An 89,687-nucleotide genomic window follows, 5' to 3' on the forward strand; every position below is an offset into this window, starting at 1 on the left:
CAGAACTCATCGGTCACCACCCACGACTCAACACGTTTCGCCAAGATCTCGATCCATCGCCGCGCCCAATGCGGCTCGGATCGACAGTTTACCTATTTACGGATAAGTTCTAAGTCTGCAACGCTGCAATCGAGCGCATCCCCGTTCGGGAACTGCACGAGCACGCTGTTGCCCTCAGAATGCAGCGCCCGCCCGGCCTGCCAGCGTCCACCTGCTGCGTGCCGTCGATAGACTCGTGTCTGCGCCGGTACAAGCACCCCTCTGACCTGAGTAGTCGGGCACTTGATCGCCTCGTGTCCCTGCCCCCCCGGCGAATCGAAGTACCTCACGGTGGCTTCGCCACCAGAAAGTTCCATCAACTTACCCAAGCCCCATGTCTCGTAGGGCTCGCATTGAATCTCAACAAAATCGCCGACAGATGCCATTGCTTAACTTTGCCCCACTCACCAGTCTCGTTGTCGTCAATTTGATCTAAAGATCGAACAGCGAGCCCTAGTCCATGCAACCAAGCCTCGCAAAGAAGAGCCGTCGTTGAGATGACGTTTGTTGCTAATTGTGCTGTGAAATTTGGCAGCTTTTGTACTCACTGCGACTTCCTGCACACTCGGGCTGTGTGAATATTCACAAGGGGGAAGTCGGACAGCGAGCAAACCGCTTGCGGGTCGTCATGTCTTTTGCCTGCCAACTTGTCCATCACGAGATGGTCGTCCAGGCCGCTCGGCGCATTGCCCTCTCCAAAGTGCGCGGGGAACTGCAACGAACTCGCAGCGACGATGGGACTCTTCATCGCGCCTTGACAGAGCCAAATGAAAAAGGCTGGAAGCTTGTGTAAGCTTCCAGCCTTTGAATTTGGTCCCGCCGCCAGGAATCGAACCTGGATCTCAGCCTTCGGAGGGCCGAATTCTATCCGTTGAAATACAGCGAGAGAGGGTTGTGCTCCGGTTGGGCCGGAGCCTCGGATTATCGCCTATTGCGGGTCGTTCGCGGCGGCTGCCACCAACTTGGGTGTGGTTTCGGTGCGCATGCCCGGCCGGTCGAAGCCCAGGCCCGCCAGGAACGCGTTGAAGTTGCGCCGCCCGGCCGGCACCAGCGCGAAGGCCTCGGGGTCGAGCAGCCAGCTCTGGATCAGCCCGGCGATCAGCGCGTGCAGCCCCTGCGCCGCCATCGGCGCGGGCACGGTCAGCTTGATGCGGGCACGGCGCGCCGCCAGGCGCAGCGCCTTCTCGAAGTCCGCCACGCAGGCGTTGGCGCTTTCCAGGTGGCGCCGATGCAGCGACGCGGTTTCGCCCGCGTACTCGACCTTCTGCGTGGCCACCTCGAACACGCGGCGCACCTGCGGGTCGGTGGTCACCTGGCGCAGCGCGCCGAGCATGCCGCGCTCGATGACGTCGAGCGGGTTTTCGTCCGGATGGTCCTCGATGCGGGCGTCGGCCTCCAGCGGCAGGGTCACGCGTTCCATCATGGCGTGGAACAGGTCGGCCTTGTCCTTGAAGTGCCAGTAGATCGCCCCGCGCGTCGCACCCGCCCGCTCGGCGATCTGCTGCAGCGAGGTGTTCGACACCCCTTGCTGCTGGAACAGCAACTCGGCCGCGTCCAGCAGGCGGTGGCGGGTGGCGAGTGCTTCTTCCTTGGTACGGCGGGCCAATGTTCTTCCTGGGGAGTGTGTGGGGATTTCCGGCGAGGCCGGGGCCATTCAAATATACATTCACCGCCGTATGTAAACTAGCGGACTTGCCCGGGCGGGCCTTTGCCATGGTTTTTGCTTGGCTCTGTAGACTGCCCGGTCCCCTCTCTCACTCCCCGCTGCCCTGCTCACTGGAAGGAATCGCATGCCTGCATCGCATGTCACTCAACGTTTGTCGTTTTCGGTGCGCGCTGTCGCGGCCGCTGCCGCCACGGTGGCGCTGTTGACGCTGGCCGCGTGCGGCAAGAGCGAAGCGCCCGCAGCAGCAGGCGGTGGTACGCCGGGCGGAGGTGGTGGCGGCAAGCCGCCGGCGCCGGAAGTGGGCGTGGTGATCGCCACGCCGGGCGAGGTCGGCCTGGTGACCGAGCTTCCGGGCCGGCTCGAGGCCTCGCGCATCGCGCAGGTGCGGGCCCGCGCCGCCGGCATCCTGCAGGAGCGCCTGTTCCGCGAAGGCAGTGACGTGAAAGCCGGCCAGCCGCTGTTCAAGATCGACCCGGCTCCGTATGCCGCCGCCGCGCAGAGCGCCGCCGCCGCGCTGGCCCGGGCCGAGGCCAATGCCGCGCAGGCCAAGGAACTGGCCGGGCGCTACAAGCCGCTGGTCGAGGCCAATGCGGTGAGCAAGCAAGAATACGCCACGGCCGTGGCATCCGCCAAGTCGACCGAGGCCGACGTGGCCGTGGCCCGCGCCGCCCTGGTCAACGCCAAGATCAACCTCGGCTATGCCTCAGTCACGGCGCCCATCTCCGGCCGCATCGGCCGCGCGCTGGTGACCGAAGGCGCGCTGGTCGGCCAGGGCAACGACGTGACGCAGCTCGCAGTGATCCAGCAGATCAATCCGCTCTACGTCAACTTCACCCAGTCGGCCACCGACACGCTGAAGCTGCGCCGCGCCTTGCAGGACGGCCAGTTCAAGCGCGCCGCGGGTGACAACGCCGCCAGCGTGCGCATCGTGCTGGAAGACGGCACCGAATACGCGCAGCCCGGCAAGCTGCTGTTCACCGACCTCACGGTGGACTCGACCAGCGGCCAGGTCACGCTGCGGGCCGAAGTGCCCAACCCGAAGAACGAACTGCTGCCGGGCCTCTATGTGCGGGTGCGCATCGAGCAGGCGCAGATCAGCAACGCGATCACGATCCCGCAGCAGGCCGTCACGCGCACCCAGCAGGGCGACACGGTGTCGGTGGTCGATGCCGAGGGCAAGATCAGCAAGCGCAACGTCAAGATCGACACCGCGCGCGACAACCAGTGGGTGGTGCTCGACGGCCTGAAGGCCGGCGAACAGGTGATGGTGGATGGCTTCCAGAAGCTGCAGATGATGCCGCCCGGCACGCCGGTGAAGGCGGTGCCGTGGAAGCCCGCGGCACCGGCTGCCGCGCCGGCCCCGGCCAGCGCCCCTGCCGCCGCACCCGCCCCTGCTGCTGCCGCCGCATCCGCGCCCGCCGCTGCCCCCGCCGCCGCGCCGTCCGAACCGGCCGCGGCCGCCAAGCAGTAAGGAGCGCGCCCGCATGGCCAAGTTCTTCATCGAGCGCCCGATCTTTGCGTGGGTGATCGCGCTGTTCATCATCGTGATGGGCAGCGTGGCCATCACGCAGTTGCCGATCTCGCAATACCCACCGGTGGCGCCGCCCGCCATCGTCGTCAGCGCGGCCTATCCCGGCGCCTCCGCGCAGACGCTGGAAGACAGCGTGCTGTCCGTCATCGAGCGCGAGATGAACGGCTCGCCCGGGCTGATCTACATGGAGTCGGTGGCGCAGGCCGATGGCACCGGCACCATCACCATCAGCTTCGAGACCGGCACCAATCCCGACCTCGCCCAGGTGGACGTGCAGAACCGCCTCTCGCGCGCCACGCCGCGCCTGCCGGCGGCCGTGACGCAGCAGGGCGTGCGGGTCGACAAGTCGCGCAGCAACTTCCTGCTCTTCACCATCCTGGCCTCCGACAACCCGGCCATCGACACCACCGCGCTGGGCGACTATGCGTCGCGCAACGTGGTGCCGGAACTGCAGCGCCTGCCCGGCATCGGCCAGGCCCAGTTGTTCGGCACCGAGCGGGCCATGCGCATCTGGATCGATCCGGCCAAGCTGCAGGGCCTGAACCTGTCGGCGGGCGACGTCAACGCGGCCATCCGCGCGCAGAACGCGCAGGTGTCCTCGGGCACCATCGGCGACCTGCCGAACGTTGCGGGCCAGAGCATCGCGGCGACGGTGGTGGTCAACGGCCAGCTCTCGTCGGTGGAGCAGTTCGGCAACATCGTGCTGCGCGCCAACACCGACGGCTCGGCCGTGCGCCTGAAGGACGTGGCCCGCATCGAGCTGGGCGGCCAGGCCTATTCGACCGCGGCGCGGCTGAACGGCCAGCCGGCCGTGGGCATCGGCGTGCAGCTGGCGCCGAGCGGCAACGCGCTGGCCGCGGCCAAGGCCATCCGCACCAAGATGGACGAGCTGTCCAAGTACTTCCCGCAGGGCGTGAAGTGGATCATTCCGTACGACAGCTCGCGCTTCGTCAGCATCTCCATCACCGAAGTGGTGAAGACGCTGCTGGAAGCCGTCGCGCTGGTGTTCCTCGTGATGTTCCTGTTCCTGCAGAACTGGCGCTACACGATCATCCCGACCATCGTGGTGCCGATCGCGCTGCTCGGGACCTTCGCCGTGCTGTTCGCGCTGGGCTTTTCGATCAACGTGCTGACCATGTTCGGCATGGTGCTGGTGATCGGCATCGTGGTGGACGATGCGATCGTGGTGGTGGAGAACGTCGAGCGCATCATGAGCGAGGAAGGCCTGCCGCCGCTCGAGGCCACGCGCAAGGCGATGAAGCAGATCTCCGGCGCCATCATCGGCGTGACGGTGGTGCTGATCTCGGTGTTCGTGCCGCTGGCATTTTTCTCGGGCTCCACCGGCAACATCTACCGGCAGTTCTCGGCGGTGATGGTGGCGTCCATCGCCTTCTCGGCCATGATGGCCCTGTCGCTCACGCCGGCGCTGTGCGCGACCTTGCTGAAGCCGGTCGAGGCCGGGCATCACCATGAGAAGACGGGCTTCTTCGGCTGGTTCAACCGCGGCTTCAGCAGCACGGCCAAGGGTTATGAAAGCCTGGTCGCGCGCATCCTCCGGCGCGCGGCGCGCTACCTGATCATCTACCTGGCCATCATCGGCGCGGTGGTGTATGTGTTCCGCAGCCTGCCCACCTCCTTCCTGCCGCAGGAAGACCAGGGCAACATCATCGTCAACGTGCAACTGCCGCCGGGCGCCACGCAGGAGCGCACGCTGTCGGTGATGAAGCAGGTGGAAGACTTCATCCTCAAGCAGCCGGAAGTGCAGAGCATGGTCGGCGTGCTGGGCTTCAGCTTCTCGGGCCAGGGGCAGAACGCGGGCCTCGCCTTCGTGACGCTGAAGGACTGGGAGCAACGCCACGATCCGAGCCATTCGGCCGAGGCACTGGCCGGGCGTGCGTTCGGCGCGCTGCTGGGTGTGCGCGATGCGTTCATCTATCCGCTTTCGCCTCCGCCCATTCCTGAACTGGGCACCGCCAGCGGCTTCACCTTCCGTCTGCAGGACCGCGGCGGCATGGGCCATGAGGCGCTCGTCAACGCGCGCAACCAGTTGCTCGGCATGGCCAGCCAGAGCAAGCTGCTGTCGCAGGTGCGGCCGGACGGCCTGGAAGACGCGCCGCAACTGCAGATCGACATCGACCGCGACAAGGCCAATGCGCTGGGCGTGACCTTCGATGCGATCAACACGACGCTGTCGACCGCGCTCGGCTCGGCCTACATCAACGACTTCCCGAACCGCGGCCGCCTGCAGCGCGTGGTGGTGCAGGCCGATGCGCCGGCGCGCATGCAGCCGGGCGACCTGCTCAAGCTCAACGCCAGCAACAAGGACGGCCAGCCGGTGCCGCTGAGCGCCTTCGCGAGCACGCGCTGGGTCAACGGCGCGCAGCAGACGGTGCGCTACAACGGCTATCCGGCGATCCGCATCTCCGGCTCGGCCGCAACGGGCTACAGCTCGGGCGCGGCGATGGCGGAGATGGAAAAGCTGGCCTCGCAACTGCCCTCCGGCTTCGGCTTCGAATGGACCGGCCAGTCACGCGAAGAAAAGCTCGCGGGCTCGCAGGCCATCATCCTCTACGGCTTCTCGATCCTGGCGGTGTTCCTGAGCCTGGCCGCGCTGTACGAGAGCTGGACCATTCCGCTGGCGGTGATCCTGGTGGTGCCGCTGGGCGTGCTGGGCGTGCTGCTGGCGACCATGCTGCGGGCGTATTCGAACGACGTGTACTTCCAGGTGGGGCTGATCACGATCATTGGCCTGTCGGCGAAGAACGCGATCCTGATCATCGAGTTCGCGAAGGACCTGCAGGCTTCCGGCAAGGGTGTCATCGAGTCGGCATTGGCCGCGGCGCATTTGCGGTTCCGGCCGATCGTCATGACCTCGCTGGCCTTTGGCCTGGGCGTGTTGCCGCTGGTGCTGGCATCGGGCGCGGGCTCGGCCAGCCAGCGCGCCATCGGCACCGGCGTGCTGGGCGGCATGGTGACCGGCACCTCGCTTGCGGTGCTCTTCGTTCCGGTGTTCTTCGTCGTGGTGCGCACGCTGTTCAAGGGCAGCAAGCGCCAGCATGAAGCGGACTTGCGCCATGCGCAGGCCGCGGGCATCCAGGCAGAAGCCCATGACTGATCGCGAGCAAGCCATGTCTTCACGCAGCATGAAAATCCTCCCCCTCGCGCTGGCGGCGGCGCTGTTCGTCAGCGGTTGCTCGATGGCGCCCAAATACGAGCGCCCCGCCGCGCCCGTGCCGAACGTGTTCCCCGGCGACCCGTCGCAGCCCGGCGGCCCGGCCGCATCGACCGTGGCCTGGCAGGACTTCTTCACCGACCCGCGCCTGGCCAAGCTCATCGATACCGCGCTGGCCAACAACCGCGACCTGCGCATCTCGGTGCAGAACATCGAGCAGGCGCGCGCGCAGTTCCAGGTGACGCGTTCGGCGCTGTTCCCCACCCTGAACGCATCCGCCAGCGGCACGCGGTCCAGCCCCAATCCCTACCAGGCGCTGGGCCTGGGCGGCAGCGTGGCCTCGCAGTACTCGGTCAACCTCGGCATCACGGCTTGGGAGCTCGACTTCTTCGGCCGCATCACCAGCCTGAAGGACGCGGCGCTGGCCCAGTACCTCGCGACGGAAGAGGCGCGCAATGCGGCGCAGATCAGCCTGATCGCCGCAGTGGCCAATGGCTGGCTGCAACTGCTGGCCGACGAGGAGTTGCTGGAGATCACGCGCCAGACGCTGGCCACGCGCGAGGACACGCAACGGCTGACGAAGATGCGCTTCGACAACGGCGTGTCTTCCGACATCGACTACCAGTCGTCCACCTCCCTCGCCGAAAACGCGCGTGCGGCCCTGGCCGCGCTGCAGCGCCTGCGCATCCAGGACGAGAACGCGCTCGCCTTGCTGCTCGGCGCGCCGGTGCCGGCCGAGTCGATGGTCGGCATCAAGAGCCTCGAAGACGCCAGGCCCATGGCCGACGTGCCGGCCGGACTGCCCTCCGACCTGCTCACCGACCGGCCCGACATCCGTTCGGCCGAGCAGCAGCTGATCGCGACGAATGCCAACATCGGCGCGGCGCGCGCGGCCTTCTTCCCGCGCGTGGCGCTGACCACCTCGATCGGCACGCAGAGCACGCAGTTCTCCAACCTGTTCGACAGCGGCACCAAGGCCTGGGTGTTCTCGCCGCAGATCACCCTGCCGATCTTCGACGCGGGCCGCAACCAGGCCAACCTCGACTCGGCCCGCGCCAGCCGCGAGATCGCCGTGGCGCAGTACGAGAAATCGATCCAGAGCGCCTTCCGCGAAGTGGGCGACGCGCTCGCCGGCCGGCAGACGCTGGGCGAGCAGGTGCGTGCGTTGCGTGCGTCCACCGTGGCGGAGAACGAGCGGCTGAAGCTCAACACCTTGCGCTGGAAGAACGGCATCGCGAGTTCGCTCGACCTGCTGGACGCGCAACGCTCGCTGTTCGTCGCGCAACAGGCTGCGGTTCAGGCGCGCCTGCAGCAATTGCAGAACCAGGTCACGCTCTACAAGGCGCTGGGCGGGGGCTGGAAGGGATGAATCTCGGCAAGAAGCTTTGTTCCGTCGGTCGGGGCATGCAACAGCCCTCCCTATAATCGCCGGTTGATTTGCAGACGCCCCCCGAGAAGCCCCCGATTTTGAGGACGCCAATGAGCGCAGACCCGCACTACCAGGCCACAGAAGAAGCCCACACCGGCCCCATCAAGAATCCCAAGCAGCTGCTGCTGGCGGTTTTCTTCTCGTTCGTCGTACCGATCGGGATCATCTTTGCACTCGTGGCCTACGTGGTGTCGGGCACCCAGCCCGCCGGCGCGGCCAAGACCGAACTGGACTTGTACGGCGTGACCAAGGAAGCGCGCGACAAGGAAGTGGCCGAGCGTCTCAAGCGCGTCGGCAGCATCGAGATCCGCGATGCCAACCGCGAGCTGGCGCAGGGCGAGGTCGTGTTCAAGACGCAATGCGCGGCCTGCCACGCCGCGCCAGGCCTCCCGACGGCACCGCACTTTGGCGACGCGGCCGCCTGGGGTCCGCGCATCGGCCAAGGCTACGCGACGCTGCTCGAGCATGCGCTCAAGGGCAAGGGCGTGATGCCTGCCCAGGGCGGCGGCGACTTCGAAGACCTGGAAATCGGTCGCGCGGTGGTCTACCTGGCCAATTCGGGTGGCGCCAAGTTCCCGGTGCCGGACCGGCCGGCCGCGGGTGCCACGCCTGCGGCGGATGGTGCGGCCCCGGCTGCGGCTGCGGCGCCTGTGGCTGCTGCGGCTGAAGCTGCACCGGCGCCAGCCGCTGCTGCGCCGGCACCCGCTGCTCCTGCTGCGCCCGCAGCCGAAGCGCCTGCTGCTGCACCGGCTCCCGCCAAATAAGCGACAACCCCCGCTCCAAGTCCAAGCCGACCCGTGAGGTCGGCTTTTTCTTTGCCACTCTGGAAGTCGCGCGTGACGGCGTTGTTGAGCGGGCGCAAACCGAGGCCATGCCGCGTCGGCATCGACCGGCCCGAACGGACGGCGGTAAAGGGCTACGACTTCTGCGCGGAATGCATCGCAGCAGGACTCATCACATGCCCGAAGCGCGCGGGCAGATCGGCGGCCAGCACGTCCTCGGGCTGCCAGCGCCCTTGCTCGATGGCATCTGCCGCCACGCCCACATCCTGCGTGTGGACCAGGCCCAGCCCGGCCTCCGCGACCAGGTAGAGCTTTCCTGTCTCGTCCATGAGGCACGCCGTCGGTTCGGCAGCCGCGCCGGTGTGCGCCGTGACTGCGAAGTCACCTTCGGCAATGCGCCACACCAGCGGCGCCGCTTCCAACTCCACATACACGCGCTGCGGCCCGTTCTGGAAGAACCATTGGCCGGCCTCGTCGTGCTCGTAATTGCGCTGGATGAAGTCGATCAGCTTGGCATGCTCCAGCAACGAGCCCCGGGACTCCACGAACGGCCCCGCCGCCTGCGCGCGGTCGTCGCGCAGATACCAATTGCCACGCGCGTCCAGGCCGAGCCAGCCGTAGCAATGCGGCACGTTGGGCCATTTGGCCAGGGCTTGCTTGACGATGTCATCCATGGCGGCATTTTGCGCGCATGGGCGGCTACTGCGTGCGCAACCACTCCCCTACCGCCTGCGGCATCGTCTGCACATGCCCTGGCGGCAGCCCGCGCGGAAAGCCGACGTGCCCGCCTTGCGCCGGCTGCCAGAGCGTGACGTTCCTGCCCACCTCCCCCGGCCGCGGCAGGCTGTCCGCCGGCACGAAGGGATCGTTGGTGGCGTTGACGACCAACGCGGGAATGCGGATCGTGGCCAGGTGCGGCTTCGCCGACCCGCGGCGCCAGTAGTCCTCGGTGTCCTTGAAGCCGTGCAGCGGCGCGGTGAAGACGTTGTCGAAGGTGTAGAGGTCGCGCGCCGCGACAAGCGCCTCGCGGTCGAACAAACCCGGATGCTGCGTCAGCTTGGCCAGTGCCTTGGGCTTCATGGTCGACAGGAACATGCGCGTGTAGACCAGCTTGTTGAAGCCTCGGCCGATGGCGCGGCCACCCGCGGCCAAGTCGATCGGCGAGGACACGGCAGCCACCGCCCGCACGATGCGGCTGGCCGTGTTGCCGGCCTCTTCCGCCCAGCGCAGCAACGCATTGCCGCCGAGCGACACGCCCGCAGAAAACATCTCGCCTCCGCCCGCAGCATCGTGCTTCGCGCGCAGGCGTTCGAGGATCCATCCGATCTCCTCGAAATCGCCCGAGTGATACGCGCGCGGCCCCAGGTTCAGCTCGCCGCTGCACCCCCGAAAGTGCGGCACCGCGAAGGCCATGCCGCGTGCCGCCGCGAAGGCCGCAAAGGCCTCCGCATAGTGGCTGCGCGACGAGCCTTCGAGCCCGTGGAACAGCACCAGCAGCGGCTGCCCCGGCACAGGCGGGCCCTGGTCGAGGAAGTCGACGTCGATGAAGTCGCCGTCGGGCGTGGGCCAGCGTTCACGCCGATACGTCGGCGCGGGGCCTTCGGTGCGGCGGCCGTAGAGGGCTGCCCAGATGGTTTGGAGGTTGCCGCCGGGCAACCAGCGTGGCGCTGCGTAGCTTTGCATCAATGAAGGGTCTGGGGGACTTCGCTCGCGTCTTCGGGTTCGCGGGCGGTGCCGGGGCTGGCATGGTGCGCGACCATGCGCCAGCCCTCGGCGGTCTTGTGATAAACGTTGGTGGCCAACACGTAGGCATGGCGCGGGCCGTCGGGCGTGAGCACCTCGATGCGCTCGAGCACGTTGTGCACCGCGCTGGCCAGGGATTCGACCTTGCGCACATGCGCCGGCGTGGCATGGATCGCGCCGTTGCCGAACATCTGCTCGAAGGCCGCGCGGATGGCGACCGGCCCCACCAGGCGCGGGCCGCCGGGATGCACGCAGAACACCTCGTCCTCGTCGGACCAGCAGGCCATCAGCGCCTCGACGTCGCCGCGCTGCAGCGATTCGTAGAAGGCGGCCTCGATGTCGTCGGCGGTGCCGCCTAGCGCAGCGGCTCGATGAGGGGTCTTGGGCATGGGCTCGATTTTGCCTTGCCCGGTGCAAATCGGCCCGGCCGCAAGCGGCACTTTGCGGGCGTCAATTCACGCTTGTTCAACAAATAAGCGTGACGTGCAAGAAATGTCAAGTCTTGACAGCCCGACGCCTTGAGCCGATCTTGCCGGACCACTCCAGGGGATTGCAATGTTCACCCAGACCACCCTTGCCGGGCCCGCGCCCGCGCCCTTCCTGGTCCGCCGCCGCATTGCCATCTGGCGGGTGGTGCTGGGCGGCATCCTGATGGTGCTGCTGCTGACGGAGTCGGCAGCGCCGCCGCCGTGGCTGATGAACGCGATGGTGCTGGTGGCGATTGCCTTCGTGAGCCTTGCGCTGGTGGGACGGCTCTGGTGCGCCCTCTACATCTCCGGTCGCAAGGGCACGGTGCTGGTGAAGGATGGGCCGTATTCGATGTCGCGGCATCCGCTCTATGTCTGCAACTTCATCGGCATGGTGGGGCTGGGCGCGCTCACGGGGTCCCTGCTCGTGTTGACCGTGCTGGTGGCGGCTTTCGCGATCCTGTACCCGGCGGTCATCAGGGCCGAGGAGCAAGGGATGCAGGAGCGCTTTCCGGAGTACGCGGTGTACGCGCGCAGCACGCCGGCCTTTTTTCCCCAGGTTGCGCTGTACCGCACGCCGGCCGAATGGACCGTCAATGTGCGCGCCTACCTGCGCAACGCGCGCGATTCGATCTGGTTTCCGTTGATGACGGCGGTGATCGAAGGCATTCGCCATGCGCATTCGATCGACGTGCTGCCGGAGCTCTTCGATCTGATATAGGCCCACCCCCGAATGCGCCTGCGGCGCTCCCCCTCAAGGGGGCGCACCCGCCGGCCCGGCAAAGCCGGTTCCGCGGGTGCCCCCGAATCGGTCACCGTCGAAACGACTCATCCTGTCGGTGCGCCGTGCAGCCAGTTGTCCACCACCTCGTCGAGGCCGCCCTGCGACGCACGCCACACGACATCCGGCGATGCCACATGCACGCCCGTCGGCGCCGACTGCAAGGCGCGCTCGACGAAGGCCGCGACCTTGCTGGCGCGCACCGGCTGCTCGCTGCTGGGCACCATGTAGCGAAAGATCGAGAGCATCCAGGCGGCCAGCCGCTCGGCCGGATTCCCGAAGCGCTCGGCCGCCGGCTTCTGTGCCGAACGCACGAGCAGCACGCGCTCGAAACCCAGCGCGACCACGGCATGCTCGTCGAGGCCGGCCAATCCGCGCTTGAGGGCCTCGGGCATGCGGCCCTGCGCATGCGGCTGCACGACGGCGATGGTCTTCACGCCGCAGGCCTTGAGCCAGCGCGCCAGCTCGGGCAGGTCGGAAGGCGCGGGCGTCCACAGCGCGCGTTCGCGGTCGTGAAAGAGCCGGGGCGGATCGAAAGACACCAGCGCCACATCGGCCGCGCACAGGGGCCATTGCGCGATCGGCACGGCGGGCACCTGCAAGGACTCGACACCGCGCAGGCCGTCGGTGATCGGCTCCTTCGCGAGCAGCAGGAGCCGCGCATGGCGCTGCGACCCGGCCATGCGGTTGAGCAGTTCATTGCCCAGTGCCCCCGTGGCGCCGGCCAGCAGCAAGGTCGGGGTGGCCGTACGCGCGGGTGAAGGCACCTCGCGCCCTGCGGCCTTGAGCGCTTCAAAAGTATCGACCACCATGGCATCTATGCTACCGTCGCCGCCTTGTCTTGCAGGAAGGAACGAACGATGAAACGCTGGCTGTTCATGATCATGGTGGCCCTGTCGTTGACGGGCTGCGGCTACAACGATTTCCAGACGCTCGACGAGAGCAGCAAGTCGGCCTGGAGCGAGGTGCTGAACCAGTACCAGCGCCGCGCGGACCTGGTCCCCAACATCGTGGCCAGCGTGAAGGGCGAGGCCAACTTCGAGCAGGACACGCTGACCAAGGTGGTCGAGGCGCGGGCCAAGGCCACGTCGATCCAGGTCACGCCCGAGACGCTGAACAACCCCGAGGCCTTCAACAAATTCCAGCAGGCGCAGGGCGAACTGTCGGGCGCGTTGTCGCGGCTCATGGTGGTGGCGGAGAAGTACCCGCAATTGCAGGCCAACCAGGCCTTCCGCGACCTGCGCGTGACGCTGGAAGGCACCGAGAACCGCATCACCGTGGCCCGCAACAACTACATCAAGACGGTGCAGCAGTACAACGTGCTGGCACGCAGCTTCCCGACCAACATCACGGCGAAGATCTTTGGTTATCCGCCGAAGCCGAGCTTCTCGGTCGAGAACGAGGCCGAGATTTCGAAGCCGCCCAAAGTCGACTTTGAAAAGAAGTAGTCACGGTCCGGTCGTGAACGTTTGACGGCGGCACCGATGAAACGCGTCCTGGCCGCCCTCTTCTTGTGGATGCTTGCGCTCGGCACGGCGTTCGCGCAGAACGTCCAGCCGGTGCCCGCGCTCACGGCGCGCGTGATCGACCAGACCAACACGCTCGATGCCACGCAACGCCAGGTGCTCGAAGCCAAGCTCGCCGGCTTCGAGCAGAAGAAGGGCTCGCAGATCGTCGTGCTGATGGTCGCGACCACCGCGCCCGAGGACATCGCGAGCTATGCGTACCGCGTGGCCAGCACCTGGAAGATCGGCCGCAAGGATGTCGGCGACGGTGTGCTGGTGATCGTGGCCAAGGACGACCGCAAGATGCGCATCGAGGTGGCCAAGGCGCTCGAAGGCGCGGTGCCGGACCTGGCCGCGGCGCGCATCATCGACAACGAGATGAAGCCGCGTTTCCGCAACAACGATTTCGCGGGCGGGCTCAGCGCGGCGACCGACCAACTCATCGCGCGCATCAATGGCGAGGCCCTGCCCGAGCCGACGGTCGCGGGCAGCGGCCAGAGCGACGGCGGCTTTCATGTCGGCGACATGGACTGGGGTGAGCTGGGCATCTTCCTCTTCTTCGGCGTGCTGGTGGTCGGGCGCGTGGCGCGCTCGATCCTCGGCAGCAAGCTGGGGCCGCTGGCCACCGGCGTGGGTGCGGGCGTGGTCGCGATGGTGATCACGTCGAGCATCGTGCTGGCGGTGATCGCGGGCATCGTGGCGCTGGTGTTCACGCTGATGTCGGGTGCGATCGGCTTGCCTTCATTGGGCGGTGGGCGGCGCGGCGGCTTTGGCGGCGGCCTCGGTGGAGGCTTTGGCGGCGGGTTCGGAGGTGGTGGCGGCGGATTTGGCGGCGGCTCGTCGGGCGGCGGATTCAGCTCCGGCGGGGGTGGCGACTTTGGCGGCGGCGGCGCCTCGGGGGACTGGTAGGCATGGCCGATTTCTTCTCCAGGCTCGGGCGTATCTGGCGCCATCGCTGGCTCGACGAGGCGCAGGTGCGGCGCGTGCTGCCGCAGGACATGCTGGAGCGCCTCACGCGCCGCGTCGCGGCCAGCGAGCATCGGCACACGGGCGAGATCCGCATCTGCGTCGAGGCCGGCCTGCCGATGTCCTACCTGTGGCGCGATGCGCCGGCGCGGCAGCGCGCGATCATGCTGTTCGGCAAGCTGCGCGTGTGGGACACCGAGCACAACAACGGCGTGCTGGTCTACCTGCTGCTGGCCGAGCACGCGATCGAGATCGTGGCCGACCGCGGCATCGATGCGCATGTCGACGATGCCGAATGGGCCGCGATGACCAGGCGCATGGGTGCGGCGTTCCGGGAAGGCCGCTTCGAGGATGGACTGACGCAGGCGCTGGAGGAAGTGTCGGCCCTGCTCGTCGAACACTTCCCGAGTGCGCCGGACGCAGCCGCCCGCAACGAACTGCCCGACGCGCCCGTGATCCTGTGAAGGCGCCGCCGGGACAAGCGGCACGCTTCATCGAGGAAGTGCTGCGCAACGATCACAACCGCGTCATCCTGGAGCGCATGCCGGCGCTCGCGCTGCCCGATGCATGGCTGGTCGCGGGCTGCCTGTTCCAGACCGTGTGGAACCTGCGCGCCGGCCGCGCGCCGACGGATGGCATCCGCGACTACGACCTGTTCTATTTCGATGGCAGTGACCTGTCGGAAGCCGCGGAGCAAGCCGTGGGCATGCGCGTGCAAGCCCTGTTCGAGGACCGTGGCATCGTGGTCGAGGCGAAGAACCAGGCGCGTGTCCACACCTGGTACGCCGATTGGTTCGGGCATGACTATCCGGTGCTGGCCTCTGCCCGCGACGGCATCGATCGCTTCCTGGTGGCCGGCACCTGCGTGGCATTGCAGCCTGGACTGGACGGGCCGACGCTGTATGCGCCGCACGGGCTTGACGCGATCTACGACGGCATGCTGGCGCCCAATGCGCTGTGCAACCACCGGGCGCTTTACCTGCGCAAGGCGGCGGACTATGCGGCGCGCTGGCCCGGATTGCGGCTGACGTGAAGTAGCCGGGCGCGTTCTCGACAGCGCGACATCCGGACACCTGCAGATGCCGTCATCGAAGGCGGCGCCTGCTCACTGATTCTTCCCTGGCCCCTTCGTCAGCGCGGCGGCAACTGCCACGCGCTCGCTGGCATTCGAAACTTTGGCCGCTGCCGACTTCGTGTCGCCTCCGGTGGAGCGCTGCGCTGCCATCTGCGATGTGCACTTCGGCGCGGCACGCTTGAACTTGCTGTGCTTGGCACTCGCGCGCGGCTGGCAGCCGTCCGCGGAGGCGGTGGCCTTGGCGGTCATGGCGAAGAGCGTGCATGTGAGCGTGATCGCGAGGGCGAGGACGACGGGAATCCAGCGTCGCTTGAAGACGGGTCTGATCGATGGGGAATGCATGGGAATCGGGAAATCGGGAAACGCGAAACTGGCGCCGCGACAAGGAGTGTCCCCTCGTCCGGCCCCCAGGCCAACGGCGAGGCAGCGCTTTCAGAAACGCCCGTCATCACTTTGGGAAAGGTCGCACAGGAATGGGGTTCGTCAGGCGCCCAGCAGGCGGCGATTCACCGCGTGGGTCGCGTCCAGCTCCTTTTGCACCGCACGGCTGACGTTCGACAGCGCGAGCAACCTGCGGTTGTTCTCGCGCAGCCGCGTCGACATGCCGGTGCAGATGGCCAGCAGCAGCCGCGCCGCGACAGCCGGGTGCGAGTCGATCAGCGCCAGCAGCATGGCGCTCGACAGGATGGCCAGCTTGACGTCGGTGAGCGCGGTGCAGGTGGCCGAGCGGGGCGAGCCGTCGATGGCACCCATGTCGCCGAGCAGGCTGCCGGGGCCGATCATCGAGATGACCATCTTCTCGCCGACGATGCCGTTGCCGCTTTCGGCGCGCAGCTCGCCTTCGAGCACCAGCGCCATGTAGCCGGTGTCCTCGGTCTCGCCCTCCTCCATCACCACCGTGCCGATGGTGACGAAGACGGGTTCCATCGAGTCCACGATGATCATCGCGTCGGCCAGGGTGAGCTGGGTCATGGGCGCCGACGCGATCAGCAGTCGGGCGGCGCGTTCGCGCAGGTCGGGTGCAGCGAAGGAAGGATGGTCGAACAACATCGAGGTCTGAAGCTAAATTGCCGGCAACGTCCATACGTTGTTGCCACCGACGCCATGAAATCGCCGGTGCGGCATTGCTTCCATGAGCCAGCCGCCAGTGAACTCCCCGAACGCAGGCAGGATAGCGCGGTCCGGCTCGCTCACGAAGCAGGGTAAGCGCAAACTGTCGCGTCCACGCCCATGCAACTTGCATACCGGATGCAGGTGCCCGGCCAGCACGAAATGCGTGGGGTGCGACTGCGGATGGTGGCAGCAGGCGAAGGGGCCGAGCAGCCAGGGCTCGTCGACGCAGTCGATGAGGAGTGCCTCGGGCGGATCGCCGGCGCGGCTGTCGTGGTTGCCGCGCACCAGCGTCATGTCGATGGCCGCATGGCCGGCGCGCCAGGCTTCCACCGCGGCGAGCACGGTGCGGGCCTGCGCGGCATGCAGGAAGTCGCCGAGAAACACGATCCGTGCCGGCACGTGGCGCGCAATCAGGTGGTCGAGTCGCGCCAGGTTCTGCCGTGTGGTGCCGCCCGGCACCGGCTGGCCCAACGCGCGGTAGGTCGCGGCCTTGCCGAGGTGCAAGTCGGCCACGAACAGCGTGCGGCCGGCCGGCCACCAGAGGGCGCGTTCGGGCAGGAGCCAGAGGGATTCGCCCGCCCATTGGACCTGGCAGGGCGAGGGTTCGGATGTGGAGACGGACATGGGCGCGGTGTCCAAGGAGTGTCGCAAAGAGCGAATGTCCTCGGGGCGGCGAAGCCTCTCTTGCGCCCCGGCGCCCGCTCGGAGGCGCCAGGGTGGGCTCATTCGCCCGGCACGCGCTTGAGTTCGGCCAGCCACACCTCGGCTTCCGAATCGCTCGGTGCGCGCCAGTCGCCGCGCGGGGACAGCGAGCCGCCCGAGCCCACCTTCGGCCCGTTCGGCACGCAGGAGCGCTTGAACTGGCTGGTCTTGAAGAAGCGCCAGAGGAAGGTGCCGAGGTGGCGCTTGATGTCGCCCAACCCGTATTCATTGCGCACGAGTTCGTGCGAATCGTCGGGCCAGGCGCCCAGGGTGCGGTCGTGCCAGGCCGTGTACGCGAGGAAGGCCACCTTGGTCGGACGGAAGCCGTAGCGCAGCGTGTAGTAGAGGTGGAAGTCCTGCAACTCGTACGGGCCGATGGTGTCCTCGGTCTTCTGGCTCGGCTGGTCGGCGCCGGGCGTGGACGGGATCAGCTCCGGGCTGACTTCGGTGTCGAGGATGGCGCGCAGCACGTCGCTGCCGTCGCTGCCGATCTGGCCCGTGTCGGCCACCCAGCGCACCAGATGCTTGATGAGCGTCTTGGGCACGCTGGCGTTCACGTTGTAGTGCGACATGTGGTCGCCCACGCCGTAGGTGCACCAGCCCAGCGCCAGTTCGCTCAGGTCGCCGGTGCCGACCACGATGCCGTTGTGCAGGTTGGCCAGCCGGAACAGGTGACTGGTGCGCTCGCCGGCCTGCACGTTCTCGAAGGTGATGTCGTACTTCGGTGCGTCGTCCGAATGCGGGTGCTGGAGGTCCTTCAGCATTTGCAGGCAGCTCGGGCGGATGTCGATTTCCTGCGCGGTGCAGCCGGTCGCGGCCATGAGCTTGTGGGCCTGCGACAGCGTGCGCTCGCTGGTCGCGAAGCCGGGCATGGTGTAGGCCAAGATGTTGGCGCGTGGCAGCTTCAGCCGGTCCATGGCCTGCGCGCAGACCATCAGGGCGTGCGTGGAGTCGAGGCCGCCGGAGACGCCGATGACCAGCTTCTTGATGCCGGTCGCTTCCATGCGCTGCACCAGCGACTGCACCTGGATGTTGAAGACCTCGTGGCAGCGCTCGTCGCGCGTCCTCGCATTGGCCGGCACGTAGGGGAAGCGCTCCACCTTGCGCAGCAGACCTTGCGGTACCTGCGCGGGCACCGTCACGTCGAATTGCACCGTGCGCCACGTTGCCAGTTGCGCCTTGTGCTTCTGCACCGACACGCCAAAGGAGTTCTGCCGCATGCGCTCGCGCGAGACGCGCTCCAGGTCCACGTCGGCCGCGACGATGTGCGAGCTGTTGCTGAAGCGCTCGCTTTCGGCCAGCATCTCGCCGCTTTCGTAGATCAGGCCCTGGCCGTCCCAGGCCAGATCAGTGGTGGATTCGCCGATGCCGGCCGATGAATAGAGGTAGGCGGCCAGGCAGCGCGCCGAATGCAGGCTCACCAGTTGATGCCGGTAGGCCGACTTGCCGATCGTGATGTTCGAGGCCGACAGGTTCACCAGCACCGTCGCACCGGCCAGCGCGGCATAGCTCGACGGCGGGATCGGCACCCACACGTCCTCGCAGATCTCCACATGCAGCTTGAGCAGAGGGATCTGGCGGCACTGGAACAGCAGGTCCGCGCCGAAAGGAATGCGCTCCCCGTGCCAGTCGAAATCCGTGGCCAGCGCGGCATCGGCGGCATTGAACTGGCGGCCCTCGTAGAACTCGCCGTAGTTGGGCAGGTAGGTCTTGGGCAGCACGCCGAGCAACTTGCCGCCCGCGACCACGGCCGCGCAGTTGAACAGCCGATGGTCGACCCGCAGCGGCAGCCCGACGATGGCCACCGCGCCGATGGAGGCCGAGGCCTCGACCACCTGTTGCAGCGCAAGCTCGCAGGCGTCGAGCAAGGCCGCCTGGTGGAACAGGTCATCGCAGGTGTAGGCCGACAGGCCCAGCTCCGGGAAGGCGACGACGACCGCTCCGTTCAATGCGGCCTCGCGATAGAGCTTGATTGCCTCGGCCGCATTGAACACCGGGTCGGCCACGCGGTTGCGCGGCACGGCCACGGCCACGCGGGCGAAGCCGTGCCGGTAGGGGTTCAGGAACTGGCGCTGGTCATCGGTCATTCGATTCTTCCGGGGGAGGCTGGCATTCGTCAGGCGTCAATGTAAGGGGATTGGGGTCGCATCGCCCGGACGGCGGGGATTGGGGCGCATGGATCGGACGGAAACGAGGGGGCTGCACACGCACTTGGAGCGGGCGACAGCGCTGGTTACGATGGCCCATCGCAAACAGATGCCATCGGCACACGGAGGAGTTTCATGATCGACCACACAGGCATTTCCGTCAGCGACTTCGCGAGAAGCAAGGCTTTCTACACCCAGGCGCTCGCGCCCATCGGCTACGGGCTGTTGATGGAAGTCCCGGCCGCCCTCACGGGACACGGCGACGCCGCCGGCTTCGGCGTTGCGCCCAAGCCCGACTTCTGGATCGCCAGCGGCGGCGCGAACGTCCCGCCGATCCACGTGGCGTTTCGCGTCGACACGCGCGCCCAGGTAGACGCCTTCTACGAAGCGGCCATGGCCGCGGGCGGCACGGACAATGGCAAACCGGGACTGCGGCCGCACTACCACCCGAACTACTACGGCGCCTTCGTGCGCGATCCGGATGGGCACAACATCGAAGCCGTCTGCCATACGCCTGAATAAGCCCCACACCGCATGACGACCCTCCACCTCCATGTCGATTCGCAGTTCGCGAGCCCCTACGCGATGTCCGTGTTCGTCGCGCTCCACGAGAAGGGTCTGGCATTCGACATGAGCACCGTGGACCTCGGCGCGCGGGAACAGCATGCCGCGGGCTTCGCCGGCCTGTCGCTCACGCAGCGCGTGCCCACCCTGGTTCACGACGGCTTTGCCTTGTCGGAATCGTCGGCGATCACGGAATACATCGACGAGGAGTTCGAAGGTCCACGCCTGTATCCCACACAGCCCCGCAGCAGGGCGCGAGCGCGGCAGGTCCAGGCCTGGCTGCGCAGCGACCTGATGCCGGTGCGGCAGGAACGCCCCACGGAGGTCGTGTTTTACGGCGCCAAGGCGCCGCCGCTCTCCCCGGCGGCGAAAGAGGCCGCGGCCAAGCTGTACACCGCCGCGCAATCCTTGTTGCAAGACGGCGCCGAGCACCTGTTCGACCAATGGTGCATCGCCGACGTGGACCTTGCGCTGATGCTCAACCGGCTTGTCCTTGGCGGCGATTCCGTGCCATCCCGGCTCGAGGCGTATGCGGCGCGGCAATGGCAGCAACCGTCGGTGCAACGGTGGGTCAACCAGCGGCGGCCGCCGCTGTAGGCCGTCGAGATCCCCCGCCGAATGGCCCCACGCGGCTTCGGCTTCTTGACAGCGCATGGCCGCGACGCGTAAATCGACGCGATGCGTCAAGCATCCGCCGCTCGCAGATCCACGTGAGGAGTCCGCATGAGCCATCCCGTTGCATCGCCACGCAAGCCGGTGATCCTGGCCCCAGGCCAGGGCCGCGCCTATCCGATGGGCCGCATCTCGGCCGTGTTCAAGGCCGACGAAGCGGAAACGGATTCGCGCTACTCGGTCTCGGAATGGTGGCTCGAGCCGACCACCCAAGGGCCCGGCGCCCACTCGCATGACGAGGACGATCTGTTCTACGTCATCGAAGGCGTGATGAGCCTGCGCGTGGGCGAGGAATGGTTCGACTGCCCGAAGGGCGCCTTCGTGCTCGTGCCCGGCGGCACCACGCACGACTTCGAAAACCGGGGCAGTGTTCGCGCCGGCGTCCTCAACTTCTCGGCACCGGGGCCCTTCGAACCCATGATGCCGGGCATTGCCGAATGGTTCGCCAACAACCCGCCGAAGAACACCGTCACGTGAAGGAGAGAAAAACGATGCACGGTCAATGCCTTTGCGGTGCGGTCACCATCACCTCGCCGGATGCCAGGGACATCGGTGTCTGTCATTGCGGCTTCTGCCGCCGCTGGGGCGGCGGCCCGATGCTGGCGGTGCACTGCGGGACCGACGTCACCTTCACCGGCACCGAGCAGATTGCGGTCTTCGCCTCGTCGGACTGGGCGGAGCGGGCCTTCTGCAAGCGATGCGGAACGCACCTTTACTACAAGCTCCTGCCGACGGGCGAATACTTCGTCCCCGCGGGCGTTTTCGAGTCCACCGACTTCCAGCTGATCAGCCAGATCTACATCGACAACAAGCCCGCGTACTACGGCTTGGCCAACGAGACGCCCATGCTCACGGAGGCGCAGGTGCTCGCGCAGTTCGGCGCGCCGCCCGACGACACTGGCAAGTCGTAGCGACGGTGTCTGCGTCCAGGCGCTGGTTAGGATGGCAGCGATATCCGAAGGACTTTCATGCCGTCAGTGACCGAGATCGCCAGCTTCCTCGCCTCCGAGTTTCCGCACGCCACATGGACCGTGCAGTCCGTGGGCAACATGTCCGCCACCCTCCGGCATCCCATCGGCAGCGCCGAATTGCGGCCGGGCGGCACGGTGTCCGGCCCGGTGCTGATGACCGTCGCAGACGTGGCGCTGTACGTGGCCATCCTGGGAGAGATCGGCATCGTGCCGCTGGCGGTCACCACCAGCCTCAACATCAACTTCCTGCGCAAGCCTTCGGCCGATCGGGCCATCATCGGCCACTGCAAGCTCATCAAGCTGGGAAGGACACTGGCGGTGGGCGAGGTGAACCTCTATTCCGAGGGGCTGGACGACCCGGTCGCGCATGTGGTCGGCACCTACGCCATTCCGCGCGACCGGAGTTGAGGCTTGCAATAGGCCGACGCATCCCCAGTTCCGGACCATGACCGAATCGCCTTCACGCCACATCGTCTGCCCGCATTGCCACACCACCAACCGCGTACGCGACGCACAACTGGGTAGCGCACCGGATTGCGGCAAGTGCCATCAGCCGCTGTTCACGTCGCACTCGGCGGCGCTGGACGAAGCAGCCTTTGACCGCCACATTGCGCGCAACGAGATCCCGGTGCTGGTCGACTTCTGGGCGCCCTGGTGCGGCCCGTGCCGGCAGATGGCGCCGGGCTATGAGCAAGCCGCGGCGGAACTGGAGCCGCATGTGCGCGTGGCCAAGGTCGATACCGAGGCGGTGCGGAACCTGGGTGCGCGATTCAACATCCGCAGCATCCCGACGCTTGCCCTCTTCCGGGGTGGGCGCGAGATCGCGCGGCAGGCCGGCGCGATGGGCGCGGCCGATATCGTGCGTTGGGTGAAGGCGAACGAAGGGCGCTGAGCCAGCGCCTCCGGTCCGGGGCGGCGACTACAGCGCGTTCTTCAAGGAGTTCTTCGCTTTGTCCGCAGAGTTCTTCGACTGGTTCTTGTGATAGCTCGACTTGACGTTGTTGACCGCCTTGCCGAACGGGCCGCTCTTCTTCGCGTCGCTGTCCGCGCGCTTCTGGTCGATCTTGTGCTGGGCCGCGTCGGTGGCTTCGGATGCAGCCTTGCCGACTTGCGCACCGGCGCTCAGCATGCTCAGGGACGCGACGAGAGCGAGCAGGATCTTCTTGTTCATGGGGTCTTCTCCAAAGGGCTTGAATAGGTGTTCAAGCGCAATGGTTGCAGCGAGCGACCGTGGATCGCGTCAGCCTTTGTCGCCCAGCGCAGGGCCGCAAGGTCGTATGAACGTGTCAGGATTTCGGTGGATCGCTACTTCGCGTGGTCGACGGACGCGACCACGTACAACAGGCCGTCCGTGCCGATGCGAACCAGGTTGTACGACTCGCGCCAGGTCGCAAGGGTTTCGCCGTTCGCGCCGCCGATGTGCCAGGTGACGCTGGCCACCACGGCCTTGCCGCCCAGCGGCGTCACCGTCAGGTCGGAGAACCGGCCGGAGTGGCATCCTTTGCCGCTGTAGTCCTCGACCATCATCTGGAAGTACGCCTCGACTTCCGCCTGCGTCTGGAAGCAGACGGCGCTACCGTCGCTCTGGACGGCAAGATACGGCGCCCGATAGAGCCGCGCCACCTGGCGGCCGTCGAAAGTGCTGAACGCCACGACGAATGCGTCGAAGAAACCGGTCACTTCCCTGTGCAGATCGAGCGTGTCGTCCATGGGTGTTTATAGCCTCGGGTTTCTGCGGGGGCAACGGCAACGAAAGCATGCACCCGGGTGTGTGCGCACTACGGGTCGTCAGAGCGCCCGCATCACAACGGCGGCAATGGCCGCGAAGCCTTGCGCTCCCGACGCACCCTCCCCACCCGCTCGCCGCCTCGCAATGCCGCGTTCTCCTGCCCAAACGCCAGCGTCTTCTTCACCCGTTCTACGTCCCCCATCGGCACCGCGCCGCCCGCGGCCTTTTCCAGTTGCTCGACCATGCGCGCGATGCGGTCGGCCACGCTCTCGTTGCTGAGCTTCTCGCGGAACAGTTCGACCATGAGCGGGAACGAGAACGGCGTGGGCCGCGCCAGCGTCTTCATCACCAGTTGCTGCATCGCGATACGCGCGAGGCTGGCGCGCAAGCGGGTGATCTCCAGTTCCTGCGCCAGCAGTTCCTGCTCGGCCTGCAGCAGCAGGCGGTTCTGCGGGTCGTACTTGCGGAACACCTCCCAGAACAGAGAGGACGAGGCCTGCAGTTGCTTGTTGCTGCGCTTCTCGCCGGGATAGCCCTGGAAGATCAGGCCCGACACACGCGCGATCTCGCGGAAGCGCCGTTGCGCGAGTTCGCTGGCGTTGAGGCTCTCCAGCACCTCGTGCAGCAGGGTCGTTTCGTCGGTGGGCGCGAGCACTTGCGGCAGCAGCACGGGCCAGTCGACCTCGGTCGCACTCAGCAGTTCGAAGCCGTAGTCGTTGACCGCGATCGAGAAGGTGCGCGGTGCATGCTGCGCGACGCGCCAGGCGATGAGGTTGGCCAGGCCCAGGTGCACCTGCCGGCCCGCGAAGGGGTAGAGGAACAGGTGCGAGCCTTCGCGTGTCGCGAGCATTTCGGCGAGCAGCGTTTGCGGCGTGGGCAAGGCGGACCATTGCTGTTGCAGTTCCAGCAGCGGGCGCACGCATTGCAGCTCCGGCGATGCGTAGTGGCCCTCGCCGGCTTCCGCGAGTTGCCGCACCACGGCGTCGGCCAGCGTGGTCGTCAAGGGAAAGCGGCCACCGCCCCAGCGCGGCACCACCGGCCGCTTGCCGCTCGCGCGGCGCACCCCGGCCGTCATCTCCCGGATGCGCACCAGTTCCAGCACACGGCCGGCAAAGAGGAAGCAGTCGCCCGGCTTCATGCGCGCCACAAAACTCTCCTCGACGCTGCCGAGCTTCGCGCCACCGACGTACTGCACCGCCATGCTCGCATCGCTGACGATGGTGCCGATGTTCATGCGATGACGCCGCGCGAGCCGCGCATCGGGCACGCGCCAGATGCCCTCGGCGTCCGGCACGGCGCGGTGGTAGTCCGGGTAGGCCGCGAGCGACGGGCCGCCTTGCGCGACGAAGGACAGGCACCAGTCCCAGCTCTCGCGGCCCAGGTCCTTGTACGCCGCGGTCTCGCGCACTTCGTCGTACAGGTCGTCGGGCCGGAACCCGCCGCCGAGCGCCACGGTGACCAGGTGCTGCACCAGCACGTCGAGCGGCTGCACCGGCGTGCTGCGCGCCTCGATGTGGCCGTCCGCCACCGCGGCCCGGGCCGCGGCGCCTTCGACCATCTCGATGCTGTGCGTCGGCACGACCGTGATGCGCGACGGCCGGCCCGGCGCGTGGCCCGATCGCCCGGCGCGTTGCAGCAGGCGCGCGACGCCCTTGGGTGAGCCGATCTGCAGCACGCGTTCGACCGGCAGGAAGTCGACGCCCAGGTCCAGGCTCGAGGTGCAGACTACCGCGCGCAACTCGCCATTCTTCAACCCGGCCTCCACCCATTCGCGCACTGCGCGGTCCAGCGAGCCGTGGTGCAACGCGATGACGCCCGCCCACTCGGGCCTGGCTTCGAGCATCGCCTGGTACCAGATCTCCGCCTGCGAACGCGTGTTGGTGAAGACCAGCGTGGTGCTGCTGTTCGCCACTTCCTCGATGACTTGCGGCAGCATCGTGAGGCCAAGGTGTCCGCCCCACGGGAAGCGTTCGGCACGGCCGGGCAGCAAGGAATCGATGACGAGTTGCTTGGGCACCTGGCCTTGCACGATCACGCCGTCCTGCCGGTTGCCGAGCAGCGTGTGCATGGCCTCGGGCAGGTTGCCGAGCGTGGCGGACATGCCCCAGACGCAGAGCGCCGGGTTCCAGCGACGCAGGCGGGCCAACGCAAGCTGCACCTGCACGCCGCGCTTGTTGCCGAGCAACTCGTGCCACTCGTCGACCACGACCATTCTCAAGGTGCCGAGCACGTCGCGGGCATCGGCGCGCGAGAGCATGACGCAGAGGCTCTCGGGCGTGGTGACCAGCACGGAGGGCAGACGCAGGTTCTGCGCGCTGCGCTCGCCGGTGGGTGTGTCACCGCTGCGTGCGCCGGCGGTCCAGTCGGGTTGCAGCACTTCGAGCGGCTGTTGCAAGGCACGCAGCGTGTCGGCGGCGAGCGCACGCATCGGGGTGATCCACAGCACGGTGAGCGGCGGGGCTGTCCTTTTCGCGAGCGGACGTGAGGACTTCGCATCCGCCGCGACGCCAAACGCCTTCAACGCGCCGAGCCACACCGCATAGGTCTTGCCCGCGCCGGTGGTGGCGTGCAGCAGGCCCGAGCGCCCTTCGCCGATGGCCTTCCACACCTCGCGTTGGAACGCGAACGGCTTCCACCCGCGCGAAGCAAACCATGCAACGAGATCCGCCGTCTTCACGGACTTGCTCCTTCTCCCTCTGGGAGAAGGTCGGGATGAGGGCTGTCCCCGTCCCCACCAGGCAACAACGCCGCCAGGGTCTCCAACGTATCCGCCTCCTCCACCGACTTGTCCTCCCGCCACCTCAACATCCGCGGAAAGCGCACCGCGATCCCGCTCTTGTGCCGCGTGCTGCGCGCAATCCCTTCGAAGCCCAGCTCGAACACCAGCGTCGGCCGCACGCTGCGCACCGGCCCGAAGCTCTCGATGGTGGTCTTGCGGATCACCGCATCGACGCGCGCCATCTCCGCGTCGGTCAGTCCCGAGTACGCCTTGGCAAAGGGCACCAGCTTGCGATCCTCCTGCCCCGGCGGCCCGTCCCACACGGCGAAGGTGTAGTCGCTGTAGAGGCTGGCGCGCCGACCATGGCCGCGCTGCGCATAGATCAGCACCGCATCGACGCTCAGCGGGTCGATCTTCCATTTCCACCAAGTGCCAACATCCTTGGTGCGTCCCACACCGTAGGCCGCACGGCGCTGCTTCAGCATCATCCCTTCGACGCCCATCGCGCGGGCGGCTTCGCGCTGGCGCGCGAGATCGGTCCAGTCCGTGCCGGTCAGCATCGGGCTCGCGATGAGCTGGGGATGCCGCACATCGGCAACAAGTTCGTCGAGCAGCGCACGGCGTTCGTCCTGCGGCATCGCGCGCAGGTCGCGGCCTTGCCATTCGAGGATGTCGTAGGCGAGCAGCACCACCGGGATCTCGCGCAGCAGCTTCGCGCCCAGCGTCTTGCGACCGATGCGGCGCTGGAGTTCGGCGAAGGGCTGCACCCTGTCTTCACGCCAGACCACGATCTCGCCGTCGAGCACCGTGCCGTCCGGCAGCGCCTCGCCCATCGTCGCGAGTTCGGGGAAGCGGTCGGTCACCAGTTCCTCGCCACGCGACCACAGCCACACGGCGCCGGCACGCTTGACGAGCTGCGCGCGGATGCCGTCCCACTTCCACTCGACGATCCAGTCGGCGGGCGGGCCGAGCAGCGCACCGAATTGCGCGAGCTCGACGTTGAACGGATGCGCCAGGAAGAAGGGATAGGGCTGGCCGCTGGTCTTCTGGTTCTGCTCGCCATCGCTCTCGGGCGCGATCAGCGCAGCATAGTCCTGTGCCGCCGGTTGCCCGCCGATGTGCGTGTAGCCCATCAGGCGTTGCGCCACACGCTTGGCATCGACGCCACCGACGGCCGCGAGCGCCTGCGTCACCTGCAGCCTCGACACGCCGACGCGGAAGGCGCCCGTGATGAGCTTGAAGTACACCAGCCGCTCGTCGGGCGCGAGCTGTCGCCACTGGGCGCGCAGCGCATCGGCGAGTTGCTCCGGCGCGGTCTTGCGCAAGGGCAGCAGGTGCTGCTCGACCCATGCGGCCAAGCCGAGCTCGTGTTGCTCGGTGGGTGGCGGAAGCAGCAGCGCGATCGTCTCGGCCAGATCGCCGACCGCTTCGTAGCTCTCATCGAAGAGCCACTCAGGCAAGCCCGCGGCTTCTTGCGCGAGCAGTCGCAGCAGCTTCACCGGCACCAGTTGCCGCGGCTTGCCACCCGCCAGGAAGTACACGGCCCAGGCGGCGTCCTGCGGCGGTGCTTCGCGCAGGTAGCGTTGCAGTGCGGCCTGCTTGCCGAGGCTGGCCGTGGTCGCGTCCAGCTCGCGATACAGCGCCGCGAATCTTTTCATGGCTGTTCTTTCGCGTCCTTCGCGGAACCTTCGCGTCCGGCCAAGTCCGATCCCGCGCCAGAGCCGTCCGCCGCCTCCGCCCTGTCCGCCACATCCTCATCGCCGTACTCGGTCTTGAAGCCCTGCGCATCAAGCCCGTTCTCGGTCAGCCAGCGCACCATCACCGCGACGCTGCCATGCGTCACCAGCACGCGCTCCGCCCCCGTGCCGGCAATGGCCTGCTGCAGGCCAGGCCAATCCGCGTGATCGCTCATGACGAAGCCCCGGTCCACGCCGCGCCGACGCCGCGTCCCGCGCAACTGCATCCAGCCGCTGGCAAAGGCATCGGCATACGCGCCGAAGCGCCGAATCCACGGCGTGCCCTGTGCAGACGGCGGCGCCAGCACCAGCACGCGCTTCAGCATCTGCGCGTCCACTCCGGGATCGGTCACGCGCACCGTCGGCGGCAGCGCCACGCCGGCCGCGCGGTACACCGCATTCAAGGGCTCGACCGCGCCATGCACGACGATCGGCCCGATCGACGCATCCACCCCATGCAGGATGCGCTGGGCCTTGCCGAAGGCATAGCAGAACAGCACCGACGCGCGCCCCTCCTGCGCATTGCGCCGCCACCAGTCGTCGATCTCCGCGAACAGCATGGACTGCGTCGGCCAACGGTAGATCGGCAGGCCGAAAGTGGACTCGGTGATGAAGGTGTCGCAAGGCAGCGGCTCGAAGGGCGGACAGGTGCCATCGGGCTCGGTCTTGTAGTCACCCGAGGCCACCCACACGCGCCCGCCATGTTCCAGCCGCACCTGCGCCGAGCCCAGCACATGGCCGGCCGGATGCAGCGAGACGCGCACGCCGTGGTGCGTGATCGCCTCGCCATAGGCCAGCGTCTGCAGGTGGATGTCGTTGCCCAATCGCGTGCGCAGGATGCCTTCGCTGTCGGTCTGCGCCAGGTAGTGGCCATGCCCGACGCGCGCATGGTCCGAGTGCGCATGCGTGATGACGGCACGCGCCACCGGGCGCCAGGGGTCGATGTAGAAATCGCCGGGCGGGCAGTACAACCCCTCGGGCCGCGCCACGACGAGGTCGCCGGGGCGCGAGGCTGAAGTGTGGGGCGACGGCTCGGTCATGGCCCGTCCATCGTAGGCGGGGGTGCCGATTCGTGCTCGCGCGTGGCGACGCGAAAGGGTGTGGGCTGCGGCCTACGAACGCTTCATGACGCCTTGCGCGGCTCGCTCGGGCGGCACGCGGCGCGGATGATCCGGTCGGTCGGGTTCGGCTCCATGTCGCGCAGTTGCAGCGGCTTGGGCGCGTCGGAGTAGTCGGTCGTGATCACCGGCAGGCCGGTCCAGAGCGGCTCCGGGTAGAAAGTGGCGATCATGTAGTCGCCTTTCTTCGCGTTGCAGTCGAAGGCAATACGGGCCTCGTAGGAGCGGTAGGGCAGCTTGTCCCAGTTGAGGCGCTGCTTCGACCGATTGACCCGCATGTACATGTTCTTGACGCCGCCCGCGGTCGTGATGGCAACGGGGTCGACCTCCACCGTGTCGACCTTCGGATCGATCGGGTTGCCCACCACCGTGAACCAGGTCGTTCCCGTGGCGCAGGCCCCAGCCCCGGCGCCCGCCAGCAGCACCGACACGAACCACTTCTTCACGCCGACTCCTTCACCGTCGAAAGTTAACGACAGTGAACTGTAACGCGATGCGACGAGTTTCAGACGGCGGCGTGCGCCTCTACATAAAGCGCGTAGAGCGAATGGCTGCTCGCCATGTAGAGCCGGTTGCGCTTCGGCCCGCCGAACTCCAGGTTGGCGCAGCGCTCCGGCAGCCGGATGAAGCCGATCGGCTTGCCCTGCGCGTTGAACACCTTGACCCCGTCCATGTCTTCCGACTTCGCCAGCGGCAGGTGCGCCTTCATGCCGCCGGGCACGTCGGTGGCGGTCGGGGAGAAGGCGCCGCTGAAGCCCCAGCCGCACCACAGGTTGCCGTCGCGGTCGACCCGGAAGCCATCGAGCGAGCCGGGTCCATCGGCATCGATGAGCTTGGTCTTGCCCGACAGGCCACCGTCGGCGGCCACGTCGTAGCTCCAGATGCTGCGGTTGGGCGTGCCCTTCCACTCGACCACGTAGAGCTTTTTCTCGTCGGGCGAGAAGGCCAGGCCGTTCGGGTTGACCAGGTCGGTGATCATCGCGGCGATCTGCCCGTCGGCACCGATGCGGTAGACGTTGGTGGTGGCCTGCTCGGGCGTGCCGCGCGCGCCTTCCCATTCGCCGTTGATGCCGAAGATCGGGTCGGTGAACCAGATCGAGTCGTCGGACTTCACCACGACATCGTTCGGCGCGTTGAGGCGCTTGCCCTCGAACTTGTCGGCCAGCACCGTCACCTGGCCATTCTTCTCGGTGCGCACCACGCGGCGCGTCACCGAATGCTCGCAGGTGACCAGGCGCCCCTGCCGGTCGCGCGTGTTGCCGTTGGCGTAGTTGACGTTCTCCTTGTGCACCGTGAACTTGCCGGTCTTCTCGTCGAACTTCATGAGTCGGTTGTTCGGGATGTCGCTGCACAGCAGGTAGCCGCCCTCGGGGAAGTACACCGGCCCCTCGGCCCAGCGCATGCCGGTGCCGACCAGCTCGACGGTGCTGCTGTAGATCCGGTATTTCGCAAAGCTCGGGTCGAGGATCAGCACCGCCGGGTCGGGGTAGCGCTGCGCCGGCTTGAAGTCGAAGGACTGCGCGCCGGCCACGCCGCCAAGCGCAGCCAGGCCCGCGCCTGCGACCGTCTTCAGAAAGCCGCGGCGCGCCTCGGTGGACGCTGGATGTTCGTCTTGCATGTCTGTTGTCCCCGCCTTGTTGTTGGTTGTTGGCAAAGAGGTGCGCGGCCGGCACGCACGTCAGCAGTCGTGAAGCGGCCGCAGCAGAAAGCTTCGCGCCTTCGTCAGCCTTGGGCGACTTCGTGTTTCGCCATTAACTCCAGCGCCTTCACCAGCGCCGAATGGTCCAGCTGATCCCACCCATTGGCCGCGCAGGTGCCCATCAGTTGCGCGGCCGATGCGGTCTGCGGCAACGACACGCCGATCGCCTTGGCGCCGGCCAGGGCGAGGCCCAGGTCCTTCTGGTGCAGGCCGATACGGAAGCCCGGATTGAAGGTCCGCTTGATCATGCGTTCCCCATGCACCTCCAGGATGCGCGACGACGCAAAGCCGCCCATCAGCGCCTGCCGCACCTTGGCCGGATCGGCGCCCGCCTTGCTCGCGAACAACAGCGCCTCGCCGACGGCCGCGATGTTCAGCGCCACGATGATCTGATTCGCGACCTTGGTGGTCTGCCCGTCGCCGACACCGCCGACGTGCGTGATGTTCTTGCCCATCAGCTCGAACAGCGGCTTGGCCTTGGCAAAGGCTTCCTCGGTACCGCCGACCATGATGGTCAGGCTCGCCGCCTTGGCGCCCACTTCACCGCCCGACACCGGCGCGTCGAGGTAGTCGCAGCCCAGGTCGCTGATCTTCTTCGCGAAGGCCTTGGTCTCGATCGGCGAGATGCTGCTCATGTCGATCACGGTCTTGCCCTTGGACAGGCCTTCCGCCACGCCGCCTTCGCCGAACAGCACGCCCTGCACGTCGGGGGTGTCCGGCACCATCGTGATGATCACCTCGGCCTGCTGCGCGACTTCCTTGGCCGACGCGCAGGCAATCGCATTGCTCGCCGCGATCTCCGCATTCACCTTGCTGCGCTTGACGTAGTAGAGCTGGTGGCCGGCGTTGACGAGGTGCATGGCCATGGGCGCGCCCATGATGCCGAGGCCGATGAATCCGATCTTCATGATGTGTTGTTCCTTTTTCTGGGTTCAGTAGGTGGAGGATCCGGAGGACGTGGCGACGACAGGCTCGGCGCGCATCTTCGACAGCACGGCTTGCGAGCCCGCCGCCATGAGCCGCGCATCCGAGCTGACGGTGACGAACTGGAAGCCCTTGGCGATGCGGGCCATCGCGCCCTCGGGGTTGCCGTTGTGGATGCCCGCGACCAGGCCATGGGCCTTGGCGCGTTCGAGGATGTGGTCGATGGCCTCCTGCGCTTTCGGGTCGACATCGTCGAACACCGGGCGGCAGCCCAGCGCCAGCGACAGGTCGGACGGGCCGATGTAGACCGCGTCCAGCCCTTCCACCGACATGATCGCGTCGAGGTTGTCCAGCGCCTGTGCGGTCTCGATCATCGCGAAGGTCACGATGGTGTCGTTGGCATGCGTGGCGTAGTCGGCGCCGCCGTAGAGCAGCGCGCGGATCGGGCCGAAGCTGCGCGTGCCGCGCGGCGCGTAGTGCGTGTACGCGACCAGCTTCTGCGCCTCTTCGCGCGTGCTGATCATCGGGCAGATGACCGCCATGGCCCCGGCGTCCAGCGTCTTCATGAGCGCGCTCGGGTCGAGCCAGGGCACGCGCACCACGGGCACGGTGTTGGTGGTGGAGATCGCCTGCAGCATCGGGATCATGGCCTGGTAGTCGACCACGCCGTGTTGCAGGTCGATGGTCAGCGAGTCCCAGCCCTGGTGGGCCATGGTCTCGGCCGAGAAGCTGTTGGGGATGGCCAGCCATCCGTTGATGGCGGCACCGCCGGATTTCCAGAGGGTGCGCAGACGGTTTTCTCTCATGGTGGCGAGCCTTGTGGGTTGTTGTGAATCAGCGGTCGAGTGCGGGGCGCTTGGGATCGAACTTCCAGCCCGGCACGAGGAATTGCATGGCCATCGCATCATCGCGCGAACCGAGGCCGTGCTGCTTGTACAACTGGTGCGCCTTCTCGACCTCGACCATGTCCAGCTCGACGCCCAGGCCCGGCTTCTTCGGCACCTGCACCAGGCCGCCTTCGATCTTCAGCGGGTCCTTGGTCAGGCGCTGGCCGTCCTGCCAGATCCAGTGCGTGTCGATGGCGGTGACGCGGCCCGGCGCGGCGGCGCCGACGTGGGTGAACATGGCCAGCGACACGTCGAAGTGGTTGTTGGAATGCGAGCCCCAAGTCAGACCCCAGTCGCGGCAGGTCTGCGCGACGCGCACCGAGCCGGCCATGGTCCAGAAGTGCGGGTCGGCCAGCGGGATGTCGACCGATTGCAGCGCGAGCGCGTGGCTCAGTTGGCGCCAGTCGGTGGCGATCATGTTGGTCGCCGTCGGCAGGCCGGTGGCACGGCGGAATTCGGCCATGACCTCGCGGCCCGAGAAGCCGTCTTCGGCGCCGCAGGGGTCTTCCGCATAGGCGACCACGCCGCGCATGTCGCGCATGAGGCGGATCGCGTCCTTGAGCAGCCAGCCACCGTTCGGGTCCAGCGTGACGCGGGCCTGCGGAAAGTGCTCGTGCAGCGCGACGATGGCCTCGATCTCTTCCTCGGCACGCAGCGCGCCGCCCTTGAGCTTGAAGTCGTTGAAGCCGTAGCGCGCATGGGCAGCCTCGGCGAGCTTGACGATCTCGTCCGGCGTCATCGCCTTTTCATGGCGCAGGCGGAACCAGTCGTTGTCGGCGCCCGGGTCGCTGGCATAAGGCAGGTCGGTCTTGCCCTTGTCGCCGACGAAGAAGAGATAGCCCAGCATCTCCACCGCCTCGCGCTGCTGGCCTTCGCCGAGCAATGCCGCGACCGGCACGTTCAGGTGCTTGCCCAGCAGGTCGAGCAGCGCGGATTCGATGGCCGTCACCGCATGGATCGCGATGCGCAAATCGAAGGTCTGCAAGCCGCGCCCGCCGCTGTCGCGGTCGGCGAACTTCCGCTGCACCTCCTGCACCAGTCGCTGCTGCGAGCCGAGCGGCTGGCCCACGATGAGTTCACGCGCATCCTCCAGCGTCTGCCGGATCTTCTCGCCGCCCGGCACTTCTCCGACGCCGGTGTTGCCCGAACTGTCCGTGAGGATCAGCAGGTTGCGCGTGAAGAAGGGTCCGTGCGCGCCGCTCAGGTTGAGCAGCATGCTGTCGCGGCCCGCGACGGGGATCACGCGCAGTTCGGTGATGACAGGGGTGGAGGAGGATGCGGGTGCGGTCATGATTTTGTGCGGGGGTGTGACAGTAAAGGGAGCGTGCAACAAGTGCAATCAGATTCGTCGGGAGAGCGGCATCAGTCCGCCGTGATCTTTCCGGTGTCGATGACCTTCTTCCAGCGGTCGAACTCCGCCTGCTGGAAGGCCGCGAACTGCGCCGGTGTGTTGCCCACCACTTCCAGCCCGATCTCGGTGAACTGCTTCTTCACGGCCGGGTCGTTCAGCGCGGCGACAGCGGCCTCGTGCACCTTGGCCTTGATGTCGGCCGGCAGACCCTTCGGCGCGACCAGCGCCTGCCACGAATAGACGTCGACACCCTTCACGCCCGCCTCGGCCAGCGTGGGTACCTCGGGGAGCACCGGCGAGCGCTTGTCACCGGTGACGGCCAGCGCCTTCAGCTTGCCGGCCTTGATGTTCTGGATGACCGCATTGACGTTCGGGAAGGACGCATCGACCTGGCCGCCGAGCAAGTCGGTGATCGCCGGCGCGCCACCCTTGTACGGCACATGCAGGCCGGTCGTTCCGGTCTGCTGCCAGAACAATGCGGCCGTCAGGTGGTCGCTCGATCCGTTGCCAGACGAGGCGAAGGTCATCTTGCCGGGGTTCTTCTTCTCGTTGGCAATGACGTCGGCCACGCTGTTCATCGCCGAGTTGGCCGGCACCACCAGCACATTGGGTGCCTGCACGGCGACGGTGATCGGGTCGAAGTCCTTCAGAGGGTCGTATTGCATGCCCTTGATCAGGTGCGGCGCGATCACCAGCGGACCGAGCGAGGTCACGAGGAAGGTGTAGCCGTCGGGCGCGGCGCGCTTCACGAAGGTCGCGCCGATGGTGCCGGTGGCGCCCGCCTTGTTGTCGACCACGAAGGACTGGCCGAATTTTGCGCCCAGCTTCGTGCCGAGAGCGCGGCCCACCATGTCGGTCGAACCGCCCGCCGGGAACGGCACGACGATCGTCACCGGCTTGCTGGGCCAGGCCTGGGCGAAGGCGGTGGTGGTGGTCGCGACGCCGAAGGCGAGCGCGGTGATGAACTTCTTCATGTCGATGTCTCCTGGAATATGCGCCCCGCATTTGGGCGGTAGCGCTATCAGCTTGTTGAGAACCAAATGATAGCGCTACCGTAAACGCCGTCAAGTCCTTTGTCCAGCCGTTTCCTGGGGTCAGGCGCTCTCGCGCTCCACGATGGAGAAGCCGACGTCGACCACCCGCTGCGTCACCTCGCGCCCCTCGGCCCGGTCGACGATGAACTGTGCGGCTTGGCGCCCGATGGCGATGCCGTCGATGCGCACCGTGGTCAGCGCGGGATGCAAGTCGGCCGAGAACTCCAGGTCGCCGAAGCCGACGACGGCCAGCCGCCCCGGCACCGCGATGCCGCGCGACTGCGCCTCGGTCATCACGCCGAGCGCGAGCAGGTCGGAGCTGCAGAACACCGCGTCGACGGCGGGGCTGCGCGCCAGCAGCTCGGCCAGCGCGACGCGCCCGCTCTTGAGCGTGGTGGGTGCCGGCACGCGCACGATCTGGACCTCGCCCAGGCCGGCGGCGTGGGCCGTCTCCTGGAAAGCGGCCAGCCGCCGGGTTGCGCGCTCGTCGTCCCCGGCCACCGCCGCGAGCGACTTGCACCCCTTGGCGCGCAGGAATTCGGCCACCGCGCGCCCCACTTCGGCATGAGAGAAGCCCACCAGCATGTCGAGCGGCGTGGGCGTGAGATCCCAGGTCTCCACCACCGGAATCCCGGCGGCCATCAGGCGCTTGCGCCCTTCGGCCGAATGCATGATGCCGGTCAGCACGATGCCGTCGGGCCGGCGCCCGACGATGGCTTCGAGCAGCGCGTCTTCCCGCGAATCCACATACCCGCTCTGGCCCAGCATGAGCTGGTAGCCCTCCGTCGCCAATGCATCGGTGAGCGCCTGCACCGTCTGCTGGAACACCGGTCCGGAGATGGTCGGCACCACCGCCGCCACCAGCCGGCTGCGCGCCGACGCCAGGCCGCCCGCCAGCACGTTGCGCACATAACCGGTGCGGCTCACGGCCTCGGTCACCTTGCGCAGAACGTCGGGCGACACCTGGGAGGGCTTGCTCAACGCACGCGATGCGGTGATCGGCGCCACGCCGGCGAGCTTGGCCACGTCGTGCAAGGTGACGGCGCCACTGCCGCGCCGCGGGCGTCGAGTAGGGTTGCCCGATGGGGGATTCATGCTTGCGATTCTAGCCACGCGTTAGCGCTACCGTAAGATCTATTGACAACCAGTCGGAACCCGTTCGGCATGCAACTTGCACCTCGCCCCGCCATGACCGCCATCAACCTTCCCGCCGTCCTCGCCGAAGTCGAAGCCGTGTTCGCGCAGTACCAGCAGGCGCTGGTCAGCAACGATGTTCCGGTGCTCGACCTGTTGTTCTGGAACTCTCCCCACACGCTGCGCTACGGCGCGGGCGAGAACCTCTACGGATACGACGCAATCCGCGACTTCCGCAAGGCCCGGCCTGCCGTGAACCTGGAACGCGAGATCACCGCGACGTCGATCACCACCTTCGACCAGGACTTCGCCGTGACCAACGTCGAGTTCAAGCGCGCCGGCAGCGAGCGCATCGGACGGCAGAGCCAGACCTGGGTGCGCATGCCTGAGGGCTGGCGGGTCGTTGCTGCTCACGTCAGCTTGATGGGCTGATCGGATACGGACGGTCGACCGCGCCCTACTTCTTCGGCCGGTTCTTCATCATCTCCAGCACGTTCATCGTCTGACCGCCCGGCATGACCATGTCGCCGGGCTTCTGGCCGGCCTTGCAGGGGCCGACCCATTTGGCTTCCATGATGGTTTCGCCCTGCGCGCGGCCCATCATCGGCGGGTCGTAGGTGGAGCGCATGACCATGCGGTAGGCCGAACCGAAGTCGCCGGTGATCACGCCATGCGTGGTCGCGGTGCTGGCGGTGCCGTTGCCGAGATCGATGCGGCACACCGAATCGACCACGAAGCCGCCGCCCTCGGCACGCATCTCCTGCTTGCTGCACATCTTCTCGCCGACACCCATGCCCATCTCCCGCATCGCCTTGTCGCTCGCGGCGTCGATGCATTGCTGGGTGACATGCCCCGCGGGGGCTTTACCGCCGGACGCCCCGGTCTGCAGCGTCATCTCCCACAGCCCGGGCTTGCGCGGCGGATAGTCGGTCGGCGAAGCGGCCAGCGCGGTGCCGCAGAGCAGGGACAGCGCGGCGGCAGTCAGCGGCTTGGTCATGATTGGCGATCCAAGGGTGGACACATCATCGGCTTGTACCTTGACGCGCCCCGCACCGATATAGCGCAATCGGCATACCGCCGCGCGGGCCGCATCGAACACGGCACCGTGCGTCAACGGGTGGGCGTCATCCGGCGAAAGATGTCCACTTGGCCTCGCTCGCCGCGGAGGCCACCGTGCGCTCGATGAAACGCACGCCGCGCGCGCCATCTTCCACATGCGGATAGTCGGCCACGAGCGGGTCGGCCTGCGTGCCGTCCAGCCTGGCGCGAATGTCGGCCATGGCGCCGAGGTACACGTTGGCAAAGGCCTCGATGAACCCTTCCGGATGCCCCGCCGGAATGCGGCTCGCACGCTGCGCCGCAGGGTGCAGCCACGGCGCGCCGCGCGTGAAGATGCGCTTCGGCCCGTCGTTCGGAAAGTGCACCAACTGGCTCGGCTGTTCCTGCCGCCACTCCAGCGTGCCCAGCGAGCCCGACACGCGCAGCCGCAAGCCGTTCTCCAGCCCCGCGTTGATCTGCGAAGCGACCAGCACGCCGCGCGCGCCGCCCTTGAAGCGCAGCAGCAGGCTGCCGTCGTCGTCGAGCATCCGGCCCGGCACGAAGCGCGTGAGGTCTGCGCAGAGGCTCTCGATCTCCAGCCCGGTCACCGTCGCGACCAGGTTCTCGGCATGCGAGCCGATGTCGCCGATGGCCCCGGCCGCGCCGCTGCGCGCGGGGTCGGTGCGCCAGTCGGCTTGCTTGTTGCCGGTGCCTTCCAGGTGCGACGCGAGCCAGCCCTGGTTGTATTCGACGACGACCTTGCGCACCTCGCCGATCTCGCCGGCTGCGACCATGGCGCGGGCCTGGCGCACCATCGGATAGCCGGTGTAGTTGTACGTGACGCCGAAGATGATTCCCTGCTTTTTCACCGCGGCCACGAGTGCATCGGCCTGCGCCGTGGTGTGTACGAGCGGCTTGTCGCACACCACGTGGAAGCCGGCGTCGACGAAAGCCTGCGCCACCGGGTAGTGCACATGGTTGGGCGTGACGATCGCGACGAAGTCGATGCGCTGCTCGGGCGGGCGCTTGAGTTCGTCGGCGAGCAATGATTGCCAGTCGCCATGGTTGCGGTCGTCGGCCAGCAGCAGGTCGCGACCGGAGGCGCGCGCCTTGTCGGGCGTGGCGGACAGCGCGCCGGCCACAAACTCGGCCTGGCCGTCCAGCGCGATCGCGTGGCGGTGGACGGCGCCGATGAAAGCATCGCGGCCGCCGCCGACCATGGCGTAGCGCAGTTTGCGCTGGGAAGTTGAAGTACTCATGGAATGGAGCCCAAGGTTTGGTCTTCTCCCCTCTCCCTCCGGGAGAGGGCCAGGGTGAGGGCGTCGGGCGTACGCAACGCCCGGCCTCGATTCAAAGGCCCGGAGCCCTCACCCCAACCCTCTCCCGGGGGGAGAGGGCGCAACAGCCGAAGAGGGAGCGAATCCTCAGAACGGGCTGTCCGGGTGGTAGAAGTCCTTCGCGTTGTCCTTCGTGATCAGCACCGACGGAATGATCGTCGTCGCCGGCAGCTTCGCGCCCTTCAGGCGCGCTTCGGCCGTGAGCTTGATCGCGTCGTAGATGAACTTGGGCGAGTAGCTCACGTCGGCCGTGATGCGCTTGTCCTTGCCGTCCATGATGGTCTTGACCATGTCCTTGGCACCGGCGCCGCCGAAGATGATCTTGATGTCGTCGCGCTTGGCCTGCTCGATGGCCTTCAGCACGCCCACCGCCATGTCGTCGTCGGCGGCCCAGATCGCATCGATGCTCTTGAAGCGCGTCAGGTAGTCCTGCGTGACCTTGAAGGCGTCGTCGCGGTTCCAGTTGGCGTACTTGGCGTCCAAGAGCTTCACGTCGGGGCTGCCCTTGAGCACCGCGTTGAAGGCGTCCATGCGCTCGTTGTCCAGGGTGGTCGCAATGCCGCGCAGCGCCACCACGTTGCCCTTGCCGCCCAGTTGCTTGACGATGTACTCGGCCGGGATCTTGCCGAAGGCCGTGTTGTCGCCGGCCACGTAGGCGTCCTGCGCGCTGGTGTCGGTCAGGCCGCGGTCGACCACGGTCACGTAGGTGCCCTTGGCCTTCACTGCCGCGACCGGCTTGGTCAGCGCAGCGGACTCAAAGGGGAACACGACCAGCGCGTTGATCTTCGTCACGGTCTGCAAGTCCTGCAGCTGGTTCGCCTGCTCGCCCGCGTTGGCGGCCGTCTTGATCGTGATCTTCAGGTCCGGGTTCGCCTTCTCCAGGTCCTTCTTGGCCTGGTTCGCCCAGTAGTTGATGCCGCCCATGAAGCTGTGCGTGGCGGCCGGGATCGACACGCCGAGATTGACCTTCTCTGCGGCCAGCGCGGGCAGGCTGGCGAACGCGGCGGCCGCGACGGCCGTGAGTGCGATGCGACGGGTGATGGATGTCATTGCGGGATGTCTCCTATGGGTGATGGAACTACGACTGCGGGGAAAAACTAGCGCCGGCCGCGCTGGAGGAACGCGACGATGATGATCACGAAGCCCTGCACCGCCGCGTTGAGGTACACGCTGATGATGCTGGTGAGGTTCAGGATGTTGCTGATGACCGAGAGCAGGATCGCGCCGACCACCGTGCCGGTGATGCTGCCCGCACCGCCCTTGAGCGCCGTGCCGCCGACGATCACCGCCGCGATCGCTTCCAGCTCCCACAGCAGGCCCGTGGTCGGCGAGGCGGAACCGAGGCGCGGCACGTACAGCAGCGTCGCCACGCCCACGCAGACACCGAGCAGCACATAGGTCAGGATCTTCACCCGGTCGACATCGACCGCTGCATAGCGCGCGACCTGCTCGTTCGACCCGATCGCCTGCACATAGCGCCCATAGGCCGTGCGGTTGAGGATCAGCGCACCCACCACCGCGACGATCACGAACACCCACACCGGAATCGGGATCCCCGCGAGGCTCGCGTAGTACACCGGCGCGTAGAGGTCCGCCGGCTCGTTGTCCAGCGTCAGCGCGCCGCCGTTCGCAAAGTAGGTGAGGTAGGCCCGGAATATCCCCAGCGTGCCCAACGTCACGATGAAGGGCTCGATGCGCCCCTTGGTGATCAGCAGCCCATGCACCAGCCCGAACACCGCGCCGAGCACCACCGCCAGTCCCGCGCCCAGCACCACCGCCGTCAGCGGCGAGCCGGTCGCCGGCCCGGCCCAGTTGATGAACATGATCACGCTTCCCGCGATCAGCGCCGCCATCGAGCCCACCGACAAGTCGATGCCGCCCGAGATGATGACGAAGCACATGCCCACCGCGATGATCCCGATGAAGGCCGTGCGCGTGAGCACGTTCATCACGTTGTCGGCGGTCGCGAAGTCGCTGTTGAGCAGCGTGCCGGCGATGCACAGCAGCACCAGCCCCGCGACCGGCCCGAAGCCGCGCAGTTGCTCCGTCCAGCGCGGCTTGGCCTCGGCGCGGTGCGCCGCGTCCTCAGGCGCGGTCTTGGATTGTTCCGGTGGCATGAGCGATGAGCTCCTCTTCGGTGAGATGGTCCGCGTCCAGCGTGGCGACGATCCGGCCCGCCCGCATCACCGCGACGCGGTGGCACAGGCCGATCAGCTCCATCAACTCCGACGAGACGACGATCACGGCGAGGCCTTCGCGGGCCAGTCGCTGGATCAGGAAATAGATGTCGCGCTTGGCGCCCACGTCGACGCCGCGCGTGGGCTCGTCGAGCACCACGATCTTCGGTTTGGGTTGCAGCACCTTGGCCAGCGCCAGCTTCTGCTGGTTGCCGCCCGAGAGCGACGAGGCCTTGGCCTCCAGCGTGCCGGTGCGGATGCCGTAGTCCTTCACCGCCGCGCCCAGCGCCGCGCGCTCCGCATCGGGCCGCAGCCAGGGGCGCGCGTATTGCTCCAGCGCCATCAGCGTGAGGTTCTGGCGCAGCCCGAAGTTCACATGCAGGCCCTTGCCCTTTCGGTCTTCGCTGAGGTAGGTGAAGCCGTGCCGCGCCGCATCGCGCGGATTGCGCAGGTGCACCGGCTTGCCGAGGATCTGCACTTCGCCGCTGGACGGGCGCAGGCCCATGAGGCCTTCGAACAACTCCGTGCGGCCCGCGCCGACCAGGCCGGCGAAGCCGAGGATTTCGCCCGGCCGCACATCGAAGCTGGCCTCCCGCGCCCATCCCGGCACGCTGAAACTGCGCACCTGCATTGCGGGCGGCTCGTCATGTGCCACGAGGTCGCGCGGCGGGAAAAGATCGGCCAGCTCACGCCCCACCATGAGGTTCGCCATCTGCTGCCGCGTGAGGTCCGAAGTCGGCGCCCGCGCCACGAAGCGGCCATCGCGCATCACGATCACCTCGTCCGTCACGCGCTCCACTTCGTCGAGCTTGTGCGAGATGTAGACGATGGTCACGCCATCCGCGCGCAACTGCGCGATGAGCTTGAAGAGACGTTCGGTCTCGCTGGGCGTGAGCGTGGCCGTCGGCTCGTCCATGATCAGCAGCCGCGCGTGCCGCGCGATGGCCTTGGCAATCTCGACCAGTTGCTTCTCCGCCACGATGAGCCGGCGCACCTTGGTGCGCGGGTCGACCTTCAGCCCGACCTGCGCGAGCGCCGCCGCGGACTCGCGCTCCATGGCCGCGTCGTCCAGCCACAGCCCCTTCTTCTTCTCGTGGCCCAGGAAGATGTTCTGCGCCACGCTGAGGTCTTCCGCGAGGTTGAATTCCTGATGGATCAGCACGATGCCCAGCGCCTCGGCATCACGCGAATTGGCGAAGTGCTGCACCGTGCCGTTGATGCTCACGCTGCCGCCGGTCGGCTGCTCGTAGCCCGCAAGGATCTTCATCATCGTGGACTTGCCCGCGCCGTTCTCGCCCAACAGACCGTAGACCCGGCCGGGCGCCAGCGAGAAGCTCACGCCATGCAGCACCTGCACCGGGCCGAAGGCCTTGACGATGTCGGTGAACTCGACGGCGACGCTGCGCTTCGCCGAAGCGGCGGCGGTAGCGGAGGTGACGGTGTTCATCGCTCGCCCTCTAGGCACGGCACGCGCGCGCCCTCGCGGCCATGCACGGGTGCGCAAGTAGCGCGGGCGCCAACCCGTCCTGCGAGCGTCATGGCGCCACCCCGCGAACCTTCAGCGTCTCATGCAGCGCGAGCACCCCGGCCCCGATCACGCCACCTTGCATGCCCAAAGGCGTGTACTGGATCTCCAGATGCCGCGTCGACAGCGCCAGCGAACGCTGATACACGCTTTGCCGCACCGCCGCCAGGAACAGCGGCCCGATGCCGGTGATGCCGCCGCCGATGAACACATGCGACGGATTGAAGAAGTTGACGACCGACGCCAGCATCTGCCCGATCAGGTTGCCCGCGCGCTGGATGATCCCGTTGGCCGCGGCATCCCCCGCGCGGCTTGCCTCGCCAACGTCGGTGGCCTCGATGCGTCCCTTCTCCCGCAAGCAGGCAGCCAGTGCCGCACTCTCGCCCGCATTGGCCGCCTCGACCGCCATGCGCGTGATGGCCGGCCCGGCCGCCATCGCTTCCACGCAACCCACGTTGCCGCAATGGCAGCGCGGCCCTTCCTGGTCCACGCAGATGTGACCCACGTCGCCGGCCGAACCTGCAGCGCCGCGGTATACCTCGCCATGACAGACGATCCCACAACCGATCCCCGTGCCCACCTTGATCACCAGGAAGTTGCTCAGCGACCGGCGCAGCCGCCACAGTTCGCCGAGCGCCATCAGGTTCACATCGTTGTCGACGAACACCGGCGCGGCATATTCCTCGCGCAGGTAATCGCGGATCGAGAAACTGTCCCAGGCCGGCATCAGCGGCGGGCTCACCAGTTGCCCGATCGCGAAGTTCACTGGACCCGGCACGCCGATGCCCACGCCCAGCACATCCTTTGCGGTGAGCCCGGCTTTCGCCAGCAACTCTCGCATCAGCGTCCGCACTCGCGCCAGCACCACGCCCGGGCCTTGCCGCACATCCGCCGCCTCGGCGTGTTGCGCCAGCAGCGTCAGGTCTGGCCGCAGGATGGCCACATCCAGGCTGGTCGCGCCGATGTCCACGCCGATGAGCGCGCCTAAGCCAGCATTGAGTTGGAGGTTCTCCGCGCGGCGACCGCCCGACGAAGGCTGCAGCCCATACTCGGCCAGCATGCCTTGGTCAATCAGGCCGGCGATCAGCGTGTTGGCCTTGCTCTTGGAAAAGCCGAGCCGTTCCGCCATGCCATGCCGCGAGCCGCCGGCCGACCAGAAGGCGGCCTCCAGCAATTGCATCTCATCGGCACTGACACCACTCCAGCGCATCCGCACTTTGTCTCCGTCATTGTTCTTGCGCGGCCTCTCGGTGCCGGGCGAAGGCGGATGCTAGGAGCTTGGCTTCAGCCGCACAAGGTCAATCTTCAGCCGAATTCAGTTCGAAGATGCACATTCACAACGGCTTGGGCCGAAGCGCAGGCATGAAAAAGCCGCCCGAAGGCGGCTTGATCGTCAGCGCGGGAATTCGCTTACTTGGCTTGACGGTACTTGCGCAGCGCAGCGATCTGCGCGGCCATCACGGCCAGTTCCGACTGCGCCATCGCGATGTCGATGTCGCTCTTGGCGTTTTTCAGCGCTTCCTCGGCCGCAGCCTTGGCCTTGTTCGCCTTCTCTTCATCGAGGTCCTTGCCGCGGATCGCGGTGTCGGACAGCACGGTGACGGCGTTCGGCTGCACTTCCAGGATGCCGCCGGCCACGAAGACGAACTCTTCGCCGCCTTCAGCCGTCTCGATGCGCACCGCGCCGGGGCGGATGCGCGTGATCAGCGGGGTGTGGCGCGGATAGATGCCGAGCTCGCCGGCTTCACCGGGCAGCGCGACGAACTTGGCTTCGCCCGAAAAGATCGACTCTTCCGCGCTGACCACGTCCACATGAATGGTGCCTGCCATGGTGATTCCTTCTTAAGCGACCTTCTTGGCCTTCTCGAACGCCTCATCGATCGAGCCCACCATGTAGAACGCTTGTTCCGGCAGGTGGTCGGCTTCGCCGTTCACGATCATCTTGAAGCCGCGGATGGTTTCGGCCAGCGGCACGTACTTGCCAGGCGAGCCGGTGAACACTTCAGCGACGTGGAAAGGCTGCGACAGGAAGCGCTGGATCTTCCGGGCGCGGGCCACGGCCAGCTTGTCTTCCGGTGCCAGTTCGTCCATGCCCAGGATCGCGATGATGTCGCGCAGTTCCTTGTAGCGCTGCAGCGTGCCTTGCACGGCGCGGGCCACGTTGTAGTGCTCTTCGCCGACCACGTTCGGGTCGAGCTGACGCGAGGTCGAGTCCAGCGGGTCCACGGCGGGGTAGATACCCAGCGAAGCGATGTCACGCGACAGCACCACGGTGGAGTCCAAGTGGGCGAAGGTCGTGGCAGGCGACGGGTCGGTCAAGTCGTCCGCAGGGACGTACACGGCCTGGATCGAAGTGATCGAGCCGACCTTGGTCGAGGTGATGCGCTCTTGCAGGCGGCCCATTTCTTCGGCCAGCGTCGGCTGGTAGCCCACGGCGGAAGGCATGCGGCCCAGCAGAGCCGACACTTCGGTACCGGCCAGCGTGTAGCGGTAGATGTTGTCCACGAAGAACAGCACGTCACGGCCTTCGTCGCGGAAGGACTCGGCGATGGTCAGGCCGGTCAGCGCCACGCGCAGACGGTTGCCCGGCGGTTCGTTCATCTGGCCGTAGACCATGGCCACTTTCGACTCCGCCAGGTTGTCCAGGTCCACGACCTTGGAGTCCGCCATTTCATGATAGAAGTCGTTGCCTTCGCGGGTCCGTTCACCCACACCGGCGAACACCGACAGACCCGAGTGAGCCTTGGCGATGTTGTTGATGAGTTCCATCATGTTCACGGTCTTGCCCACGCCGGCGCCGCCGAACAGGCCCACCTTGCCGCCCTTGGCGAACGGGCACACCAGGTCGATCACCTTGATGCCGGTTTCCAGCAGGTCTTGCGAGGGCGAGAGTTCGTCATAGGCCGGTGCCTTGCGGTGGATCGAAGCGGTGAGCTCCTGGCTCACTTCGCCGCGCTCGTCGATCGGACGGCCGAGCACGTCCATGATGCGGCCGAGGGTGGCCTTGCCGACCGGCACCGTGATTGGCGCGCCGGTGTTGGTCACGATCAGGCCGCGACGCAGGCCGTCGGACGAACCGAGGGCAATGGTGCGCACGACGCCGTCGCCCAGCTGTTGCTGAACTTCGAGGGTCAGCCCGCCGCCTTCGAACTTCAAGGCGTCATACACCTTCGGCATCTGGTCGCGCGGAAATTCCACGTCGACCACGGCGCCGATACATTGAACAATCTTGCCTTGTACTTCAGCCATTTTTCGATTCCTTCAAGATCTCAAACTTGCACTGGCTCTCGCCAAACCGTGTTCAGGGCCCACCGGGCACTTACTTCAACAAAAAACTGCGTAAATAACTTCTTGCAGAAGCGCCCGGACCCTGTTGTCAGACGCTTTTGCAAGAACGCCGGCCGTGGCCAGCATTCCCGCACTTCAAAAGCTCAGCGCTTCACTTCTTCTCGGCCGGCTTCTCAGCCTCCGCAGCCTTCGCCGGTTCCGCAGCCGGAGCCGGCGCAGCAGCAGGGGCCTCGACCGGTGCAGCAGCCGCAGGAGCCGGAGCCGCCGCGGGTGCTTCAGCCGGCGCCGCCGCCGGTGCGGGCGCTGCTGCCGGTGCTTCAGCCGGGGCCGGAGCCGGCGCTGCCGCCGGTGCTGGCGGCGCCGCGGGCGCCTCTTCCTTCTTCGAACAAGCCGTGAGCGCCGCCGCCACTGCGACCAACGCGAGAACCTTTTTCATTTTTTCATCCCTGTTGTACTGCGGGCCTGTGATAACGCGCCTCCAGCAGGACTGCTGTCAGCGCGGCGGCAATGCGGCCCGTCCCATTGCAAGTTCTGGTGCTAGACCCCTGCCGCGGCGGCCGCGCCCGACACGATCTCGGACAGTTCCTTCGTGATCCCGGCCTGGCGCGTCTTGTTGTAGACCAGCTTCAGCTCGTTGATCACGTTGCCGGCGTTGTCGGTCGCTGCCTTCATGGCCACCATGCGAGCGGAGTGCTCGGAGGCCATGTTTTCAGCGACCGCCTGGTACACCAGCGACTCGACGTAGCGAACCAGCAGTTCATCGATCACGCTCTGCGCATCCGGCTCGTAGATGTAGTCCCACGAGGGCGTACCGGCTTCGACTTGAAGCGATTCGGCCGCCAGCGGCAACAGTTGCTCCACCATCGGCTCTTGCTTGATGGTGTTGATGAAGCGCGTGTAGCACAGGTACACCGCCGAGATCTTGCCCTCGGCATACGAGTCGAGCAGCGTCTTGACCGGGCCGATGAGCTTTTCCAGATGCGGCGTATCGCCGAGGTGCGTGACATGCGCCACGACACGCCCACCGATGCGGTTCAGGAAGCCGAGGCCCTTGCTGCCGATCGCGACCGAATCCACGGTCTTGCCGGCGGCCTGCGCCTCGCGCAACTTGGCCGTGACCAGGCGCAGCAAGTTGGTGTTCAAGCCACCGCACAAGCCCTTGTCGCTGGTCACCACGATGAACCCGACGGCCTTCGCCTCGTTCGTCTTCATGAACGCGTGCGTGTACTCCGGGTTCGCCTTGCCGAGGTTGGCCGCGATGTTGCGGATCTTCTGGCTGTACGGGCGAGCCGCGCGCATGCGTTCCTGCGCCTTGCGCATCTTGGAAACCGAGACCATTTCCATGGCCTTGGTGATCTTCTTGGTGTTCTCCACCGATTTGATCTTGCCGCGGATTTCCTTACCAGCTGCCATGAGAGCTCCTTGTCAGTTCAGTGCGGTCGATCAGGCGAACGACTTCTTGAACGACGTGATGGCAGTCGTCAGCTCGGCTTCGGCATCCTTGTCCAGTGCCTTCGACTTCTCGATCTTGTCGAGCAGCGCGGCGTGGCTGGACTTCAGGAACTGGTGCAGGCCGTGTTCGAACGGCAGCACCTTCTTGATCTCCAGGTCGTCCAGGAAGCCCTTGTTCACCGCGAACAGCGTGGCGCCCATCAGCGAGATCGGCAGCGGGCTGTATTGCGTTTGCTTCAGCAGTTCGGTCACGCGGGCACCGCGGTCGAGCTGCTTGCGGGTGGCTTCATCCAGGTCGGAAGCGAACTGCGCGAACGCAGCCAGTTCACGGTACTGCGCCAGGTCGGTACGGATACCGCCGGACAGGCCCTTGATGACCTTGGTCTGCGCCGACGAACCCACGCGCGACACCGAGATACCGGCATTGATGGCGGGGCGGATACCGGCGTTGAACAGGTTCGTTTCCAGGAAGATCTGGCCGTCGGTGATCGAGATCACGTTGGTCGGCACGAAAGCGGACACGTCGCCGGCTTGCGTTTCGATGATCGGCAGTGCGGTCAGCGAACCGGTCTGGCCTTTGACTTCACCCTTGGTGAAGGCTTCGACGTAGTCGGCGTTCACGCGGGCTGCGCGCTCGAGCAGACGGCTGTGGAGATAGAACACGTCGCCGGGGTAGGCTTCGCGGCCTGGCGGGCGGCGCAGCAGCAGCGAGACCTGGCGGTACGCAACGGCTTGCTTCGACAGGTCGTCATAGACGATCAGCGCATCTTGGCCGCGGTCGCGGAAGTATTCGCCCATCGTGCAGCCCGAGTAGGCCGACACGTACTGCATGGCAGCCGATTCGGAAGCCGAAGCGGCCACGACGATGGTGTATTCCATCGCGCCGGCTTGCTCCAGTGCGCGCACCACGTTCTTGATCGACGAAGCCTTCTGGCCGATCGCAACGTAGACGCAGGTCATGTTCTGACCCTTCTGGTTGATGATCGCGTCGATCGCCACGGCGGTCTTGCCGGTCTGGCGGTCGCCGATGATCAGCTCGCGCTGGCCACGGCCGATCGGCACCATCGAGTCGATCGACTTCAGGCCGGTCTGCATCGGCTGGTCCACGGACTTCCGTGCAATCACGCCCGGTGCGACCTTTTCGATCACGTCGGTCATCTTGGCGTTGATCGGACCCTTGCCGTCGATCGGCTGGCCCAGTGCGTTCACCACGCGGCCGATCAGTTCGGGGCCCACGGGCACTTCCAGGATGCGGCCGGTGCACTTGACCGTGTCGCCTTCGGAGATGTGCTCGTATTCGCCCAGGATCACGGCGCCGACGGAGTCGCGTTCCAGGTTCAGCGCCAAGCCGAAAGAGGGCGTGCCGTCCGCGCTCGGCGGGAACTCCAGCATTTCGCCTTGCATGGCGTCCGACAGGCCGTGCACGCGCACGATGCCGTCGGTCACCGAGACGACGGTACCTTCGTTGCGGATGTTGGCGGAAACACCAAGACCTTCGATGCGGCTCTTGATGAGTTCGGAAATTTCTGCGGGATTGAGTTGCATGACTCGTTCCTTCTTTCTGTGTGAGGGGCCGAAGGCTTACGCCGCCAGCGCAACTTTCATTTGTTCTAGACGGGCCTTGACCGAGGTGTCGAGCACTTCGTCGCCCACAGCCACGCGCACACCGCCGATCAACGACGGGTCGAGCTTGACCGAAACCTGCAACTTGCGGCCGAAGCGCTTCTCGAGCGCCGTCGACAACTGCGCAAGCGCAGCGTCGTCGATCGGGAAGGCGCTGTACACGACAGCATCGGACGAGCCGCTGCTGGCATTGGCCAGGACCCGGTACTGGCGCGCGATTTCAGGCAGCGCAGCAAAGCGGCCGTTCTCGAGCAACGCGCCGAGGAAGTTGTTGGCCTGCGCCGACAGCGGAGCACCGGCCACGCTGGCGATCACGCCGAGCACTTGCTCGGGCGTGGCCTTCGGGTTGTCGGCGAATTGCTGCAACTGCGGCTCGGCCGCGATGGCGGCGACTTGCTCCAGCCAGGCGCCCGTACCTTGATGGTCAGACGCTGCAGCCTTGAACAAGGCCTCGGCGTAGGGGCGTGCAATGGTGGCGATTTCTGCCATGTTGTTCCTCGATGCGCCTTCTGCTTCAGAGTTCGGTCTGCAGGCGGGCCAGCAAGTCGGCGTGAACCGCGGGGTTCACTTCCTTGCGCAGGATCTGCTCGGCGCCCTTGACGGCCAGTGCGGCAACTTGCTCGCGCAGTGCTTCACGGGCCTTGACGGCTTGCTGCTCGGCCTCGGCACGTGCAGCGGCGACGATCTTGTTGCCCTCTTCCGTGGCGCGGCCCTTGGCCTCTTCAATGATGGCCTGCGCGCGACGCTCCGCATCAGCCAGGCGCTGCGCGGATTCGTTGCGAGCCTGACCCAGTGCGGACTCGACCTTCTTGTCGGCCGCAGCCAGTTCGGTCTTGGCCTTGTCAGCCGCGGCCAGGCCGTCGGCGATCTTGGCGGCGCGCTCGTCGAGCGCCTTCGCGATCGGTGGCCACACGAACTTCATCGTGAAGGCGACCAGGATCAGGAACACGATCAACTGGACGATTAAGGTACCGGTAATGCTCACTTTTCACCTCTCTATGCAATGGAACTGTCAGTCACTCCGCTGGGAATGACGACCGGATCCGAGGAGAAAAACTTACTTGGCCAGGGTGGCGATTTGCGCCAGGAACGGGTTGGCCGTTGCGAACCACAGGGCCACACCGGTACCGATGATGAACGATGCGTCGATCAGGCCGACCAGCAGGAACATCTTGGTTTGCAGTTCGCCCATCAGCTCGGGCTGGCGTGCAGCCGATTCGAGGTACTTGCTGCCCATGATGCCGATGCCGACGCAAGCGCCGAATGCGCCGAGACCGATGATGAGGCCGGCGGCCAGGGCAACAAAGCTGATAACTTCCATGATGACTCCTAAGGGGACTTTGGTTGACGAGAAAAAGAAAAACGGAAACTGAAAAGACGGATCAGTGGTGATCGTGGGCCTGGCCGATGTAGACCAGCGCCAGCATCATGAACACGAAGGCTTGCAGCGTGATGATCAGGATGTGGAAGATCGACCAGACGGTGCCCGCGATGATGTGACCGATGGCCAGGCCGATGCCGGTGGCCGACAGCGTGAAGGCACCACCCATGAGGGCGATCAGCAGGAAGATCAGTTCGCCGGCGTACATGTTGCCGAACAGCCGCATGCCGTGCGAGACGGTCTTGGCGATGAACTCGATCATCTGCATCGCGAAATTGAAGGGGTACAGCGCCCAGTGGTTGCCGAACGGTGCCGCGAACAGTTCATGCACCCAGCCGCCCAGACCCTTGATCTTGACGTTGTAGTAGAGGCAGACCAGCAGCACACCGACCGACAGACCCATGGTCACCGACAGGTCGGCCGTAGGCACGACGCGCAGATAAGCATGGTGCGGGTCGCCGGGATAGAACTTGCCGAAGAGGAAGGGCAGCAGATCGACGGGCAGCAAGTCCATCGCGTTGAGCAGGAAGATCCAGACGAAGAGGACCAGCGCCAGCGGCGCGACCATCTTGCGGCTTTCCTTGTTGTGGACGATGCCCTTGGCCTGCTGGTCGACCATCTCGACGAGGAACTCGACCGCAGCCTGGAAGCGGCCCGGCACGCCCGAGGTGGCCTTGCGCGCGGCACGCCACAGGAGAAAACAACCCAGCGCGCCCAGCACGACCGAGAAGAAGATGGAGTCGAAACTGAAAACCGAAAAGTCGACGACCGACTTGGGCTTGACGTTTTGCAGGTGCGTCAGATGGTGAATGATGTATTCACCAGCGGTCTGACCGTGTTCCGCAGCGTTCTCAGCAGCCATTCTGTTACTCGTTCTCTCGTTTCTTGCGCTTTGGGGCGAACATCAACGCCATCCAATACGCTTGCATTGCCACCGCCAGGCCGACCAGCATTGCTGGCCAGCTCAGCGCCGTTATCAGCCTTGGCGCCGCGAGCAACATCGCCAGCGTCAAAGCCATCTTGACCATTTCCCAAACAAAGAATCCGATCATCGCCGTGCTCGGATTCAGGGAAGAGAGGCGACCCGTCAATCCGCGCGCGAAGACAGCAGCAGGAACCACCACTGACAGCGCGCCGTAACCGGCCGACCAACCCAGATTTTGCCTCCCGGTCAGACCCCAGGCAGCCAACGCCACCAGCAAGCCCGCCACAACCTGAGCCGCAATCACCCGCCAAGGGGAGACCGACGGACTCTTTTCCCGAAGCCGTTGCGCCTCCTCGGCGGTCAACGGCTTGAATACTTCTTCTTGAGGATCTTCGAACCCGACATCGTGGGCTGTTTTTGTCATGTGCATGCGCCCGGATGTCGAACCAGAATTTTACAAAGCCATTGATTATAGGTAAGAACCCGGGCCTTCCCGCCATTTTGACCATCCGATGTGAACCGAAGGTGTTGCAACGGGGCTGCGAAGCCTGTACGCGGGCCCCTTGCAAGGCGTGACGCCCATAATTCCGGGATGGACCCATTGACCTCTGTGCTGCCCGATACGCTCTGCTATCTGGACGGTGCATTCACCCCGCTGCGCGACGCGAAGATCAGCGTGCTGGACCGCGGCTTCATCTTCGGCGATGGCGTCTACGACGTCGTGCCCGCCTATGACGGCCGCCTGTTCTGCTTCGATGAACACATCGCCCGCTTGGGCCGCTCGCTGGCCGAGTTGCAGATCGAGAACCCGCACACCGACACCGAGTGGCGCGCGATTGCGCAGAAGCTTGTCGCGCAGTCGAGCGGCCCATCACTTGCGGTGTACTTCCAGGTGACACGTGGCGTGGCCCCGCGCGACCATGCGATGACGCGCGGCATCCGGCCCACCGTCTTCGCGATGGTCAACACGATGAAGCCGGTGCCCGACAGTGCTCGCGCCAAGGGCGTGGCCTGCGTGACGGCCGATGACTTCCGCTGGCAGAAGGCGCACATCAAGAGCACCAGCCTGCTGGGCGCGGTGCTGGCACGGCAGATCAGCATCGAGGCCGGCGCGACGGAGACGATCATGTTCCGCGGCGAGGCCTTGAGCGAGGCCTCGTCGAGCAATGTCTGGGTGGTGAAGAATGGTCGCGTCGCCGGACCGGTGCCCGACGAGAAGGTGCTAAAGGGCATTCGCTATGGCCTGCTGGAGCGCCTGTGCCGCGACAACAGCATCCCCTTCGAACTGCGCCGCATCACGCGCGAAGAAGTGTTCAGCGCCGACGAACTGATGCTGTCTTCCGCCAGCAAGGAGGTGCTGCCAGTGACCCTGCTGGACGGCCAACCCATTGGAACCGGCGCACCCGGCCCCATCTACCACGCCTTGTACGCGGCCTACCAGCAGGCCAAGCAGCGCAACGGAGTTTCCCCATGACCATTCCCACCAACGACAAGATCGAGACGCGACAGGAGTCGCTGATCGAATACCCCTCCCAGTTCCCGATCAAGGTGATGGGCGAGAACGCCGACGGCTTCGTGCACGCGGTCACCGCGATCGCCAAGCAGTTCGATCCCGACTTCGACGCCGCGACGGTCGAGTTGCGCGACAGCAAGACCGGCAAGTACCTCGGCGTGACCGTCACCGTGACCGCGACCAGCCGGGAGCAGCTCGACGACCTCTACCGTGCGCTGTCCTCGCACCCGATGGTGAAGGTGGTCCTCTGACCACGGAGGCGGCCACAGCCATCGCCGTCGAGCGGCTGGGCCGCGTCGACTACGAGCCCACCTGGGCGGCCATGCGGCAGCTCACGCAGGAACGCTCGTCGGATGCGCCAGACGCGCTGTGGATCTGCGAGCACCCGCCGGTCTACACGCAAGGCATCGCCGGCAAGGCCGACCACGTGCTCAACCCCGGCGACATCCCGGTGGTGCAGACCGATCGAGGCGGTCAGGTCACTTTTCACGGGCCCGGCCAGGTCGTGGCCTACCCGCTGATCGACCTCAGGCGCGCCGGCTATTTCGTCAAGGAATACGTCTACCGGATCGAGGAGGCGGTGATTCGCACGCTCGCGCATTTCGCGGTCACAGGGCACCGTGTGGCCGGGTCGCCGGGCATCTATGTCCGGCTTGACGACCCGTTCTCGCACGCCGCGCTGAGCGGGCCGGTCCATCCGGGCGACCCGTTCCGCGGCCTCGGCAAGATCGCCGCGCTGGGCATCAAGGTCGCCCGGCATTGCACATACCACGGTGTGTCGTTCAATGTCGCGATGGACCTGGAACCCTTCGATCGCATCAACCCTTGTGGCTATGCCGGGCTGAAAACGGTCGATCTTTCTACAATCGGGGTCCAAACCACTTGGGAAGAAGCTGCGCAGGTACTGGGCCAGAAGCTCGTCACCTTCCTGGCCCCCTGAACCATGAGCACCCCTGAAGTCGTTCGCGAGGCCCAGAGCCAGGAAAGCTACAACCCCCTTGCCAAGCAGAAGGCCGCCGCCAAGCTGTCGCGCATTCCCGTGAAGGTCGTGCAGGCCGAGGTGCTCAAGAAGCCCGAGTGGATTCGCGTCAAGGCCGGCAGCCCGACCACCCGGTTCTACGAGATCAAGCAGATCCTGCGCGAAAGCAACCTGCACACGGTCTGCGAAGAGGCTTCGTGCCCCAACATCGGCGAATGCTTCGGCAACGGCACCGCAACGTTCATGATCATGGGCGACAAGTGCACGCGCCGCTGCCCGTTCTGCGACGTCGGCCATGGCCGGCCGGATCCGCTCGACAAGGACGAGCCGTTGAACCTGGCGAAGACCATCGCCAAGCTGCGCCTCAAGTACGTAGTGATCACCAGCGTGGACCGCGACGACCTGCGCGACGGCGGCAGCCAGCATTTCGTCGATTGCATCCGCAACATCCGCGAGCTGTCGCCGATGACGCAGATCGAGATCCTGGTGCCCGACTTCCGCGGCCGCGACGACCGCGCGCTGGAAATCCTGAAGGCCGCGCCGCCGGACGTGATGAACCACAACCTGGAAACCGCGCCGCGCCTGTACAAGGAAGCGCGCCCTGGCAGCGACTACCAGTTCAGCCTGAACCTGCTGAAGAAGTTCAAGGCGCTGCACCCGAGCGTGCCGACCAAGAGCGGCATCATGGTGGGCCTGGGCGAGACGGATGAGGAAATCCTGCAGGTGATGCGCGACATGCGCGCACATGACATCGAGATGCTGACCATTGGTCAGTACTTGTCACCGAGCAACAGCCACCTGCCGGTGCGCCGTTACGTGCATCCCGACACCTTCAAGATGTTCGAGGAAGAAGCCTACAAGATGGGCTTCAGTCATGCGGCCGTGGGTGCGATGGTGCGGTCGAGCTACCACGCCGACCAGCAGGCACACGCCGCGGGCGTGTGACTTGCGAATTGCAGGCCGGCTGGATCCAGCGGCCTGCGCGCACAGGGAATCAGGAAGGATTGCTTTGACGGGCCGGACGGCGGCGGGTCGGCGGGCCGGAGCGCTTGTCGTCTGCGCGAACGTCGGGTTTGTTGGAACGGGTCATCATGCGTCCTGGTTATTGGAATCGCGGCCTCATGGCTCGCGGCATCATTCAACGCAGCGTGTCGACAGTTCGTTGACGCCTCCATCACCTGACCATGTCCCCTACCCTCACCCTACCTGACGCCATCGCCCAAGACTTCGGGCTCATTGCCGACCTCATCCAGATCCATGCGGTCGAACAGCCGGACAGCCTTGCATTACGCGACAGCGAGCGCACGCTCACTTACTCTGGACTTAACGCATTGATGGACCGGGTCGCGGCGGCACTCCAGCGCGACGGCCTAGCGGTTGACGACGCGATCGCGATTTGCGCGTGGTCCTCCGTCACCTACGCGACAGTTTTTCTCGGCGCCTTGCGGGCCGGGGTGGCGGTCGCGCCGCTGGCGCCAGGGTCGACGCCCGAGAGCTTGGCCCGCATGCAGCGGGATGCGCAGGCGAAGCTGGTTTTTGCCGATGCGAGCACGGCGGACGTGCTCGGCGCCCCGGAAGCTTGCATTCCGCGCATCGCGCTCGACGGCTCCGATGTCGGGCGTGCCTTCGACGACTGGCTCGCGCCGGAAGGCGCCAAGCCCACGAGAGTGGCGCCGGAGCCATCATCTCCCTTCAACATCATCTATTCATCCGGCACGACGGGTGAACCGAAGGGCATCGTGCAGGGGCACGGCATGCGCTGGTCGCACGTGAAGCGCGGCGCGCGCTACGAATACGGGCCCGACACCGTCACCCTGCTCTCGACGCCGCTCTACTCCAACACCACGCTGGTGGTGTTTTTTCCGACCCTCGCGTTCGGCGGGCAGGTGATCCTGATGTCGAAGTTCGACGCGGCGGCCTACCTCCGGCTCGCGCAGGAAAGCCGGGTGACCCACACGATGCTCGTGCCGGTGCAGTACCAGCGCCTGATGGCGCATCCGGCCTTCGACGCGCACGATCTTTCGTCATTCCAATACAAGTTCAGCACCAGCGCGCCCTTTGGCGCGGCGCTGAAGGCGGATGTGCTGAAGCGCTGGCCGGGCGGGCTGGTCGAGTTCTACGGCATGACCGAGGGCGGCGGCACCTGCATCCTGGAAGCGCATCTGCATCCTGGCAAGCTGCATACGGTCGGCCGCCCGGCCGAAGGCAGCGACATCCGGCTGATCGACGACGAGGGCCGTGAAGTCCCGGCCGGCGGCGACGGCGAGGTGGTCGGCAGCTCGGCCGGAATGATGGTCGGCTACCACCGCCAGCCGGAGAAGACGCGAGAAGCCGAGTGGTTCGCGCCCGATGGAAAGCGTTTCATCCGCACCGGCGACGTGGGCAGGTTCGACGCGGAAGGCTTCCTGACGCTGTTCGACCGCAAGAAGGACATGATCATCAGCGGCGGCTTCAACATCTATCCGAGCGACCTGGAGGCGGTGTTGCGCGGCCATCCGGCGGTGGCCGACGTGACCGTGGTGGGCGTTCCCTCGGAGGCCTGGGGCGAGACGCCGATCGGCTATGTGGTGCGCAAGCCCGGGGACGACACCGAGCCGGCCGTCTTGCTGGAATGGACCAACGCCCAGCTCGGCAAGACCCAGCGGCTCGCCGCCTTGCACCTGATCGACGAGCTGCCGCGCAGCGCCATCGGCAAGGTGCTCAAGCGCGAATTGCGCGACCGGCATGGGCGCGGCTGAGGCCACGCCAGCGACGCAGTCCCACAAGGAGGGCGGCGGCAACGGGCTGTTGTGGGTGCTGCTGGCAGTGGCGGTCGTGCTCGCTTTCGTTCGTCCGCGTGCGCCCCTCGAACTGCTCCGACTGGTCGACTGGCCGACCATCGGCGCGCTGGCAGGACTGCTGGCCATCACGCAGGGCGTGGAGCGCAGCGGGATGTTGCAGTCGACGGCCGAGCACCTGCTGGAACGCTGCACCAACCTGCGCAGCCTGGCGCTGCTGCTGGTGGCCACGTCGGCGCTGCTGTCGGCGCTGGTGACGAACGATGTGAGCCTGTTCCTGCTGGTGCCGCTGACGCGGGTGCTGGCGACGCAGGCGCACTTGCCGTTGGGCCGGCTGGTGGTGCTGGAAGCGCTGGCGGTGAATGCGGGCTCGGCCCTGACGCCCATCGGGAATCCGCAGAACCTCTACCTGTGGCATCGCTCCGGCGAGAGCTTCCTCGGGTTCATGGGCATGATGGCGCCGACCGTCGGGATCATGCTGGCCTGGCTGATCGTCGCGGTGTGGCTGCTGGTGCCGCGCACGCCGATCACGCTGAAGCACGTGGAAGACACCGGGCCGATGCAGCCGCGGCTGCTCTGGCTGTCCGCCGGGTTGTTCGTCGCGTTCGTGGTGGCGCTCGAGCACCGTTGGCTGCTGGCCGGGCTGGGGCTGGTGTTCGGCGTCTATCTGCTGACGTACCGGGGCGTGTTGCGCGGCATCGACTGGTCGCTGCTGGCGATCATCGGGCTGATGTTCGTCGACCTGCGGCAATTGGCCGAGTTGCCTGCCATCGCCACCTTGCTCGGGCGCTGGCCGATCGACGAAGGCTGGCGCGCGTACCTGGCCGCGGTGCTCACCTCGCAGGTGATCAGCAACGTGCCCGCCGCCATCCTGCTCGATGGTCCGGTGCGCGACCTGCCGGCGCTGGCGGCCGGGGTCAGCGTGGGCGGCTTCGGCTGCGTGCTGGGCTCGCTGGCCAACCTGATCGCGCTTCGCCTGGCGAAGCTGCCGCATGGGCTGCGCGAGTTTCATCGGATCAGCATTCCATTCCTGCTGGTGTGCGCCGCCTCGGCGCTGCTGCTGCGGATCGGTTGAACCGGCACACGTTTGCCTGCGCCCTCCCGCCCGCTCGACAATGGGGCCGAACATGCCACCGTCCCTCCCCGCCGATCCTGTCATGCCTCCCACGCACGGCCTGTCGCTGCGCCGCTATGGCGCCTCGCACGGCAGCCATGCGCATGGGCATTTCCAGGTTCTCGTGGGCCTGGGCGGGCAACTCGACCTGGAAGTGGAAGGCCGCGGGCGGCACATCACGGCCGGGGAAGGCTGGGTGATCGCGCCGGGCGACCGGCACGACTTCGAATCGAGCGAGGGCGCCCAGTGCCTGGTGCTCGACACCTCCGACCTGCTCTGGTCGCGCGCGGTCGGGCGCACGCCCATGACGCAACGGACCTTGTCGCTGGCAAGCTACCTGGCGTTGTGCCTGGGACAACCCGACGCCCCGAAGCTCGCCCTGCACCACGGACCCGCCTTGCTGCTGGAGGCCTGGGGGCCGCTACCGGCCAGTGCCAGCCGCCGCCGGGCCATCGACTGGGCCGCGCTGAGCCTGTGGGCGCAGGCCCGCTGGCAACGTCCGCTGACGGTGGCCGACATGGCCGCCGTGGTCTGCCTGAGCCCGAGTCAATTTGCGCAGCGTTGCCGCGATGAATGCGGGGTGGGCGCAATGCAATGGCTGCGCCAGCAGCGCCTGGTGCACGCGCGGCAATTGCGTGGCCACGGCATGAGCGTGGCCGAGGTGGCGCGCCGCACCGGCTACCGCTCGCCCTCGGCGCTGACGGCGGCGATGCGGCGCGAGGAAGCCGCATCGCCGCAACCGTCGCCGGCTACCAGCGGACCTTGACGCCGAGGCTGCCATTGAGGCTGCTGCGCACACGCGTGTCGCCGCCCAGCGCCCAGAGCTTGCCGAGTTCACCGTACAGGCTCACGGCCGGCGTGACGGCCAGCGTCGCGCCGACGGCCACTTCGCCGCTAAATCCGCCCGTGTTCGTGAGGATGGCGGTATTGCCCGCCAGCGTGCCGAAGTTCGAGACGTCGGTGCCGCGGGTGCTGGCATACAGGTTGACGCGACCGTAGGGCTGGAGGACGCCGACGCCGGTCGTGATGTCGCCCTTCACGCGCACGCCCGCGCGGGCCAGCCAACCATCGGCGGTCCACTGCCGCACCAGCGTCGCGCCGGGAATCCAGGCGCTGTCCAGGCTCAGGCTCTGGTGCGCGACTTGTACCTGCGGCTCGATCGTCCAGCTCGGCGTCAAACGGATCGACTGGCCCAGCTCCAGCGACATGACCAGGCTGTCGCCCTTGCCCGAGATCGCCAGGGAGGTGCCGGTCGACGAGGTGTAGCGGTGGCGGCCCGCCTGCGCGACTGCGTCCAGGTAGAAGCCGCCCGCATCTTTGAAGGTGGCGTAAGCGCCCAGGTACTGGTTGCGCAGGTCGTTGGACCCGACCGCGCGATTCAGGATGCCGCCGGAGAAGCCGCTGACCTGCATGTCGCCATCGAGTTGGCCGACGTAGAGGCCGGCGCGCCATCCGCCATTGACGAGGAGGTCCGTTCCCGCCTGGAAGCCGGTGGCACGGCCGCTGCTGCGAGGGTCGACAGTGCCTTGTTGGCTGATCGTGTCGTCGACGCTGATCACGCGCGCCCAACCCTGGCGGCTTCCGCCCGCCATGCCGGCATCGTCGCCCACGCGCTGGTGGAGGTTGCCCAGCATGGCGTAGTTGCGCTGGCGGAACTGCTCGGGCAAGGCGGCGAGCAGCGGTACTTCGGCACGGTATGCCGTGACGGTCAAGGGAGGCAGAGTCGGCGCCTGCTGCTTGACGACGTCGGCCGGAGCCGGAGCCGGAGCCGGAGCCGGAGCCGGTGCCGGTGCCGGTGCCGGTGCCGGTGCCGGTGCCGGTGCCGGTGCTGGTGCTGGTGCTGGTGCTGGTGCTGGTGCTGGCGGCGTCACCTGCACGTCGGAGCGAAGGTAGCCGCCCGTGGGCGTGGTGCTCAACCGGTACTCGAACGCGCCTGCATCGACGTGCCCGCCGGCCAGCGTGAACGCGTTGGCGCCGATGCTGCCGCCGTTCGAGGTGCCGATGACTTCGATGCCGTTGCCGGTGGTCAGCGCGCCGAGGCCGCCGAGTTGGACGACTTGCACCGACGTCGTGCCGCTCGCGACGGCGGTAGCGCCGCTGAGCACGAGTCGATCGGAGGGGCTGCTGCTGTCGCCAAGCGTGGTGCCCAGGCGCAGCAGGCCGTTGTTGCCGACGTAGGGGCCGTTCACGGTCAGCGTGGTGCCGGGCGTCGTGCCCAGCAGGCTGACCGTGCCGCCGTTGGCGAGTGACGCCACCGTCTGGTTGAACCCGGAGAGATCCAGCGTTGCACCCGCTGCCACGCTGTGGGCACTGATGGCGCTCAGGGTGTTGGCCGCGCCCGCGCGCGCGGTGCCCGCGTTGATGGCGGTCGCACCAGCGTAGTTGTTCGCGCCCGAAAGCAGCAGCGTGCCGGCGCCCTCCTTGGTCAAGCCGCCTGCACCCGCCATGCCCGTGCCAAGGCTCAAGGTCGTACCGGCGTTGGTGACAAAGGTGCCCCCATCCGCGTCCAGGTTGATCTGGCGCGCGGTGGAGATGTCGGCCGTGGTCTGCAATGCGCCACCGTCGAGGGTGAGCACGCCGGCCAGTGCGCCGAGGCTCGCGTCGCGGGCAATGGACAAGGCGCCAGCCTTCACGGTCCACGGCGTGACACCCGCCTGGGCGCCGTCGAGGGTCCAGGTGCTGGCACCTGTCTTGCGAAAGTCGGTGAAGCCCTGGTACTGGTTGCCGATGGCGGACACGTCGAATGCGGCATCGGTGCTGCCACCCAGCGCGAACGCGTTGCCGGTACCGGTCGCCATCGCATTGCCGGTGAATCCGTAGCCCGCTTGCACTTCGAGCGTGTTGTTGTTGCCGGTGAAGGTGACGGCATTGCCGCGCGTCACGCCGTCGCCGCCCAAGCCTCCGGAGATGCTGCCGGCGTTGACAACGCTGTTGCCATCGCCCGTGACGTTGACACCGACCCCGGCGACGCCGGCGGTGCCGACTGCGCCGGTGCTCACGCCGGCAACGCCGCCGTTCCCGCCGACCAGGTTGCCGGCATTGATGATCCGCGCGCCGCTGCCCGCGACGTCCACCGCATGGCCGCCGCCGCCTCCTCTGCCCGACAGGGTGCCCGCATCCGCAGGGCCGGCGACCACGTTGCCACCGTTCCCGCCGTTGCCCCCGGTGATCGTTGCGCCGGCCTGGTTGTTCAATTGCCCGCCCAGCAAGGCGATGCCGTTGCCCCCACCTCCGCCGCCACCGCTGGATCGGTTGGAGCGGGTCAGGCCGTCCCCGCCATTGCCCCCGTTGCCGCCGGTGATCGTCCCGGTGTTGGTGGCCACGCTGGCCGGATCGGAGGGCGCGAAATAGACGCCGGTGCCGCCACCGCCGCCGCCGCCGCCTTGCGACGCGGCCGTGCCACCGTCGCCCCCCTGCCCGCCCGAAATGCTGCCGCTGTTCCCGAACGCGGTGACGGATGGGTCGACGACGGCGCCATAGCCGCCGCCACCACCGCCGCCGGCTGCCCAGAAGCCGTTGCCGCCCTTGCCGCCATTCCCACCCACGACGCTGCCTGTGTTCGATGTCAGCGGGCCCGAGGCGCCTGCATTGCCGCCGCCACCTCCGCCGCCGAAGCCGTTGCCGTTGGTCGGGTCATCCTGTCCAGGGGCCCCATTCGGCGACACCGTGGTGCCAGCCGCGCCCCCGGCGCCGTTGCCCCCCCACGAAAGAGGGGTCCGTGCCAAGCGTGCCGATCGAGGCGTCGGCGCCTGCGGTCGGGCCGGCGGGGGTCGCGTTGCCGCCGTTGCCACCGTGCGCATTGGAATCGGTGTCATTGACCGCACCCATGCCGCCCGTGCCGTCGGCGCCACCAGCGCCAGCCCAGAGGACGGGGTTGACGGGCTTGCCGCCAGCGCCGCCCGGGGCGGCGGTCGCCGGGCCCGCGGCCACGAACATCGCGGCGATGGCGACGGCGATCGACCGGATGCCTCCGCCCGGCGGCGCGACTTGGCATGCGACACGTGCGGCGCCGGCTGTTGTCGCGCGGCCACTGCCTGCGCGACTGCGCGCGATCTCGGCGACGGCCTGCCAGCAGCCTTGGGCCTTGTTGAATATGAGGCGATAAACAAGATTCATCTGACGACTCCCTGCGGAAAGAAAGGTCGGGCGTCCGGAAGCTGCTCGGGAAATTTCCGCTCTCGCCGCAGGCCGCGTCGCACGACTAAAGTACTCATGTTTCTATTTGACACGGTGTGTGACTTTTCGGTTACGCAAAATTCACGCTTTTGGTGCTTCGTGATGGCTTGCAGGGCACTCGATCCCGCAATTCGCGACGACAAACCGGCATTAGTCGACGACCGCACCGGCTAGCCTCGACGCATGCCAACGTCCCATCTGTATGCCCTCGGCGCCATCGCGCTCTGGGCCACGCTCGCCTCGCTCGGTACCGCGCTGTCGCACTTGCCGCCCTTCCTGCTGACTGGCTCGTCCCTGGTGTTGGGCAGCCTGCTCAGCCTGCCGAGCGTGGTGCGCGACCGGGCGGCCTGGCGCGTGCCGCCACGGACCCTGGCCCTGGGCGTCTACGGGTTGTTCGGCTTCCACTTCCTGCTGTTTCTTGCGCTGCGGCATGCGCCACCGGTTGAAGCCAACCTGGTCAACTACCTGTGGCCGCTGCTGATGGTGGTGCTGGCGCCGGTGCTGCTGGTCGGCGTGTCGTTGCGGCCGACGCACGTCATTGCGGCGCTGCTGGGCTTTGCCGGCGCGGCCATCGCAATCCTGGGCGCGCGCGGTGGTGCGGCCGGCGTGAGCACCGAGACCTGGGGCTTCGCTCTGGCTGCCGGTTCGGCCTTCATCTGGGCCAGCTATTCGTTGTGGACGCAGCGGGTGCCGGCGTTCCCGACCGCCGCCATCGGGTTGTTCGGGCTGGTCTCGGGTGTGCTCTCGCTGGCCTGCCATGTGTTGCTGGAGCCATCGACCAGCCTGTCGATGCGCGATGGGTTGTTGCTGGCCCTGTGCGGGCTCGGGCCGCTCGGCGCCGCTTTCTATCTGTGGGACATGGCGCTGAAGTGCGGCGACGTGCGCCAGATCGGCATCCTGAGCTACATCACGCCGCTGGCCTCGACGGCCCTGCTGCTGGTGGTGACGGGCCGGCCGCTGAGTTGGACGATTGCACAGGCGGCGGCGATGATCATTTCCGCGGCGGTGCTGGGCACGCGCACCAGGTCGGCCTGAGCCCTCGGCCATCGAAAGCGAATCGCCGCATATGCGTACCAGCGCACGATCGAATTGCCAGTCATCATCGCGAGCTACGCGGCCGCGCTGGCATCGAAATCGCTTGGCTGCACATCACAACTCCCAGGGTGACAACGATGGCGAAGATTCCTCCCGGCGTCGGTCCGCGCTTTCCGCAAGTGGTGGTGCTGGTGGGCGCGACCGGCGACCTGGCGCGGCGCAAGCTGCTGCCGGGCCTGTTCCACCTGTGCAGCACCGGCTTCATTCCGGGCTGCCGGATCATCGGCGTGTCGCTCGACGAAATGGATGTCGAGGCCTTTCGCAAGTCGGCACGTTCGGCGCTGGATGAATTCGGCAGCCGCAAGGTCACGCAGGCGGCGTGGGACGGCTTTGCCGCGACGCTCGACTATGTGCCGCTCTCGGCCGGCGCCTCGACGCTGCGCGAGGCGGTCGACCGTGCCGAGCAATCCCTCGGCGCCGAATGCCGGCGCCTGCATTACCTCAGCGTGCCGCCCAACGCGGCGCTGACCGTGGTGCGCATGCTGGGCGAGGCGGGGCTGGTGGAGCGCTCGCGCATCGTCATGGAAAAGCCCTTCGGCACCGACCTGAAGAGCGCGGTCACCCTCAACAGCAAGCTGCACGAGGTGTTCCAGGAGGAGCAGATCTTCCGCATCGACCACTTCCTCGGCAAGGAGCCGGCGCAGAACATCCTGGCCTTCCGCTTTGCCAACGGCCTGTTCGAGCCGATCTGGAACCGCAACTTCATCGACCATGTGCAGATCGACGTGCCCGAGACGCTGGGCCTGGGCAAGCGCGCCGGCTTCTACGAGCAGACCGGCGCGTACCGAGACATGGTGGTGACGCACCTGTTCCAGATCCTGGCCTTCATGGCGATGGAGCCGCCCACCGCGCTGGACCCGGCGCCGATCAGCGAGGAGAAGAACAAGGTCTTCCGCAGCATGGAGCCGATCCAGCCCGCCGACGTGGTGCGCGGCCAGTACAGCGGCTACCGCAACGAGGAAGGCGTGGACCCGGACTCCGACACCGAGACCTTCATCGCGCTGAAGTGCCACATCGACAACTGGCGCTGGGCCGGCGTGCCCTTCTACCTGCGCACCGGCAAGCGGCTGGCAGAGGGGCAGCGCATCATCTCGATCGCGTTTCGCGAGCCGCCCAAGAGCATGTTCCCGCCGGGTTCCGGCGTCGGCTCGCAAGGGCCGGATCACCTGACCTTCGACCTCGCGGATGCGTCGAAGATGTCGCTGTCTTTCTATGGCAAGCGGCCCGGGCCGGGCATGCGGCTGGACAAGCTGAGCCTGCAGTTCGCGATGCGCGACACCGGGCTGGCGGGAGAAGTGCTGGAGGCGTACGAGCGGCTGATCCTCGATGCGATGCGCGGGGATCGCACGCTGTTCACCACGGCGGAAGGCATCGAGCGCCTGTGGGAGGTGTCGACGCACCTGCTCGAATCACCGCCGCCAGTGCGGCTCTACGAACAGGGGTCATGGGGGCCGAAGCCTGTGCACCAGTTGATCGCGCCGCACGCGTGGCGGCTGCCCTTCGAGCGGGCTTGGCGGGATCCGAACAAGGCGGGCAGTTGACGGCCCGGGCTTCCTAGAGCTCCAGCACCAGCCGTCCGTCGCAGGCGCGCGAGCAGCAGGCCATCATCTTCGTGCCGGCCTCGCGCTCGGCGCGCGTGAGCACGACGTCGCGGTGGTCGACCTTGCCGGCCAGCACACGCACCTCGCAGGAGCCGCAGAGGCCTTCCTCGCAATCGCTCTGGACGTCGATGTTGGCGGCGCGCAGCGCGCTCAGGACGGTCTGGTCGGCGCGCACGGGGACGGTGATGCCGGAGTCCTTCAGCTCGACCTCGAAGGCATGCTCTTGTGACGGGTCGAGCGTGCCCAGCGTCGATTCGAAGTGCTCGACGTGCAATGCGTCCTCAGGCCAATGGGCGCAATGCGCCTCCAGTGCCTTGAGCATGCGCACCGGGCCGCAGGCGTAGACCTGCGTGTCGGCATCCGGCGTGGCGAGCAGCGCGGCCAGGTCGTTGCGCTGTCCCTCGCTGCTGGCATGGACTTGCAGGCGCTCGCCATGCAATGCAGACAGTTCGTCGAGGAAAGCCATCGTCTCGCGCGAGCGCCCGCTGTAGTGCAACTCATAGTCGATGCCCAGTTCCTTCGCACGCCGCGCCATCGCGCTGACCGGCGTGATGCCGATGCCGCCGGCGATGAAGATCGCCTTGCGGGTGGATTCGTCGAGGTGGAAGTGGTTGCGCGGGCCGCGAATCTTGAGCTTGTCGCCTGCCTTCACATGGGCGTGCACCCATTCCGAGCCGCCTCGACCGGCGGGCTCTCGCAGCACCGCGATCTCCAGCGCATGCGCATCGGCCGGGTCGCCGCACAGCGAGTACTGGCGCGACAGGTCCGGGTGACCGCATTCGATGTCGATGTGCGAGCCAGCGGCCCAACGCGGCATGGCGCGGCCGTCGGGCGCCACTAGGCGCAGCTTGACGATGCCCTCGGCCACCGGCGTCACGCTTTCCACGACCACCGGCCGCGTGATCGCGCCTTTCGACGGCTCGCCGATGCGCACCGGCACGGGCTCGTCGACATGGCGCAGCGCAGGCTGTGTGCGCTCCGGATTCTGATTCGGATCCCACTCGACCCACAGGTGCTCCGGCCCGCGGAACGAGGTGTTGGGCACATAGCTGAATTTCTGCGGCGCGAGCCGCATGTGCGGCAGCCGCCGCGCGAACTCCTCCAGGAAGATCTGCATCTCCATGCGTGCCAGGTTCTTGCCCATGCACTGGTGCGAGCCGTAGCCGAAGGTCAGGTGGTCGCTGGCGTTGTCGCGGCGGATATCGAACAGGTCGGCATCGGCGAAATGACCTTCGTCATGGTTGGCCGACGAAGTGACGATGAGCAGCTTGGAACCGGCCGGCAGGTCCACGCCGCCGACCTGCGCGTCCGACGTGACGATGCGCCGCCAGGCCGCGACCGAGCCGTTGTGGCGCAGGCACTCTTCCACCGCGTTCGGGATCAGGCTGGGGTCTTCGCAAACCTCGCGCCACACGTCGGGATGTTGCAGCAGCAGCTTCATCGCGTTGGCCGTGGCATTGGCCGTGGTCTCGTGCGCGGCGACGATGCCGGCCATCATCATCGAATGCAGGTAGGAGTCGGTGACCACCTCGGGCAGCTCACGCTGGCGGCGCAGGCCGTACTGCATCCAGCCGCCGCCCTCGGGGTTCTCGCGCATCTTGTCCAGCACCTTGCCGGCGTATTGCCAGAAGTTGCCGACGGCATGCGCCACCGCGACCTGCTCCTCCGGCTTGGGGCGGCCCCAGGTGTTGACGGTGTGCGCGATCGAGTACTTGCGCAGCGTGTCCATGTCTTCCTCGGGCACGCCGAGGAAATGCAGCGCGACAGTCAGCGGGATCTCCCACAGCATCTGGTCGACCAGGTCGGCCCGGCCGTCGTCGATGAAGCGGTCGACGTATTCGCGCGCCAGTTCGCGCACCATCGGCTCGTGGTGCTTGAGTTCCTCGGGGATGAAGGAATGCATCAGAGCGCGGCGGCGCGGCATGTGGGCGGGCTCGTCCTCGTTGACCAGCGTGCGGTTCAGCGCGAAGCCGTAGGAAGCCAGCACGGCGTTGGCTTCCTCGCCGGTGGGCGTGATCTTCTCCAGCGCAATGGCCGGGCTGAAGGTGATGTTGTCGCGGAAGATGGCCTTGATGTCGTCGTAGCGCGTGACGACCCAGTAATTGAGCTTGGGGCTCCAGAAGATCGGCTCCTGCTCGCGCGCCCAGCGAACGTATTCAGGCGGGTCTTGCTGGTAGCCGTCCTCGAAGGGATCGAAGTCGGCGGCGCGCTGGCTGACCGGGCAGCCGGTGGGCGTGCGCTCGGATGACAGCGGGCCGTGGGCCACGGGGCAGCCGCCGGTGCGGCGCGCGGTGTCGACTTCGACCGGGTTCATCGTTGTGCCTTCAGTCGAGCGAGATGTTGAGGTCGCGAATCAGCTTCTGCCACTTGGCCTGTTCCGTCTTGAGCAGCGCAGCGAACTGTTGCGGCGTGTCGCCGACCGGCTCCACGCCGAAGTCGATCAGGCGCTTGCTCACGGCCGGATCCTTGATGGCCGCGACCACCTGCTTGTTGAGCGCGGCGATGGTGTCGGCCGGCGTGGCAGCAGGCACCACCATGCCGACGATCGCGGCCGCCTCGACGTTCTTGAAGCCAAGCTCCGCGAAGGTGGGAACGTCCGGCAGTTGCGGCAGGCGCGTGGCATTGGCCACGGCCAGCGGCTTGATCTTGCCGCCCTTGATGAAGCCGGCGCCCGAAGCCAGGTCGATCATCATCGCCGGCACCTGGCCGCCCGCCAGGTCGGCCAACGCGGGCGCGGCGCCCTTGTAGGGCACGTGGGTCATGGCCAGCCCGGTTTCCGACTTCAGCAGTTCCATGGCCAGGTGGTGCGGGCTGCCTGCGCCAGCCGATGCGTAGTTGATGCCGCCGGCCTTGGCCTTGGCCTCCGCGATGAAGTCCTTCGCATTGGTCGCCTGCGTGCCGGGGCCGACGACCAGGATCATCGGGAAGCGCCCCATCAGGGAGACGGGCGCCAGGTCCTTGGTCGGGTTGTAGCTGAGTGTCTTGTAGAGGACGGGGTTGAACACCAGCGTGCCGTTGTCGGCAGACAGCACCGTGTAGCCATCCGGGGCCGACCGTGCCACGTCCGACGCGGCGATGGCCGTGTTGCCGCCCGGCTTGTTGTCGACCAACACCGGCTGCTTGATCTGGACGGACAAGGCCTGGCCGATGGTGCGCGCCAGGAAGTCCGATCCGCCACCCGCCGGGTAGGGCACGACCCAGCGGATCGACTTGGCAGGATAGGTCTGCGCCATCGCGTTGGAGGTGGCGAGCAGGGGAAGGGCCAGCAGGCAGGCGGTCAACAGCTTCTTCATCGGGGGTCTCCTGAGTTTTGTGAATGAACCCCGGGGCCGACCGACGCCATATCGATGCGAGAGGGGTATGTACGAATAGCGTAAGTTTGATACGCAATGCGTAATTGCGATTTGGTGTTTACCCTTCCATCCCATGTCAGACCTGTCCTCCGCCCCCAACCGCCGCCAGCGTGTGCAATCCGCCGAAACCGGCATGGCCGTGCTGAAAGGGCTGGCGCGCATGGGCGGCCGCGCCAGCCTGACTGCGCTGGCCTTGCATGTCGACGAAAGCCCGGCCAAGGTGCACCGCTACCTGGCCAGCCTGATGGAAGAAGGCCTGGTCGCACAGGACGCCGGCTCGCAGCACTACCACCTGGGCGCGGAAGCCATCCAGATCGGACTCGCCGCGATGCGCCAGGCCGACCCGATCCGCGTGGCCGAGCCCTCGCTGATCCGCTTGCGCGAGAGCCTGGAAGTCACTTGCTTCGTCGCCGTGATGGGCAACAAGGGGCCGACCATCGTTCGCTTCGAGGAACCGGGATTGCCGGTGACGGTGAACGTGCGCGTCGGCTCGGTGATGTCGATGCTGTGGTCGGCCACCGGGCGGGTGTTCCTGGGCTTGCTGGACGGCTCGCGCGTGCGGGCGCTGGCGCAGGAGGAATGGGCCGCGGCCTCGGCTGAAATGCGCGCGATGCTGGACGCCACGGATCCGATCGGGCAGGTGTGCGAGGAGTTGCAGCGGCACCAGTGCGCCACGGTGCGCGACACCTACCAGCGCGGCATCAGCGCCGTGGCGGCGCCGGTGTACGACCATGCCGGGCATGTGTGCGCGGTGCTGACGGCCCTGGGCGCGACGGGTGGCTTCGACCCGTCGGTCGACGGCGTGATTGCGACGGCGGTGCGGCGCGAGGCGGCCGCGGCGAGCGCGCTGCTGGGCGGCGAACGCTTCGTCGTCGTCAGCGCACCGTGAGTGCGCGGTAGACCTTGCCGAGCTGGGCCGGCAGGGCGGTGACGTCGTCGATGACGAGGTAGCGGTCGGGCGCGCACATGGTGCGCAGGTAGTCGTGGCCGGCCGGGTCGATGGCGATGCAGAAGGTGTCGATGCCGGCTTGCCCGGCCTCGCGCAGTGCGCGGGCGGTGTCGTGAATGCCGTAGCTCGCATCGACCTGCACGGGGCCGTAGTCGCTGTCCTGCGGATAGCCATCGGACACGACGATGAGCACGCGCGTAGCGGCCGGTTCGCGCGCCAGTCGCATCGTTGCATGGCGGATGGCCGCCCCGGTGCGCGTGGCGCCCATCGGCTGCATCGCGGCGAGCGCGGCGGCAGTGCGTGCGGACCACGGGTCGTCGAAGGCCTTGGCCACGTGGAAAGCGACGTTGTGCCGCCCTTCCCCTGAAAATCCGTAGACCGCATGCCGGTCGCCCAGTTCGTGCAGCGCATCGCACATCAGGCCGAGCGCATCGGCGGCGATGTCGATCACGCGCCGGCGCGCGGGGCGCTGCGCGGCGGGGGTGGCGACGCGGCCTTGGTAGAGGTAGTCATCGTCGTCATCGTCTTCGCATGCGGCCTGTACCTCTGGATCGGGGACGAGGAAGCCGGTCGAGCCGCTCATGTCGACCAGGAACGCTGCGCACACGTCTCGGCGCGGTTGCTGCGCGGCGATGAACACGCGGCCCTCTGCGAGACGGCCGGCGCGGCGCTCGACCGCTTCCGCGATGGCGGCATCGATGTCGACCTCGTCGCCGTCGAAGCGATGATGCACGCGCTGGCGGAAGGCCGGGCGGATGGCCGCGAACTGGCGGCGCACCTCGCTGCGCAAGGCGGCATGCCGCTCGCGCAGGTCGTGCAGGAAGCGCATGTCCTCGCCGCGCAGGCGCTGCTCGCGGACCTGGCACCAGTCGGGAAGGTAGCGACGGGCGATGCTGTCCCATTCGTCATGGAAGTAGCTGTGGGTGGCGGCTGCGCTGGACGATGGCGGGGCGCTCGTCGCAGGTCGCTGTGCTTCCACGCGCGGCCCCGCCTCCGCCGCATCCATGCTGAAGGCCAGCGCCGCGCTCCAGCCGCCGTCACCGGCATGGCCAGCGGTGCTTTCGCCGTCGGGCGCGTCGGCGTCCGCGCGGCCGGCGGGGAGACCATCGACCGATGGCAGGCCGCCCTGCAGCGGAGCGTGCCGCGCCACTCGCCTGCGTCGCACCTCCGCATCGAGCAAGGCGCAGATGGCCGCCGTGGCGCGCAGGCTGTCGCCTGCGCCGGCGGCGTCGGCCCGGACCGTGGCTGCGAGGTCGAGGATGCGATGCAGCAAGGGACCGCCCCGCAGCCCCGCGCGATCGGCGCCGAGCGTGAAGCGGGCGAGTCCATCGATGAGCACATGCATCGGCCTCACCGCATCGAGCACCTGGTTGTGCCATGGCCCTTGGGCGTCGACTCCGGGGCCGCGCCGACGTGCCAAGGCATGCGCCCGGACACGCCGCAAGTCATCCAACGCGCCTGGATAGAGCCGTTCGATCACGCTGTCGATGCGCAGTATCTCGAGCCAGCGGAAGACGCGCCGCGCGAGCGTCGGGCGCGGCCATCGATCGAACGCCGGCACCGCTTCGGCATCTTGCAGTTGGCGCAGCACGGCCACGCGACAGGCACCATGGTTCTCCCTCCGCGAGCCGAATGCGTCCGTTACCGCAGGCAAGCGAATCGCCCGCGCGTCGGATGCGCCCTCGCCTTGCACTTGCACGGCCCGCGCCCGGCCATCCAGCGCTTGCGCGAAGAGCGCCATCGCGCGGTGCACCTGCTCGAAGCGAACCGCGTGCGCCGCACCGAGTTCGCTCATGGCAACAGAACGTCGACGATGTCCGCCACTGCCTGCTGCACATCCGCCTCATCGCTGATCGCGTGCGTGATCGCGATGTCGCAGGCACGCCGTGGCGCGATGCCGCCGGCAATCAACTGCCCGGTGTAGACCAGCAGGCGCGTGCTCACGCCATCCGCCAGGCCATGCTCGCGCAGCGCACGCACCTTGTCGCCGATGGTCGCGAGCCGATGGGCCATCGCGGCGTCGACTCCGCTTTCGTGCGCGACGATGGTCGCTTCGACCTCGACCGCCGGGTAGTGGAACTCCAGGCTCACGAAGCGCTGGCGCGTCGACGGCTTCAAATCCTTCAGGCTGCTCTGGTAGCCGGGGTTGTAGGAGATGACGAGCAGGAAATCGGGATGCGCCTCGAGCAGTTCGCCGGTCTTCTCGATCGGCAGCACGCGGCGATGGTCAGTCAGCGGGTGGATGACAACCGTCGTGTCCTTGCGCGCCTCCACCACTTCATCGAGGTAGCAGATCGCACCGGTGCGCACGGCCCGGGTCAATGGGCCATCGGTCCAGACAGTGCTGTCGGCCGAGAGCAGGTAGCGCCCGACAAGGTCATTGGCCGTGAGGTCTTCATGGCAAGCGACTGTGACCAGCGGTTGGCCCGACAAGCGCCAGGCCATGTGCTCGATGAAGCGCGTCTTGCCGCAACCGGTCGGGCCCTTCAGCAGCACCGGCAGGCGCGCACGCCAGGCCGCCTCGAACACCTGCACCTCGTCGCCGACCGGCAGGTACCAGGGTTCGCTGGCAACCATCGCTCAGTCCGCAGCGACCTCGAGCATCAGCTTCCCGAAGTTCTCCCCCGCGAACAGCTTGTTCAGCGCCTCGGGGAAGGTGTCGATGCCCTTCACCGTGTCTTCCTTGCTCTTCATGCGGCCGTCCTTGAGGTAGCCGGCCATCTCGGCGATGGCGATGTGATAGCGATCGGCATAGTCGAATACGACGATGCCTTCCATGCGTGCGCGGTTCACCAGCAGGCTCAGGTAGTTGCGCGGGCCGGTGGCCGGCATGCTGTTGGCGTTGTTGTACTGGCTGATGGCGCCGCAGATGATGATGCGTGCCTTGCGCGCCAGCTTGGCCAGCACCTGGTCGAGGATGTCGCCGCCGACGTTGTCGAAGTAGATGTCCACGCCCTTGGGGCAGTGTTCCTTCAGGCCCGCGCGCACCGCGCCCTCGCCGGCCTTGTAGTCGATGCAGGCGTCGAAGCCCAGTTCCTTCACCACCCAGTCGCACTTGGCCGCGCCGCCCGCGATGCCGACCACGCGGCAACCCTTGATCTTGGCCAGTTGCCCCACGGTCTGGCCGACCGCGCCGGCCGCGCCGGAGATGACGACCGTCTCGCCCGGCTTCGGCTGGCCCACGTCCATAAGGCCGAAATACCCGGTCATGCCCGGCATGCCGAGCACATTGAGCCACTGGCCGATCGTGCCGGCGCGCAGGTCGATCTTGACCAGGCCGTTGCGCTTGATCTGGTCCTGCTCGATCAGCATGTACTCCTGCACGCCGAGCGTTCCGTAGACCGTGTCGCCGACCGCGAAGGCCGGGTTCTTCGACGCGACCACGCGGCCGACGCCGCCGGCGCGCATGACCTCGCCAATGGCGACGGGCGGGATGTAGCTCTTGGCATCGTTGAGCCAGCCGCGCATGGCCGGGTCGAGTGACAAGGTCAGCGTCTTGACCAGCACGCCGCCTTCGGCCGGCTCGCCCACCGGCTCGGTGGTGAAGTTCCAGTGCTCGCGCGTGGCGGTGGTTTCGGGGCGCTTGGCCAGGCGGACCTGGCGGTTGGTGAGCGAGGTGGCGGACATGGCGTCTCCTTGGGGAATTTCGTGATGGAGTGGCATGCTAGCCGGGGTATACGACGAGTGGCGTAGCGCGTGCGACAACCGGCGTGGGCACAATGGCCCGATGAACGCATTCGCCCAAGCCCGGATCCAGACCCTCGGCGAAGAAATCGCCAATGCGGTGAGCCACGGCCTCGGACTGTTGCTGGCGATGGCCTCGCTGCCGATCCTGGTCTATCACGCGGCGGCGAATGGCCAGGCCGCCAACGTGGTCGGCGCCTCGCTGTTCGCCGGCACGGCCATCGTGCTGTACCTGGTCTCGACGCTGTACCACGCGCTGCCGGCCGGCCGCGCCAAGGTGCTGCTGAACCGGCTGGATCACGCCGCCATCTATCTCTTCATCGCCGGCAGTTACATGCCCTTCCTGCTGGGCGTGCTGCGCGGGCCGGTGGGCTGGGCGCTGTTCGCCGCCGTCACTGCGGCCGCGGTGTTGGGCGTGGGCGCGAAGCTGTTCGACCGGCTCAAGCATCCGCTGTGGTCCACCGGGCTCTATGTCGCGATGGGATGGATGGCGTTGATCGCCGCCGTGCCGCTGTACGAGCGCATGGCGCCGGCCGGGCTGGGCTGGCTGGTCGCGGGCGGGCTGGCGTACACCGCGGGTGCCGTGGTGTTCCTGCTGGACTCGAAGCTGCGCTATGCGCACTTCGTGTGGCATCTGTTCGTGCTGGCGGGCAGCACCTGCCACTTCTTTGCGGCGCTCTGGCACGCCTATTGAAGCGGGTCCGGACCGGCGGCGGCGCGATGGCCTTCGACGGGATCACACCAGCCGAACGGTGACCGCCAGGCCCGGATGCGCATTGCGCACCTCCAGCGTGCCGCCATGCGCTTCGGCCACCAGCCGGCACAGGTACATGCCGAGACCCACGCCGCCGGTGGCGCGTTGCCGCGCGCTGTCGGTGCGATAGAACGGCTCGGTCAGGCGCTCGAGTTGCGCATCATCGACGCCGGGACCGAAGTCGCGCACTTCGAGTCGCACGCCCTGCCCCTCTCCATGCAACGACAACCGAGGCGGATGCGGCGCGCCCGCGCTGTAGCGCAAGGCGTTGTCGAGCAGGTTGCGCACCAGCAGGCGCACGCGCGTGCGGTCGAGCGGGCGTGGCGGCAGGGCATCGGCCAGATCGAGCGCGATCGCCTTCCCATCCGGCAACTCCGCCACGACCTCACGGACCAGCGCGGCCAGGTCGATCGGTTCACGCTGCAAGGCGGCATGCGGGCTCGCCAGGCGCTCGCTTTCGAGCAGGTCGCTGATGAGGTCGCGCATCTCGTTCAGGTCGCGCAGCAGTGCATCGCGCTCGGCGGCGCCCTCGGGCGTCTCGGGCAGCAGTTCGGCGTTCAGCCGCGCTCGCGTGAGCGGCGAGCGCAACTCGTGGCTCAGCGCCAGCAGCAGCGCGCGCTTGGCATCGAGCATGCCCTGGATGTCGTGCGCCATCGTGTTGATGCGCTGCGCCAGGTCGCCGAGATCGTCCCCGCGCCGCACGGGAATGGGCTCGGCGAAATCGCCACGCCCGAAGCGCTCCGCGCCCAGACGGATGTCGATGAGCGGCCGAAGCAAACGGCTCACGGCCGCATAGACCAGCAGCACCAACACCAGCAACGCCGCCAGCGTGAGCCAGCCGACGGCATGCGGCGCACCCTCCCAGATGCGCGGCGCCCAGCCGAACACGATGCGGTGGCCATCGGCGGTGGGCCGCACGAACCAGCGGTCTTGCGACAGTTCTCGCTCTCGCCGCCACGGGCCGGTCTTCTGGTCGGGGTGCGAATCCCAGTTCACGGTCGGGCCCGTGATGCGGATGGTGATGGGCAGCCGCTCCGTCAGCGCCTTGGCGCGTGCCACGTCCGGCGGCGAGCCGATCTCGGCGGCGAGGCGGTCGACATAGTCGGTGAGCATCGGCCGCGCGGCATCGGCCCAGCCGCTGGAGAAGGACTTCTGCATGCCGCCGATGAACACCCCCGCCATGAGCAGCGCCAGCACGAGAAACCACATCACGAGCCGCACGCGCAGGGAGCGCCGCCAGCGCCGCCTGCCGCCATGCACGCGGTGTCTCACGCGCCCTCGCCCCGCGCAACGGCCAAGGTGTAGCCGGCGTTGCGCAGCGTCTTGATGCAGTCCAGCGGCTCGAGCTTCTTGCGCAGCCGGCTCACGACGATGTCCACGGCGCGGGTGTAAAGGTCCGCCTCGTGCCCGCGCAAGCGGTTGAGGATGTCGTCGCGGCTGAACACCTTGCCGGGCTCGGCGGCCAGCAGCGCGAGCAATTCGAATTCGGTGCCGGTGAGTTCGACACGATTGCCTTGGCGCATGACTTCGCGGCGGTCCAGGTCGATCGTCAATCCGTCAAACACATGGCGCTGCGCCGAGGCACCAGCTGGCGCGACCGGTCGCACGCGCTGCCGCCGCAGGATCGTCTGCACACGCGCCACCAATTCGCGCGGCTCGAAAGGCTTGGGCAGGTAGTCGTCCGCGCCCAACTCAAGGCCCACCACGCGATCCATCACCTCGCCGCGCGCGGTCAGCATCACGATCGGGATGTCGCTCTCGGTGCGGATCTGCCGGCACAGCGCGAAGCCGTCCATCTCCGGCAGCATCACGTCGAGGATGGCCGCGTCGTAGTCGCCTGCGCGCAGCTTGGCCAGGCCTTCGCTCGGCCGCGTGGCGCTGTCCAGCGCGCAGTCGAAGCGCGCGAAGTAGGTGGCCAGCGGCGCAGCCAGGTGCTCGTCGTCGTCGATCAGGAGGATGCGCGGCATGCCCGGATTGTGACGGCCCACCGGCATCGGCATCGGCATCGCGCGCCGCGCTTCACCAGGCATCGCGCGCACCGACCTGCCCGAGGTGCGTGGCGCCGAAGCCGCTCCCGTACTTGAGGCCGTAGCCCAGCAGCCGGTCGAAACCGATGTGCGCGAGCCAGATCAGCCCGCCGGCCAGCACCACCGGCTGCGCCCCGAGGACACCCAGCGCAATCAACGCGGCCGGCCCGAGCGTCGAATGCGCGGCGTTGTAGATCGCCGCACCGCTGCGCGCGCCGGCCAGGTAGCCGAACAGCGACAGGTCCGGCACCAGGAACCACAGTGCGAACGCACTCCAGCCCGCGCCGAACTGGTCGTAGGCGACGAGCGCGCCGGCCAGCAGCACCGCGCCTTCGAGCCGCAACAGTGCACGCACGCCGCCGCGCGCGGCGTCCGGCAGGATCGGCGCGACCGTGGTCACGCGATCCCGCTGCCCGGCGCGGCGCCAGAGGCGCGCCGCGTCGAAGCCCGCAGCCTCAGCCACGATGACCCCAGCGACGCCCGCGGTCCATGAACTCGCGCACCTTCTGCTGCTGCGTCGGGTTCAGGTTGTCGAAGAAGTCGGCCGCCGCGGCAATGACCTCCGGGCTGCCCGCGCGCACTGCGGCGGTCTTCTCGTCGACCAGCTTGCCGGCTCCGGCCTGGTCCAGCTTGTCACCCGCGAACAGCGCCTTGAACTGCGACCGCGGATCGCCATTGCCGCGCATCGCCATGCGCTGCGCGTGCAGCTTCTCGGCCAGCACGTTGAGCTTCTGCTTCTGCGTGCTGTCGAGCTCGAGCTTGCTGCTGACGCGCTCGACCACCTTGGCGCGGAACTCGGCCGAATCGCCTTCGCCCCAGTGACGATGCGCCGCGCATCCTGCGATGCTGCCGACGACCAGCGCGCCGCCGAAGAGGCCGAAAAGAGAGCGTTTGATCCAGTGCTTCATGTGACTTCCCGTGTGTGTGAATGAGGAAGCCCAATGGTGCGAGCGACGCGCCACGCAGTCCTTTCGCTGCCGTATCGCTGTGTTTCGTTTTATTGCGACGCGAGCGTCGTGTCGCGCAAGCTCAGCGCGCCAGCAAAGTTGCCGGGCTGTCCGACTCGAGCACCTCTTGCGCCCAAGGCACCAGCTTGGTGGTGTCGGCGCGCAGCACCTCCTGCTTCACGGTCAGGATCTGCGACGGATGCATCGAGAAGCTGCGCAACCCGAGGCCCAGCAGCAGCCGCGTGAACTGCGGGTCGCCTGCCATCTCGCCACACACGCTCACACCCTTGCCCTGGCGCCTGCACTCAGCGATCGTGTCGGCCACCAGCTTGAGCACCGCCGGGTGCGCCGGGTCGTAGAGGTGCGCCACGGCCTCGTCGGTGCGGTCGATGGCCAGCGTGTACTGGATCAGGTCATTCGTGCCGATCGACAGGAAGTCGAAGTACTTCAGGAAGGTCTTCAGCGTGAGCGCGGCCGCCGGAATCTCGATCATCGCGCCGAGCTTGACGTTGCCGTGCACCACGCCACGGTTGTCGAGTTCCGCGCGTGCGAAGTCGATCAGCGACAGGGTCTGCCGGATTTCGCTCGCATGAGCCAGCATCGGAATGAGCAGGTGGATCTCGCCATGCGAGGCCGCGCGCAGGATCGCGCGCAGCTGCGTGAGGAACATCGCCGGATCGGCCAGGCTCCAGCGGATCGCGCGCAGGCCGAGTGCCGGATTCAGGTGCTCCTGCTTGCTGGCCGACTTGCCATCGAGCGGCTTGTCCGCCCCCACGTCGATGGTGCGGATCGTGACCGGCATGCCCTGCATGCCCTCGACCGCGCGCTTGTAGGCCTGGTACTGCTCTTCCTCGTCGGGCAGCCGGGTCTGGCGCGGCGTCTCGCGCCCCATGAACAGGAACTCGCTTCGGAACAGCCCCACGCCGACGGCGCCGGCCTTGACCGCGCCCAGCGTGTCCTCCGGCATCTCGATGTTGGCCAGCAGGTCGACCCGCTCGCCGTCCAGCGTCACGGCCGGCTTGTGGCGCAGCCGCGAAAGCCGCCCGCGCTCCAGGTCGCCCTGGCGCTGCTTGAAGCCGTATTCGGCCAGGATGATCGGCGACGGGTCGACGATCACCACGCCGGCATCGCCGTCGATGATGACCCAGTCGTCCTGCCGCACCAGCTGGCTCGCAGTGCGCGCGCCGACCACCGCCGGAATGTCCATGCTGCGCGCCACGATCGCGGTGTGCGAAGTGCGCCCGCCCACGTCGGTGACGAAGCCGGCGAACACGCTCTTCTTGAACTGCAGCATGTCGGCCGGCGACAGGTCGTGCGCGATCAGCACCAACGGCACGTCGATCCCATCGCCCGCCGTCGGGTCGTCCTCGCCGTCCTCGCTACCGGTCGACCGCTTGCGCCGCGGCGGCGTCGGCGCCAACACGGCCGCCGTGCCTTTCATCCGGTGCAACAGGCGCTCCACCACCTGCTCGAGGTCGGCCTTGCGCTCGCGCAGGTACTCGTCCTCCATCTCGTCGAACTGCCGCGCGATGATCTCCAGCTGCGTGGTCAACGCCCATTCCGCGTTGTAGAGCCGCTCGGTGATCCAGTGCTTGACGCCATCGGTGAGCGCCTCGTCCTGCAGCAGCATCTGGTGCACTTCGAGCAAAGCCGACAGTTCATGCGGCGCTTCCTTTGGCCCCATCTGGGCGATGTTGGCCTGCAGCTTGATCAGTTCCTCGGCCACGGCCTTGCGCGCGGTGCGCAGGCGGCCGATCTCGGTCTCGACTTCTTCCGGCTTGATGAAGTAGTGGGCAACGTCGATCCGGCTCGACACGACCAGCACGGCCCGTCCGATCGCGATGCCGCGAGCGACCGGGAGACCGTGGACCGCGAACGTCATAGCCCGGCGCCGGGCCGCTCCAGGCCGGCCGCGCCCCAGCGAGGGCCGGCGATGACACAGGGTGCTGCAATGCGTGCTGGCAAGGTTATTCGCCTTCTCCGAACTTGTCGTCCATCAATGCCACGAGCGCGTTCATCGCTTCTTCCTCGCGCTCCCCGTTGGTTTCGATTTCCACCGTGATGCCCATTCCGGCCGCCAGCATCATGACCCCCATGATGCTCTTGGCATTGACCCTGCGGTCGCCTCGCGCCATGAAGACTTCGCACGGGAAACTGCCGGCCAACTTGGTGAATTTGGCCGAAGCGCGGGCGTGCAGCCCGAGCTTATTGCTGATGGTCACGGATTTCTTGATCACTGTGTTTTCTTCTCGCCTGATTCTGGGGTGCCGCCACCGCCACCTGCATGACACCGGCGTTGCCGCCTGCAATCGCACGTTGCACCAGCGCATCGAGCGCTTCGTGCCGGTAGGTGACCGCGCGCAACAGCATCGGCAGGTTGACGCCTGCCACGAGTCGCGAGCGCGTGCCGTCGATGAGCTTCTGCGCGACATTGCAGGGCGTGGCGCCGAACACGTCGGTCAGCACCAGCACCTGCGAACGCGGCGCCTGGTATTGCTGCTCCAGCATGATGCGCGCGCTCGCCAGCGATTCCTCGGGCGAGACATTGGGCAGCACGTCGAGCGCCACGATGACTTGTTCGCAATCCGGAAAGACATGCAACGCGCACTGCCGCAAGGCCTGGGCCAGGGGTGAATGCGCGATGATGAAAATGCTGTTCATGCGGGGACGGTGGGTGGTCAACAATTATGCGGGGCCACCTCGAATCTTTCGCGGTAAGACAGCACGACCCGTGAGCAAAACGCACCGATCGTGCATTTGAGCGGGACAAGTGTGTCGAATCCGGCACGCTACCCCACGCTCAACGTAGGCGCAATCCGTCGAAGAACGTGCCTGCGGCATCGGGCGCCGACGGCTTGCCCAGCACCGTGGCCTGGAAGATCGCGACGCTCCCGTCGCGCTGGAGTTGGGCGAACCACCGCACGCGGGCCTCGTTCGGCTTGCCGGCGGCGTCCGCGCCATGCGCTTCGATCTGCCACGGTGCGGGTTTGGGCGCCGCGTGCACCACGCTCACGGGAGCCTCGCTGACCTGCCCGCCCGTGGCCGCCTGCCATTGCGCCCGCGTGCTGGCGCGCCAGGCGTTGAGCCAGGCCTCGGCCTCGGCCGCGTTGCCTGCGCGGGCCGTCGCTATCGCGAAGGTCGCGTCGCCAGCCTCGCAGCCCGCCATCTGCACAGCGACCGTGGTAGCGCCAAGCGGAATCGAGCGCTCGGCACGGTCGGGCTTGCAGGGCAGCAGCGCCGTGAGGTCGCCGTCCGCCATCGGGACGTCGCGCCAGTTGAAGGTCGGGCTGCACGCGGCCAGCAGCACGATGGCAGCGGCTGGCAGGGATACCCCTGCGGAACTAAAATCGCGACGCCTCATCTGCCTTGGTACCCATGAAAAAAGCCCTCTATGTTGCCGCAACCGCGATCGCCCTGGCAGCTGGCGTCGGCGTGTACCTGAATTCGGGCGCCACGGCCGCGCCGGCATCGAAGTTCGTGCTGCTCGACGGCAGCCAGAAGACCACGGCGGACCTGAAGGGCAAGGTCACGCTGGTCAATTTCTGGGCCACCAGTTGCGTCACCTGCGTCGGCGAGATGCCGAAGGTGATCGCCACCTACGACAAGTACAAGGACAAGGGCTACGACACACTGGCCGTCGCCATGAGCTACGACCCGCCGAGCTACGTGGTGAACTTCGCCGAGACGCGCAAGCTGCCGTTCAAGGTGGCCATCGACAACACCGGCGCGGTGGCCAAGGCCTGGGGCGACGTGCAGCTCACGCCGACGACCTATCTGGTCAACAAGCGCGGCGAGATCGTCAAGCAATACGTTGGCGAACCCGATTTCGCCGAGCTTCACCGACTCATCGAGAAGCTTCTCGCGGAAGCCTGAGGCCGCCGCGAGGCCCGCGGACTATTTCGCCCGGAAGGCGTCGTGACAGGACTTGCAGGTGTCGCCAGTCGATGAGACGGCCGCCTTCAGCGCATCGAGATCACCGGTCTTCGCGACGGTCAGCAGCTTGGCGGTGTCGCTCACCAGCTTGTCGCTGGTTTCCTTGAATCTGGCGGTGTCCTTCCAGATTTCCGGCTTCGCCTTCCCGCCTTCCGTGCCCGGTGCATAGGCACCGCTCCACGGCAATTGCGAGATCGTCGCCACGAGTTCGGCATTGGCGATGACGGCCGCCTTGTCGTAGGGTACGCGGCCGTTGGCCATGGCTGCGATGCGACCGAAGTGCTGGCCTTGCAGGAACATGGAACTTTGCCGGTACTTGACGGCATCTTCCGGCTTGGCGAACTGGGCGGCCGCCGGGTCCGACAGCGCGGCGCAACTCGCGGCCATCGCAAACATGGCAAGTCTCTTCATTGTGTATTCCTCCCTGGGAGGCGCTCGATGCGTGCGCCGCATGCCAGTGTGCGGAGCGCGCACCAAACTGGGCATAGCGAGAACCCGCAGACACAGCGCCCCGACTTTGCTAATCTGCGCCTTCCGCAGTCCGCCACCTACCCGATGAGTGTTTCGTTCGAGCCGACCACCCGCCGCGCCGCGTTGGGAGCCGAGCTTGCGCGCCCGACCCGGGTCTGGGACCTTCCGACGCGCCTGTTCCACTGGGCCTCGGCGGTATCGGTGATCGGCCTGCTTGTGACCGGGTTCAGCGGCATCATGGAATGGCATTTCCGGCTCGGCTACACCGTGCTGGCACTGCTGCTGTTCCGGTTGCTGTGGGGCGTCGTGGGCGGACGCTGGTCCCGTTTCACCTCCTTCCTCTACTCGCCGCGATGGGTGCTGGCCCACCTGCGCGGCCGCGCCCATCCGGATCACCTGGTCGGCCACAGCCCCTTGGGTGCGCTCTCCGTCTTCGCTGTGCTGGGAATGCTCGTCCTGCAGGTGTGCACCGGCCTCGTATCGGACGACGAGGTGTCGGCGTCGGGCCCGCTCACCCGCTTCGTGTCGAATGCCACCGTGAGCCTCGCATCGCATTGGCACAGCGTGTTCGGCAAGTGGGGCGTGGTTGCACTGGTCAGCCTGCATGTGCTGGCGGTCCTGTTCTACACGCTCGTCAAGCGCCAGCGCCTGGTGGGCCCCATGATCTCCGGTGACAAGCTGCTCGCCGGCCTGCGCGTGGCGGAAAGCCGCGACACCACCTCCACCCGTTTCACCGCCCTGATGCTGTTCCTGCTTTGCGCAGCGTTCGCGGCCTGGATCGCCTCCTTGCGCGCATGAGCCATTCCGTCTCCCGGCCGCTGCCGCTGGCCGATACCCCCGAGATCATCCTGCTCACCCCCGATGAGCCGCACGAAGTGGAAGCCGCGCGCCTGATCTTTCGCGAGTACGCGGCCTCGCTGAGCTTCGACCTCTGCTTCCAGAACTTCGAAGAAGAATTGGCGGGGCTGCCTGGCGAATACGCCGAGCCGCGCGGCACGCTGCTGATCGCATTGGTCGATGCGGCGGATGTGGTACCTGGCATCGGCGCCCCGCTGCTGACGCGCAGCGACGGGCGGACCGCCTACGTGGCCGGTTGCTGCGCACTGCGGCCGCTGGATACGGTGGACGAGCCGAATGCCGCCGAGATGAAACGGCTCTACGTGAGGCCCGCCTTCCGCGGCTTCGGCCTCGGCCGTCAACTCGCGGAGGCGGCGCTCGACGCCGCCCGCAGCGCCGGCTATGCCTGCGTGCTGCTCGACACCCTGGACGAGATGGAGCTCGCCCGTGCGATGTACGAGGACCTCGGCTTCGAGGAAGTGCCGCCCTACTATCACAACCCGATTCCGGGCGCGCACTACCTCAAGGTGGAGCTTTGATCAGCCCTTGGCTTGCGAGAGCAGCGTCTCGGCGTTGCTGACTTCGAACTTGCCCGGCGCCTCGACGTTCAGCGAGGCCACCTTGCCGTCCTTTACCAGCATCGAATAGCGATTGCTGCGAAGGCCCATGCCGCGACCGGTCAGATCCAGCGTCAAGCCAGTGGCCTTGGCGAAGTCGGCGCTGCCGTCGGCCAGCATCCGGACCTTGCTGCCGGTCTTCTGGTCGCGCGCCCAGGCGCCCATCACGAACGCGTCGTTGACGCTCACGCACCAGATCTCGTCCACGCCAGCGGCCTTCAGGTCATCGAAATGCTGGACGTAGCCCGGCACGTGCTTGGCCGAGCAGGTTGGCGTGAAGGCACCGGGCAGCGCGAACAGCGCGATCGTCTTGCCGGCCGAAGCCTTGGCCACGTCCACCGCGTTCGGTCCGATGCTGCAGCCTTCGCCCTCGACTTCCGAATACTCCATCAGCGTGGTCGCGGGAAGGGTGTCGCCAACTTTGATCATGAAAAATGCTCCTCAGCAAAAAGAAAAACGGCCCACATTGTGGGCCGTTTTTCAGGGGTCCGTGCGGACCGGGGATCAGACTGCAGCAGCCTTCTCGACCAAGCGGGTCACAACCCAGTTCTTGGTCTTCGAGATCGGCTTGCTTTCCGTGATCTCGATGGTGTCGCCCAGCTTGTACTCGCCCTTTTCGTCGTGCGCGTGGTACTTGCTCGTCTTGGCAACGATCTTGCCGTAGAGCTCGTGCTTCACGCGACGCTCGACCAGGACGGTCACGGTCTTGGCACGCTTGTCGCTGACCACCTTGCCGATCAAGGTGCGCTTGAGGGATCTTTTAGCTTCCGTCATGTTCACTCCTTACTTGGCGGCTTGGGTTTCTTGCTTTTGGGCAAGAATGGTCTTGGCGCGGGCGATGTCGCGACGCGTGACGCGCAGCGTCGAGGTGTTCGACAGCTGTTGCGTGGCTTTCTGCATGCGCAGGCCGAAATGGGCCCTTTGCAATTCCTTGATTTCGGTCTGCAGGCCGGCGACGTCCTTGTCGCGCAGTGCCGCGGCCTTCGATACCTTCGCCGTCTTGGCGTCGGCCTTTTTACGTGTTGCCATGTGATGTTCTCCTCGTTCAGGCGCCGAGTTGGCGCGATACGAACGTGGTGCGCAGCGGCAGCTTGGCAGCAGCCAGGCGGAACGCTTCGCGGGCGAGTTCTTCGGGCACGCCGACGATCTCGAACACGATCTTGCCTGGCTGGATTTCAGCGACGTAGTACTCGGGGTTGCCCTTGCCGTTACCCATCCGCACTTCTGCGGGCTTGTGGGAGATCGGCTTGTCGGGGAACACACGAATCCAGATACGACCACCGCGCTTCACGTGGCGCGAAATCGCACGACGTGCGGCTTCGAGCTGGCGTGCCGTCAGACGGCCGCGGTCGGTGCATTTCAGGCCGAAGTCACCGAAGGCAACCGAGTTGCCCCGGGTTGCGATGCCGGTGTTGCGGCCCTTTTGTTCCTTGCGGAACTTTCTGCGTGCAGGTTGCAGCATGTTTATTTACTCCGTGAGGACTGCCCCAGCCGCTTGCGCGGCCGGGAAAGACCGATTACTCGGTCTTGGCACCGTCAGCTGCTGCAGCTGGCGCGGCTTTGCGGACGCGCTTAACGGCGGGTTTCGAGTCTGCACCACCGGCTTCGGCGGGCTTGTCACTGCCATCGGCCGGTGCGGTGTTGCCACCGATCGGGCCACGGCCACCGGCACGCGCCGGACCACGACGGTCCGAACCCGGACGGTCGCCACCCGGGCGGCCATCACGGCGCGGACCACGCGGACGACGCTCGTCGTCCGGACGCGGCGTTTCGACGGCCGGCAGGTCGTTACGACCCAGCGTGTCGCCCTTGTAGACCCAGACCTTGACGCCGATGACGCCGTAGGTGGTCTTGGCTTCCGAGGTGCCGTAGTCGATGTCTGCACGCAGCGTGTGGAGGGGCACGCGACCTTCGCGGTACCACTCGCAACGAGCGATTTCGATGCCGTTCAGACGACCCGAGGACATGATCTTGATGCCTTGGGCGCCCAGGCGCATCGCGTTCTGCATGGCGCGCTTCATGGCGCGGCGGAACATGATGCGCTTTTCGAGCTGCTGCGTGATCGAGTCGGCGATCAGTTGCGCATCGATTTCAGGCTTGCGCACTTCTTCGATGTTCACTGCGACCGGCACGCCGAGCTGCTTGCCCAGTTCGCGCTTGAGGTTCTCGATGTCCTCGCCCTTCTTGCCGATCACCACGCCCGGACGTGCCGAGTAGATGGTGATGCGGGCGTTCTTGGCGGGGCGCTCGATCATCACGCGGGAGACCGACGCGTTCTTGAGCTTCTTCTTCAGGTACTCGCGCACCTTGATGTCTTCGGCCAGCATGCCCGCGAAGTCGCGGTTGTTGGCGTACCAGCGGCTGGACCAGTTGCGGGTGACCGCAAGGCGGAAGCCGGTCGGGTGGATTTTTTGTCCCATAGTCTTCCAGCTCTTTAGTTGCCGACCGTCACGTACACATGGCACGTGGGCTTGCTGATGGAATTGCCGCGACCCTTGGCCCGAGCGGTGAAACGCTTGAGCGTTGCGCCTTGTTCGACGTAGATGGTCTTGACCTTCAGTTCGTCGATGTCGGCACCGTCGTTGTGCTCGGCGTTGGCGATTGCCGACTCGAGCACCTTCTTGATGATCACAGCGGCCTTCTTCTGCGTGAATTGCAGAACGTTGAGCGCGTGATCGACCTTCTTGCCGCGGATCAGGTCAGCAACCAGACGGCCCTTGTCGACCGAGAGGCGAACGCCGCGGAGGACTGCACGTGTTTCAGACATGGTCGTTCCTTACTTCTTCTGGACTTTCTTGTCCGCGGGGTGCCCCTTGAACGTGCGCGTGAGCGCAAATTCGCCGAGCTTGTGGCCGACCATCTGATCGGTGATGTAGACAGGCACGTGCTGCTTGCCGTTGTGCACGGCAATGGTCAGGCCGATGAACTCGGGCAGGACCATCGAGCGACGCGACCAGGTCTTGATTGGCTTCTTGTCCTTGGTCGTCACGGCCTTGTCGGCCTTGGCCACCAGGTGGTGGTCGACGAATGGACCCTTTTTGAGAGAGCGAGTCATGAGGCTGTCCCTTACTTCTTGCGACGCGACACGATGAAGACCTGCGTGCGCTTGTTGTTACGGGTACGGTAGCCCTTCGTGAGGTTGCCCCACGGGTCGACCGGATGACGGCCTTCACCCGTCTTGCCTTCACCACCACCATGCGGGTGATCCACCGGGTTCATCACCACGCCGCGAACGGTCGGGCGGATACCCATGTGACGCTTCACACCGGCCTTGCCGAGGCGGCGCAGGCTGTGTTCTTCGTTGGCGACTTCACCGATCGTTGCGCGGCATTCGACGTGCACGCGACGGACTTCGCCCGAGCGCATGCGCACTTGTGCGTAGACGCCTTCGCGTGCTAGCAGCGTGGCCGAGGTACCAGCCGAGCGGGCGATCTGCGCGCCCTTGCCGGGTTGCAGCTCGATGCAATGGATGGTCGAACCCACCGGGATGTTGCGGATCGGCAGCGTGTTGCCAGCGCGGATCGGGGCTTCCGAACCGCTCAGCAGCGTTGCACCGGCTTCCAGACCGCGCGGGGCGATGATGTAGCGGCGCTCGCCGTCGGCGTAGCAGACCAGCGCGATGTGGGCGGTACGGTTCGGGTCGTATTCGATGCGTTCGACCTTGGCCGGGATGCCGTCCTTGTTGCGCACGAAGTCGACCACACGGTAGTGGTGCTTGTGACCACCGCCCTTGTGGCGCGTCGTGATGTGACCGTTGTTGTTACGGCCAGCCTTCTGGAATTGCGGCTCCAGCAGGGCTGCGTGCGGAGCACCCTTGAACAGGTGGTCACGCGAGATCTTCACCGCGCCGCGTTGGCCCGGCGAAGTGGGTTTCATCTTGATGACGGCCATGATTAAGCGCCTTCCCCGACGAGGTTGAGCTCTTGACCGGCCTTCAGCGTCACATAGGCCTTGCGAACGTTGTCGCGGCGACCGATGGACTTGCCGAAGCGCTTGGTCTTGCCCTTGATGTTGAGCACCGACACGCCCTGGACTTCGACCTTGAACATCAGTTCAACAGCGGCCTTGATCTCGGGCTTGGTGGCGTCCTGCAGCACCTTGAAGGTCACTGCGTTCGACTTCTCGCCGACCATCGTGGCCTTTTCGGACACGATCGGTGCGACCAGCACCGACATCAGTCGGCCTTCGTCGAACTGGCGTTCTGCGGGCGTAGGATTCATGCGGCTCATGCGAACATCTCCTTGAGCTTGTCGATGGCGGCCTTGGTGACCAGCACCTTCTTGTAGTGCACCAGCGAAACCGGATCGGCGTAACGCGGCTCGACGACGAGCACGTTCACCAGGTTGCGCGAGGCGAGGTACAGGTTCTCGTCGACTTCGTCGGCGATCACGAGCACCGATTCAAGGTTCATGGCCTTGAACTTGGCTGCCAGCGGCTTGGTCTTGGGCGAGTCGACCTTGATCGAATCGACCACGGCCAGACGGCCTTCGCGAGCGAGCTGCGAGAAGATCGACGCCATGCCGGCGCGGTACATCTTCTTGTTGATCTTCTGCGAGAAGTTTTCGTCAGGCATGTTCGGGAAAATCCGGCCACCCCCGCGCCACAGCGGCGAGGACGTCATACCGGCACGGGCGCGGCCCGTTCCCTTTTGCTTGAAAGGCTTCTTGGTCGAGTGCTTGACCTGTTCGCGGTCCTTCTGGGCGCGCGTACCTTGGCGGGCGTTGGCCTGGAATGCAACGACGATCTGGTGGACCAGGTCTTCGTTGTAGGCACGGCCGAACACGGTCTCGGGGGCGTCGTACTTCGACGCGGCCTGGCCTTGTTCGTTCAGGAGTTCGAGTTCCATTACTTCGCTCCTTCTGCAGCGGGCTTGGCCTTGACAGCCGGGCGCACGGTGACGAAGCCACCCTTCGAACCCGGGATCGCGCCCTTGATCAACAGCAGCTGACGTGCTTCGTCGATACGGATGACATCGAGGTTCTGGGTCGTCACGGTGACGTCGCCGAGGTGGCCCGTCATGCGCTTGCCCGGGAACACGCGACCGGGATCCTGCGCCATACCGATGGAGCCGGGAACGTTGTGCGAACGGCTGTTACCGTGCGACGCGCGTTGCGAGCTCATGTTGTGACGCTTGATCGTGCCAGCGTAGCCCTTGCCGATGGAAGTGCCCTGCACGTCCACCTTCTGGCCGACCGCGAACACGCTGGAAGCAGCAATGACGCCGCCTGCCTTGTGCTGACCAGCCGTATCGGCGGTCACGCGGAATTCCTGGATGATTTCACCGGCTTCCACACCTGCCTTGGCAAGGTGGCCGGCTTCCGGCTTGGTCACGCGCGATGCTTTGCGCGAACCGAACGTCACCTGCAGGGCAACGTAGCCGTCGTTCTCTTGGGACTTGATCTGGGTGACACGGTTGTTGGACACATCCACCACCGTGACAGGAACTGCGTCCCCATCATCGGTGAAGAGACGCATCATCCCCACCTTGCGACCCAGCAACCCGAGGGAGTTGCTCAGACTCATATGTTTTCTCCAAAAATGGAAGTCTTCTTCCGCCTCTGCCACTTCAATTGGCGACAGCGTTTTGCCGAATTCCTCAAGCAAAAGCCCGGGAGTCCGGTAACGGGAGAAGGTTGATAAGACCCGGCCTGACACGCACCCATGATGGACGCACGAAAGGCAGAGCCAGCGATTATAGCCCGGCTCCGGGTTTCTACGCAAGCTGCGGTGCGCCTGGGGCGCAGCGGTCAGCGCGACGGCATGGAAATGACCGCGTCACCGGATGGCAGCTTCTGGAGCTCGCCAGCGGAGCGCAGCTTGGGCGCGGCCTCACCGGTCGTCACAGGGATGGAGGTCGCACTGGTCATCCCGTTCTGCGTCGTGAACACGTTGATGTAGGCGATGCCTTCGCTGGCCGGCGTTGCGCGGACTGTCAAGGTGGTCGTCTGGCCGGCCGGCAGACGGGCTTCATCCGCGCCCACCAGCGTCAGGCCGGCGTCCGCAGTGAAGCGGACGGATCCGCCAGCCGGGTCGGTGATGTCCTCGAACTGGATCACCACGGTCGCCGCCTGGCCGACCTTGACGGGGGCATCGACGGAATACTGGACGTCCACGCCCGAACCGTTCTTCTTCGTTGCCGCGCGGGTCAGCTTGCGCTTCACCGCGGCGTCGCTTCCGGCTTTCGCCGGAAGATCGGCCAATGTGATGCCCGGCGCCATCAAGGCCAGGACGAGAAGGGCTGTGCCCGGCCAACTGCAGGATTTCATCACCGCGTTCCTCAATTGATCGTGACGTCGAAGCATGTCACCTGCGTCGGTTCCAGGTAGTCATTGAAATCATTGACCACGATGATGTTGTCCCCCGCGCGCATGGCCACGGCGGCCGTTTCAGTCGTCGCAACGGCATTGCTGACGGCCAGCAGGCCCGCACTGTCCACCTCGAAATCCGGGTCGGAGCCGTTCGGCCCCTTCACCGTGATCACGTGGTTGCCCGCCGCCAGCAGGCGGACGCGCAAGTAGGCGTAGCTGCCGAGCTTGTTGACGTAACCGGCCACACTGGACACGCAAGTCTGAGTCGTGCTGCCGACCGCCACATCGGTGTACATGGGCAAGGCGTTACTGACGGCTGGCGCGCCGCCCGCGTTGGCTTCGAGGCTGCCATACGGGTCGTTGGACGCCGTGCTGATGTTCTGCGCGCTCAGCAGGGCGTTCAACGTGGCCAGGTTGCCGGACGAAACCGCGCCAAAGGCTGCGGAGAACGAATGGATCGATGTCATGGCGACGTTGGTCTTCATTCCACCTGTCATGGCGGCGTGAATGGGTTGGAAGCCGATCTTCTGATTCAGGTTCCACAGGATCGCCTGAATCGAGGGCTCGCGGTACCAGCCGGGGTTGGTCGGAGGGCCCACCGTCAGATCGATCAGCGTCGAACCGGCCTGCGCGATCCCGCTGGAGTCGGTGTAGTTGTTGCGGGCCAGCGCAATACCCGACCAGGCGTCACCCCAGCCTTCGGAGAAGGCGACGCGGCGGTCCAGGCGATCGACGCCGGAATGGCTGCCGCCGGGCGAGTCATCGCGGCTGAAGGCGGCTTGGTAGTAATGGCCCCACTCGTGCGCAACGACGGAGGCGTCGTACTCGTCGGTGTCGACGTTTTCCTTGCCGAGGACCGAGATGGACCGCGGGTTGGTTGCATCGGAGAACGCCGTCGTGCCGATCTGCCCGACGGCCGGGTCGCCATCGACGGGCACGTTGTTGGTGCTCCAGAAAACCTGGAGGGGCGGGAAGGACGAATCGGGGGCGACGGACAGTACCTTCTGCATCGCCGTGTTGACGGTGTCGAGCAACGCGAACGGCCCCGCCGCGCGCGTCGCCGTGTACGACGCACCACCCCACCCGGAGGCGGCATGGAGATTCTGCGTCGCGGGCGCTGCGCCCAATGTGAAGGTTGCCGAATCCATCACGTAAATGGCATTGGCGTGCGTGTTGTCGCGCACGCTCACGTCCCAGGTTGCGCCGCTGCCTCCGGTCTGCAACATCTGCGCCTTGACGCGAACAAAGATCTGGGAATTGGCTGGCAGCGATGCCGAGTAGGCACCCTTGGCATCCGTCGTCGTGGTCGCCAACACGGTCCCCGCCGAATTCAACACCTCCACCACAGCGCCGCGGATGGGCTTGGCCGAGGTCGCCGCGTAGTCGAGCGCGCCGGTGTTGTTGGGGACATAGTCGTAGGTGGCGGTGCCTGCCACCCCGCTGTTCGCCACGACGGGAAGAAAGCCACCGCCACCACTGCCGCCACCCCCGCCACCGCAAGCGGACAGCACGAGGGCTGCGAGGACAGCCACGCAGCGCATCATCAGATATTTACTCAAGCAGGGCCTCCATCATTCGCCAAAAGAACTGCGGGGCGTCGCCCAAGCCGGCAAAGGATGCCACAACCAGGCCTCAAATGAAAAACCCGCGGGCATTTCTGCGCGCGGGTTTTGTAAGTCAAAGTGACGACCAGAGACTTATTGCAGCTTGATCTCGACGTCGACGCCGGCCGGCAGGTCGAGCTTCATCAGCGCGTCCACGGTCTTGTCGGTCGGGTCCACGATGTCCATCAGACGCTGGTGCGTGCGGATTTCCAGCTGGTCGCGGCTGGTCTTGTTGACGTGCGGCGAGCGCAGGATGTCGAAGCGCTTCATGCGGGTCGGCAGCGGCACGGGGCCCTTGACGATCGCGCCGGTGCGCTTGGCGGTGTCAACGATCTCGGCAGCGGACTGGTCGATCAGCTTGTAGTCGAACGCCTTGAGGCGGATGCGGATTTTTTGCTTGGTGGCCATGATGTATTCCTTTTCGTCAGTCTGATCAGACGTCCAGGATCTTGGCAACCACGCCCGAACCCACGGTACGGCCGCCTTCACGGATGGCGAAGCGCAGGCCCTCTTCCATCGCGATCGGGTTGATCAGCTTCACGGTGA

General features: G+C 66.7%; 98 protein-coding genes and 1 tRNA gene. 30 read left to right on the plus strand and 69 right to left on the minus strand.

Translation table 11 applies throughout. The features are described from left to right. Positions 1 to 850: 850 nt before the first annotated feature. Positions 851 to 925 (minus strand) — tRNA-Arg (locus WKW79_RS30550). Positions 926 to 967: 42 nt separating this feature from the next. Then, entirely contained in the window at positions 968 to 1,645 is a 678-nt protein-coding gene (locus tag WKW79_RS30555) for a TetR family transcriptional regulator (protein WP_340339000.1), read from the minus strand. A 184-nt stretch (positions 1,646 to 1,829) separates the two neighbouring features. Between WKW79_RS30555 and WKW79_RS30560 the strand changes: the two genes are divergently transcribed. From WKW79_RS30560 to WKW79_RS30575, 4 genes are all read left to right on the plus strand, one after another. Continuing rightward, positions 1,830 to 3,176, plus strand: coding sequence for an efflux RND transporter periplasmic adaptor subunit (locus tag WKW79_RS30560; RefSeq protein ID WP_340339001.1), 1,347 nt, complete (start codon positions 1,830 to 1,832; stop codon positions 3,174 to 3,176). A 13-nt stretch (positions 3,177 to 3,189) separates the two neighbouring features. Next, positions 3,190 to 6,351: an efflux RND transporter permease subunit gene (locus tag WKW79_RS30565; protein ID WP_340339002.1), complete on the plus strand. Its 3,162-nt coding sequence runs from the start codon at positions 3,190 to 3,192 to the stop codon at positions 6,349 to 6,351. Between the two features lie 28 nt (positions 6,352 to 6,379). Beyond that, the gene (locus WKW79_RS30570; protein ID WP_340339003.1) at positions 6,380 to 7,777 is read left to right on the plus strand and encodes an efflux transporter outer membrane subunit; all 1,398 of its coding nucleotides are present in this window, start codon (positions 6,380 to 6,382) and stop codon (positions 7,775 to 7,777) included. 110 nt (positions 7,778 to 7,887) lie between these two features. Further along, positions 7,888 to 8,601: a c-type cytochrome gene (locus WKW79_RS30575; RefSeq protein ID WP_340339004.1), complete on the plus strand. Its 714-nt coding sequence runs from the start codon at positions 7,888 to 7,890 to the stop codon at positions 8,599 to 8,601. A gap of 152 nt (positions 8,602 to 8,753) precedes the next feature. On the opposite strand, the gene WKW79_RS30580 is transcribed toward WKW79_RS30575, so the two are convergent. From WKW79_RS30580 to WKW79_RS30590, 3 genes are read right to left on the minus strand one after another with little or no spacing between them, the layout of a single operon-like run. After that, entirely contained in the window at positions 8,754 to 9,293 is a 540-nt protein-coding gene (locus WKW79_RS30580; RefSeq protein ID WP_340339005.1) for a DUF2946 family protein, read from the minus strand. A 25-nt stretch (positions 9,294 to 9,318) separates the two neighbouring features. Continuing rightward, the gene (locus tag WKW79_RS30585; protein ID WP_340339006.1) at positions 9,319 to 10,302 is read right to left on the minus strand and encodes a YheT family hydrolase; all 984 of its coding nucleotides are present in this window, start codon (positions 10,300 to 10,302) and stop codon (positions 9,319 to 9,321) included. Further along, positions 10,302 to 10,751, minus strand: a complete 450-nt coding sequence (locus tag WKW79_RS30590) for a YybH family protein (protein ID WP_340339007.1) — start codon at positions 10,749 to 10,751, stop codon at positions 10,302 to 10,304. The genes WKW79_RS30585 and WKW79_RS30590 overlap by 1 nt, the downstream gene beginning before the upstream one ends. A gap of 166 nt (positions 10,752 to 10,917) precedes the next feature. On the opposite strand from WKW79_RS30590, the gene WKW79_RS30595 reads away from it, so the two are divergent. After that, on the plus strand, positions 10,918 to 11,550 hold the full coding sequence (locus tag WKW79_RS30595; RefSeq protein ID WP_340339008.1) for a methyltransferase family protein: 633 nt from the start codon (positions 10,918 to 10,920) through the stop codon (positions 11,548 to 11,550). Positions 11,551 to 11,657: 107 nt separating this feature from the next. On the opposite strand, the gene WKW79_RS30600 is transcribed toward WKW79_RS30595, so the two are convergent. Beyond that, positions 11,658 to 12,422, minus strand: coding sequence for a hypothetical protein (locus tag WKW79_RS30600; protein ID WP_340339009.1), 765 nt, complete (start codon positions 12,420 to 12,422; stop codon positions 11,658 to 11,660). Between the two features lie 48 nt (positions 12,423 to 12,470). Here WKW79_RS30600 and WKW79_RS30605 point away from each other — a divergent pair, with 48 nt between their 5' ends. From WKW79_RS30605 to WKW79_RS30620, 4 genes are all read left to right on the plus strand, one after another. After that, positions 12,471 to 13,058, plus strand: a complete 588-nt coding sequence (locus tag WKW79_RS30605; RefSeq protein WP_340339010.1) for a LemA family protein — start codon at positions 12,471 to 12,473, stop codon at positions 13,056 to 13,058. Between the two features lie 36 nt (positions 13,059 to 13,094). Continuing rightward, complete coding sequence (locus WKW79_RS30610; protein ID WP_340339011.1) at positions 13,095 to 14,024, plus strand: TPM domain-containing protein; 930 nt, start codon at positions 13,095 to 13,097, stop codon at positions 14,022 to 14,024. Positions 14,025 to 14,026: 2 nt separating this feature from the next. Continuing rightward, positions 14,027 to 14,545, plus strand: a complete 519-nt coding sequence (locus tag WKW79_RS30615) for a TPM domain-containing protein (protein ID WP_340339012.1) — start codon at positions 14,027 to 14,029, stop codon at positions 14,543 to 14,545. A gap of 77 nt (positions 14,546 to 14,622) precedes the next feature. Then, entirely contained in the window at positions 14,623 to 15,114 is a 492-nt protein-coding gene (locus WKW79_RS30620; RefSeq protein WP_340339084.1) for a nucleotidyltransferase family protein, read from the plus strand. Positions 15,115 to 15,186: 72 nt separating this feature from the next. Here WKW79_RS30620 and WKW79_RS30625 read toward each other — a convergent pair whose 3' ends face one another. The 4 genes from WKW79_RS30625 to WKW79_RS30640 all read right to left on the minus strand — a co-directional run bounded on the left by WKW79_RS30625 (position 15,187) and on the right by WKW79_RS30640 (position 19,058). Then, positions 15,187 to 15,405, minus strand: a complete 219-nt coding sequence (locus tag WKW79_RS30625) for a hypothetical protein (RefSeq protein ID WP_340339013.1) — start codon at positions 15,403 to 15,405, stop codon at positions 15,187 to 15,189. 234 nt (positions 15,406 to 15,639) lie between these two features. Continuing rightward, the gene (locus tag WKW79_RS30630) at positions 15,640 to 16,206 is read right to left on the minus strand and encodes a Crp/Fnr family transcriptional regulator (protein WP_340339014.1); all 567 of its coding nucleotides are present in this window, start codon (positions 16,204 to 16,206) and stop codon (positions 15,640 to 15,642) included. Between the two features lie 12 nt (positions 16,207 to 16,218). Further along, a complete protein-coding gene (gene pdeM / locus WKW79_RS30635; RefSeq protein ID WP_340339015.1) occupies positions 16,219 to 16,893 on the minus strand; it encodes a ligase-associated DNA damage response endonuclease PdeM in 675 nt (224 codons plus the stop codon). Between the two features lie 98 nt (positions 16,894 to 16,991). Then, positions 16,992 to 19,058, minus strand: a complete 2,067-nt coding sequence (locus tag WKW79_RS30640; RefSeq protein ID WP_340339016.1) for an NAD(+) synthase — start codon at positions 19,056 to 19,058, stop codon at positions 16,992 to 16,994. A 195-nt stretch (positions 19,059 to 19,253) separates the two neighbouring features. On the opposite strand from WKW79_RS30640, the gene WKW79_RS30645 reads away from it, so the two are divergent. From WKW79_RS30645 to trxC, 6 genes are all read left to right on the plus strand, one after another. Next, positions 19,254 to 19,640, plus strand: coding sequence for a VOC family protein (locus WKW79_RS30645; protein WP_340339017.1), 387 nt, complete (start codon positions 19,254 to 19,256; stop codon positions 19,638 to 19,640). A gap of 12 nt (positions 19,641 to 19,652) precedes the next feature. After that, on the plus strand, positions 19,653 to 20,279 hold the full coding sequence (yfcF, locus tag WKW79_RS30650) for a glutathione transferase (protein ID WP_340339018.1): 627 nt from the start codon (positions 19,653 to 19,655) through the stop codon (positions 20,277 to 20,279). 126 nt (positions 20,280 to 20,405) lie between these two features. Next, positions 20,406 to 20,831: a cupin domain-containing protein gene (locus tag WKW79_RS30655; protein ID WP_340339019.1), complete on the plus strand. Its 426-nt coding sequence runs from the start codon at positions 20,406 to 20,408 to the stop codon at positions 20,829 to 20,831. Positions 20,832 to 20,845: 14 nt separating this feature from the next. Beyond that, entirely contained in the window at positions 20,846 to 21,265 is a 420-nt protein-coding gene (locus tag WKW79_RS30660; RefSeq protein ID WP_340339020.1) for a GFA family protein, read from the plus strand. A 57-nt stretch (positions 21,266 to 21,322) separates the two neighbouring features. Then, positions 21,323 to 21,733 (plus strand): PaaI family thioesterase, encoded by a 411-nt coding sequence (locus tag WKW79_RS30665; RefSeq protein WP_340339021.1) that lies wholly within the window; start codon positions 21,323 to 21,325, stop codon positions 21,731 to 21,733. Between the two features lie 37 nt (positions 21,734 to 21,770). Further along, on the plus strand, positions 21,771 to 22,217 hold the full coding sequence (gene trxC, locus WKW79_RS30670) for a thioredoxin TrxC (RefSeq protein ID WP_340339022.1): 447 nt from the start codon (positions 21,771 to 21,773) through the stop codon (positions 22,215 to 22,217). Between the two features lie 27 nt (positions 22,218 to 22,244). Here trxC and WKW79_RS30675 read toward each other — a convergent pair whose 3' ends face one another. The 12 genes from WKW79_RS30675 to WKW79_RS30730 all read right to left on the minus strand — a co-directional run bounded on the left by WKW79_RS30675 (position 22,245) and on the right by WKW79_RS30730 (position 35,617). Then, positions 22,245 to 22,496, minus strand: coding sequence for a hypothetical protein (locus tag WKW79_RS30675; RefSeq protein WP_340339023.1), 252 nt, complete (start codon positions 22,494 to 22,496; stop codon positions 22,245 to 22,247). Between the two features lie 134 nt (positions 22,497 to 22,630). After that, positions 22,631 to 23,035, minus strand: coding sequence for a hypothetical protein (locus WKW79_RS30680; protein ID WP_340339024.1), 405 nt, complete (start codon positions 23,033 to 23,035; stop codon positions 22,631 to 22,633). 92 nt (positions 23,036 to 23,127) lie between these two features. After that, on the minus strand, positions 23,128 to 25,731 hold the full coding sequence (locus WKW79_RS30685; RefSeq protein ID WP_340339025.1) for a ligase-associated DNA damage response DEXH box helicase: 2,604 nt from the start codon (positions 25,729 to 25,731) through the stop codon (positions 23,128 to 23,130). Beyond that, complete coding sequence (locus WKW79_RS30690; RefSeq protein ID WP_340339026.1) at positions 25,728 to 27,431, minus strand: ATP-dependent DNA ligase; 1,704 nt, start codon at positions 27,429 to 27,431, stop codon at positions 25,728 to 25,730. Before WKW79_RS30690 ends, WKW79_RS30685 begins: the two co-directional genes overlap by 4 nt. Further along, entirely contained in the window at positions 27,428 to 28,549 is a 1,122-nt protein-coding gene (locus WKW79_RS30695; RefSeq protein ID WP_340339027.1) for a ligase-associated DNA damage response exonuclease, read from the minus strand. Before WKW79_RS30695 ends, WKW79_RS30690 begins: the two co-directional genes overlap by 4 nt. Positions 28,550 to 28,632: 83 nt before the next feature. Then, the gene (locus tag WKW79_RS30700) at positions 28,633 to 29,073 is read right to left on the minus strand and encodes a surface-adhesin E family protein (RefSeq protein WP_340339028.1); all 441 of its coding nucleotides are present in this window, start codon (positions 29,071 to 29,073) and stop codon (positions 28,633 to 28,635) included. 59 nt (positions 29,074 to 29,132) lie between these two features. Beyond that, entirely contained in the window at positions 29,133 to 30,245 is a 1,113-nt protein-coding gene (locus WKW79_RS30705) for an SMP-30/gluconolactonase/LRE family protein (RefSeq protein ID WP_340339029.1), read from the minus strand. A 104-nt stretch (positions 30,246 to 30,349) separates the two neighbouring features. Next, complete coding sequence (locus tag WKW79_RS30710) at positions 30,350 to 31,237, minus strand: 2-hydroxy-3-oxopropionate reductase (protein WP_340339085.1); 888 nt, start codon at positions 31,235 to 31,237, stop codon at positions 30,350 to 30,352. Positions 31,238 to 31,258: 21 nt separating this feature from the next. Further along, positions 31,259 to 32,056: an HpcH/HpaI aldolase family protein gene (locus WKW79_RS30715; RefSeq protein WP_340339030.1), complete on the minus strand. Its 798-nt coding sequence runs from the start codon at positions 32,054 to 32,056 to the stop codon at positions 31,259 to 31,261. Positions 32,057 to 32,084: 28 nt separating this feature from the next. Continuing rightward, complete coding sequence (gudD, locus tag WKW79_RS30720; RefSeq protein WP_340339031.1) at positions 32,085 to 33,428, minus strand: glucarate dehydratase; 1,344 nt, start codon at positions 33,426 to 33,428, stop codon at positions 32,085 to 32,087. A gap of 71 nt (positions 33,429 to 33,499) precedes the next feature. Next, on the minus strand, positions 33,500 to 34,462 hold the full coding sequence (locus WKW79_RS30725) for a Bug family tripartite tricarboxylate transporter substrate binding protein (RefSeq protein WP_340339032.1): 963 nt from the start codon (positions 34,460 to 34,462) through the stop codon (positions 33,500 to 33,502). Positions 34,463 to 34,582: 120 nt separating this feature from the next. Continuing rightward, complete coding sequence (locus tag WKW79_RS30730) at positions 34,583 to 35,617, minus strand: LacI family DNA-binding transcriptional regulator (RefSeq protein WP_340339033.1); 1,035 nt, start codon at positions 35,615 to 35,617, stop codon at positions 34,583 to 34,585. A 69-nt stretch (positions 35,618 to 35,686) separates the two neighbouring features. Between WKW79_RS30730 and hpxZ the strand changes: the two genes are divergently transcribed. Then, on the plus strand, positions 35,687 to 36,088 hold the full coding sequence (gene hpxZ / locus WKW79_RS30735) for an oxalurate catabolism protein HpxZ (RefSeq protein WP_422823986.1): 402 nt from the start codon (positions 35,687 to 35,689) through the stop codon (positions 36,086 to 36,088). Between the two features lie 25 nt (positions 36,089 to 36,113). On the opposite strand, the gene WKW79_RS30740 is transcribed toward hpxZ, so the two are convergent. The 16 genes from WKW79_RS30740 to WKW79_RS30815 form a co-directional block, all read right to left on the minus strand. Beyond that, complete coding sequence (locus WKW79_RS30740) at positions 36,114 to 36,653, minus strand: DUF3617 domain-containing protein (protein ID WP_340339034.1); 540 nt, start codon at positions 36,651 to 36,653, stop codon at positions 36,114 to 36,116. 127 nt (positions 36,654 to 36,780) lie between these two features. After that, positions 36,781 to 37,953, minus strand: coding sequence for a Gfo/Idh/MocA family protein (locus WKW79_RS30745; RefSeq protein ID WP_340339035.1), 1,173 nt, complete (start codon positions 37,951 to 37,953; stop codon positions 36,781 to 36,783). Positions 37,954 to 38,118: 165 nt separating this feature from the next. Continuing rightward, positions 38,119 to 39,081, minus strand: coding sequence for a substrate-binding domain-containing protein (locus tag WKW79_RS30750; protein ID WP_340339036.1), 963 nt, complete (start codon positions 39,079 to 39,081; stop codon positions 38,119 to 38,121). A 47-nt stretch (positions 39,082 to 39,128) separates the two neighbouring features. Next, a complete protein-coding gene (locus WKW79_RS30755) occupies positions 39,129 to 40,148 on the minus strand; it encodes an ABC transporter permease (RefSeq protein WP_340339037.1) in 1,020 nt (339 codons plus the stop codon). Continuing rightward, positions 40,117 to 41,655, minus strand: a complete 1,539-nt coding sequence (locus WKW79_RS30760; protein ID WP_340339038.1) for a sugar ABC transporter ATP-binding protein — start codon at positions 41,653 to 41,655, stop codon at positions 40,117 to 40,119. The genes WKW79_RS30755 and WKW79_RS30760 overlap by 32 nt, the downstream gene beginning before the upstream one ends. An 88-nt stretch (positions 41,656 to 41,743) precedes the next feature. Next, positions 41,744 to 42,913 (minus strand): ROK family protein, encoded by a 1,170-nt coding sequence (locus tag WKW79_RS30765; protein WP_340339087.1) that lies wholly within the window; start codon positions 42,911 to 42,913, stop codon positions 41,744 to 41,746. 230 nt (positions 42,914 to 43,143) lie between these two features. Further along, entirely contained in the window at positions 43,144 to 43,563 is a 420-nt protein-coding gene (locus WKW79_RS30770) for a F0F1 ATP synthase subunit epsilon (RefSeq protein WP_340339039.1), read from the minus strand. Positions 43,564 to 43,575: 12 nt separating this feature from the next. Beyond that, positions 43,576 to 44,982 carry a F0F1 ATP synthase subunit beta gene (atpD, locus tag WKW79_RS30775; protein ID WP_340339040.1) on the minus strand — a complete coding sequence of 469 codons (1,407 nt, stop codon included), beginning with the start codon at positions 44,980 to 44,982 and terminating at the stop codon, positions 43,576 to 43,578. Between the two features lie 190 nt (positions 44,983 to 45,172). Then, positions 45,173 to 45,457: a hypothetical protein gene (locus WKW79_RS30780; protein ID WP_340339041.1), complete on the minus strand. Its 285-nt coding sequence runs from the start codon at positions 45,455 to 45,457 to the stop codon at positions 45,173 to 45,175. 101 nt (positions 45,458 to 45,558) lie between these two features. Beyond that, on the minus strand, positions 45,559 to 46,434 hold the full coding sequence (atpG, locus tag WKW79_RS30785; RefSeq protein WP_340339042.1) for a F0F1 ATP synthase subunit gamma: 876 nt from the start codon (positions 46,432 to 46,434) through the stop codon (positions 45,559 to 45,561). Positions 46,435 to 46,464: 30 nt separating this feature from the next. After that, positions 46,465 to 48,018 (minus strand): F0F1 ATP synthase subunit alpha, encoded by a 1,554-nt coding sequence (gene atpA, locus WKW79_RS30790; protein WP_340339043.1) that lies wholly within the window; start codon positions 48,016 to 48,018, stop codon positions 46,465 to 46,467. Positions 48,019 to 48,054: 36 nt separating this feature from the next. Continuing rightward, on the minus strand, positions 48,055 to 48,585 hold the full coding sequence (locus tag WKW79_RS30795) for a F0F1 ATP synthase subunit delta (RefSeq protein WP_340339044.1): 531 nt from the start codon (positions 48,583 to 48,585) through the stop codon (positions 48,055 to 48,057). A gap of 25 nt (positions 48,586 to 48,610) precedes the next feature. Further along, positions 48,611 to 49,081 (minus strand): F0F1 ATP synthase subunit B, encoded by a 471-nt coding sequence (locus WKW79_RS30800; protein WP_340339045.1) that lies wholly within the window; start codon positions 49,079 to 49,081, stop codon positions 48,611 to 48,613. A gap of 72 nt (positions 49,082 to 49,153) precedes the next feature. After that, positions 49,154 to 49,417, minus strand: coding sequence for a F0F1 ATP synthase subunit C (atpE, locus tag WKW79_RS30805; protein WP_165908898.1), 264 nt, complete (start codon positions 49,415 to 49,417; stop codon positions 49,154 to 49,156). A 61-nt stretch (positions 49,418 to 49,478) separates the two neighbouring features. Next, positions 49,479 to 50,339: a F0F1 ATP synthase subunit A gene (gene atpB / locus WKW79_RS30810; protein WP_340339046.1), complete on the minus strand. Its 861-nt coding sequence runs from the start codon at positions 50,337 to 50,339 to the stop codon at positions 49,479 to 49,481. 4 nt (positions 50,340 to 50,343) lie between these two features. Further along, on the minus strand, positions 50,344 to 50,826 hold the full coding sequence (locus WKW79_RS30815; RefSeq protein WP_340339047.1) for an ATP synthase subunit I: 483 nt from the start codon (positions 50,824 to 50,826) through the stop codon (positions 50,344 to 50,346). A 168-nt stretch (positions 50,827 to 50,994) separates the two neighbouring features. Between WKW79_RS30815 and WKW79_RS30820 the strand changes: the two genes are divergently transcribed. From WKW79_RS30820 to WKW79_RS30850, 7 genes are all read left to right on the plus strand, one after another. Continuing rightward, positions 50,995 to 51,876 (plus strand): D-amino acid aminotransferase, encoded by an 882-nt coding sequence (locus WKW79_RS30820; RefSeq protein ID WP_340339048.1) that lies wholly within the window; start codon positions 50,995 to 50,997, stop codon positions 51,874 to 51,876. Continuing rightward, the gene (locus WKW79_RS30825; protein WP_340339049.1) at positions 51,873 to 52,166 is read left to right on the plus strand and encodes an HP0495 family protein; all 294 of its coding nucleotides are present in this window, start codon (positions 51,873 to 51,875) and stop codon (positions 52,164 to 52,166) included. Before WKW79_RS30820 ends, WKW79_RS30825 begins: the two co-directional genes overlap by 4 nt. After that, entirely contained in the window at positions 52,163 to 52,855 is a 693-nt protein-coding gene (gene lipB, locus WKW79_RS30830) for a lipoyl(octanoyl) transferase LipB (RefSeq protein WP_422823987.1), read from the plus strand. The genes WKW79_RS30825 and lipB overlap by 4 nt, the downstream gene beginning before the upstream one ends. Positions 52,856 to 52,858: 3 nt before the next feature. Next, positions 52,859 to 53,839, plus strand: a complete 981-nt coding sequence (lipA, locus tag WKW79_RS30835; protein WP_340339050.1) for a lipoyl synthase — start codon at positions 52,859 to 52,861, stop codon at positions 53,837 to 53,839. A 239-nt stretch (positions 53,840 to 54,078) separates the two neighbouring features. Continuing rightward, on the plus strand, positions 54,079 to 55,632 hold the full coding sequence (locus WKW79_RS30840) for a class I adenylate-forming enzyme family protein (protein ID WP_340339051.1): 1,554 nt from the start codon (positions 54,079 to 54,081) through the stop codon (positions 55,630 to 55,632). Beyond that, the gene (locus WKW79_RS30845) at positions 55,619 to 56,746 is read left to right on the plus strand and encodes an SLC13 family permease (protein ID WP_340339052.1); all 1,128 of its coding nucleotides are present in this window, start codon (positions 55,619 to 55,621) and stop codon (positions 56,744 to 56,746) included. The genes WKW79_RS30840 and WKW79_RS30845 overlap by 14 nt, the downstream gene beginning before the upstream one ends. Before the next feature lie 82 nt (positions 56,747 to 56,828). Next, positions 56,829 to 57,551, plus strand: coding sequence for a helix-turn-helix transcriptional regulator (locus tag WKW79_RS30850; protein ID WP_340339053.1), 723 nt, complete (start codon positions 56,829 to 56,831; stop codon positions 57,549 to 57,551). Here WKW79_RS30850 and WKW79_RS30855 read toward each other — a convergent pair. Both WKW79_RS30855 and WKW79_RS30860 read right to left on the minus strand, forming a co-directional pair. Next, positions 57,535 to 60,450 carry an autotransporter outer membrane beta-barrel domain-containing protein gene (locus tag WKW79_RS30855; RefSeq protein WP_340339054.1) on the minus strand — a complete coding sequence of 972 codons (2,916 nt, stop codon included), beginning with the start codon at positions 60,448 to 60,450 and terminating at the stop codon, positions 57,535 to 57,537. The genes WKW79_RS30850 and WKW79_RS30855 overlap by 17 nt on opposite strands. Next, positions 60,419 to 60,901 carry an ESPR domain-containing protein gene (locus WKW79_RS30860; protein WP_340339055.1) on the minus strand — a complete coding sequence of 161 codons (483 nt, stop codon included), beginning with the start codon at positions 60,899 to 60,901 and terminating at the stop codon, positions 60,419 to 60,421. The genes WKW79_RS30855 and WKW79_RS30860 overlap by 32 nt, the downstream gene beginning before the upstream one ends. A 243-nt stretch (positions 60,902 to 61,144) precedes the next feature. Here WKW79_RS30860 and WKW79_RS30865 point away from each other — a divergent pair, with 243 nt between their 5' ends. Together WKW79_RS30865 and zwf are read left to right on the plus strand one after the other, a co-directional pair. Next, the gene (locus tag WKW79_RS30865; protein ID WP_340339056.1) at positions 61,145 to 61,996 is read left to right on the plus strand and encodes a DMT family transporter; all 852 of its coding nucleotides are present in this window, start codon (positions 61,145 to 61,147) and stop codon (positions 61,994 to 61,996) included. Between the two features lie 137 nt (positions 61,997 to 62,133). After that, positions 62,134 to 63,597, plus strand: a complete 1,464-nt coding sequence (gene zwf, locus WKW79_RS30870) for a glucose-6-phosphate dehydrogenase (protein ID WP_340339057.1) — start codon at positions 62,134 to 62,136, stop codon at positions 63,595 to 63,597. A gap of 13 nt (positions 63,598 to 63,610) precedes the next feature. On the opposite strand, the gene WKW79_RS30875 is transcribed toward zwf, so the two are convergent. After that, the gene (locus tag WKW79_RS30875; RefSeq protein WP_340339058.1) at positions 63,611 to 65,971 is read right to left on the minus strand and encodes a cytochrome P450/oxidoreductase; all 2,361 of its coding nucleotides are present in this window, start codon (positions 65,969 to 65,971) and stop codon (positions 63,611 to 63,613) included. 10 nt (positions 65,972 to 65,981) lie between these two features. Beyond that, positions 65,982 to 66,950 (minus strand): Bug family tripartite tricarboxylate transporter substrate binding protein, encoded by a 969-nt coding sequence (locus WKW79_RS30880; RefSeq protein WP_340339059.1) that lies wholly within the window; start codon positions 66,948 to 66,950, stop codon positions 65,982 to 65,984. Positions 66,951 to 67,083: 133 nt separating this feature from the next. On the opposite strand from WKW79_RS30880, the gene WKW79_RS30885 reads away from it, so the two are divergent. Continuing rightward, the gene (locus tag WKW79_RS30885; protein ID WP_340339060.1) at positions 67,084 to 67,899 is read left to right on the plus strand and encodes an IclR family transcriptional regulator; all 816 of its coding nucleotides are present in this window, start codon (positions 67,084 to 67,086) and stop codon (positions 67,897 to 67,899) included. Here the strand turns inward: WKW79_RS30885 and WKW79_RS30890 are convergent. From WKW79_RS30890 to WKW79_RS30900, 3 genes are read right to left on the minus strand one after another with little or no spacing between them, the layout of a single operon-like run. Then, the gene (locus WKW79_RS30890; RefSeq protein ID WP_340339061.1) at positions 67,886 to 69,754 is read right to left on the minus strand and encodes a nitric oxide reductase activation protein NorD; all 1,869 of its coding nucleotides are present in this window, start codon (positions 69,752 to 69,754) and stop codon (positions 67,886 to 67,888) included. The two genes, WKW79_RS30885 and WKW79_RS30890, sit on opposite strands and share 14 nt — an antisense overlap. Continuing rightward, on the minus strand, positions 69,751 to 70,536 hold the full coding sequence (locus tag WKW79_RS30895; protein ID WP_340339062.1) for a CbbQ/NirQ/NorQ/GpvN family protein: 786 nt from the start codon (positions 70,534 to 70,536) through the stop codon (positions 69,751 to 69,753). The genes WKW79_RS30890 and WKW79_RS30895 overlap by 4 nt, the downstream gene beginning before the upstream one ends. 3 nt (positions 70,537 to 70,539) lie before the next feature. After that, positions 70,540 to 71,586, minus strand: coding sequence for an NADP-dependent oxidoreductase (locus tag WKW79_RS30900; protein WP_340339063.1), 1,047 nt, complete (start codon positions 71,584 to 71,586; stop codon positions 70,540 to 70,542). Between the two features lie 100 nt (positions 71,587 to 71,686). Between WKW79_RS30900 and trhA the strand changes: the two genes are divergently transcribed. Next, on the plus strand, positions 71,687 to 72,337 hold the full coding sequence (trhA, locus tag WKW79_RS30905) for a PAQR family membrane homeostasis protein TrhA (RefSeq protein WP_340339064.1): 651 nt from the start codon (positions 71,687 to 71,689) through the stop codon (positions 72,335 to 72,337). A gap of 42 nt (positions 72,338 to 72,379) precedes the next feature. Here trhA and WKW79_RS30910 read toward each other — a convergent pair whose 3' ends face one another. From WKW79_RS30910 to WKW79_RS30945, 8 genes are all read right to left on the minus strand, one after another. After that, positions 72,380 to 73,669: a HAMP domain-containing sensor histidine kinase gene (locus tag WKW79_RS30910; RefSeq protein WP_340339065.1), complete on the minus strand. Its 1,290-nt coding sequence runs from the start codon at positions 73,667 to 73,669 to the stop codon at positions 72,380 to 72,382. After that, entirely contained in the window at positions 73,666 to 74,364 is a 699-nt protein-coding gene (locus WKW79_RS30915; protein WP_340339066.1) for a response regulator transcription factor, read from the minus strand. Before WKW79_RS30915 ends, WKW79_RS30910 begins: the two co-directional genes overlap by 4 nt. A 52-nt stretch (positions 74,365 to 74,416) precedes the next feature. Then, positions 74,417 to 74,887, minus strand: coding sequence for a DUF4260 domain-containing protein (locus WKW79_RS30920; protein WP_340339067.1), 471 nt, complete (start codon positions 74,885 to 74,887; stop codon positions 74,417 to 74,419). Beyond that, the gene (locus WKW79_RS30925) at positions 74,880 to 75,332 is read right to left on the minus strand and encodes a Spy/CpxP family protein refolding chaperone (protein ID WP_340339068.1); all 453 of its coding nucleotides are present in this window, start codon (positions 75,330 to 75,332) and stop codon (positions 74,880 to 74,882) included. Before WKW79_RS30925 ends, WKW79_RS30920 begins: the two co-directional genes overlap by 8 nt. A 121-nt stretch (positions 75,333 to 75,453) precedes the next feature. Then, complete coding sequence (ptsP, locus tag WKW79_RS30930) at positions 75,454 to 77,253, minus strand: phosphoenolpyruvate--protein phosphotransferase (protein WP_340339069.1); 1,800 nt, start codon at positions 77,251 to 77,253, stop codon at positions 75,454 to 75,456. A gap of 85 nt (positions 77,254 to 77,338) precedes the next feature. Continuing rightward, the gene (locus WKW79_RS30935; protein ID WP_340339070.1) at positions 77,339 to 77,608 is read right to left on the minus strand and encodes an HPr family phosphocarrier protein; all 270 of its coding nucleotides are present in this window, start codon (positions 77,606 to 77,608) and stop codon (positions 77,339 to 77,341) included. Continuing rightward, the gene (locus WKW79_RS30940) at positions 77,577 to 78,032 is read right to left on the minus strand and encodes a PTS sugar transporter subunit IIA (protein ID WP_340339071.1); all 456 of its coding nucleotides are present in this window, start codon (positions 78,030 to 78,032) and stop codon (positions 77,577 to 77,579) included. Before WKW79_RS30940 ends, WKW79_RS30935 begins: the two co-directional genes overlap by 32 nt. A 139-nt stretch (positions 78,033 to 78,171) precedes the next feature. Beyond that, positions 78,172 to 78,732 (minus strand): hypothetical protein, encoded by a 561-nt coding sequence (locus WKW79_RS30945; protein WP_340339072.1) that lies wholly within the window; start codon positions 78,730 to 78,732, stop codon positions 78,172 to 78,174. 14 nt (positions 78,733 to 78,746) lie between these two features. Between WKW79_RS30945 and WKW79_RS30950 the strand changes: the two genes are divergently transcribed. After that, positions 78,747 to 79,244 carry a TlpA disulfide reductase family protein gene (locus tag WKW79_RS30950; RefSeq protein ID WP_340339073.1) on the plus strand — a complete coding sequence of 166 codons (498 nt, stop codon included), beginning with the start codon at positions 78,747 to 78,749 and terminating at the stop codon, positions 79,242 to 79,244. A gap of 21 nt (positions 79,245 to 79,265) precedes the next feature. On the opposite strand, the gene WKW79_RS30955 is transcribed toward WKW79_RS30950, so the two are convergent. Next, positions 79,266 to 79,715, minus strand: a complete 450-nt coding sequence (locus WKW79_RS30955; RefSeq protein ID WP_340339074.1) for a c-type cytochrome — start codon at positions 79,713 to 79,715, stop codon at positions 79,266 to 79,268. Positions 79,716 to 79,859: 144 nt separating this feature from the next. On the opposite strand from WKW79_RS30955, the gene WKW79_RS30960 reads away from it, so the two are divergent. Continuing rightward, a complete protein-coding gene (locus WKW79_RS30960) occupies positions 79,860 to 80,573 on the plus strand; it encodes a cytochrome b/b6 domain-containing protein (RefSeq protein ID WP_340339075.1) in 714 nt (237 codons plus the stop codon). Then, positions 80,570 to 81,151, plus strand: a complete 582-nt coding sequence (locus tag WKW79_RS30965; RefSeq protein WP_340339076.1) for a GNAT family N-acetyltransferase — start codon at positions 80,570 to 80,572, stop codon at positions 81,149 to 81,151. Before WKW79_RS30960 ends, WKW79_RS30965 begins: the two co-directional genes overlap by 4 nt. Here WKW79_RS30965 and WKW79_RS30970 read toward each other — a convergent pair whose 3' ends face one another. The 15 genes from WKW79_RS30970 to WKW79_RS31040 form a co-directional block, all read right to left on the minus strand. Then, positions 81,152 to 81,658 (minus strand): peroxiredoxin, encoded by a 507-nt coding sequence (locus tag WKW79_RS30970; RefSeq protein ID WP_340339077.1) that lies wholly within the window; start codon positions 81,656 to 81,658, stop codon positions 81,152 to 81,154. It lies immediately after the preceding gene. Positions 81,659 to 81,733: 75 nt separating this feature from the next. Continuing rightward, positions 81,734 to 82,003 carry a 30S ribosomal protein S17 gene (gene rpsQ, locus WKW79_RS30975; protein WP_340339078.1) on the minus strand — a complete coding sequence of 90 codons (270 nt, stop codon included), beginning with the start codon at positions 82,001 to 82,003 and terminating at the stop codon, positions 81,734 to 81,736. Positions 82,004 to 82,012: 9 nt separating this feature from the next. Continuing rightward, positions 82,013 to 82,258: a 50S ribosomal protein L29 gene (gene rpmC, locus WKW79_RS30980; protein ID WP_340339079.1), complete on the minus strand. Its 246-nt coding sequence runs from the start codon at positions 82,256 to 82,258 to the stop codon at positions 82,013 to 82,015. Positions 82,259 to 82,274: 16 nt separating this feature from the next. Further along, a complete protein-coding gene (gene rplP, locus WKW79_RS30985; protein WP_213958428.1) occupies positions 82,275 to 82,691 on the minus strand; it encodes a 50S ribosomal protein L16 in 417 nt (138 codons plus the stop codon). Positions 82,692 to 82,746: 55 nt separating this feature from the next. Then, complete coding sequence (gene rpsC, locus WKW79_RS30990) at positions 82,747 to 83,649, minus strand: 30S ribosomal protein S3 (protein WP_340339080.1); 903 nt, start codon at positions 83,647 to 83,649, stop codon at positions 82,747 to 82,749. Positions 83,650 to 83,663: 14 nt separating this feature from the next. Next, positions 83,664 to 83,996, minus strand: a complete 333-nt coding sequence (rplV, locus tag WKW79_RS30995) for a 50S ribosomal protein L22 (protein ID WP_340339081.1) — start codon at positions 83,994 to 83,996, stop codon at positions 83,664 to 83,666. A gap of 9 nt (positions 83,997 to 84,005) precedes the next feature. Next, positions 84,006 to 84,284, minus strand: a complete 279-nt coding sequence (gene rpsS, locus WKW79_RS31000) for a 30S ribosomal protein S19 (protein WP_007838132.1) — start codon at positions 84,282 to 84,284, stop codon at positions 84,006 to 84,008. A gap of 11 nt (positions 84,285 to 84,295) precedes the next feature. After that, entirely contained in the window at positions 84,296 to 85,120 is an 825-nt protein-coding gene (rplB, locus tag WKW79_RS31005) for a 50S ribosomal protein L2 (RefSeq protein WP_213958425.1), read from the minus strand. Positions 85,121 to 85,122: 2 nt separating this feature from the next. After that, positions 85,123 to 85,449, minus strand: coding sequence for a 50S ribosomal protein L23 (gene rplW / locus WKW79_RS31010; protein WP_340339089.1), 327 nt, complete (start codon positions 85,447 to 85,449; stop codon positions 85,123 to 85,125). 5 nt (positions 85,450 to 85,454) lie between these two features. After that, positions 85,455 to 86,075, minus strand: coding sequence for a 50S ribosomal protein L4 (gene rplD / locus WKW79_RS31015; RefSeq protein ID WP_213958424.1), 621 nt, complete (start codon positions 86,073 to 86,075; stop codon positions 85,455 to 85,457). Further along, positions 86,075 to 86,752: a 50S ribosomal protein L3 gene (gene rplC / locus WKW79_RS31020; protein WP_340339090.1), complete on the minus strand. Its 678-nt coding sequence runs from the start codon at positions 86,750 to 86,752 to the stop codon at positions 86,075 to 86,077. Before rplC ends, rplD begins: the two co-directional genes overlap by 1 nt. Positions 86,753 to 86,976: 224 nt before the next feature. Further along, the gene (locus WKW79_RS31025) at positions 86,977 to 87,495 is read right to left on the minus strand and encodes a hypothetical protein (protein WP_340339082.1); all 519 of its coding nucleotides are present in this window, start codon (positions 87,493 to 87,495) and stop codon (positions 86,977 to 86,979) included. An 11-nt stretch (positions 87,496 to 87,506) separates the two neighbouring features. Beyond that, positions 87,507 to 89,096 carry a hypothetical protein gene (locus WKW79_RS31030; protein WP_340339083.1) on the minus strand — a complete coding sequence of 530 codons (1,590 nt, stop codon included), beginning with the start codon at positions 89,094 to 89,096 and terminating at the stop codon, positions 87,507 to 87,509. 138 nt (positions 89,097 to 89,234) lie between these two features. After that, positions 89,235 to 89,549: a 30S ribosomal protein S10 gene (gene rpsJ / locus WKW79_RS31035; protein WP_007838118.1), complete on the minus strand. Its 315-nt coding sequence runs from the start codon at positions 89,547 to 89,549 to the stop codon at positions 89,235 to 89,237. A 25-nt stretch (positions 89,550 to 89,574) separates the two neighbouring features. Beyond that, positions 89,575 to 89,687: EF-Tu C-terminal domain-related protein (locus WKW79_RS31040; protein ID WP_479694199.1), on the minus strand; the 113-nt coding region annotated here is incomplete at its 5' end.

This window comes from Variovorax robiniae, assembly GCF_037889955.1.
Lineage (GTDB): Bacteria > Pseudomonadota > Gammaproteobacteria > Burkholderiales > Burkholderiaceae_C > Variovorax > Variovorax robiniae.

Excerpts from the sequence above, each read along its gene's own strand:
- WKW79_RS30815 (WP_340339047.1), bottom strand. The coding sequence starts at position 50,826 with ATGACAAAAACAGCCCACGATGTCGGGTTCGAAGATCCTCAAGAAGAA.
- WKW79_RS30675 (WP_340339023.1), bottom strand. The coding sequence starts at position 22,496 with ATGAACAAGAAGATCCTGCTCGCTCTCGTCGCGTCCCTGAGCATGCTG.
- WKW79_RS30560 (WP_340339001.1), top strand. The coding sequence starts at position 1,830 with ATGCCTGCATCGCATGTCACTCAACGTTTGTCGTTTTCGGTGCGCGCT.
- WKW79_RS30680 (WP_340339024.1), bottom strand. The coding sequence starts at position 23,035 with ATGGACGACACGCTCGATCTGCACAGGGAAGTGACCGGTTTCTTCGAC.
- WKW79_RS30820 (WP_340339048.1), top strand. The coding sequence starts at position 50,995 with ATGGACCCATTGACCTCTGTGCTGCCCGATACGCTCTGCTATCTGGAC.
- WKW79_RS30940 (WP_340339071.1), bottom strand. The coding sequence starts at position 78,032 with ATGAACAGCATTTTCATCATCGCGCATTCACCCCTGGCCCAGGCCTTG.
- WKW79_RS30585 (WP_340339006.1), bottom strand. The coding sequence starts at position 10,302 with ATGCAAAGCTACGCAGCGCCACGCTGGTTGCCCGGCGGCAACCTCCAA.
- WKW79_RS30950 (WP_340339073.1), top strand. The coding sequence starts at position 78,747 with ATGAAAAAAGCCCTCTATGTTGCCGCAACCGCGATCGCCCTGGCAGCT.
- rpmC (WP_340339079.1), bottom strand. The coding sequence starts at position 82,258 with ATGGCAACACGTAAAAAGGCCGACGCCAAGACGGCGAAGGTATCGAAG.
- WKW79_RS30795 (WP_340339044.1), bottom strand. The coding sequence starts at position 48,585 with ATGGCAGAAATCGCCACCATTGCACGCCCCTACGCCGAGGCCTTGTTC.
- WKW79_RS30760 (WP_340339038.1), bottom strand. The coding sequence starts at position 41,655 with ATGAACACCGTCACCTCCGCTACCGCCGCCGCTTCGGCGAAGCGCAGC.
- WKW79_RS30890 (WP_340339061.1), bottom strand. The coding sequence starts at position 69,754 with ATGAGCGAACTCGGTGCGGCGCACGCGGTTCGCTTCGAGCAGGTGCAC.
- rplV (WP_340339081.1), bottom strand. The coding sequence starts at position 83,996 with ATGTCTGAAACACGTGCAGTCCTCCGCGGCGTTCGCCTCTCGGTCGAC.
- rplW (WP_340339089.1), bottom strand. The coding sequence starts at position 85,449 with ATGAATCCTACGCCCGCAGAACGCCAGTTCGACGAAGGCCGACTGATG.
- WKW79_RS30615 (WP_340339012.1), top strand. The coding sequence starts at position 14,027 with ATGGCCGATTTCTTCTCCAGGCTCGGGCGTATCTGGCGCCATCGCTGG.
- gudD (WP_340339031.1), bottom strand. The coding sequence starts at position 33,428 with ATGACCGCACCCGCATCCTCCTCCACCCCTGTCATCACCGAACTGCGC.
- WKW79_RS30725 (WP_340339032.1), bottom strand. The coding sequence starts at position 34,462 with ATGAAGAAGTTCATCACCGCGCTCGCCTTCGGCGTCGCGACCACCACC.
- atpD (WP_340339040.1), bottom strand. The coding sequence starts at position 44,982 with ATGGCTGAAGTACAAGGCAAGATTGTTCAATGTATCGGCGCCGTGGTC.
- WKW79_RS30640 (WP_340339016.1), bottom strand. The coding sequence starts at position 19,058 with ATGACCGATGACCAGCGCCAGTTCCTGAACCCCTACCGGCACGGCTTC.
- lipA (WP_340339050.1), top strand. The coding sequence starts at position 52,859 with ATGAGCACCCCTGAAGTCGTTCGCGAGGCCCAGAGCCAGGAAAGCTAC.
- WKW79_RS30745 (WP_340339035.1), bottom strand. The coding sequence starts at position 37,953 with ATGAGTACTTCAACTTCCCAGCGCAAACTGCGCTACGCCATGGTCGGC.
- WKW79_RS30770 (WP_340339039.1), bottom strand. The coding sequence starts at position 43,563 with ATGGCAGGCACCATTCATGTGGACGTGGTCAGCGCGGAAGAGTCGATC.
- WKW79_RS30750 (WP_340339036.1), bottom strand. The coding sequence starts at position 39,081 with ATGACATCCATCACCCGTCGCATCGCACTCACGGCCGTCGCGGCCGCC.
- WKW79_RS30595 (WP_340339008.1), top strand. The coding sequence starts at position 10,918 with ATGTTCACCCAGACCACCCTTGCCGGGCCCGCGCCCGCGCCCTTCCTG.
- rpsJ (WP_007838118.1), bottom strand. The coding sequence starts at position 89,549 with ATGGCCACCAAGCAAAAAATCCGCATCCGCCTCAAGGCGTTCGACTAC.
- WKW79_RS30955 (WP_340339074.1), bottom strand. The coding sequence starts at position 79,715 with ATGAAGAGACTTGCCATGTTTGCGATGGCCGCGAGTTGCGCCGCGCTG.
- ptsP (WP_340339069.1), bottom strand. The coding sequence starts at position 77,253 with ATGACGTTCGCGGTCCACGGTCTCCCGGTCGCTCGCGGCATCGCGATC.
- WKW79_RS30865 (WP_340339056.1), top strand. The coding sequence starts at position 61,145 with ATGCCAACGTCCCATCTGTATGCCCTCGGCGCCATCGCGCTCTGGGCC.
- WKW79_RS30610 (WP_340339011.1), top strand. The coding sequence starts at position 13,095 with ATGAAACGCGTCCTGGCCGCCCTCTTCTTGTGGATGCTTGCGCTCGGC.
- WKW79_RS30925 (WP_340339068.1), bottom strand. The coding sequence starts at position 75,332 with ATGAAGCACTGGATCAAACGCTCTCTTTTCGGCCTCTTCGGCGGCGCG.
- WKW79_RS30625 (WP_340339013.1), bottom strand. The coding sequence starts at position 15,405 with ATGACCGCCAAGGCCACCGCCTCCGCGGACGGCTGCCAGCCGCGCGCG.
- rpsQ (WP_340339078.1), bottom strand. The coding sequence starts at position 82,003 with ATGACGGAAGCTAAAAGATCCCTCAAGCGCACCTTGATCGGCAAGGTG.
- WKW79_RS30580 (WP_340339005.1), bottom strand. The coding sequence starts at position 9,293 with ATGGATGACATCGTCAAGCAAGCCCTGGCCAAATGGCCCAACGTGCCG.
- WKW79_RS30590 (WP_340339007.1), bottom strand. The coding sequence starts at position 10,751 with ATGCCCAAGACCCCTCATCGAGCCGCTGCGCTAGGCGGCACCGCCGAC.
- WKW79_RS30705 (WP_340339029.1), bottom strand. The coding sequence starts at position 30,245 with ATGCAAGACGAACATCCAGCGTCCACCGAGGCGCGCCGCGGCTTTCTG.
- WKW79_RS30945 (WP_340339072.1), bottom strand. The coding sequence starts at position 78,732 with ATGAGGCGTCGCGATTTTAGTTCCGCAGGGGTATCCCTGCCAGCCGCT.
- WKW79_RS30900 (WP_340339063.1), bottom strand. The coding sequence starts at position 71,586 with ATGTCCGCCACCTCGCTCACCAACCGCCAGGTCCGCCTGGCCAAGCGC.
- WKW79_RS30885 (WP_340339060.1), top strand. The coding sequence starts at position 67,084 with ATGTCAGACCTGTCCTCCGCCCCCAACCGCCGCCAGCGTGTGCAATCC.
- rplD (WP_213958424.1), bottom strand. The coding sequence starts at position 86,075 with ATGGAACTCGAACTCCTGAACGAACAAGGCCAGGCCGCGTCGAAGTAC.
- WKW79_RS30825 (WP_340339049.1), top strand. The coding sequence starts at position 51,873 with ATGACCATTCCCACCAACGACAAGATCGAGACGCGACAGGAGTCGCTG.
- WKW79_RS30655 (WP_340339019.1), top strand. The coding sequence starts at position 20,406 with ATGAGCCATCCCGTTGCATCGCCACGCAAGCCGGTGATCCTGGCCCCA.
- yfcF (WP_340339018.1), top strand. The coding sequence starts at position 19,653 with ATGACGACCCTCCACCTCCATGTCGATTCGCAGTTCGCGAGCCCCTAC.
- WKW79_RS30575 (WP_340339004.1), top strand. The coding sequence starts at position 7,888 with ATGAGCGCAGACCCGCACTACCAGGCCACAGAAGAAGCCCACACCGGC.
- atpB (WP_340339046.1), bottom strand. The coding sequence starts at position 50,339 with ATGGCTGCTGAGAACGCTGCGGAACACGGTCAGACCGCTGGTGAATAC.
- atpE (WP_165908898.1), bottom strand. The coding sequence starts at position 49,417 with ATGGAAGTTATCAGCTTTGTTGCCCTGGCCGCCGGCCTCATCATCGGT.
- WKW79_RS30915 (WP_340339066.1), bottom strand. The coding sequence starts at position 74,364 with ATGCCGCGCATCCTCCTGATCGACGACGACGAGCACCTGGCTGCGCCG.
- WKW79_RS30645 (WP_340339017.1), top strand. The coding sequence starts at position 19,254 with ATGATCGACCACACAGGCATTTCCGTCAGCGACTTCGCGAGAAGCAAG.
- WKW79_RS30860 (WP_340339055.1), bottom strand. The coding sequence starts at position 60,901 with ATGAATCTTGTTTATCGCCTCATATTCAACAAGGCCCAAGGCTGCTGG.
- hpxZ (WP_422823986.1), top strand. The coding sequence starts at position 35,687 with ATGCAACTTGCACCTCGCCCCGCCATGACCGCCATCAACCTTCCCGCC.
- trhA (WP_340339064.1), top strand. The coding sequence starts at position 71,687 with ATGAACGCATTCGCCCAAGCCCGGATCCAGACCCTCGGCGAAGAAATC.
- rplP (WP_213958428.1), bottom strand. The coding sequence starts at position 82,691 with ATGCTGCAACCTGCACGCAGAAAGTTCCGCAAGGAACAAAAGGGCCGC.
- WKW79_RS30845 (WP_340339052.1), top strand. The coding sequence starts at position 55,619 with ATGGGCGCGGCTGAGGCCACGCCAGCGACGCAGTCCCACAAGGAGGGC.
- WKW79_RS30600 (WP_340339009.1), bottom strand. The coding sequence starts at position 12,422 with ATGGTGGTCGATACTTTTGAAGCGCTCAAGGCCGCAGGGCGCGAGGTG.
- WKW79_RS30570 (WP_340339003.1), top strand. The coding sequence starts at position 6,380 with ATGAAAATCCTCCCCCTCGCGCTGGCGGCGGCGCTGTTCGTCAGCGGT.
- WKW79_RS30755 (WP_340339037.1), bottom strand. The coding sequence starts at position 40,148 with ATGCCACCGGAACAATCCAAGACCGCGCCTGAGGACGCGGCGCACCGC.
- WKW79_RS30695 (WP_340339027.1), bottom strand. The coding sequence starts at position 28,549 with ATGACCGAGCCGTCGCCCCACACTTCAGCCTCGCGCCCCGGCGACCTC.
- pdeM (WP_340339015.1), bottom strand. The coding sequence starts at position 16,893 with ATGTCCGTCTCCACATCCGAACCCTCGCCCTGCCAGGTCCAATGGGCG.
- WKW79_RS30960 (WP_340339075.1), top strand. The coding sequence starts at position 79,860 with ATGAGTGTTTCGTTCGAGCCGACCACCCGCCGCGCCGCGTTGGGAGCC.
- WKW79_RS30730 (WP_340339033.1), bottom strand. The coding sequence starts at position 35,617 with ATGAATCCCCCATCGGGCAACCCTACTCGACGCCCGCGGCGCGGCAGT.
- rplC (WP_340339090.1), bottom strand. The coding sequence starts at position 86,752 with ATGAGTCTGAGCAACTCCCTCGGGTTGCTGGGTCGCAAGGTGGGGATG.
- zwf (WP_340339057.1), top strand. The coding sequence starts at position 62,134 with ATGGCGAAGATTCCTCCCGGCGTCGGTCCGCGCTTTCCGCAAGTGGTG.
- WKW79_RS30880 (WP_340339059.1), bottom strand. The coding sequence starts at position 66,950 with ATGAAGAAGCTGTTGACCGCCTGCCTGCTGGCCCTTCCCCTGCTCGCC.
- atpA (WP_340339043.1), bottom strand. The coding sequence starts at position 48,018 with ATGCAACTCAATCCCGCAGAAATTTCCGAACTCATCAAGAGCCGCATC.
- trxC (WP_340339022.1), top strand. The coding sequence starts at position 21,771 with ATGACCGAATCGCCTTCACGCCACATCGTCTGCCCGCATTGCCACACC.
- WKW79_RS30620 (WP_340339084.1), top strand. The coding sequence starts at position 14,623 with ATGCCGGCGCTCGCGCTGCCCGATGCATGGCTGGTCGCGGGCTGCCTG.
- WKW79_RS30665 (WP_340339021.1), top strand. The coding sequence starts at position 21,323 with ATGCCGTCAGTGACCGAGATCGCCAGCTTCCTCGCCTCCGAGTTTCCG.
- WKW79_RS30630 (WP_340339014.1), bottom strand. The coding sequence starts at position 16,206 with ATGTTGTTCGACCATCCTTCCTTCGCTGCACCCGACCTGCGCGAACGC.
- WKW79_RS30605 (WP_340339010.1), top strand. The coding sequence starts at position 12,471 with ATGAAACGCTGGCTGTTCATGATCATGGTGGCCCTGTCGTTGACGGGC.
- WKW79_RS30965 (WP_340339076.1), top strand. The coding sequence starts at position 80,570 with ATGAGCCATTCCGTCTCCCGGCCGCTGCCGCTGGCCGATACCCCCGAG.
- WKW79_RS30875 (WP_340339058.1), bottom strand. The coding sequence starts at position 65,971 with ATGAACCCGGTCGAAGTCGACACCGCGCGCCGCACCGGCGGCTGCCCC.
- WKW79_RS30565 (WP_340339002.1), top strand. The coding sequence starts at position 3,190 with ATGGCCAAGTTCTTCATCGAGCGCCCGATCTTTGCGTGGGTGATCGCG.
- rpsS (WP_007838132.1), bottom strand. The coding sequence starts at position 84,284 with ATGACTCGCTCTCTCAAAAAGGGTCCATTCGTCGACCACCACCTGGTG.
- WKW79_RS30780 (WP_340339041.1), bottom strand. The coding sequence starts at position 45,457 with ATGAAAAAGGTTCTCGCGTTGGTCGCAGTGGCGGCGGCGCTCACGGCT.
- WKW79_RS30660 (WP_340339020.1), top strand. The coding sequence starts at position 20,846 with ATGCACGGTCAATGCCTTTGCGGTGCGGTCACCATCACCTCGCCGGAT.
- WKW79_RS31025 (WP_340339082.1), bottom strand. The coding sequence starts at position 87,495 with ATGAAATCCTGCAGTTGGCCGGGCACAGCCCTTCTCGTCCTGGCCTTG.
- WKW79_RS30850 (WP_340339053.1), top strand. The coding sequence starts at position 56,829 with ATGCCTCCCACGCACGGCCTGTCGCTGCGCCGCTATGGCGCCTCGCAC.
- WKW79_RS30840 (WP_340339051.1), top strand. The coding sequence starts at position 54,079 with ATGTCCCCTACCCTCACCCTACCTGACGCCATCGCCCAAGACTTCGGG.
- WKW79_RS30970 (WP_340339077.1), bottom strand. The coding sequence starts at position 81,658 with ATGATCAAAGTTGGCGACACCCTTCCCGCGACCACGCTGATGGAGTAT.
- WKW79_RS30765 (WP_340339087.1), bottom strand. The coding sequence starts at position 42,913 with ATGCAATTGCTGGAGGCCGCCTTCTGGTCGGCCGGCGGCTCGCGGCAT.
- atpG (WP_340339042.1), bottom strand. The coding sequence starts at position 46,434 with ATGGCAGCTGGTAAGGAAATCCGCGGCAAGATCAAATCGGTGGAGAAC.
- WKW79_RS30690 (WP_340339026.1), bottom strand. The coding sequence starts at position 27,431 with ATGAAAAGATTCGCGGCGCTGTATCGCGAGCTGGACGCGACCACGGCC.
- WKW79_RS30895 (WP_340339062.1), bottom strand. The coding sequence starts at position 70,536 with ATGGTTGCCAGCGAACCCTGGTACCTGCCGGTCGGCGACGAGGTGCAG.
- WKW79_RS30715 (WP_340339030.1), bottom strand. The coding sequence starts at position 32,056 with ATGAGAGAAAACCGTCTGCGCACCCTCTGGAAATCCGGCGGTGCCGCC.
- WKW79_RS30740 (WP_340339034.1), bottom strand. The coding sequence starts at position 36,653 with ATGACCAAGCCGCTGACTGCCGCCGCGCTGTCCCTGCTCTGCGGCACC.
- rplB (WP_213958425.1), bottom strand. The coding sequence starts at position 85,120 with ATGGCCGTCATCAAGATGAAACCCACTTCGCCGGGCCAACGCGGCGCG.
- rpsC (WP_340339080.1), bottom strand. The coding sequence starts at position 83,649 with ATGGGACAAAAAATCCACCCGACCGGCTTCCGCCTTGCGGTCACCCGC.